We start from the raw sequence: 115,343 nt of genomic DNA, 5'->3' as shown, positions 1-115,343 counted from the left end.
ATATCAATGGGCCAGAAAGTAAGTTTACTAAAATGGGCTGGCATACAGATGGTTTGAGAGATATTTTTTATGGTGGAAAATTAAACCCGATGCTAAATGTGGGTATCCATTTAAGCACTTTAAAACCCGAAAACGGCGGACTTAAAATCATTCCGGGTACTCACAAGCAAAGTGTTTATCAAATGCTTTTCCGTAAAAAGTACTTTTTAGATAATAAACCCGATCCACAGGAAGTTTCCATCAATCCAGAAGCTGGAGATTTAACCATTCACGACGGCCGTTTGTGGCACAGAGTTGCAGAATCATCTATCCGTGGCGAAGAAAGCAGAAGGAGAGTTATTTATGTTCCAATTATAGCAGGAAAATATGCTCCTAAAGATGAGAATAGTCCAACGGTTTTTTATCAACGTTTCGCTGGAATTGTTAAGTAATCATGCTGTTTATCATCGCATATAGTTATCTGGTTAGATCAGGTAAGCTAAAAAGTACAACAGATTTTCTTAAAAATACTCGAAGAAAAATAAAGTTGAAAATTATAAAACTGGAATTTGGCTATTAATGGGAACAGAAACACAGACTGCAGATTATAGTACAATTGTACAAAGAACATTTTCAGACCGTAAGCGGACTAATATTTTAAAAAAAGCAGAACAGTTAACGATTGTATTTTTGCTTCCAAAGGTACCTAAATTCATTTCGCCAAACGTACTCACATTAATTGGCACACTTGGTTCTGGATTAGTTTTTTTAGCTTTTGTTTTAGGTGCTTATTTCGCCAATTGGTATTTGCTGTTTGGAATTATCGGGTTGGTTATAAATTGGTTAGGCGATTCTTTAGATGGAAGATTGGCATATTATAGAAATATTCCACGCCGTTGGTATGGTTTTGCACTCGACATTATTGCCGATTGGATTGGTATTGTACTTATAGGTTTTGGCTACTACATCTATGCTAAAAATGGCACACAAATAGTAGCCTTTGCTTTTGTCGCATTGTATGGCTGGTCTATTATCATCAGCCAGTTACGCTACAAAATTACAAATGAATACAGTATAGATTCTGGCTTTGTTGGCCCAACTGAACTTAGATTTATTATTGCTTTAATTTTAATTGCAGAAGTTTTATTTCATGGATCAATTACCTATTTGGCTGGCTTAATCACTGTTATATTATTTATAATTAATGTTATAGACAGCTTAAAGCTTTTGAAGTTAGGTGATTTAAAAGATAAAAACCAAGACTGATATGTTCAGGAAAAAATCCATTTTCATTTTTCTACAAGCACAAGTTGCGGCATTTTTAGGAGGCATTACAGATTATGGTTTAATGATTTTATTGACAGAAGTATTCAAATTGCATTTTACCTTTTCTATTCTAATCTCTGGAACCGTTGGTGCCATTATCAATTTTAGCATCAATAGATTTTGGGTATTTAAAAATCAATCGGGTTATAGCAACCACATCAATAGTCAGCTTTTTAAATTTACGTTTGTTGTATTGGGAAGCATTTCCTTAAAATCATTTGGTACGCTTATTTTACAAAATGTATTTCAAATCGATTATAGAATCGGAAGATTAATTACAGATAGTTTTGTTTCTTATGGTTTTAATTATCCACTAATTAAATATTGGGTTTTTAAGATAAACGAGAAACAGAATGTCATCGAATCAAATTAGCTTAAAAATATTTCATTATGAATAAATTACAATTTAAATATTTTACAAAATTACTATTCGTTATAACGATCTTAGTAAATATAATTTCTGGAAATCTATTGGCGCAATCCAAAAATCCATCGCCATTACATTTTCCAACGCCTAAAAACGTAGATAATATGCTATTTTACATTCAGCGAGATCCGAATATAAATACTGCAATTTATGCCATAAACTACGAAGAAAATGGAAAAATAGACAAAAGCAATCCTATAAAAGCATATTGGATTCGATATGCTGAGAAAGGAGAAAAAAAAGATTTTAGTTATATACAACGCAAATTTGCATACGGAATAGAAAGTAAAACCTTGAATAATGAGGAGTTTGAGTTTCAATTTGTATCGTATAAAAAGTTACCCTTAATCTTGAAAAAGATAGATTCAGATCAAAAATATCATGTTTTTATAAATTTAAATCAGAAAAAAATACAGGTAGAAAAAATATTTGTGCGCATTGAAGGAGGTTCTTTTTGGTTACCAAATGTAAAGTATGCCGAAGTTACCGGAATTGATGCTTCCTCAAATAAAACAATTACTGAAAGAATGTTATTGTAATAAGATAGCTATATAGTTGGATATACTAAAGGTTGATCTTCTAAATTTAATACTTTTACAAATCGACAGAGTAAAATCAGCCGGTTTGTATTTGTGAAAATTCCCGCTTAAAAATAATAAAAAAAAGTCTTGTGAATCAGTTGATTTACAAGACTTTTTTGTGGAATCGCCGGGAATCGAACCCGGGTCCAAACAAGCAATTAAAGAGCTTTCTACACGTTTATTTTCTGAATAGATTTTCGACTTGGAGTTAGGTCAGAAACAACCGCTCTTTGCTTAGCTTCTTTAGTTTCGAAATCCACCCGAAGCTTGTGGAAATCTAGGTTTAAATTTACGATTTACCTTAATCGACCGCTATAAACCAAAGCTTTCGAGGTAAATCCTGCTTTCCTACCTGGTAGGACGAGGCTAATCTTACTATGATTCAGATTATGCAGCAAGAGCGTAGTTTCCTTCGCCGTGTAAAATGTTTGAGACCTTTTATTTACGAGAATTATCCCAGTTCTCGACGTGCTTACTTTCCAATTCGACTTGCTGTCAAAACCAGTCGACCCCATTTTTTATTTTAGATTGCAGATTGCAGATTGCAGATTGCAGATTGCAGAATCTTAAATCGGACTGCAAAGATACGACAGGAATTTTAAAAATCAATATTAAAATATAATAACAATATCAATTTCAAAAATCAATAGCAATTTGAAATAAATTTTACTCAGTATCTGCTACTTTAAACGGGTAATCACCAAATATAACAGACAGTTTTCGAACAGCATAAGTACTTTTATTCATTTTATTAGACAAAGCAATTATAGTAACATTTTCATCTTTCAACGGAATATATGAAGACGTAAAACCATGCCACCAACCATTGTGGAAATAAAAGTTTTTACCATTTTCCCAATTAATCATTCGAATACCCAATCCATAATTTTTAGTGCCTTTTCTTTCGTTGCTATAACCTGTGTATACTTGCGCTAATAATTCAGGTTCCAAAAAGGCAGGAGAATTTCTTGCTCTGTCAAATTTTAATAAATCTCTAGGAGTAGAGTAGATATTTTTGTCACCATATATTTTGTCCAGATAATCAATCCCAATTTCAACCCTATTGGCTTTATAAGATGGTGCTACATGATGTTTGTCTTTATCAAAATCCAAAACAAAAGTATGTGTCATTCCTAACGGTTTGAAAATAATTTGAGCCATTGCATCTCTATAAGAAAGCTTTGTTACTTTTTCGATGACTAAAGCAAGCATGGCATAATTAGTATTGCAATAGGCAAATCGAGTACCAGTTTTTTGCTCTAATCCAATGTTTTTGGTCCCCATAATAGTCAAAATATCTTGATTGGTCAGGGTATTATGTCTGTCCCAAACGCTTTTATCACGATCGGTAAAATAGGCATAGCTACGCATACCACTTCTATGACATAATAGCATTCTTATGGTAACCAACGGATAAGGAAATGTAGGCAGAAAGTCAGTTACTTTTTGATCCAAATTTATTCTTTTTGCATTGACTAGTTTTAACACAGCCGTAGCAGTAAGAACTTTACTAACCGATGCAATATGAATTGAAGTGGTATCTGTTATTGGTGTTTTATCTCTTAAGTTGGAATAACCTTCATATTTTTCAAAAATAATCTGACCATTTTTTGCTACTAAAAAACTGCCGTTCATACTATTGTTCGGCCAATTTTTTCTGTAAAATGTTTCTATTTGACGTTTTTTTTCAGCTACATAATCTGCGGTAAGCGGCGTTTCTTTACCCATCGGTTTCATTTTCGGTAAAACGTTTTTGGGAAGGTCTGCGTCTTTTATTTCTTGTTCGTCATTTTCCTTAGTTGTAGATTCTTGCTTGCAGGAAATTAATGCCACAGCTAGGAGCATTAAATATAGTAGAGGTGTTTTTTTTATTAAATTCATTTTCGAAGGGCTAGAAAAGCAAATATATAGAAACAAAAACTTTTGATTTACAGTTTTTTTTAAAATTTAACTTTTTTTTGAAAGCAGTTGCTATCTGTTTGACCACCAATATAAAATCACATATTCGGTCTCGTTAAAGATAAGAATTTAATAGCAATATTCTTGATAAGAGCATCGCTTGCATTTTCTAAATGATTTTAATTCGCATAGAAAAGGATCAAATTGTCATAATCCGCACTTGAAAATAAATATTTTAAGGAGTGAATGAACAGGCTTTGTCAGAAAATATCGACTACAGCTGTCGACTAAATTCCAGCTCGCAGCTTCTATTAGGGCTAAAAAGGGTAGATAGTCTTTATTTTGGGACACATTTCAATTGCCTCCTTTAGAATTAGATTATGAGAATTAGGTTAGTCTGATTTTGAATTATTTTTTTCATAAAAAAATACATATTAAATTATAATATTCTGTTTTTAGACGATAAAATTATTGGTTTTATTGATTGTTTTTAAATGTTTGATAAGTAATGTTTTAGGTTTTTTTTATGTTAAAAAAGGTGTAACTTTAAGAAAAATTTGGAAGGATTTTATTTAAAAAAGCCTACATATTAATATAATAAACCTGAAATAAATGAAAGTCATTACAAAAACCATAGAGTGGAGTGTCTTTATATTTTTAGTTTTTCAAACTGCTGTATCTGCACAAATAAAGGTTGGGGATAATCCAACGGTTGTTAACTCCTCAGCGATAATGGAAATCGAATCGGCAAATAAGGGATTTCTTTTGCCGCGCCTGCAATTGGCAAATCCATCACTGGCCACACCTCTTTCACAGCATGTAGCGGGTATGATTGTCTATAATACTGCAACTGTATCAGGACTTACACCAGGATTTTATTATAATGATGGCTCAAAATGGATTGGTATCAGTCAGTCAGCAGCTACAGGATTGCTTTCCGCAGATAACGGTCTGACCAGCGTGGCAGGAGTAGTCAAGTTAGGCGGCAGTTTGACACAGCCTACAATATTAACTACTACGGCAATCAATACATTTGCAATTAATGGTTTAAGTGTAGGAGATACTTCCCATGGAGATTTTGTGATTATTGATAAAACAACAGGAGTGCTAAAAACTATTCCTTATTCAGTTATTGAAGGAACAATAAACAACAAATTGGATAGTAATCCGATTATTACTGCGGGAACCAATACCAAAATTACGTATGATGCAAAAGGATTGGTAACCAAAGGAGAAGTTGCCGCTGTCCAAGATATACAAGGACTGCAGATTGAATTGAATAAAAAAGCTTCTCTTGATTCGCCGGTATTTACAGGAGCCGCAAAAACAACACCAATAAATGCGACTTCTTCAGCTGATGCCATTGCCAATAAAAGCTATGTCGACAATGCTGTCTCAGGGGCTAATCCCTCAGTGGTTTCTCAAACGATAACGGATGGGCAAACCACAACAGCGCCTTCTGAAAATGCGGTTCATGATGCTTTGCTCTTAAAGGCAGACAAAACGTATGTTGATACACAAGATGCCTTGAAAGCAGATAAAACTTATGTTGATTCGCGTGATGCTTTAAAGGCAGACAAAACATACGTTGATACCCAAGATGCCTTGAAAGCGGATAAAATTTACGTTGATACGCAAGTTGCTCTAAAGGCAGATAAAACCTATGTCGATACCCAAGATGCTTTGAAAGCAGATAAAACTTATGTTGATTCGCGTGATGCTCTAAAGGCAGATAAAACGTATGTAGATACGCAAGTTGCTCTAAAGGCAGACAAAACATACGTTGATACTCAAGATGCCTTGAAAGCGGATAAAATTTACGTTGATACGCAAGTTGCTCTAAAGGCAGACAAAACGTATGTTGATACACAAGATGCCTTGAAAGCGGATAAAATTTACGTTGATACGCAAGTTGCTCTAAAGGCAGACAAAACATACGTTGATACTCAAGATGCCTTGAAAGCGGACAAAACTTATGTCGATACACAAGTTGCTCTAAAGGCAGACAAAACGTATGTTGATACCCAAGATGCTTTGAAAGCGGATAAAACCTATGTCGATAGTCAAGATGTTTTAAAAGCAGATAAAACATATGTTGATTCCCAAAATGTTTTGAAAGCAGATAAAACGTATGTAGATACGCAAGATGCTTTGAAAGCAGATAAAACTTATGTTGATACGCAAGTTGCTCTAAAGGCAGACAAAACGTATGTTGATACACAAGATGCCTTGAAAGCGGATAAAATTTACGTTGATACGCAAGTTGCTCTAAAGGCAGACAAAACATACGTTGATACTCAAGATGCCTTGAAAGCGGACAAAACTTATGTCGATAAACAAGTTGCTCTAAAGGCAGACAAAACGTATGTTGATACCCAAGATGCTTTGAAAGCGGATAAAACCTATGTCGATAGTCAAGATGTTTTAAAAGCAGATAAAACATATGTTGATTCCCAAAATGTCTTGAAAGCAGATAAAACGTATGTAGATACGCAAGATGCTTTGAAAGCAGATAAAACTTATGTTGATGCTCAGGATGCTTTGAAAGCAGATATAACTTATGTAGATTCAAAGATTACTTCAACAGGAAATATTTATACCAAAGACGGCACGCTAACGGATAATCGTAAGATTACATTAGATAGTAAAAATCTTGAAATTGTAGGAAGTACAGCTGCTAATCCTACTCGTTTGGCTCCCGATGGAACTATGACGGTAGGTGGGAATGTAAATATAAATAACAAAGTGACAGCAACAAATGCTCCTATAAATTCACTTCAATTTACAAATGACGAAAACGGAGCTGGTTATGCCGCAGCAAGTATTACAGCTCAAACTGGCGATAATAAGGCAAAAGGACAGCTTTCATTTAAAGTAAAAACAACTGCAGGTGTTGATACCGAAGTAGCGCGTATGACAGATAAAGGGAATGTTTTGATAGGTGGCACTACAGATAATAATTATGCTGTGCTAAATGTCCAAAGTACAACCAAAGGGGTATTGATACCAAGACAAACAGAACTGCAACGTAATGCAATCAATAGTGCTGCCCCAGAAGGATTACTTGTATATCAAACAGATAATACCAGCGATTCGCAAAAAGGACAATACTTAAAAACGAGTACTGGCTGGAGCAGAATGTTACTTGAAGGTGAAATAAAGCAGGATTATTTTGAAGCAAAAAACACTTCGGGAGTAACGATTTCTGGAAACGCCACTGTTCCCATTGCTGTGCATATCACAGGTATTGATAATGCTACCAATGCTAAAAATATAGATATTTCGGATCCTACTACAACGGCCAAGGCACGATTTGACGGAGTAGTGATAGATAATGTTCTTCCAGGTGGTATTTGTAAAGTTTATTTGAGATATATTTCTGTTAATAACAATACTTCGGCTTTTACGCAAAATGCATTCATTTTTTTAAATACAGGAGGAACCTTTACGAATGATCCTTCCAGTTTGCCTTTTGGAGTTGATGTAGGGAAAATTCTAAATATAAGTCCCACTGAAGGTGCTATTTTGTTTACCGTTTATCCTGTGACTGATTTTTTTAGAAATCAATACGAACGTATTAAAAATAGTGTTGATGAAACGGTTTTTACTGGTCGTGTAGTTTCCAGTTTAGAACCATTGGACGATACTTATTTAACGAATAAAAAATATGTAGACGAGGCGGTTGCTTTTGCACGGCTGTATCAAGGAGCTTGGAATGCTGCTACAAATTCACCTCCTCTTGAAGCTGCGGGAATAGCCCAAAGGGGTTGGGCTCGTGATGTGACTGTTGCCAGTGGAGCGCTAGTAAATTATACTAATATGTGTGCTGGTACAAATATTCTGAAAGGGGATGTCATCAAGTTTGACGGAAACTGTTGGGTAGTGCTCGAAAAGCAGTATCCATCAGCGACGACTAGTCAAGAAGGTATGGTAAAATTGGATGGGACTATTTCGTCTTCCACTTCTTTAGTGCCTACTTCTAATTTATTAAAAGCAGTTTCTGATGCAAATCAATCACATATTGTCAATATAAGCAATCCGCATAGTGTTACCAAAGCCCAAGTTGGATTGGCAAATGTAGACAATACAAGTGATGCCAATAAGCCAGTATCTACTCTACAGCAAACTGCTTTAGATTTAAAAGCAGATAAAACGTATGTAGATAGTCAAGATGCCTTTAAAGCAGATAAGGCATATGTTGATTCCCAAAATGCCTTGAAAGCAGACAAGACTTATGTTGATACACAAGATGCCTTGAAAGCAGATAAAACATATGTAGATACTCAAGTTGCTCTAAAGGCGGATAAAAGTTATGTTGATTCCCAAAATGCCCTAAAAGCAGACAAAACATATGTTGATACACAAGATGCTTTGAAAGCAGATAAAACATATGTTGATACTCAAGTTGCTCTAAAGGCGGATAAAAGCTATGTTGATTCCCAAAATGCCCTAAAAGCAGACAAAACTTATGTTGATAGTCAAGATGCCCTTAAAGCAGACAAGACTTATGTTGATTCCCAAAATGCCCTAAAAGCGGACAAAATTTATGTTGATAGTCAAAATGCCCTTAAAGCAGACAAGACTTATGTTGATACTCAAAATGCTCTGAAAGCAGACAAAACTTATGTTGATACGCAAGATGCTCTGAAAGCAGATAAAACGTATGTCGATAATCAAGATGCACTTAAAGCTGATAAGACATATGTCGATACGCAAGTTGCCTTAAAAGCAGACAAAACTTATGTTGATACGCAAGATGCTCTGAAAGCAGATAAAACGTATGTCGATACGCAAGTTGCCTTGAAAGCAGACAAAAGCTATGTTGATTCCCAAGATGCTCTGAAAGCAGATAAAACATATGTAGATACTCAAGTTGCTCTAAAGGCGGATAAAAGCTATGTTGATAGTCAAGATGCCCTTAAAGCAGATAAGACTTATGTTGATACTCAGGTTGCTTTAAAGGCAGATAAAACATATGTTGATACGCAAGATGCTCTGAAAGCAGATAAAACGTATGTCGATAATCAAGATGCCTTAAAAGCAGACAAAACTTATGTTGATAGTCAAGATGCTCTGAAAGCAGACAAGACGTATGTAGATACACAAGATGCGCTTAAAGCTGACAAAACATATGTTGATACGCAAGTTGCATTAAAAGCAGATAAGACATACGTTGATTCACAAGATGCCTTAAAGGCAGACAAAACTTATGTTGATACCCAAGATGCTCTGAAAGCAGATAAAACGTATGTTGATAGTCAAGATGCCCTAAAAGCAGATAAAACCTCAGTTCTTATTTTAGCTGGTATAAAAGCGGATAAAAGTTATGTGGATTCCCAAGATGCTTTGAAAGCGGATAAAACGTATGTTGATACTCAAGATGCTTTAAAAGCAGATAAAAGTTATGTTGACACACAGAATGCTTTGAAAGCAGATAAAAGTTATGTGGACTCACAGGATGCTTTGAAAGCAGATGTAAACTTTGTTATTGCTCAAGATGCTTTAAAAGCAGATAAGACTTATGTTGATTCTCAGAATGCTTTGAAAGCCGATAAGACTTATGTTGATTCCCAAGATGCTTTAAAAGCAAATAAAACTTATGTTGATTCCCAAGATGTCTTAAAAGCTGATATTACTTATGTAGATGCTAAAATAGAAGATCAAATTATTGATGGAGAAATTAATAAAGCACCATCCCAAAATGCAGTTTTTGATGCTTTAAGTAAGAAATCAGAGAGCAATCCTGCTATTACCGCAGGAACCAATACCAAAATTACGTATGATGCAAAAGGATTGGTAACAAAAGGGGAAGTTGCCGCAATTACAGACATACAAGGATTGCAGACAGAATTGAATAAAAAAGCACCTCTTGATTCACCATTATTTACGGGGACACCAAAAACAGTTCCTATAAATGTATTATCTGCTGAGAATTCCATTGTAAATAAAAGTTATGTCGATGATCTGGTAAATCAGGCCAAAACTTCGGTGGTATCCCAAACAATTACAGATGGTCAAACCGTTACAGCTCCTTCTGAAAATGTGGTTTACGATGCTTTGGTTTTAAAAGCACCTGTTGCATCGCCTACGTTTACTGGTGTTGCTAAGGCAGTTACACCAACAGCAACGAGTGATGTAAAATCAATAACCACAAAAGAATATGTAGATGTTTCAGTCGCGCAAGTAAAAGCAGATGTCATTTCGCAATCTATCTTATTAAATAATGCAGCAACTGCTCCATCGGAAGATGCAGTACGAAAAGAACTGGATTTGAAAGCCCCTCTAAATTCACCTGTTTTTACTGGAACTGCAAAAGTTCCGGATATTACAACCAACAGTATTACAGATCCATTAGCTATTGCAAATAAGGGTTATGTTGACTCAAAGATTACGGACGAAGGAAATATTTATACCAAAGATGGTACACTAACGGATAATCGTAAAGTTACATTAGATGGAAAAAATCTAGATTTCATTGGTGATGAAACAACTAATCCTACCCGTTTGTCACCAAATGGAACGATGACAGTGGGGGGGAATGTAAATTTAAATACCAAAGTGGCAACAACGAATACTGCCATAAATGCGCTTCAATTTACAAATGACGAAAATGGAGCTGGTTATGCAGCGGCAAGCATTACGGCTCAAACAGGAGGAGATAAAAGTAAAGGACAGCTTTCTTTCAAAGTAAAAACGGCAACTGGCATTGATACTGAAGCCGCTCGTATTACCGATAAAGGAAATGTATTGATAGGTGGAACCACAGATGACGATTCTGCTATATTAAACGTGCAGAGCACAACCAAAGGAGTACTGATGCCAAGACAAACGGAAGCACAACGTAATGCAATTAGTACTCCTGCCCAAGGATTGCAGGTTTATCAAACAGCAACTACAGGTAATTCTCAAGAAGGGCAATATTTGAATACAAGTGCAGGCTGGAAACGAATGTTGGTTGAAGGCGAAATAAAGCAGGATTATTTTGAAGCAATAAATACAGGTGGAGCAATTTCAGGAACTACAGATATTCCAATTGCTGTTCATATTACAGATGTTGATGCTTCCAATAATAAAAAAATAGCGATTTCGGATGCTAATTCATCGGCTGCGGCACGATTTGATGGAGTAGTAATAGAAAATGTTGCTGCAGGAGCTTTGTGTAAAGTGTATTTACGATATGTTTCTCATAATATCAATACTTCAGCCTATAAACAAAATGCATCTGTTTTTTTAAGCACCGCAGGAGGCTTTACCCATGATCCTTCCAGCTTGCCTTTTGGAGTAAGAATTGGAAAAGCTTTTAGTGTAGGCTCTCCTGGTTCTGTTTTGTTTTCAGCTTATCTCGTTGCTGATGTTTTAAGAAATCAATTCGAACAAACTAATGTTAATACAGGTCTTGAAGAAACAGTATTTACTGGCCCTATTGCTTCTGATATAGCGCCCTTAGGTGATAATTATTTAGCGAATAAAAAATATGTGGATGAGACAGTTGCCAGTTTGCAGCAATATCAAGGAGTTTGGAATGCCGCTACAAATACTCCTACTCTTGTTGGTGCACCAACAGCACAAAAAGGTTGGACTTATGATGTAACGGTTGCGAGTGGAGGACCTGTAAATCATCTCCATATGTGTGCTACAGCTGATATTTTGAAAGGAGATGTAATTAAATTTGATGGAACTTGTTGGGTAGTACTCGAAAAGCAGTTTCAATCGGCTACTACTTCTCAAGAAGGGGTGGTAAAACTCGATGCTGTCATTTCGGCTTCTAATACTTTGGTACCAACTTCCAATTTATTAAAGTCGGTATCTGATGCGAATCAAGCGCATATAGCCAATACAAGCAATCCGCATAGCGTGACTAAAAGCCAAGTTGGTTTAGCAAATGTAGATGATACAAGTGATGCTAATAAACCTGTATCAGGACCGCAACAAACTGCTTTGAATTTAAAAGCAGACAAGACAAATGGGGTATCCCAAATAACCGATAGCAATCCTTATGCAAATATTGGAACTTTAGCAGGTGTTACTCAAGCAGATATAAACGCTAGTGTTAATACCAAATTAGGTGAGAAAACCCAATTGAATGGTACAGGTTTAGTGAGAATGACTGGTACTGCTATCAGTTACGATAATACAGCTTATGCACCCTTGGCTTCGCCTGTGTTTACGGGTGATGCTAATGCTGTAACTCCTACTTTTGGAGATAATGACACTTCAATTGCTACTACAGCTTTTGTTAATAGATATGCAGTTGATCTTTGGTCAAAAACTGGAAATAATATAAGCGATGATTCTAATTTTATTGGAACTATCAATAACAAGGATTTAGTGTTTAAAGCTCATAATATTGAACGAATGCGTTTGAATCAATCACTTGGACAAGTTGAAATTGGGAACGCTGTAAGTCCAACCAAATTAAGTATAAATACCACCAGTGAGGGTTCTAAAAATGATGCTTTTAAGATAATTACAAATGATCCAGACCCATTTATTATGGCTTTTCAAGCTTTTGGTGCTGGGACGGGACCTCATTATTTTGACATCAGTGCTTTTTCGGCTAATAATATTCCTGGAAATATTTCAATGCTTTCCGAAGGAGGGATACTTAGTGTTGGGAAAGATGATTTTACGGGTTTAAGCGAAAAGTTGGAGGTAAATGGAAATGTAAGGGCGACTGGTTTTAAAATTCCAAATGGAACTTCAGGTCAATTCCTAATGGCTGATGGTAGCATCTCTACAGGTTCATTTACAAACGAATGGTCACTTAATGGAAATGCAGGGACAGATCAATCTATAAATTTCATTGGAACTACCGATGATAGTGATATTGTTTTCAGAGCCAATAATAGAGAGCGTTGGCGTATGGGATCGGATACGGGACGACTTTATGTAGGTGCCCTCAACGATGTCAATAGTGCAGGATCGGTGTACATAATACCAGAAGGCGGCACAACCAATAGTACGCCTTTAACGATAAAAACTGCCGATATAGATAATGCTCTTAATTTGGAATTTAAAACTCATCTAGCAGGAGGTTCCAAGTATTTCGAGATAAAAACTTTTGTAGGTGATAATACTGTTTCTACTCCGGCAAGTCTTTCCTTGCTGTCTGAAGGAGGAGTTCTTAATCTCGGATATTTCGATTTTACCGGTTTAAACGAAAAATTGGAAGTAAACGGAAAAGTTAGAGCAACTGGCTTTAAAACTTTAGGAGGAACCGCAAGTCAATACCTCATGGCTGATGGCAGCACATCTACTGGTCCGGTTTCAAATGATTGGTCGCTTACTGGAAATTCGGGAACAATTCCTGGCACTAATTTTATCGGAACTACCGATAACAAGGATGTGGTGTTTAAAGCCAATAATATTGAAAGAATGCGTGTAAACAATGCAAATGGAAAATTATCTGTGGGAACTAATACAAATCCAGGTTCATTGCTTATAACAACAAGCAGTTCGGCTTCTACAGCTCCATTCTCAATAGCAACATCTGATGCTAATCCTCTTGTTATGACTATTCAGGATATTGGACTTGCGCCGAATAACTTTTTTTCTGTAGATGCCTTTAGAACTGGGAGCCCTATTGTTCCCGCAAATGTAAGTTATCTATCAAGTGGAGGTTTATTTAGTATTGGATATAATGATTATACTGGTTTAACCGAAAAAGTAGAAGTAAATGGGAATGTAAGAGCAACCGGTTTTAAAATTCCAAGCGGAACTTCCAGCCAATTCCTTATGGCTGATGGTAGTACATCTACAAGCTTTAACCAATGGTCGCTTCTAGGGAATTCAATAGACGAAAATATTAATTTTATTGGAACTACTAACGATGCGGATATTGTATTTAAAGGTAATAATAAGGAGCGTTGGCGTATGGGAACTGATACAGGTACTTTATATGTAGGTGATATTGCCGACCCTACAAGTTCAGGAACATTAATGGTAGTAACAAATGCTACTGGTGCCGATAGTACGCCTTTTATTATAAAAACTGCTGATACTGCGAGTCCCCTTGTTATGTCTATTCAAACGATCACAAGATTAGGACAACGTCTTTTTAAACTAAGCACCCAGGGAGAGACTCTCGCTTCTCCTTCAAATTTTTCTTTCATGCCAGATGGAGGGAATCTTAATATTGGAAGTGATGTTTTTACAGCTTCAAGCGAAAAAGTAGAAGTAAACGGGAACGTAAGGGCAACTGGCTTTAAAGTTCCAGGCGGAACCGCAAGCCAATTCCTAATGGCCGATGGTACAGTATCTACCAACTCTGTTACGAATGCTTGGTCTTTTTCCGGGAATGCAGTAACCGAAACTAGTTTTATTGGAACTACAAACTCTTCGGATATTATATTTAAAGGCAATAATAAGGAGCGTTGGCGTATGGGTACCGAGACGGGGACCTTTTATGTAGGTGATATTATCGATCCCGATAGTTCAGGTACGTTAATGGTAGTAACAAATACATCAACTAGAAATAATACGCCTTTTATTATAAGAACATCTGATGCAACTAATCCCCTCACGATGGCTATTATAACTGATAAAGGATCTGGAACTCCTTTTTTTAGATTAACAACCAAGGGAGAAGAGGCATCTTCTGCTTCAAATCTTGCCTTATTGCCTGATGGCGGTGTACTTAATATCGGGGGGACTTCTTTTTCAGGCCAACAAGAAAAGGTGGAAGTGACAGGATTTGTAAGAGCCGAGGGTTTTAAAACTCTGAAAGGAAAAGCCAGCGAATACCTTATGGCGGACGGTAGTGTGTCTTCAGGTGGCGGTGGCGGTGGAAGCGGTCTTGTTGTTGATGGTGGAGTTGATGCCACTTTGAAACCCATAAAAGACGCTTCTAACAATGTCAATACAGGTTTGCTTGTAAGTACTAAATCTATTACTTCTTATGGAAGTGCAAACGCTAACAACACAGCTTTTGGGCAAAATGCACTTGCGCAGGCGGCAACAGGCAGATTCAATACCGCTTTAGGATACAATGCACTTTATAATATTACTACTGGTGAAAATAATACAGCAATAGGATATTCTGCTGGAGCGGGTAGTAATAATGGTTCGAATTCAGTGTATGTAGGGGCAAATACAACATCTAGTGCTGGAGCAACAAATGAAATTGTTATAGGGGCTGGAATTATTGGAAACGGAACAAATACAACTACTATTGGAGATTCAAACACAACAACTACTTTTCTAAGAGGTACTGTTTTTTCAAATGGATCTTTTACCAATACTTCAGATGAACGCCTGAAAACGAACATTACAAAAGTAGAAAATGGTCTTGCAGATGTAATGAAGTTGAGACCTGTTGCTTATGATAAAAAGAGAATGCTGACAAGTAACAACTACGATTTGCATGAAATAGGTTTTATTGCTCAGGATTTGAAAAAAATCTTTCAAAAAGGAGTCGTGTTTGAAGGTACAGATAAAGACAAAATACTTTCTGTTAATTATGATGCGTTGATTCCAGTTTTGACCAATGCGATACAAGAACAGCAAAAAATAATTGATGAGGAAAAAGCTAAAAACGATAAGCAGCAAAAAGAAATTGACGAGCTGAAAGCGATTGTGAAACAGCTGTTAGAGAAAAAATCGTAGAGACGTTGCATTGCAACGTCTCGGTCTCAGTAATGCAACGTTCCTGCAAAACAACCATATTAACGAATAACCGAATCATCAAATGATGAAAAACAAACATTTCTTCCATATAATCATCAGTGTTTTACTGTTCTGTTCATCAATGATTCAAGGACAGAATTATATTTTCAGCGGTGGCGAAATGGGTATTTTTGGACCAGTTTCTTTTGGAACGAGCATTTCTTGGGCTACAGCCAGAACAGCTAACCCAGGTTATTATTCTTGGACAATAGGTAGTGGGAATTATACAAATGCTGATGATGGTCACCACATAAACGGTTATGTGAAAAAATATGGCTCAGAACCTTTTGTATTTCCTGTAGGATCTGGAACCGATTTGCGAACTCTGTCTATTTCTGCGCCTTCAAATCCTTCTGATGTTTATGCAGTTGCTTGGATAGTAGGAGATCCAACTATTATTGGAGATCCAACCAATGGAAATTTATTTCATCCAGTAACATTAGTTTCGGGTGAAATTTCTGCAGTAAGCACAGCTGGGCAATGGGATTGGCAAGCAGTGCGAGGGACAGGAGCAGGGTTAACAATAACAGTTTCTATTCCACAACTTTTTGGAACAGGATTTAATGATGCCTCGTTATTGCGCTTAGTGGGTTGGAATGGAAATGCATGGGAAAGTCTTGGAACAGCGGGAGCTTCTGGGACTGTTGAAAACAGTACACTCAGTGGTATCATGAAAGCAGGAATACAAGCAATAGGTATTGGATGTATAAACAGTATTCCTGTTGATACAGATAGTGATGGAGATGGCTTATTTGACAGTGCAGAAGGAGTAACAAACGATACAGATAATGACGGTATACCTAATTATTTGGATCCTGACGATGATGATGATGGAATACCTACCAAAGATGAAAACGCCGATCCAAACGGAAATGGAATTCCAGATGATGCCATCGACAGTGATAAAAACGGTATTCCCGATTATTTACAGCCAAATAATGGTGACCCTAATCTTGGTAATGAATTAGAAATCTTTAACGGAATTTCACCTGATAATGGGAATTATGAAGATGGAGTATTTATAATTCGAAACATAGAAAAATACCCAGATAATGTAGTAACCATTTATGATCGTTGGGGAGATCAAGTGTATCAAACTATTGGATATAATTTGCATGGTAATGTATTTATTGGAGAAGCTTCAGGAGGTAATAAGTATGGTAGCGGAACTAAATTAAAAGAAAACACTTATTTTTATGTGATAAAGTATCGAAAAAGTACAGCCGATAAATATAAAGAACACTCTGGTTATTTGTATATTAAGAGGGAATAGGTTTTAGCAAATAGAGAATAAAATCATCAGTTGTTTTGAAAGTTTTTGAGCATTGAAAGGAAAACATACAATAATTAAAAATAATATGATTAAAACAAATAATAAGCAAACCTTCCGGAGTTTTATTATGTTATTATTGTTTACTAACACAATAATGCATGCTCAGATGGAGCCACAATATACCCAATACATGTACAATACTTCGAGTATAAATCCTGCTTACGCTGGATCTCGCGAAGTTTTTAGCATGTTTGGACTGTATCGTAATCAGTGGAATGGTATAGATGGAGCTCCGGTTACTTCCAATTTGGCTTTCAATACACCAATCAAAAAAAGGTTAGGTTTGGGTTTGACAATTATTCATGATGAGATCGGCCCATCTGAGGAGACTGATATTTCTGTAGATTTCTCCTATCATATTCCAATCAATTATAAGTACCAGTTGTATTTTGGATTGAAAGCTTCGGGGAATTTACTTAATATTGATTTTACAAAACTGAACATATATAATCCTGGAAATCCAAGTTTTGAGAATAATGTAGATAATCAGTTTTCGCCTAATGTTGGTGCAGGTGTTTATTTACAGTCAAAGGAATCTTATTTTGGGATTTCTGTTCCTTATTTTTTAGAAACAGAGCATTATGAACGTAATGATAATTCTGTAATTCGGCCTGATTTGCCTTTGTATTTAATGGCGGGATATGTTTTTGATCTGTCCAGTTCTCTACGATTTAAGCCTACATTTCTAGGGACTTTTGTTAATGATGTTCCATTTAAGTATGACATTTCGGCTAATTTTATTTTTATTGATAAATGGACTCTGGGGCTTTCCTATCGAAATAATCAGGTGATGAGTGCTATGGCTGGTTTCCAAATTTCAAATTTACTTTATTTAGGGTATGGTTATGACTTTGAAGTGGGAGATCTTGTTACAAATTATGATGGAACGTATGAGTTTTTTCTGCGATATGAAATTTTTGACAAGACAAAAAGAAACTTTTCAGACAGATTTTTTTAAATACATTATAGGAAATTATTATGCTACAGTAATCGTTTTGCTTTATGCCCCCAAAAAAACAATGATTATCATAAGTCATCAGTTTTTAACTGATAATAGCTTTGACTCCTTGAAAAATAAGGTTACTTTTGCCCCCTTACGAGATGTCTTTTCATTCGTAAACTAAGTTACAAATACTTGTTTTTTTGTAGTAACAGTAAATCCACTTAAATCTTAAAATTAAATATGCTTTTATTTAATGACTGCAGTAATTGCCTCATTATTATAGCTGCGATAAATTTATTGTTCAGGATAGTGGTGATTTGATTTACTTTGTTATATTTGTAACAAAAAATACATATAAAGTTATATTTTAAAATATTTAAAATGAAATTCGGAATTATAAAAGAACGCAAAAACCCGCCAGATCGTAGAGTTGTTTTTTCTCCAAATGAATTAACGAAAATTAAGCAATTGCATCCAGATTGTACTGTAAAAGTGGAAAGTTCGGATATTCGTATTTTTACAGATGCTCAATATCAAAGTATGGGGATCGAAGTGACAAATGATATCAGTGATTGTGATGTGCTTTTTGGAGTAAAAGAAGTTCCTGTTGATGATTTAATTCCTAATAAAGCCTATTTCTTTTTTTCGCATACCATCAAAAAACAACCGTACAACAGAAAGTTATTACAAGCTATTTTAGAGAAAAATATTGATTTGTATGACCATGAAACTATCATAGATTCTCATAATCGCAGGTTAATTGGTTTTGGACGTTATGCTGGAATGGTTGGTGTTTACAACGCTTTTCGTGCTTTCGGAATAAAATTTGAATTGTTCAAAATGCCAAAAGCCGAAACACTTTCAGGCAGAGATGCTTTAATTACACATTTGAAAAGGCAGATTTTACCTCCTTTAAAAATTGTAGTTACCGGAACTGGAAAAGTAGGGAATGGAGCCAAAGAGATTTTGGATGCCATGAAAATCAAAGAAGTTTCGGTTGAGAACTATTTGACTAAAAATTTCACTCAAGCGGTTTATACTCAGATTGATGTTTTAGATTATAACAAAAGAAAAGACGGGCAAGTACTTGATTTTACTGATTTTAATGATAATCCAACTGAATATATTTCGGATTTTGAAAGATTTACAAAAGTGTCGGATATCTATATTACAGGACATTTTTATGCTAATGATGCTCCCATTATATTGACTCGTGAAATGTTGCAAGCCAACGATTGTAAAATAAAAATAGTGGCTGATATTTCGTGCGACGTCAATGGTCCTATCGCTTGTACATTGCGTTCTTCGACTATTGCCGAGCCTTTGTATGGTTATTTGCCGAGCGAAAATAAAGAAGTTGATGTTTTTCATCCAGCCGCGATTGTTGTCATGGCTGTAGATAATTTGCCTTGTGAATTGCCAAAAGATGCCAGCGAAGGTTTTGGTGAAATGTTCTCAGAACATGTCATTCCTGCATTTTTCAACGGAGACAAAGACGGAATTCTGAAAAGAGCTAAAATGACCGAAAACGGAAAACTCACTGAACGTTTCAGTTATTTACAAGATTATGTAGACGGAAAATAATTATAAATGGTTAATTGTGAGTTATGAGTCTGTTGTATTTGAATAAATTTCAAGCAAACAACCATTAACAATTTACAATTAACCATTATTATTTAAACCATATCCTCAGGTTTTACCCATTCATCAAATTCTTCGGGAGTTACATAGCCTAATCGTACCGCTTCTTCTTTGAGTGTTGTTCCATTTTTATGAGCAGTTTGGGCAATTTCGGCCGATTTATAATAACCAATTTTGGTATTCAAAGCTGTAACCAACATCAATGAATTGTTGACCAATTCTTCGATGCGTTTGTAATTAGGTTCTATTCCTTGCGCACAATGTATATCGAAAGAATGGCAAGCATCTCCTAGCAACTCCGCCGATTGTAAAAAATTAGCAGCCATCATTGGTTTAAAGACATTCAGTTCATATTGACCTTGCATACCGCCAACAGTAATCGCCATATCGTTCCCAATAACTTGAGCGCAAACCATTGTCAAGGCTTCACATTGAGTAGGGTTAACCTTTCCTGGCATAATAGAAGAGCCTGGTTCATTTTCGGGAATCAAAATTTCACCAATTCCAGAACGTGGGCCAGATGCGAGCATTCGAATATCATTGGCAATTTTATTCAAAGAAACCGCTAATTGTTTTAGAGCGCCATGAGTTTCTACAATAGCATCGTGTGCCGCCAATGCTTCAAATTTATTGGAAGCAGTCACAAAAGGATGTCCAGTAAATTGCGAAATATATTCGGCAACCTTTACATCGTATCCTTGTGGAGTGTTTAAACCTGTTCCCACCGCAGTGCCACCCAAAGCAATTTGAGATAAATGCGATAATGTATTGGTAACGGCTTTTAAACCATAATCCAATTGCGCCACATAACCCGAAATTTCCTGTCCTAAGGTTAGGGGAGTGGCATCCATCAAATGAGTGCGTCCGATTTTGACAACCGATTTAAATTCGGTGGCTTTTTTTTGAAGTGTATCTCTTAATTTTTGGACATTTGGAATCGTATTTTCGACTACCATTTTATAGGCAGCAATATGCATGGCTGTTGGGAAAGTATCATTAGAGGATTGCGATTTATTGACATCATCATTGGCTTTGATAAAAGGTTCATTTTCGGTAATACTAAGTCCTTTTAGCACTTGAGCGCGATTGGCGATTACTTCATTAACATTCATGTTACTTTGTGTACCTGAACCTGTTTGCCAAATCACAAGTGGAAATTCTTCAGCAAGTTTTCCTTCCAAAATTTCATCACATACCAAAGCGATATAATCTCTTTTTTCAACGGATAAAACGCCTAATTCACAATTGGTATATGCGGCCGCTTTTTTTAGAAAGGCAAAACCTTCTATAATAGCTTTTGGCATGGATGCAGGAGAACCAATCTTAAAATTATTTCGGGAACGTTCGGTTTGTGCTCCCCAATATCTGTCAGAGGGAACCTGTACTTCTCCCATCGTGTCTTTTTCGGTTCTAAAATTCATTTTGTGTATGTTTAATTAATTGAAAAAGAATGTGTTATTGTGTAATTTGTATTAAAGTTACTTGTTTTTTTATTTATAAAATATGTTTTAACTAAAAAAAAGGTATTGAGTAATCAATACCTTTTGTAATAATTTGGATTCCATAAATTTATCTAAAGCCTTGTTTTTTCATCTTAGCAACTTAGAATCTTAGTTTCTTAGTAACTTCTAAAAATTACTTTTTAACGAAATCTCCAGCATTAATAGTAACTATTTTTTTTGGATCAAAATATTTGATGAATGTTGCATTTACTTTTTGAACATCTAAGTTTTTAACTTTGGTTTCAAACTCTTCATAATCTTTAAAAGTTTTTCCTAAATCCATATTTTCTCTTAGCTCACGAACTAAAAACTCATCGGTTCCTAGAACTGTTTGTCTACTTTGTAACCAAGATTTTAGGGAACTATCAAACTCTTCTTTGGTGAAACCTTTGCTAAGTGCTTTTTGAATTTCTTCATTCAAAGCGGTTGTTAACTTATCCTTCATAGTTGGGTTGTAAAAAGCATAAATTCCCCATTCTGTTTTTGGGTCTAAGGTGCTAGATTGCAAATAAGAGCCAGCGCCATAGCTTAATCCTTCAGTCTCACGTAAACGTTGCGGGATTCTAGATGATAAAAAAGAACCGCCTCCTAGTAACTCGTTTGCCATTTCTAATGCAGGATAATCTGGACTTTTTTCACCAATATTTAGATTCATTTTTTCGAGTAAAACAGCATTTGTTTTATCATTAATTTGAATGGTTTTTTCAGTTGATTTTACATCAAAATATTGAGCTGGAATTCTTTTGTAAGCAACCTTTGCAGTCCAATTATCGAAAGTACTGTTCAGGAAATTTTTTATAACCGTTTTATCGATTCCTCCCACGAAGGATGAAATACTGTTTGTACCTCCGTAAAAAGTAGCATAAAAGTTTTTAATATCCTCAATAGTAATTTTGTTTAATGTGGCTAAACTTTCATCTGTAGTTTCAGAGTAAAATGGATGTGTTTTAAGATATAAAGAAGTTAATTTTGTTAGCTCTTCGCTGGCTACAGCTTGTGGTTCGTTTCGGTTTGATTCTATTGCATTTTTGGTTTTTAATTTTAGTTTCTCAAATTCAGCAGCATCAAAAGAAGGATTTTTTAAAATATCCTGAATCAAGTTCAAAGCATTACTAAGATTGGCTTTGTCAGTGCTAATTCGTACATATAAGCCATCTACACTACCAGTAAAACTTAAATTGATTTTGTATTGATCAATTTGATCGTTGATGTCTTTTTTAGTTCTGGTTTTTGTTCCAAGTTTCAACATGCTTGCTGTTAAACCTGCAATCATTGATTTTTGACTTAATGATTTTTCATCTCCCATTCTCAATAAAAGTCGTCCTTCAATTTTATTTCCTTTGGCAGGTTTTTCTAATAGCGCATACTTTCCTCCCGAAGCTAGTTTTCCTTCTTCAGTAGATTTTATAATATTGGCAACAGAGGTTTCAAAGGTAGCAGTGTTGGCTTCCAATTCCTTTCCTTTGTATCCGTTTACTACTGCAGCAATATCTTTAGTCTCTTTTACAGTCGTTCTTTGACTATTCGCATCTGGAATAAAACGTCCCCAAGTTCTGTTGCTTTGTAAATAATATTTTTTAGCAGCATTTTGAACATCAGCAACAGTCAAAGCTTCTATATTATCCCTATTTATAAAAAATAGCCTCCAATCTCCAGCTCCAATAAATTCTGTCATTGCTACAGATAAATTCAAGGTTTTGTTATAGGTATTTTCAAATTGTTTTAGCAATTCATTTTTAGCACGCTTAAGATCATCTTCTGTAAAAGTCATTGTAGGAACGGTATTCATAGTTTCTAAAAAGGCTTTTTGAACGGTATTTATATCCTTGTCTTTGCTGATTTCACAAGCAAAATAACTAAAGGCAGGATCTCTTAATGTTAAAGTATATCCATATACACTAGTTGATAATTTTGTCTCGACTAATGCTTTGTATAAAGCTCCTGAAGGATTATTGGTGATTATGGAAATAAGGGCATCATTGGCAGCATACTCTTTGTCTGAATAACTTGGAGTATGATAAGCCATACCGATATGTTGTAAATCTCCATTTCTTTTAAGCTCAACAAATCGTTCTCCATCCTGAGCAGGCTCTACAGTATACGTTTGTTCAATTTCGTTTTTGGATTTTGGAATAGGAGCGAAGTACTCTTTAATCCAAGAAAGCGTTTTTTTCTCGTCAAATTTTCCTCCAATGATAAGGGTTGCATTATTGGGTTGGTAATATTTTTGATAAAATACTTTTAGTCGATTGGCTTTAACTCGTTCAATATCTTCTTTGCTTCCAATGGTTGATTTACCATAATTATGCCATAAATAAGCAGTTGAAAGAATGCGTTCATTTAAAACGCCAGATGGATCATTTTCATTTATTTCAAACTCATTTCGAACCACACTAAATTCACTATCTAAATCCGATTGCAATATGGCCGAAGTGGTCATTCTATCCGATTCCATATCAAGTGCCCATTTTAAATTTTCATCAGTAGCAGGCAAAACTTCATAATAATTGGTACGATCATAATAAGTGGTACCATTTGCTTGTGCCCCTTTATCGGCAATTGTTTTTTTGATGTCGGTAAATTTAGAGGAACGTTTGAATAACATGTGTTCTAATAAATGCGCCATACCCGATTCTCCATAACCTTCATGGCGAGATCCTACACCATAAATAATGTTTACAACAACATTAGATTGTGCCGCATCTGGAATTAATAAAATTTTTAGTCCATTAGGCAAGCTGTATTCTTTGATACCTTCTACCGAAGTAACAAAAACAGGTTCTTGGGAATAAGAATTTGATATTAAAAACGACAAAAAAGAGAGTGTGAAGAGTAATTTTTTCATATTTTTTTGCAATTTATTTTAAATTTTAATGTAAAAATACTATTATTTTTTGAAAGAATAATCTATTGAATTTTAAAAAACATATTGATTTTAACCTGATTACTTCTTTCGTTTTATAATTCTTTAAATTTATAAAATGTTTCTCATTTAAAAATGAACATTTTATTTTTAAATGAGACTTTATAGTATTGTTTTAGGTAAGATATAAAGCAAGTAATATCATTCACCCAAAAAAAATGTGAGTTGATGTTATTTTAATGGATTTCTTTTGATGGTTTGTTTCAAAAGCCTATTTAATACAAATGGTACGTGGTTGATATTTAATTACATACTATTGCTTAAAAAAAAGAAGTATAAAGAATTTAAAGGGTTACTGATTTAACAATTTCTCAAGGCTTCAATCAGTAAATCAATGTCTTCTGTAGTGTTAAAATGGCTAAAGGAAATGCGAAGACTCGGCTTTTTTATAGCATCAGCAGTAAGAATTTCGGCTAATACATGAGAAGGTCTAATACTACCTGATTGACAGGCACTACCTCTGGAAACCGCTATTCCTTTCATATCCAAATGGAATAGAATCATCGCTGTTTTGCTTTCGTCTAAAGGCAAAAGTACATTGAGTAAATTATAAAAAGTATTTTCTCCATTGATTTTAAAATCAGGAAAATTTGCTTTTAGTTTTTCAATAGTATACTCTTTCAATGAAGTAATATATTGGCTTTCGGTTTCAAGGTTTTGATACGAAAGTTCTAGAGCCTTTGCCATTCCACCAATTTGATGAATAGCTTCGGTTCCTGGTCTAAGTCCTTTTTCTTGTTCACCTCCAAAAAACAAAGGTTGTAAGCCTGAATTTTTTCTAAAAAAGGCAAATCCAACTCCTTTAGGCCCATGAAATTTATGCGCACTGGCCACTATAAAATCAATAGGTGTGTGTTGTAGATCAATTTTGGTTTTTCCAATAGATTGTACAGTATCCGAATGAAATAAAGCATTATGTTCCTGACAAATTTGACTCACTCTATTCAGATCCAAAATAGTTCCTGTTTCATTATTAATATGCATCAATGAAACCAGAGTCTTTTTTTCATCAGATAATAGTTCAACTAAATGCGTCAAGTCCAGTTCACCAGTGGTTTTTACATTTACATAATCTACCTGGATTCCATATTCATTTTGAAGTGCCATTATGGAATGAAGTACGGCATGGTGTTCTATTTTACTGGTAATGATGCGTTCTGTTTTTAAATCTTTTACTGCTGATCGCAAAATCCAATTATTGGCTTCGGTGCCACAAGAAGTGAAAATGATTTCAGATGCTGTAGCGTTCAATTGTTTGGCTATAGATTTTCGGGAAAGTTCAAGAATATTTTTTGCAGTACGCCCAAGACTATGAGTAGAAGAAGGATTACCATAATCTTCGGTTAATAATTTGGTCATTTCTAAAATCACTTCGGGACGAAGTGCTGTAGTAGAAGCGTTATCGAGATATACTTTTTTCATGCTTAAATAGATTTTGAATCTTTAATAATTGCTTTAGATTTATTTTTTCCAAATAAAATCTTCTTATTAAAAATAAGAATAGAAATCAAGATAAGGAAATATGAAATCATTTGAAGCAGACTTACTTCTTCTTTGAAGTAAAAAATTGCCAAAGTAAAATTGATTATTGGATTGATGTACATTAGGATTCCAACTGTGGAGGAATCAAGTCCCTTTAATGCATACAGGTTTAAGAAAAGTGGAATAATTGTAAAAAGCACAACAATACTAAATAAACATGTATAAAATAAAGGTTCCGTTGGAATTGCTCCACTATAACTTGGATAAAAAGGCAGGATAAGCAAGGAAATAAAAAGCAACTGAATGTTCAAAATCAGAAACTTATCCATTTCGCTATTCTTACGTTGACTTACCAAATAGAGCGCATAAGTTGAAGCAACAGCCAGACTGTAAAAAATATCCTGAAAATGATTTAGAGACAGTAAAACACAACTTATCGTACTGATGCCAACCGCAATCCATTTCCATTTGTTTAATTTTTCGCGAAGCAGGAAAAAAGCAAAAACGGTAGTTAGAATGGGACAAATCAAGTAGGCCAATGAACCCGCCTTGACGTTTACATGATTAATCACGTATATAAAAATCAACCAATTGGAAGCCAGGAATAAACTCCCAACTAAGGTTAATATGATGATCTTTTGTTTCTTTTTTTGAGACATTATTTTAAAATCAGCCCAATTTTTTTTGAGATTTTTTCGTCTAAAAATAAGGTTTATGACTGTCAATGCAAATACACTAAAAAACACACGATAAAACAGTATATCTAGAGAAGGATAACTAGATATTGGTTTTAAAGCCAAACTGAAAAATCCCCAGATAAAAAAGGCAATAAAAGCAGCAAGATAATAGTTGTTTTTTTTCATTGAAAAATAATATTCGGTGCAAAGATAAGGATTTCTAAAGTGAATTAATGTGTTTGAAAAGTTGCTTAGAATCTGAGTAACTAAGATTCTAAGATTTTGAATTCAGGAAAATAGTATCGTTAATAAAGCTGAAAAGATGTGTGGGACTGTGTTTGTTCTAAAACTTAGAATCTTAGCTTCTGAGCAACTTAGTAACTCTTTATCCATAAAATAATACGTTTTTGGGGTGTAAAGTTTACGGAACAAATTAAATATTATATTTTTGTTCCAAATAAAGAAATAATGAAACGATTTTTAGGGATTTTATGTTGTGTATTCGCTTTTTCAGGTTGTGATGATGGTGATTTAATAGTGTATACTGTTGATTTTAGTGAAATAGCTACAACTAAGTGCTCAGAGAATAACTTGCTTTATAAACTCAAAGAAAATGAAGCTTTGATATTGAATATTCCAGAAGAAACTTTTGTAAATGATGCTACAGAACCGGGTAATCCAATAAAATTAGATATCAGTTCTACGAATCAAGTGGTGTATAATTTTTATGACGGTAAAGTGTTAGCAGGTAATATTTGTGATTTGATTCCTCCGGCAACTCCACATATTAATAACCAATGGAATGCTAGCTCAGGAGTTGTCGAAATTACGACTGCAACAATCAAATCATTGGATGAGACCAATAATAGTACTAGAATAACGGGATATAAAAACACTATCGTTTTTAAAAATATAACTTTCGCTAAAGGAGATGGGACTACGCAGTTTTACGAAACGTTTAGTTTTGGGGATTACTTAGAAACGGTAACACCATTAGCTTTATCTTTTAATCAATTATTGACTATTTGTGATAGCGGTTTGGTCTATGAATTTAATTCGAGTGAATCGTTAACTCTTAACATTGATCCCGCATTAATAGTAAACGAAGTAACTCCTATCAATCAGCCAAGAATTGGTACAATAGGAGCGGTCAAAAATAAATTAGTTTACCGTTTATTTGAAAATGGTGTATTACAGCCGGATTATTTTTGCAAAGCAACAGATCCATTACTACCAACAATTAAGGAAGAATGGTTAGGAAAAGCTGGGGGTACAATCGAAGTTACAACTACCACTTCAGGACCAAACACTTATAAGCATACTATTATTCTTAAAAATGTAAGTCTTGCAAAAGATAACAGTGATTTCCAATTGGGTACTAGTTATAAATATGGAGAGTTACAAACTGTTAAGCAGTAATAAAAAACTTTTACTATTATAAAAAAACGTCAATACTTTTCGAACATTGACGTTTTTTTATGGAAAACAATTAGAGTTACTTAGTGTTCTGTTTAAAGTAAACTTCGGTAGCGCCTTGACCGTATTTTTGATAATTAGCATCTTGGAAAACGACATTATCATAACGTCCTAGAAGAAAATCCAATTCGGCTTTGAGGATTCCTTCGCCTACACCGTGAATAAAAACAATTTTTGGAATTCGATTACGGATCGCAAATTCAATGTGTCGTTGGGCCGTTTCTGCTTGTAGCGTCAAAATATCATAATTGGACATACCGCGTTTATTGGGAACCAATTTTTCGATATGCAGATCAAATTCAGGAACGGGTAATTCATTCTTGTCTTTTTTTTCTTTTACAAAACTGCGAGGTTTTGGAATTTCTTTTTCCTTCTTGATTTCATTGATATTAATACCTTTGATTCCTTCCATCAAATTGCCAGATTCGCCAATTTTAATAAGCTCGGTGGCATTATAATTCATCACAAAACCATCTGTCGTTTCTATAGTGATCACTTTGTCTTTGACGGATAAAACTACACCATCAACGGCATCATCCAGCACTGAAACTTTATCTCCTTTATTGAACATCGTCTTCGTTATTATCTTGGTTTTTACTTGGAGTTTTGCTGCTTAAACGCATCATTCCCATCATGAAAATGACAACGGCAACCACCATTATGTATACATTTTTATCGGTACTTGTCTGTTCGTAGAACGCAACACCAATGGCCAAAGCCATTATCAGAATTACAATTTTCTTCATCATTTCATTTTGAGGCTTCAAAAATACTAAACTTTAAGAGAGTTTTGTTTAAAGCTGTTGGGATTTTCAAAATTTGATTTGAAAGTCATTGCGAGGAACGAAGCAATCACAATTGCTATATCTATTTTTAAGTTACTTTTGATAGTGTGATTAGCTTCGCTCAGTTCACTTCGTTCGGGTGCTTCGTTCCTCACAATGACTCTGCAAATGTTCTTAATTACCGAAAAACCCTAGCCCTGATAGTAGTGGAAATCCTTGCTGGCCGGTGTTCGGCTAGCAAGATTGAAACGGATAGCAGGAAATAGCTCCTAATTATTCTACTTTATTTATTCCAGTCAATTTTTCTTGAAAAGTACATTACTGCTGCCAATATGCAGAATAAACCAATGCTTCCTACTAATAAAGCGTAGTTTTCTAATTGGATAATGACATAGATAAAGGTGTACAATCCCGTGAGTGAGGCGGCGATAAATAACGGAAATTTACGCCCTTTTAGGATTGAAACGGAGTACAGCGATATCAAAGTAATTACTGCCACAGCTGCAATTAAGTAAGCTTTCATGAAACTGCTGTGTTCTGTGATCGAAATAAGCAGCGTGTAAAATAAAATGAGTGCCAGACCAATCATTGAATATTGAAAAATGTGGATTCTGATTTTGCTAATCGACTGGATTAGAAAGAAAATTAAAAATGTTAAGCCTATTACGAGAAAACCATATTTGGCGGCTCTTTCATTTTGTTGGTATTGGTTTACCGGAATTACAAAATCCACTCCAAAAGCATAGGTTCCTAAATCAGGCAGATTCTCGAAGAATTGCTGTGAAAAAGCTCTGTTGATGTGCAGGATTTTCCAGTTGGCAGTGAAACCGTTGGCATCGATTTTTTTGGTTTTGTCATCTGGAAGAAAATTGCCTGTAAAACTTGGTGAACTCCAGTTGGATTGCATGCTTAGTTGCGTGGTTTTACCAATCGGTACCATTTTTATCTGTTTGCTTCCGTTGTAAGTGATGTCAAAACCGAAGTTGGTTTTAGCTGTTTTTAAAATGCTTTTTAAATCAATAAAATTAGTTTCCAGAGCTTGTGTAGAATCGTTTGGATTTGTGCTGTAAACAGGTTCGAAAGTGAATTTGGTACCGCCAAGGTTAATTTTCACTTCGTCTTTGATGCTTTTTAGATTCGTGGTTTTTATTAAAATTGTGGCTTTGTTCCATTGAATGACTTCGGCAGGGATGTTTTTACTGCTAAAATCGGGCTGAATGTAGTGGCCTTCAAAATTCATTTTGGAACTGTAAACAACCGATTCGTAATTGTTTCGGTTGAGAACTTTGGTCGTTACGTTAGACTTTGCTTTTAAATCTTCGGGAAAGAAATAAGCGTATTTGGTAATTGCTTTTCGCTGTTTTACTGTTTCATTTGTTTTTTGGTTGATTGATACCGTTTCGTCAAAAGTAGTGTAAGGAACTTTTAATATCGGTCCATAGAAATAGACGCTTTCTCCCCATTTATCATTGATTTCGGTAATGACTTCTTCCTGGCGAAACGAACGTTCGGTTATCAGGCTTTTGACAAATTCCAGCGGAATGAGCAATACAAAAGTTAGTATTCCAACCATAATCATTTTGGCGGTATTGGATTGGAAAAATGGTGTTGGAGCTGGGTTTTGATTTTCTGGTGTTTCCATGTTTTCTAGGTTTATAGAGTTAAATTTTATAATAGTTTGAATGAATCTGCAATGAGGTAGTACAAGAATGCCACTGGAATATTGCTTATTAAAATTGAAATTTTTATCCCAATGTATTTCCGCTGTTGTGGACAAATGTAAAAATGATAGAGTAGGTGAGTGAGCATAATAATGTTTAGAAGACCTGCCAGCACAATGAAGATAAAACCAATAATCAGAATAAAAGAATTGTCTTGTAGTGTTAGGAAAAGTATAAAAAACAGGGAGCCAATTGCAAAGCAGCCGAAGGCAAGTTCAGTAGAAGTGCTACCATCAAATGGCTCTTCTTGTGTTAGAGTAGTTTCCATTTTTATTGGTTTATAATTGAATAGATTTTTTTTAACGAAAGAAACAAATAGATGTAAACTCCAAAATAAAAGGAGAATAGCAACGCATGTGCAGATGATACAGTGAGAAATATAGCTCGGACTATTTCAAATGGATCGCTGATGATATCCCAGCTGTTATATCGGAGAATTCTGCCCAGATAGATTCCTACTCCGCATAAAAAGCAGAGTACAGGCATTATTAAATGGGTAATCAGGGTAGAAGTGTAGGTTTTTAGAATGTTTTCAAATTCTATCAGTGAAACGATTCCAAGAGTAAACCCAATTAGTGCATATGAGCTTATGACGATCAAATCAAACCAAAATAAATGGTTACTCGATTGGGATAAATGAATCAAATCGGTAAGAATGTAAAATGAATTTGGTAGAAAAAGTAGCCATATAAAAAGTAGCGAAACTGTTTTGATTTTACTTTTCTGAACCGCAATTTGAGTTTTTAAATAGCTGATAAAAAAGTAAGGCACGAAAGCAAGGAACAGATTCCAAACCAAGAAAAAGAGATAAATAGTATTGGTTAATTTGGCACGGACAATGAGCAAAAGCAAGCAGTAAATTGTAAATAAAAACAAAACGCTGTTAATCTTGCGGTTACTGTTGAATAGTTTGATGATGAGCTGCATAGTATTAGATTTTAGATTTTAAACTTTTGACTTTTGACTTTTGACTTTTGACTTTTGACTTTTGACTTTTGACTTTTGACTTTTGACTTTTGACTTAATGTAAAGTACTTTGAATTTCAAAGTTTAAAATCAAAAAAAATATCTTATCGTTTTTGTATCAATTTTTCAAGGGCATTGATGTGATCTTGGAATGCTTTGCGCCCTTCTTTGGTTGCTCTGTAGCTTGTATTTGGTTTTTTCCCTATGAATTGTTTTTCAATAGCAATATAATTTTCTAATTCTAATGCTTTGGTATGGCTGGCTAGGTTACCGTCGGTAACGCCTAATAACTCTTTCAAAGTACTAAAATCGGCCGATTCATTGACCATCAAAACCGACATGATTCCAAGTCGTATGCGATGATCAAAAGCTTTATTGATATTTTGAATAATATTTTTCAAATCTTAGTAGGTATCTATTATCTTGGTTACTATTTTGGATTGTTCCAGGTTTGATGGCGCTACAACACTTTCCTCGAGCGGAATTTTAGCTCCGTATTTTTCGGCTAATATAGCCTGAACTCTGATATCTTTTAGATTAAAATCTTTTAATTTTTGCAATGGACACAATTCGATTCCAGCTCCGTTTTTGTATATTTTCCAAATCAATTCTGAGCAATATAATTTATCATCAGACCATCCAAAGTATCGATCATACTCTTTGTTATTCAATGATTTTCCATAAACTTTCATTTTCTGAATAGTTTGAGCATTGAGGATTGTTGATGCATTTTTTAATCGGGTAACTACAAAATGATTTTCCTTTCCTCGGGTAATCCAAGCTTCTAGCGGTGTGAATTTCACAGGCTGTACGGCTTCAAAAACATATTTTTTTCCTTTTTCAATAAAAATAATTCCACAATGTGAAAATTTAGAATTAGTCGCTATTTGAATTGCCTCAGCTTGTTTGGATTGTGAAGTTTGAAAAATCATATCTCCCTCTTGAATTTTATCCAATAAATTTATGGGGCGTTCGCCAAAAAGGATATTTCCAAACATCGAATTGGCAATGACCAAAGCACAGCCAAAACTCATCAAAAAGGTAATTATGGCAAATAGATACTTTGATTTTTTCATGTTTGAACTTTTTGATTTCATACTATTCCTTAAATAGTCACTATTTTATTAATTCCGCAGTTATTGTATTTTTTATCTGAATACTATTTTCTAATTCCTATCATACTTAAAATGCATCATACTTCCATAAAGAATGTGACAAACGCCAAAACCTAGAGCCCAAAATTCTAATCCATATCCACAGAATTCAGTTGCCAAAAGGCCTAAAATTATGATGGTGATACCTAATGAACGAACATCTCTTAATGTATATTTACTCGCATTTACGCAAGCTAATCCATAAAAAAGAAGCGTTACAGGAGCTATTAAGCCGTAGTATCCGTGACGCAATAATAACAAACCAAAAATACCTCCAGTTAGTAGTGGAATCAGAAAGTTGATTACCATTCTTTTGGAGGAAGAATTCCAAGCTGTTCCACCTTCTTTTTTTACTTTATTAACAGTTAATAGTAATGCCGTTCCAACAGATAAAAATAAAACACTAAAAGCAGTCAATAGAATATACTTAAATGTATCGCTTTCTAAAGTAATGATGTAATTGTCGTTATTCTGAATTAATTCATGGGCAATATAGGCTCCAATCAAAGCGTATACACCAGCCAAAATTCCAGACAAACCACTCAAAGAAATAAACTGTGAGGATTTGTTCATCATATTTTTGATGTCGCTAATGTCTTGTAAATATTTATCTTTCATGTATAAAGTACTTTGAATTACAAAGTAAATAATAAAATTTCTGATTTGCAATACAATTTTTAATTATTTTTATAAGATGAAGCTAACAGACGAATATATCTACCGCCAACCCGAAAGGTATCAGGCAATTCTATTGCATTTGATTAGTGTTTTTAAAAGGGAAATTTCCGATTTAGAAATGCACTTTAAATGGGGTATGCCTTATTTGTATTATAAAAAAAGGATGTTTTGTTACCTGATTTCCAATTCTAAAAAAGGTTTTGTAGATGCAGGTTTCGCTAGAGGGTTTCAATTAAAAAGAAACCAGGATTGTCTTGTGGATGAAAAAAGAAATACCGTTAAATCGCTTAGGTATTATAATTTGGAAGAAATAGATAATGCTGTCCTGATTGATGTGATACAGGAAGCTGCAGCATTATGTGTATAAAATACGGTGCAAAGTCAGGAAACTTTGCACCGTATTAATCAATGATTTGGGAAGTTAATGGGCGGATAATTCCGGATTCCAGCCATCCAAAACATAAGAAGGTTTTCTATAGTTGTTAATCAGTTCAGCATCTTTTTCCATAGTTAATTGTTTGGAGGCTGGATGTCGTTGGCTAATGTCAACAGCTTTACCTGTTTCAAGACTAGTTGTATTGTATTCCCAATATTTTATATTTTCTGTTGCATCAGTTACGGTTCCCCAACCAGATGGGCGTAAACCTTCTACTTTACAGTCGATGAGTACTACCTCGGTATAAGGATATTTAATGCCATGATTATCTGGTGCTCTTGCAATATCAGTTTCTGCATCGCCAATGGTTTTTAAAGTGCAATTCACCAATACATTACCGTGATTTTTCTCTGTATTTCTAACCCACATGTGAGGACCAGAATAGGAAACAAATTCACAATTGTTAAAATAAACCGCCCCATATCCCAATACATTATCTCCATGACCTTGTATGTTAGAATTGTTTACATAAACGCGTCCTGTGGCTTGTAAGGCATCACCGCTTCCTTCAATAGCAACATTGTCAATAATCATTTTATCTCCTACTACTAATAAAGCTTCGGCCTGTGCGGGTTTTTCGCCTAGAGATTGCACAGTCAAATTTGCAATAGTAATTTCCGAAGAGCGGTGTATTGCTATTACGGCTCTAATGTTGTGAATATCTTTATTTAGATTAGGATCAGGACTCATTTCACGAAAATTAAATACGGCATTATTGGCATATCTTATAACTGTACCATTACGATCTTCTCCTATAAAGGAAATTCCTTTTCTATTTGAGCAGTTTATAATTTCGTTATAAGTTCCTTTTTTGATAAAAATGGAAATGGGCAAGCTGTTATTTTCAGGGATAAAATCTATCGCGCCTTGAACTGTTGTGAAATCGCCTTTTCCATCAGCAGATACAATTATTTTTTTGCTGTCTTTTGCAGGTGGCATTTTTTTAGTTTGGAACTGCCATCTATTTTTTTCTATTTGGAAAGGTTGACCGTTGGCAAAGGAAAAAACACCACTATCAACAACAATGTAATAGGTTTTATTGTAGGTTAAATGATTGTTGTGCGGATAAATTAATGCTGTATTTCCATCAATTAGTACAGGATAAAAATGATAGGTATCAATTGGTTTAGCGCCACCTACGTAATTAAGATGGTACTTGTGTGCCGTATTTAAATCTTCCTTATGCGATGTGTATGTACTGTCTGGCATGTAACTGTATACAAATTTGTCATAAGGTGCAGGTGTACGTGTGTTTTTGGGACCTGGAGCAATGGATAAATCCAGTTCATCGACAAGTGTATTGTTTGAAGCATCATAAATGCGTATTTTTCCTTTGTTATGTAAATTCGGAATACTATTAAATGTCAGCTTGAAATAGGTGTCAGGATTTACGTTTTTTGCTCCGTTGAGTGGAAAATGCTCTGTTTTATTTTGCAATGTTTGCGCATTAATGGACTGCATGCAGATGATTAGAAAGAAATAAAACAATAATCCTGCAATCTTGAAAATTTGATTCTTTAATGCGATAATAATCATAGTTGCTATTTTTAGTTTGTAGTACTATTGCGTTGCACAATAAATGAGTTGTAATTGTTTATTCTGTGAAAATTAAGAATAAAACTGCAGTAATCAAATTTAAAAACTGCCTAAAACAAAAAAAATCTCCCGAAGGAGATTTTAATTAGTATTTGGTAAAGTATTTATAATCTGAAGATTCCTCCAAAAGAAACGATGGTTTCTCCGTACCAAAAATGATGTTGTGCATGCTCATCAGTATAAGTGGTTCTTACATCGGTCATGTTGATATAACCGCCTTTTAATTCTGTTTGGGCGTAAAAATGTTTGAAGAAAGTAAAATTCAAACCAGCATCAGTAGAGAATCCATAACCTGAAATATGAAACTCATCATGTCTTTCTTTTCCTAAAACAGTAGCATCTGTTCTTGGAACCAATAAACCCATACCAACTCCTTGAGTGAAATTGATTTGAAAGATATCAGTGTTTTTAATACCAAATAATGAAGAGATATCAACATAATGTGCAACTTCGGTAAAAACATAATTTAATCCATTAGTATGCTCAAACTTTAAAAATTTACCATCAGATAAATCTACGGGTTTGTTGTTGTAAATTCCGTTAAATGCAGAACCAACTTCACTTGAAGGTAAATTAATGTTTCCATTAATTAAAGCAGTCTGATTTTGAGTCATTACATATTTCATGTGATCGACCCCAACAGAAACATTAAATTTATCATGAAAAAAATAACCTGCTTTCCAGTTGGTCTGTGATGTGGTTAATTTTCCAGGTGTAATATAATCGATGTTCCATCCTTTTGGTAAATCGTGCGATTGTGCATTTTCTACTGTAAAATTGTATCCCTGACCGTCAAAATGCAAGTCAGATGTAGTGTAATAAGCTCTGTTTCCTCCCATGTGAAAAAAGAATTTTCCTTTGTTATGAGCGGTATATAGTGCATTTGATGGCGTACTTTCTTGAGCAAAAGCATTAGCAGTAAAGAAAAGAACTAAAAAAGCAGTATGTAAAATTTTTGTTTTCAATGTCTTTAAATTTGATTAATAATTTTTATTAAAGCAACTAAATCTATCTTATACTAAAAATCTCCCGAAGGAGATTTTGATTTTATATGAGAGTATTTTATAATCTAAAAATACCTCCAAAAACAATAGTTCTTTCGAAAAAGAAGAAATTTTGTGAAGCTTTATCATCACTACTTGTTGTTGTTCTAATATCTTGCATGTTGATGTAACCCGTTTTTACCTCACCTTGTACATAGAAATATTTGTAAAACGTAAAGTTAATCCCCGCTTTTGCAGAAAAACCATATCCAGAAATGTGAAAATCATCATGACGAGGCATTCCTAACACAGTAGCATTTGTTTTTGGATATAAAAGCCCGATTCCTAAACCTTCCGTTAAATTAATCTGAACTTTATCTGTATTTGGTAATTTAAATACTTTCGAAATATCATCATGTCTGGAAACCTCAGTATTAACATAGTTCAAACCATCTGTATGTTCGTACATTAAAAAAGCAGTACCATTTGGCTGAACAACATTTTTATCATAACCACCTTCCTGAGCATTACCTTGAGACATATCTACAGGAGTATTATCATAAACTCCGTTGTAAATAGATCCAGATTTATCAGCAGGTAAATTAATATAACCGGTTACATTAGCCGTTTGAGCTTGGGTCATTACATACTTCATGTGATCCCAACCAACAGCAACACTGTAATGGTCGCTAATGAAATATCCCATTCTAAAGTTAGTTTGCGGGATTGTCATGTTTGCAGGATTGATGTAATCAATATGCCAACCTTTTGGTTTGTCGTGAGCTTCCATATTATCAACTGTAAAGTTGTAATCTTTTCCTCTAAAGGTCACATCCGATTCAGTATAGCTCTCTCTGTTACCACCCCATGAAATGAAGAATTTACCTTTATTGTGTGCGGTAAATCTTTCGGTAGAGGGAATGTCTCCTTGTGCAAAAGTATTAATTGATAAAAAAAGAACTAAAAATGAGGCGTAAAAAAAAATTGTTTTCAATGTATTGGTATTCTATGTTTAATTAAAATTGATTTATGGTTTTTCTAATGGCCACCAATTTAGTCATCAAAGGCTCGAAGTAATCTAAGTGTAACATATTTGCACCATCACTTTTTGCATTAGCAGGATCAAAGTGTGTTTCGATAAAAATACCGTCTACACCAACAGCGATACCAGCTTTAGCAACGGTTTCAATCATATCAGGTCTTCCTCCTGTAACTCCAGCAGTTTGATTTGGCTGTTGCAAAGAATGTGTAACATCCAGAACTGTAGTAGCATATTGTTGCATCGTTGGAATACCACGGTAATCTACAATCATGTCTTGGTAGCCAAACATAGTCCCACGATCAGTAACCATTACGTTTTGATTGTTACAATCCAATACTTTTTGTACAGCATGTTTCATGCTTTCAGGACTCATGAATTGTCCTTTTTTCAAGTTTACTACTTTTCCAGTTTCAGCAGCAGCAACAACTAAGTCCGTTTGACGAACAAGAAATGCTGGAATTTGCAAAACATCTACATAGGCAGCGGCCATAGCAGCATCTTCATTGGTATGAATGTCTGTTACAGTTGGTACGCCAAAAGTTTTAGATACTTTTTCAAGAATTTTAAGTGCTTTTTCGTCACCAATTCCAGAGAAACTATCAATTCTAGAACGATTTGCTTTCTTAAAAGATCCTTTGAAAACATAAGGAATTTGTAATTTATCAGTAATAGTAACCAATCGTTCAGCAATTCGCATTGCCATTTCTTCTCCTTCAATAGCACATGGACCTGCTAGTAAAAAGAAGTTACCACTCTCAGTATGTTTAATTTGAGGTATATTTTGTATGTTCATATTTTGATTTTTTTGAAAGTGCAAAGGTAACTTGATTTTGCGATTTTCGAATTAGATTTTATAGTTATTTTTAAAGTACCAAAGTTAATTTTTTTGACGATTACCTCTTTACAAGCATCTTAAAAAGCCCCACGAAAGGTTTATTGTTAGCTTTAAATTGTATAGTATTGATCTATAGCTTCCTAATAATATTGATACTTTTTGAGTTTATTATGTAAGTTAAAATTCATAATTAGTTGTAATATTGTTACGTATTTAAAATTATAGTTTATGAAAAAATGCTTGTCATTACTATGCGTTGGAGTTTGTGTATTAGGATTATTTTTTTCCTGTGCATCAAATCCATTTACAGGAACAAAGAGTTTAAATTTTGTGCCTAATAGCCAGTTATTTCCATCATCATTTCAGCAATATGATGCTTTTCTAAAAGAGAACAAAGTCATATCTGGAACTGAAGATGCTAAACGAGTTGAAAATGTTGGAATGAAAATTAAGGCAGCTGCAGAACGTTGGTTAAATGCTCATGGTCAATCGAATTATTTAAATGGGTATCAATGGGAATATAAATTGATAGAAAGCAAAGAAATGAATGCTTGGTGTATGCCTGGTGGTAAAATTGTTGTTTATTCAGGAATTTTGCCAGTGACCAAAGATGAAGCAGGATTGGCTACGGTAATGGGTCACGAAGTATCTCATGCGTTGGCAAATCATGGAGCTCAAAGAATGAGTGCAGCACAAATACAACAAATTGGTGCAGTAGGAGTAGCCTTGGCAACAAGCAGTCAAAGTGCTGAACAGCAACAAATGTGGCAACAATATTATGGAATAGGTTCTGAGGTGGGAGCAATGCTTCCTTTTAGCAGAAGCCAAGAAAGTGAAGCAGATAAAATTGGGTTAACACTTATGGCACTTGCAGGTTATAATCCTGAATTTGCAATATCATTTTGGGAAAGAATGTCAACGAGTAGTGGAGGAAATGCTCCTCCTGAATTTATGAGTACACACCCTGCTGATGCTACTAGAATTGCCAATTTAAAAAGATTGGTTCCAGAAGCTAAAGCTGAGGCTTTAAAATTTGGTGTTACTTTTAAATAAGTTGAGCTTGATTGTTTATTAAGTTACGCGGATTAAAATCTAAAAAAAAGTACAGTGAAAACTGTACTTTTTTGTTGTTCGGAGAAATACTTAAAATTATCAACTTTATTACATTTCGTTTTAGCTTCCAAGATTTTTTTTGCTATTCTGTATGATAACTTAATCTTATGAACTCTGCGTAAATCTGCAAATTCTGCGTGCTAATTTTTCATGCAGATAAAAGGGTTTAGTTTGTAATAAAGATTAATATTTTTTAAGATTGATTTACTAATAGTTACATAAGTTTATAATTGAAAATGTAAAAGGCGTAATATTTTTGAATAATTATGTAACAGTTTATTGGTTCATTTTAAGCATTTTTGTATAAAACGAAAGCGTATGAAAAAATCAATTATAGTGTTCGGAATTATTGCAATTATTTTATTTTCCTGTAAAAATGGTAATGAAGCGGATGCTGAAAAGACAACTGTCGTCACAAAAAAAATACCTATTCGAAAAGAGCCTAAAACTTTTTCCTATACTTTGCAAAACAGTAAAGAATGGTTGAAAAAAAATAAAAATGAGGAAGAACTTGATATTGCTATTGCAGTAAACAGAACTGATAAAGAAAATTTCACCAAAATTGATTCCGTTATTATTCCAACGGATTTGAGTGGTGATATTGCGTTTTATTTGCCTTTTCCATTTAAAGTTGATTCTTTGCAAAAGGTCGATAAAATCATTCTGTTTTCTTATCCAACCCAAACATTTGCTACTTACGAAAATGGAATTTTAATTCGTACTGGGCCAACTAATATGGGAAGAGCAAAGGACAAAACACCTGTTGGATTATTTTTTACCAATTGGAAAGCGGAAAAAACAACTAGTACATTTAATGATGAATGGGATTTGAAATGGAATTTTAACATCGAAAATAAATTAGGTGTTGGATTTCATCAATACACTTTGCCGGGTTATCCTGCGTCTCATTCGTGTTTGCGATTACAAGAAAAAGATGCTAAGTATTTATATGAATGGGCAGATCAATGGGTTTTGGTCGATGATGAGAATGTAAAATTCAAGGGGACTCCAGTTGTTGTTTTCGGAAGTTACAATTATGATGCACCAAAGCCTTGGCTACAGCTCGTTACTAATCCAAAGGCTTTAGCTATTTCTGAAAGCGAAGTTGAAAAAATAATTTCACCTTATTTAGATACTATTTTGAAAGAACAGGATAAAAAGAAGAAATCGTAATTTAATATATAGGTTTCAGGTTTTAAAATCAAAGTTTTTTTGAAACCTGATGCTCGCGAGAGGGATAGAAGCAAGCTACCAAAGTAGCGCATTCTATGATAAAAAACAATTAAATTTAAAAGATTAACAGGCAAATTTATATGTGTTTATATATGGTGTTTGTCTGTTAATTACAGAGAAAACACGTCCTATTATTTTGCATTTTACATTGTTTAAGATTAACATAGCATTTTTGCCTTCCCTTTTTTTTCTTTCATAATATTCTTTGAGTTGCGGATCATGTTTTACTGCTACTAAAGCACACATTTGTAATATTGATTTCATTTTTTTATCTGCCATATGATTTACTTTGGTTCGTCCTTTTATACTCGAACCCGACGTATGTTCAAAAGGGGCGGTTCCAGCGTAACAAGCCAATTTCCTCGCATTATCAAATGCTGTAAAACCTCTTGTAACAATTAACATATAGATAGCCGTTTTATCTCCAATGCCAGGAACACTTTTAATCAATTCAAATTGTTTTTTCAATTCAGAATGACTAGATATTATTGCTTCCATTTCCTTCTCAATAGATTTTAATGTTGCTTTTAAAAACTTCACCGTTTTATTATTTATTCCTTTAATTGATTGATAAATCTGTTTTGGCATAAAAGCAGCATTCTCTTTTGTCCTCTCAAAAATTTTAAATGATTTCATTACTTTTTCTCTTTCAGTGAAAAGCAATTTTAATTGTTGAATTACTGTTTCTGGCAAAGTAGAGAGTTTTAGTTTATCAACATTTCGGAGGCTGTACAAAGCAATGTCTTTAGCATCTGCTTTGTCATTTTTGCCTCTCGAGATTCCTTTAGATCGTTTGATTTCAATGGCTGGTACAACCCAGAAATCAAGATTGCTTTCAGATAGACAGCTACTCAAAGGAAAAGTATAAACCCCGGTGTTTTCACAGCAAAACAAAACAGCAGTTAAATCTATCTTCTGTTTTGTTAAGTTTTTTAAAATTTCCTTAACACCTTTTAAATTGTTTTCTACAATGAAATGATTAATTACATTTGGCTCTTCTTTTTTTAAAAGCACTACATCTAATTTTGATTTTGAAATATCAACACCTACATAAAATAAATAGTTTTTCATAACTTTGAATTTAGGATAAACAAAAATGTTGAACTTCTTTAGAGCCTTTATTAGACCTTGATGTCTATCATTCTATTTGAAGCAATTCAACGGGATTCAAGGAGAAGACAGAGGACTAATGCGCTACATAAGTCACAAGCTTGGCGGATAGCATAGTTCACCTCTGTTTTCCTTTGAATAAAGTTACTGTTTTTATTAAACACAAAGTAAAGGCGTATAGCCCGACAGCAATCCGATAAAAGGGCGAATAACCGATCTGTTAATTAGCCCTTTTATCGGATTGGTGGCTCGCCCAAATGCTGTTATAACAAAAAAACGCCCTCATTGCTGAAGGCGTTATTGTATTGAGAACAAAAGTTTTATTTGTCGATCGAACCTAGAACTCTTTTCATAAAAGTATTTAAAGCTTCTTTTTTCTCCATTCCGTCTTTGGTCATTTTATGAACTTCAAGCGCACCGTACATATTTGAAATTAATTCGCCAATGACGTCCAATTCTTCATCTTTTAGAGAAGAAACTTCGGTTAAAGCCTCTAAAACTTCAATAGTTTCGATAAGATAATCTTGATCGTTTTCTTCAATAAATTGAGACAAATGCTTGATTACAGGTAATTTCATTTCTTTATGTTTATTCGTTACATCGTTTATTTGTTTAATCGATTTAACGAATAAACAAATAACTAGTTAAACTATTTCATTAACCAATTCGATTAAAACTTCTTGTTTGTTAGTTTGCGTTTCATTTACCAAAACACCATTTACGAAAGTTGCGAATGTTGGCAAGTTGCTTACATTGGCTAACTTTCTTGATTCTGGAGAATTTTCTGCATCAACCAAAACAAAGGTTATAGCTTCATTTTCTGTCGCTAATTTTTTGAATTTTGGTTTCATAATACGACAATTTCCACACCAAGAGGCCGAATATTGTACTACTACTTTTTCATTTTTAGCAACTAAATCTGCTAACGTATCTTCGTTTAAGTCTATTAACATAATTTTGAAATTTCAATTTCAATTTCAATTTCAAAAATCAATTTTTTAAACAATTAATATTTGAAGTTAGAGATTGAAATTATTCTTAGTTTTTAAAGGAGTTTTGAAATATAATGGCAAGATCAAAAATTGAATATTGAAATTGCCATTGATATTGAGAATTAGTTTGCGCTTAAATATTCAGCAGTACTGATTCTATCAGCAGTCATTGCTTCTTTTCCAGCTTCCCAGTTTGCTGGACAAACTTCTCCTTTTTCTTGGATATGTGTGTAAGCATCAACCATTCTTAAATATTCGTTTACGTTACGTCCTAATGGCATATCGTTTACACTTTCGTGGAAGATTTTTCCAGTTTCGTCAATAAGGTAAGTTGCTCTGTAAGTAACATTAGATCCTTCAATAATGATTGAATCAGTATCTTCGCTATAGCTTGTAGACTCTACATCAAGAATTCCAAGGATGTTAGATAAGTTTCTGTTTGTATCTGCAAGAATTGGGTAAGTTACACCTTCGATTCCACCATTGTTTTTTGCCGTGTTCAACCAAGCAAAGTGTACTTCGTTAGTATCGCAAGAAGCTCCAATTACGATTGTATTTCTTTTTTCGAATTCTGGTAAAGCAGCTTGAAAAGCGTGTAATTCAGTTGGACATACGAAAGTGAAATCTTTTGGGTACCAAAACAAAAGTACTTTTTTGTTGTTGTTTGTAGCTTCCTCAAAAATATTGATTTTCAAATTATCACCCATTTCTGAGATAGCGTCTACTGCAATACTTGGGAATTTTTTACCTACTAATGACATATTTATTAATTTTAGTTATTTAAATTTTTAATTTGATGCAAATATAAGGCACATACCTAAAGGTGATGGATAAATTTTTATTATTATTATTTATCTATCGATAGTGTTTGATTATAATTAAAGTTAAATGGTTGTTATTGAAACAGGTAGTGTTCCTCTTCCTTTTTTATCTTGTAATAATTGTTCGGCTGCGCTTTCTTGAAACTCTGCAAAATCCTGATACATCTCAACTATTCCAGTAGTGAACTCTAAATTTGGGATTACTTGTAAAGCATACGGATTACCAAAAACATACAGAATACATTTTTTGGTTTGGAATAATTCGCCCAAAAATGTCAAAACAGAATCCTCTAATTCAAAATTATTTAACGGTTTTGCTTTTGGAATATATAATGAAATGATTAGCGTTTCAAATGGTGTAAGGTCTTCTATTAAAGTAGTATTTATTAAATCCTCAGCATTTTCAATGGCATATTCAGGTGAAGGCAAGACGGTACCTAATGTTTTGAAGAATGGATTGTCGATAGTTTTGTATACACTCAATTTTGCCAGACGTTCTCTGTTTTTGGCATTAAATACCAGTATCGAATTGTTTTTGTTTTTGATATCTGTAATGCAATAATCGGCAATTTTTCGGTTCAGCTCTGCAGTGATTTTAAAATCAAAATCAGTAATAGCCGTTGGATTTTCGTCAAAAAGACCTGCTTTTTGTTTGCATTTCATGATACGCTCTAGACTAGCTTCAATGCGTTCAGGACTTGCATTTTTTAGTATTTCCTGAATGCCTTCGGGTACATTTTCGGCAAAACAAAGCACATCATTTCCAGCATTAAAAGCTTCCCATTCTAGTTGTCCTTTGATGTCATATAGTTTCGAAACACTGTGCATATTTAAAGCATCGGAAATTATCAAACCATCATAGCCTAAACGCTCTCGTAAAAGATTTTCAATAATATTTTTGGACAGAGTGGCAGATGTTTCTTTTCCTTCGTTCAAAGCAGGAACAGCTAAATGACCAATCATAATTGAATCCACTTGATTTTCAATTCCTTTTATAAAAGGGACTAATTCGTTTTCGAGTAATTGTTCTAAGTTTTCTTCTAAAACGGGTAAACCTAAATGGGAATCAACACTTGTATTTCCGTGTCCTGGGAAGTGTTTTAAACAGCCTAAAATCCCAACATCGCTCATGCCTCGCAAATATTCCAAAGCAAATTGTGCTACTTTTTCTTTATTTGAACCAAAAGAACGATACCCAATCACAGGATTATTGGGGTTATTATTGATGTCAGCCAAAGGAGCTAAATTATAATGTATTCCAGCCGACTTTAGGTCCAATCCAATTTGTTTACCCACTTCATAAACAAGGTCTGTTTTACTTTCTGGCAAAGCACCAAGTGTAATGGCATAAGGATACTGTGGTGTTTTTTCAACACGCATCGCTAAGCCCCATTCGGCATCGATACTCATTAATAGGGGAGTAGTGGCACATTTTTGATAGCGTACAATCAAATCCTTTAAACGTTGAAAACTATCATCGTTAAATTCTACTTTTTTCTTAGATTCATAATTGGTCGCCGCACTGGCTCTGCTATGAAAAAAAGTCAACCCACCGATATTATATTCTTTAATTAAACGTTCTGTTTCTTGAATATTTTCCTCAGTGTCATTGATAAAAACAGCAGGAAAAAAGAATTGCCCTATTTTTTGTTCTAGTGTCATTGTTTTGAATTTAGCACTGATTTTTTTTAAAACTATTTTAATTTATTCAATGCGTTAGCATTAATAAGGGATTTCATTTGACTAATAGCAATTTCATTCAATTTTATTAATCGTTCTTGTTGAACCATTTCTTGTTGTATTAACATTGCATTTATACTTTCAAGATTAGACAAAACCACTAATTGTTCAATTGAAGATTTATCTCTAATGTTTCCTTTTTCGATGGAGTTTTCAGCACGCCATTCTTTTGCAGTTTTGCCAAATAGCGCTACATTTAATATATCAGCTTCATCGGCATAAATAAAATTCTTTTGGTTTATACTCAGACTTATCGGAATTAGATTTTCTTTTATGGCGTCGGTATGTATTCTATAATTTATTTTAGATATAGTTCTCTGGAGATTCCATTCGAGTTTTTCTTTGTTACTTTCTTCTGTTTTTAATCTTTGAAATTCTTTGATTAAAAATAATTTAAAGATTGGGTTGACCGCAGAACAGAATTCAAGAGCAATATCTTTGTGTGCAAAAGTTCCTCCGTATTTGCCTAATTTGACATAAATGCCAATTGCATTTGTTTTTTCAGCCCAAGTACCTGGACTTAAAACAAAACTTGGTAAACCTGCCTGCATTTTAAAGTGGTCAAATTCGACCACTTTAAAATCTGGATTGTACATTTGTTCCCAAGTACCTAAAAATTCAAGAGTTGTTCTGCTGCGTATCCAGTTTTTAATTATATCAGCTGCACGTGAACGAGATTCTTTGGTTTTTGCTATATCAGTAATGCAGATGTAATCATCTTCATTGTTTGAAGAAACTACTGCGATATGAGCATTTTGAACTTCTATAATTTTAACTTTGCTTTTCAAAATATTTTATTTTATGATTTTTAAAATTAAATAATTTCATTTTCATAAAGTAGGATTTTTTTTAATTTGAATAATTGTTATTCTATTTTCTTTCCGTAATCTTTTGGAAAAAATAAAAATCGAGATAGAATTAAACCTGGAATCGTTGCTAATAGTACCCAAATAAAGAAATTTCCATATCCTAAATATTGCTGAATGTAACCACTCAACATCCCAGGGAGCATCATTCCTAATGCCATAAATCCAGTAGCAATTGCATAATGTGCCGTTTTGGATTCTCCCTCGGCAACATAAATTAAGTACATCATAAAAGCAGCAAAGCCAAATCCATAACCAAATTGTTCTAAAATGACTACTGCATAAATATAGTAAATCGAGGCTGGATGAAAATGTGCTAATAATACAAAACCAATAATAGGCAAATGCATTGCTAAAATCATTGGTAACATCCATTTGGTTAATCCTTGTTTAGAAATAGCTATTCCGCCAAGAATTCCCCCAATAGTAAGTGCAATTAATCCGAAGGTGCCATAAATGATTCCGACATCTTCAGTTTCTAACCCCATTCCGCCTTTATGGATTGTATTTTGTGTTCCTTTATCAGTAACTAATTGATTTATAAATTCAATTCGGGCTTTATTTGCATTTTTATATTCTTCAGTATTCTTATTTTCGACTTCTAACAATGGTTTTTTTGAATCTTGCATTTCGGTCACTATTGGCAGTTTAGAATAAAGAAACTGTAGTTCGGATACTGCTAATTTTTCTCCCTTTTTTACTTTCGAATTATACAATTCCAAAGCTTTTGTTTGATCTGCCTCGGAAGCCGTTTCTACTAATTCATATCGAATAGGATCTACTAAAAAAGGAGTCAGCATTTTGAGCAATTGCGATTCACCTAAACGAAATAAAAGAATAAAAGCAAGAATTAACCCGATATTCTTTTTCTTGAAAAAACTAGCAAAAACTGTTGCGAAATTTTTCTCTTCAGTTTCTCCTGCAGTTATTGGCAATTCAGTTTTTGGAGTAGCAAAATAGTTGTAAATGGTTAAAAAACTCATTACTAGTCCAACGAAAATCATCGTATATGACCAGGCTTTTTGATTGTCACCAAAGCGATTTTCTAAATAACCAGCCAATAAAATAATCAATCCATTTCCAGTTAACATAGAAGCTCTGTAAAAAGTACTTCGGATTCCTAAAAAGAAAGATTGTTGTTCTTTTTCTAATGCCAACATGTAAAACCCATCGCTTGCCACATCATTTGAAGCAGAAGCAAACGCCGCTACCCAAAAAATAGCTAAACTCAAGATGAAAAAGTTACTGGTTGGAATAATAAAACCTACAATTAAAAAGGCAATTGAAATAAATAATTGCATACTCAAAAACCATTTGCGCTTGGTGCCGTGCAAATCAATAAAAGGACTCCAAAGTGGTTTGATTACCCATGGTAAATATAATAAACTGGTATATAGACCAATATCTTCATTACTGATTCCAAGGTTTTTGTACATCAAAACAGAGACAGATATTATAATTACATACGGAAATCCAGAAGCAAAATTCAATAGCGGAATCCAATACCAAGGTTTGTTGTCTTTCATTTGTTTATTGGGTTTGTCGTTTAATCGTTAAGTCGTTTATTTATTAAAAATTTAAATCATTTAAACTTTTATTTAGTCTGTGTTTCTACTTCCAGATCAATTATAGTTTCAGGGCTTTCATTCGCATAATAATCTACGTAGGTAAAAGCAAAACCAGTTTTACCAATCATTTTATAGGCAGGAACTTCGATGTTGAATTCGTTGTTTTCTTCAACTACAGCAATTTTATCGATGATTTGAGATGGGTCGTTGATGTTGATTTTTGCTGCATTTTTTGCTGCATAGACAACTATATAGCGAATTTGTGAAAGTTGTATTGGTTTCTGAAAAGAAACATAATAACTAGCAGTGTCCTTCGTAATTGAACTGATTAGTAAACTTTCCGTGATGTTCTTTTTTAAATTAGGAACAGGCAAAGGTAATGCAGGATATTTGTATTGATTCTCCTGTAGAATTTTTACAACATCCTGATTTTTGTTGATAAACCATTTGGCACTAAAAAAACCATTTCCAAGTACATTTGGATAGTTGCGTGTAAGGTCAATTTGATTCGGGATTTCATAAATGTTATTCCAATGTTTATCGGAATCCGATTTAATTTTATAAGAGCTGTTTCCAATATATAAAGCGGTATTACTCGGAACATTTTCAGACCACCATTTGATTAGTTTGGCATAGGAAGCGGTTCTGTGGTCAACACTCCAATACAATTGAGGGATGATGTAATCAATCCAATTATTAGTCATCCAATCTACAGGGTCAGCGAATAAATCGTCATAATTCGTTTGTCCAGACTGAGTATCAGAACCTTTTGGATCAACGGATTTGTTGCGCCAAACTCCAAACGGACTGATGCCGAATTGTACCCACGGTTTTAGTTTTTTGATTCCAAAAGAAATATTTTTTACAAAAGTAGTTACATTAGAACGTCTCCAATTTTCAAGAGAAAGTCCAGCACCATATTTTTGAAAAGATGCAGTGTCATTAAAGTCAAGTCCTTTTATTTTATACGGATAAAAATAATCATCAAAATGTATCGCATCAATATCATATTTGATTACTACTTCTTCGACTATCGCTGCTAAGTGTTTTTGAACTTCGGGAAGGGCAGGATTGTAGTAGTATTTCCCCCCATATTCAATCATCCAATCTCGATGTTTATTATAATCATGGTCAATACTTAAGCTTTCGGTTTTTAAATCCATAGTAGCACGATAGGGATTCATCCAAGCATGAAATTCAAACCCACGCTCGTGACTTTCTTCGATCATCCATTTCAGAGGATCAAAATTTTGGCCGGGAGCTTTTCCTTCAATTCCAGTTAAATACCGTGACCAAGGTGCTAATATGGTTGGATATAATGCATCACCGACAGAACGTATTTGTACAACTACTACATTGTAATTGAGTTTTTGATAGGTATCTAAAATTTGAATAAAGTCGGCTTTTTGTTTTTCTACCGCATCAAAACTGTTTTTAGGCCAGTCAATATTTACAACAGTAGCAATCCAAACCGCTCGAAATTCATTTTTGGGATGCATTTCTCTTCTTTGGGCAAATCCAAAAACAGTAACTAACAACAGGTATATGGTTGGGTATAATAAGGACTTCTTTATATACATATTTACTTTTTTTATAAAGGAATCAAAAGTAGTTTTTTTAGCCAAGTTTATTTAATTAATTACTAATAAATTCTACTGAAAGTTAAGGAACAGAAAATTATAGACAGTATTGGGATATTCCCTTGCGATTTATATAATGGTTTGTTTTTTTAAATTACATATTAAATTATATTTTGTTTTAACGTGGTTTTCGAATGAATATTTGACTTTTTTTGAATTAAAAAGAAAATATTTTTATTTAATAATCTCATTAAAAATCAAAATCCTAACTTTAAAGATTGAATTTGTTTTATATATTTGAGCTTTCCTATTTTTTTTATTAAAAATAGTTTTGAAAAGAATACTAAACAATGATTATTTAATAAAATTCACAACATGGCATTAAAAGGACTTTTTAGAAAAAAAACAGTTCAAGATATCTTAAGGCAGGTCGAAAAAAATAATATTGAAGGTCATGAAGCACTAGGAAAGCATTTGACCACTAAAGATTTAACTGCTTTTGGAATTGCGGCAATTGTTGGAGCCGGAATTTTTAGTACTATCGGAAAAGCCAGTTTTGATGGAGGTCCAGCTGTAATTTTCTTGTTTTTGTTTACCGCTATAGCTTGTGGTTTTGCCGCCTTTGCTTACGCTGAATTTGCTTCGATGGTGCCTGTTTCTGGAAGTGCTTATACCTATTCGTACGTTGCTTTTGGAGAATTAATTGCTTGGATTATTGGTTGGGCATTGATTATGGAATATTCCGTAGGAAATATAACGGTCGCTATATCATGGAGTGACTACTTTACTGGACTGCTCTCCAGCGGAGGCATTAATTTACCGCAATGGGTTCAAATGGATTATTTAACCGCTTCTAATGGTTTTAAAGACGCAACAGCTTTGATGCAAGGAGGGAAGTCTTTTGAGAATTTGAGCACAGGAATGCAAGATGCCTATACTGCTTGGACAACATCGCCAGTGATAGGGGCATTTCATTTTGTTGCCGATTTGCCGGCATTATTGATTATTGTTTTAATTACTGCATTGATTTATAGAGGAATGAAAGAATCCCGTAATGCGAGTAATATTATGGTTGTCGTTAAACTTTGTATTGTTCTTTTGGTAATTGCTGTAGGTATATTTTATGTAGATACTAATAATTGGCATCCGTTTGCACCGAATGGCGTTTCGGGAGTTTTGAAAGGTGTTTCGGCTGTGTTCTTTGCTTATATTGGTTTTGATGCTATTTCGACAACTGCCGAAGAGTGTAAAAATCCTCAACGTGATTTACCGAGAGGGATGATGTGGGCGATTATTATTTGTACTGTACTTTATATAGCCATCGCGTTAGTATTGACAGGAATGGTAAGTTATAATACTTTGAATGTTGGTGATCCATTAGCTTTTGTATTTGATCAATTGCATTTAAAATGGATGTCGGGAATTATTGCAGTAAGTGCGGTAGTGGCTATGGCTAGTGTTTTATTAGTTTTTCAAATGGGACAGCCTCGTATTTGGATGAGTATGAGCCGTGATGGTTTGTTGCCAAAACGTTTTTCAACAGTACATTCAAAATTTAAAACACCTTCGTATGCGACTGTTGTTACCGGTTTTGTGGTAGCAGTACCTGCTTTATTTATGAATTTAACGATGGTAACGGATTTATGTAGTATTGGAACTCTATTTGCCTTTGTTTTGGTATGCGCCGGAGTTTTGGCATTGCAAAATAGAACTGATATTCCAAGAGGGAAATTCAAAACTCCTTATATTAATTCTAAATTTGTATTTCCGATATTGATTGTTATTGCTTTGGTGTTTGCATTTGGTTACAATAAAAAAGCAACGATGGATTTTATTACGAATGAACCCAAAATCAATGATTCTGAATTTATTATTACGTCTTTGAACAAAGAAGAGACGCAAAAAGTATATGATTATTTGGTAACTATTGAGGATAAATCAGTTGATATAAAAAACTTTGATGTTGAGCAGTTATTAAATCAATATCAAGGTGATGATGTTAAATATGCTAGTGTAGTTGCAGGTTTGCCTATTTCTGATAGTGTAAAATATGAAAGCGGATTAAGCTTATTTAAACATAAAATACCAATGTGGATTTTCTTATTTGTCATGGTTGGATTGGTGTTTTGGTCTTACAAAGAGAATTTGTCTTTAATTCCGCTTTTGGGTTTAATTTGTTGTTTGTATATGATGGCGGAATTAAGCGTTTGGAATTGGATTTACTTCGGAATATGGTTAATTATTGGATTGATAATCTATTTTAGCTTTAGTCGTAAAAACAGTAAGTTGAATTTGAAGACTGAGTAGAGTGAGGGAAAATAGATGAAAGAGGAAAGGAAATAGATTTTGTTACAGATAAGTTAGATATAAAAAACGCTGCGGAAAAGTATTTTTCAGCAGCGTTTTTATTTTGTGTAAGGTTAAGTGGCTGTTATAAATTTCTGCGACATTGATTGCGGACACGAGCGTGATGCTCGCGTTAGCGGGGAGCTAGGGATAATTTATTTAATAAGCTCGATATATCCTCCTTCTCCATTTAATCTTACCTCTGCTCGTCCATTATGAAAACTTTCCGCTTTGTCAAATTCAGGTTTAATAATCCATTTTCCGGTTGTGTCCATAAAACCCCATTTTCCGTTTTGCTCCACTCCTGCAAGTCCTTCAGAAATAGTCCACACACCATCATAAATAATAGGTACTATGCAATTGCCTTTTTGATTTATAAAACCCCATTTACCATTTTTACTCACTCTTGCTAAACCCTCAGAAAAACTATTAGCAAAATCATATTGGAGAGGTATTACTTGATTCCCTTTCTTATCAATAAAACCACAGCTTTTGTCTTGACTAAAATCTTGGGTATTTTTGTTTATATGCACAGTTGCCAATCCTTCGGAAAAATCATCTATCCAATCATATATGGGTTTGATTACCCACTCCCCAGATTTATTTATATAGCCAAATTTATAGGCCTCCAAAGCTCTTGCTCTCGCCAATCCGTCTTTAAATTTATTAGCAATCCCCCGAAATTTTGGATTGATTACCCATTCTCCTTTTTTATTTATATAGCCAACCAATCTGTTTTTTGCAACACCTGCCAATCCCTCATAAAATTTAGTATAACAATAATCAAATGGAGAATTTCCATCAAATGCTGGTTGAATGACCCATTTTCCTTTTTTATCAATGAATCCTAATTTATTATTTTGCTGGGCAGCGGCTACACCTTCTGAAAACTCCCCTATAATTTCAAATTGAGGTGATATTACCCATTTTTCAGTAGAGTCAACCACTCCCCATTTGCCATTGCTGTCTCTCACTCCGGCAAGCCCTTCAAAAAAAGGAGTGCGTGAAAATCCACATTGAAACAAAATAGTAAAATCAGCAGTGGGTTTTGTTACCCATTTCCATGTTACGCCTTCTTGCGATTGAGCAATAAACCCACTAGATAAGAGAATAAGAACAATAACGGTTTTGAGTATTTTCATAATACATATTTTAAAAATGAAATGTCAAAAAAATATTTCCTTTTTTTTGGTAAATATTTTCTTTTACAACAGCGCACGAGTGTGGCGCTCACATTAGCGTGGGATAAATTAAAGCCATTGGATTTACCAAATTATCCAAATACAAAACCATTTTCCACTATATCTATTGCTAAAACTAGTTGTGACTGTTATGTATTGCATTTATAATTATTTGTAGAGCCATTTTTTAATTAACTTGGTATAATTAGGCATTAGCAAATAAACCATTATTGCAACAATGACGCCTGAGATAAAAAACGAATTGATAAATCTGTTCTCTGGAAAATTTAAAATTTTTAAAACAGGAAGGATTAGCAATGGGATAAGAATTGATAACGGATAAATTGCTGACCACGTAACCAAATATTGTTTCCAACGAGCGGGAATTTTTTGATTTTCACTGTTATTTGTGAAAAGAAAATCTAAGCCCGATTTAATTAGATATTTATCATCTTTAGAAAATAACGGTTGTGCTTTTTTAATTAGATGTTTTCTATCATTTGATTCCATCCATTTTGTGAGATTTTCAATTGTGTCAAATCTTATAATTACAGTATAATCAAATGTCAAATTCGGGATAGGACGAATTATTTGCCAATCAATATTGCCAACATAATTTCTACAAATTGGACCAATTTCATCTAGCCAATCTTCGTATTGATTTTGTTTTCCGTCTATGATTTGATGATTAATTACTACAGTTGCGCCTTGATCTTTCATAAATATATTTTGACGATTTTATTCGCTTCGTTATTGTTATACGTTGTAGTGTCTGTTGAGTAACGTACTTTTAACCCACTTTATCAAATATGTTTTTTTTAAACCAAGCTAAATCTTCGGGGGGCTTAAAAAATCTTTTTGGGAAATATAAACTTTGAGATTTTGAAATATAAAGAAAGTAATATTCCTTAAGTTCAAATGTTTTTACAAAATGTTCGAATTTAATAACACTATTTGAGCCGTTAGCAAAATATCCATTGATTTGTTCAGTCGAAATTTCATAATATCTTTTACCAAATATTTTTCTATTATCTTTTGCATTTGCAAATCTCCAATATTGAAACACCACAATTAGCGGATATGAATACAGGAAAAATAAACAAAATATTATCAGACTATCTTTGGCTGCTTCAAAAGTGAGGAAAACTGCTAATGCCCAAAAAAGTAAAAATTCCCACCACTTTTTCTTAAAAACCATTTTTAATATTACCGATAGATATTCATTTTTAGTCAAATCAAATTTATCGGTTGTTATCATCTGTTTGTTTTAGTATGTTACCTAACTTGTTTACTCGCTACTTTTTACAGGCAGCAAAACAAATATATAGATAATTATTTACAAAGATTAAAGCGTTATCGAGGTTTATTGAGATCTTTCGTCCTTATGAAAAAATAAACTTCTAAACTAGCCCCGATAGCAGCGAAAATCCTCTTGTGCCGGTGTTCGGCACAAGAGATTGTAGTGAATAGCGGGACAACTGTTTCTATGAAAAACTAAATTTCTGCTCCAGAAGAACCAAAACAAATCGGTTTATTTGATTTACTTGAGTTATTTAAAAGGTTTTTCGGTTATCGTTGCTGAAATCGTTATAATTCGAACAAAAAACCTTAATTTTTAAACTTTAAACAAAACTTTATTCCTTAATTTTGCAAGACTAAAAATAAAAATCACATACTATGAGTTCATTTGACGTAGTCATTATAGGTTCTGGGCCAGGCGGATATGTTTCGGCTATTCGTTGTGCACAATTGGGTTTCAAAACAGCGATTATAGAAAAATATTCAACTTTAGGCGGTACATGTTTGAATGTTGGTTGTATTCCATCGAAAGCATTATTGTCATCTTCACACCATTATGCTGAAATTAAGCATTTTGCTGATCATGGAATTGAAGTTTCAGGAGAAGTAAAAGTAAATTTAGAAAAAATGATTGCTCGCAAACAAGCAGTTGTTGATCAAACATCAGGTGGAGTAAATTTCTTGATGGAAAAAAATAAAATCACTGTTTTTAATGGTTTAGGATCTTTTGTAGATGCTACACATGTAGCTATCGCTAAAGCTGATGGAACATCGGAAACTATTGAAGCTAAAAATATTATTATTGCTACTGGTTCAAAACCGTCTTCTTTGCCTTTTATCAAAATTGATAAAGAAAGAATTATTACTTCGACAGAAGCTTTGGCACTTAAAGAAGTTCCAAAACACCTAGTAATTATTGGTGGAGGTGTTATTGGTATCGAATTAGGTCAGGTTTATTTACGATTAGGAGCTCAAGTTTCGGTTGTAGAATTCATGGACAGAATTATTCCTGGAATGGATGGTGCTTTGTCTAAAGAATTGACTAAAGTGTTGAAAAAACAAGGAATGAAGTTCTATACTTCTCATAAAGTACAATCAGTAGAAAGAAACGGAGATGCTGTAATTGTTCAAGCTGAAAATGCTAAAGGAGAAACAATTACTTTAGAAGGAGATTACTCTTTAGTATCTGTAGGGCGTCGTCCTTATACTGATGGTTTGAATGCTGATAAAGCTGGAGTGAAAATTTCAGACAGAGGGCAAGTTGAGGTGAATGATCATTTACAAACTTCGGTTCCTAATATTTATGCCATTGGAGATGTAGTTCGTGGAGCTATGTTGGCTCACAAAGCGGAAGAAGAAGGAACTATGGTTGCTGAAATCTTAGCGGGTCAAAAACCACATATTGATTATAATTTGATTCCAGGTGTTGTTTACACTTGGCCAGAAGTTGCTGCTGTTGGTCAAACAGAGGAGCAATTGAAAGCGTCTGGTGTAGAATACAAAGTGGGAAGTTTCCCTTTCAAAGCTTTAGGTCGTGCTCGTGCGAGCGGAGATCTTGATGGATTTGTAAAAATTCTTGCTGATAAGAAAACGGATGAGGTTCTTGGAGTACACATGATTGGTGCCAGAACTGCAGATTTGATTGCTGAAGCTGTTGTTGCAATGGAATACAAAGCATCTGCTGAAGATATTTCTAGAATGTCACACGCGCATCCAACATTTGCAGAAGCAGTAAAAGAAGCGGCATTGGCAGCTACAGATAATAGAGCTTTGCACGTATAGTTTAAAGTTTTTACAAATAAAAAAAACCGATAGATTTAATTTCTATCGGTTTTTTTATGGGTTTTAATTTGCTGAAAATAATCCTTTGTAGCTATCCCATTTACTATAAATCAAGAATATATTACCTACGAACAGAAAAACTGCTACCGGAATACCTTCGGGAGCTAAACAAATATGTGTAAAAAGAATATTGACTGTAATTGGCATTAAAATAATATTTGCAATTCGGTTAAATTTACCTGTAACAAAAGCTATTCCACAAAGTAGTTCGATTGTTTTTACTAATGGCATTAAGTAACCAGATGCTTTGATTCCATCATTAAAAGTTTTCATATCTCCTGTTAAAACTGGCTCAGGAAACAAATGGAAAAAATAGCTTATTGAAGCAAAAAGTAATAGTAATCCAATTAGAGTACGAATGATAATAGTTGCAATTTTCATAGTTTTTGGTTTTAAAGTTTTTGATGTTAAGAAAGGTTGATTCAAATGTAATTTTTTTGAATATAAAAGAATAATTAATTTGATGTTTTTTTACATTCAATAGCTGTGGTTAGAATTACTATAGTTTTATGAAACTTCTTCTTGAGAAGACCTGTTTTTTGTTGTAATTTTGAAATTCCTAAATTGATTAATTTTTTGAGAACTTCCATTTATAAAATTATTGAAGAACCTTCGGATTTCAAGCAACAGCTTGTTGCGTGGGGACAACAATTTCGTGAAATAACTTTCCTGGACAGTAATTCATTTTCTAATGAATATTCCAGTTTTGATTGCGTTTTGGCTGTAGATGCTTTTACGTCTTTAAAAACGGATTACCACAATGCTTTTGAAGATTTAAAACAATACCAGCAAACAACTAGAGATTGGTTATTTGGATATCTTTCGTATGACTTAAAAAATGATGTAGAACTTTTGAAATCGGATAATTTTGACGGTTTGAATTTTCCTGATTTGTTCTTTTTTCAACCTAAAAAAATATTTTTATTAAAAGGTAATCAGCTCGAAATTCAATATCTCAACATGTGTGATGATGAAATTGAAGCAGATTTTCAAGAAATAATCGAAAGTCGAAAGTCGAAAGTCGAAAATCCTTCGAAAGTTACTATTCAGCAACGTATTTCTAAGCAAAATTATATCGAGAAAGTCTCCAAATTACGAGAGTACATCCATCACGGAGATTTATATGAAGCCAACTTTTGTATGGAGTTTTTTGCAGAAAATGCGACAATTAATCCATTTGAAAAATTCTTAAAACTGAATGCTATTTCGCAAGCTCCTTTTACTGTATTTTTCAAAAACAATAAGCAATTTTTACTTTCTGCTTCACCAGAAAGGTATTTGAAAAAAGAAGGTGAAAATCTAATTTCTCAGCCTATAAAAGGAACTTCCAAGCGATTTTCGGATCCAATAGAAGACGAAAAGTCAAAAAATAATTTAGCCCAAGATCCTAAAGAGCGTGCAGAGAATATTATGATAACCGATTTGGTTCGAAATGATTTGTCTCGAACAGCCCAAAAATCTTCGGTTGTTGTAAAAGAACTTTGTGGTATTTATTCTTTCTTGCAAGTGCATCAAATGATTTCGACTATAACATCAAAAATAGATTCTCAATATGCAGCTGTCGATGTTTTGAAAACTACTTTTCCGATGGGGAGCATGACCGGTGCGCCTAAGTATGCGTCTATGAAAATCATAGAAGAGCTTGAAGAAACCAAGCGTGGATTGTACAGTGGGGCAGTGGGTTATTTTTTGCCCAATGGTAACTTTGATTTTAATGTAGTTATTCGGAGTATTTTATACAATCAGGAAAATCAATATGTGTCTTTTTCTGTAGGAAGTGCGATAACTTCATTATCTGTGCCAGAAAATGAATATGATGAATGTTTGCTAAAAGCAAAAGCAATGCTAGAAGTTTTGCAATAAGCGAGTCATCATTGGATTAAATAATAATCAGTATTTTTGAAATATAAAATCGTTATAATTTTAAAATATTAATTAAAATTAAGAACAGCGATTCCATATTCCGATAAAAAACAATAGTAGCTTCGTATGAAAAATACACTTCAAAATCATATCGAAAAAGAGATTCCTTTTTTGAAACAAAAAAAGCTGTTGCTTGCAGTTAGTGGAGGTTTGGATAGTATGGTTTTACTGCATTTGTTTCAGGAATTAAAATATGACATTGCTATAGCTCATTGTAATTTTCAACTTAGGGGAATAGAAAGTTTTGGTGATCAAAAATTCATACAAGAGTATGCAGATTCCAAAGGGATTCCTATTTATGTAACCCAATTTGATACTGAAGCTTTTGCTAATGATTATAAGCTTTCGACTCAAGTGGCCGCCAGAGAATTAAGATACAATTGGTTTTATGAGTTACTTGAAAATGAAAACTTTGATTACCTGCTCACAGCACATCATGCTGATGATAATCTGGAGACTTTTTTAATCAATTTTACTAGGGGAACGGGGCTGGAAGGTCTGACTGGAATTCCAGTGCAAAATGATAAAGTAATTAGACCTTTGCTTTTTTTAACTCGTAGCGAAATTGAAAAGTATGCTATGGATAATGGTATTCAGTGGAGAGAAGATAGTAGTAATGCTTCTGATAAATATGTAAGGAATAAAATCCGCCATCATTTGATTCCTATTTTGAAGGAGTTGAATCCTAATTTTATGACTGCATTTTCGAAAACCGAAAGGTATTTGCAGGAATCTTTTTCTATGGTTGAGGATGCAGCAATTATGGTTTATCAACAAGTTGCACATGAGGTAGATGATCAAATTCATTTTAATCTAAATAAATTATTGCAATTGCCTAATTACCAGTCCTATTTGTATCAATGGTTGAAAGAATTTGGTTTTACTGCTTGGGATGATATTTATGATTTAGTAAATAGTCAATCTGGAAAACAAGTGTTTGCCACAGATTACAGATTACTAAAAGATAGAGATTTATTAATCCTTTATTCGATTAATGAAGAGGAAAGTGCAACAGAATTTTATATCGAAGAAAATCAAACAGAAGTTAATATTCCCTTAAAATTAAGCTTAAGTAAAGTGTCTGACATTTCGGTTGGTTCAAATAGAACTATCTTTGTCGATGCAGATTTGTTGGTTTATCCTTTGGTATTTCGTAAGTGGAAATCAGGTGACATTTTTATGCCTTTTGGTATGAATGGCAAATCGAAGAAAGTGAGTAAGCTTTTCAAAGACGAGAAATTATCATTGCTTGAAAAGGAAAATATTTGGCTTTTGTGTTCAAATGACCAAATTGTTTGGGTAGTCGGAATACGTGCCGATAACCGATTCAAAACTTTCGATGCAACAAAAAATATACTTAAAATAGAATTACTATAATGAAAAAAATACTTTTTATACTGCTTGCTTTTTTAGCGTTTTTTAATGTGAATTCGCAGATTCTGGATCCTGCAAAATGGACAACTGCAATCGAAAAGAAATCGGAAACTAATTATATTTTAATTTTTAATGCAGTAATCGAAAAAGATTGGCATATATACTCCCAATTTACTCCCGAAGGTGGTCCACTTCCTTTGGAAATTGTTTTTAAAGATCAAAAAGGAAATTTTGAGTTAGTTGGCAAAGCCAAAGAAAGTAAAACCACAACTGCTTTCAATGATATTTTTGGAGTAAATGAAATATTCTTTCACGATAAAGCTCAAATTAAACAAGAAATAAAGCTAGTAAATACTAAAATCACCGCAGTTCAAGTTGAATTGAATTATCAAATTTGTAAAGAGGTTTGTATCAATCTGGAAAAGAAATTTACATTTAAAATACCTACTCCTTCAGAAAGTATTGTTAATGAGATAGTTCCTGTTGCTGTTACGAAGCAAGATACTGCTAAAATTGAAACGGTAAATGTAGCTCCTGAAGTAACAGAAAAAAGTGTTCCTGTTGCAGAGGCGAAGACTGTAGAACAACCAAAACCAGATTCAGAAAGAGGTTTGTGGTCTATTTTCTTTATCGCTTTTTTCTCAGGATTTGCGGCTTTGCTTACTCCTTGTGTGTTTCCTATGATTCCTATGACAGTTAGTTTTTTTACTAAACAAAGCAAAACGAAAGCTACAGGAATTAGTAATGCTATTATTTATGGAATTTCAATTATTCTGATTTATGTCTTATTAGGATTTGTTGTTACTTGGGTTTTTGGTGCCGATGCGCTGAATGCTTTGTCAACCAATGTGTATTTTAATATTATATTCTTTATTCTGTTAGTTGTTTTTGCAACATCTTTCCTTGGCGCTTTCGAGATTATGCTGCCTAATTCCTGGGCAAATAAAGTAGATAGTCAAGCTGATAGAGGTGGGATTATCGGAATATTGTTTATGGCATTAGCCTTAGCAATTGTTTCGTTTTCGTGTACAGGGCCTATTGTTGGGACGCTTTTAGTTGATGCAGCTTCCAAAGGAGGGATTGCTCCTATAGTTGGAATGTTTGGTTTTTCATTAGCATTAGCCTTGCCTTTTATGCTTTTTGCGATGTTTCCGGGTTGGTTAAATTCTTTACCTAAATCGGGAGGTTGGTTGAATACGGTAAAAGTTGTTTTAGGATTTTTAGAATTGGCTTTGGCTTTCAAATTTTTATCTAATGCCGATTTGGTATTGCAATTGCACTTATTAGAAAGAGAAGTGTTTTTGGTGATTTGGATTGCTATTTTTGGAGCTTTAGCTTTTTATTTATTTGGAAAAATAACCTTGCCACACGATAGTCCGTTGCCTCATATATCGGTTGGAAGATTGTGTTTAGGATTGCTGACCTTGTCTTTTACAATTTATTTAATTCCAGGTCTTTGGGGAGCTCCTCTTAAGCTAATCAGTGCATTTCCACCTCCAATGGAATATAGCGAAAGTCCATTAGGCTTAGTTAGTTCTGGAACGAGTAGTGGTGTAGCTGTTTCAACAGTTTTACCAGAAGGAGCAAAATTAGGTCCCCATCAAATTGTTGTTTTTGATGATTATGATAAAGGGCTAGCGTATGCAAAAACAGTAAACAAACCTATAATGCTTGATTTTACAGGACATGCTTGTGTGAATTGTAGAAAGATGGAGAATAATGTTTGGTCTGTGAATAGTGTTCTTTCTATTCTTAAAAATGATGTAGTTTTAATTTCCTTATATGTAGATGATCAAAGAGAATTGCCGAATAATGAAAAGTTTGTTTCTAAAATGACAGGTTCAGAAATTGAGACTATAGGGGATAAGTGGACTGACTTTATGATTTCAAAATACAATACAAATACACAGCCGTTGTATGTTTTGACAGATTTGCAAGGAAATAATCTTAATACAAATCAACCAACAATAAGTTATGTAAGCGTTGAAGAATTTGAAAGCTGGTTGAAAATTGGTGTTTCGAATTTCAAGAAATAATTCTTTTAGAGATAAATAATTTAAATTTAACTATCCATTAAAAAGTAATTAAAAGTGCTTTTTGGTGGATAGTTTTTTTATGAATTTGATAATGTCTTGAAAGCATTAATAAATTTCTGAAGTTCGACCCTAAATAGGTTGTTATTTCTCTCCGTAGCTTAAAAGCGAACTAGAGTCAATGATGACATTGTTGTCAGGATATTTTTGATTTACTAATGAGTATACTTCTTCTTTTATCTTTTGTCTCAATTCATTGTCTGTTTTACTAAGGGCGGCAACAACAGGAGCCGCAATATCATTCATCATACTCCAGTAAACATCAGTTGTTTTGCAGTTTAATTTTCCGACAACTTCATTTTCTGAAATATTTTTGAGTCCAGCTTGTGAAAACAAATCAGACATAAATCCCGCTTTTGCACAACGAAACATTCCGGGTGCTCCGGGTAGGGGAGGTGATGTTTCCATATTTTTATTGATAGTTCCCATAGTAGCAGTTATCCAGAAATTTTTTTCTGGTACGTTCCAAACGGCAGTTGCAATTTTGCCTCCAGGTTTAAGAACTCTTACCATTTCTTTTATAGCTAATAACATATCTGGGAAAAACATAAATCCAAAGCGGCAACTAATGGCATCAAAAGTGTTGTCTGCAAAAGGGAGTTCACTAACATCAGAAACTATGGTTTGAAAATTTTTGATTCCTCTTTTTTTTGCATTTTCTTGAGCCACTTCAAGCATCCCTTCGGCTAAATCTGTAGCAATTACTTTTCCTTTGTTTAAATGAGAAGCAATGGTCAGTCCTGGTTCTCCAGTTCCTGCGGCGATATCTAGAACGATAGCGTCATTTTTTAGATTTAACAATCTAATAATTTCGTCTCCCATGGGTTTTAGAAAATCCATTGTTAGTTCATCCCATTTTTTCCAACCAGGAGAGAATTTATTCCAAGTTTCTTTCTGTTGGTCTCTGATTTGTTCGATTTCTAATTCCATAACAGTACGATTTATTTGTTTATAATTGTATTCTGGACACAACTTTGCAAGGAAAGAAATACTGGAGATTCAAGGGGGCTTATCATTATAAATAAGGATAATAAATTTAAGAATATAATAGGTCTGTTTATGTTAAAGTCATCATATATTTTGAATATGAAGAGTGAGTAAAAAAAAACACTCTAGAATAAATTCTAGAGTGTTTTTAGCGGGTATTTGGAAATTGAGTTTGTTACAAGAATTCTCCGTGTTGAGAGATGTCTAATCCTAATTCTTCTTTTTCTTCAGTTACTCTAAGAGGAGTAATTTTGTTTACGATAAAGAATAAAGCATAAGAAGCACCGAAAGCGAATATAGAAACAAGAACTAATGCTTTCAATTGGATTAAAAATAAAGTAGCGTCACCAAAAATTAAACCTTGGTTATCACCTACAATTGGGTTTATAGCTTTTGAAGCAAAAACACCAGTTAATAACATACCTACCATACCACCAACACCGTGACAAGCAAATACATCTAAAGCATCATCAATTTTTCCTTTAGGGAATTTACTAACAACAAGGTTACTTACAATACTAGCAATAATACCAATTGCCATTGCGTGAGGAATGCTTACAAATCCTGCAGCAGGAGTGATAGCAACTAATCCTACTACAGCTCCGATAGAAGCTCCCATTGCAGAAAGTTTATGTCCCATGATTTTGTCAAGGAAAACCCATCCCATTGCAGCGGCAGCGGCGGCAACAGTTGTAGTTCCTAATGCTTGTGCAGCAAGACTACTAGCTCCTACAGCAGATCCTGCGTTGAAACCGAACCAACCGAACCATAATAAACCAGTTCCTAATAATACATAAGTAATACGAGCTGGATTTGCTTTTTGTACTTTTCTTTTTCCTAAGAATATAGCTCCTGCTAATGCAGCCCAACCAGCACTCATGTGTACTACTGTTCCTCCAGCAAAATCTAATACTCCCCATCCGAAGAATAATCCATCAGGATGCCAAGTCATGTGGCATAATGGAGCATATACAACTAATATGAATAATACCATAAATAATAGGTAAGCCCAAAAACGTACTCTTTCAGCGAAAGCTCCAGTGATTAATGCAGGAGTGATAATCGCAAATTTCGCTTGAAATAATGCAAACAAAATCATAGGGATAGTAGGTGCTAATTCCCAGGCTGTGTTAGCGCTTACTCCATTAAAAAATAGATTTGAAGATGGATCACCAATAAAACCTCCTATTGAAGGTCCAAAACATAAACCAAATCCGATTACAACCCACAAAATGGTTACTATAACCATTGCCATATAGCTTTGTAGCATTGTGCTAATAACATTTTTTTTACCTACCATTCCACCGTAGAAGAAACCAAGTCCTGGTGTCATTAATAATACAAAGGCTGTAGCTACGATCATCCAAGCCGTATCACCAGTGTCTAACTTTAATTCGACAACGTGTGCTCCTAATGTAGGGGATTCAACAAGAAAGTGAATTGAGAAAATGGATAATGCCAGGATTGTGATTAGTATCACACTTAAAATAATTTTTCGCATAGTTTTTGATTTTTAATTTTTATAAAAGTATCAAATCATTTAATACCCTCCAAAAAATATGGGGGTGCAGTAGTCATTTTTGTGGATTTTGTAGTAAGCACCATTGTATTTTGAGGGGTATTTATTTTTTTGAGTTAAAATAAAGAATGTGTTAATACAATTTTAAGTTTTTTTTAAGTTTAACTCCTAAATTGTTGGTCAATTTGTGAAATTGCCGCCTATTTTGGTAGTTAAGCGATTGTTTTGTTAATAATTACTTAATTTTTTAGAAGTATAGCGTTATTAGTAATTATTGAACAGTATTATTTAGGGCGGTTTATATGGTTGTAAATGAGTCTCTTTGAATTTATACGATTGTATCATTAGGAGTATTTTTGTTAAATTTATTGAAAAATACTTAAATGTTTCATAAAAATGTAAATATTTATTTTGCTCTTCAAAAAAATAATTTAAGGAGCCTTATTTTTATTGAAAGGGTAGGTTTCCTGATTAAATATTGGTTTATAAACGAGTTGGTAGTGTCTTCTTTAAAAGAATGACTGTGGTATGAAAAAAAGAAGCCGTCTCAAATACATATTGAGACGGCTTCTTTTGTGATTTTAATAAAAGTAGAAAACTATAAATATTCTCCGTGTTGTGAAATATCTAAACCTAATGCTTCTTTTTCTTCACTAACTCGTAGAGGAGTTATTTTATTTACAATATAGAAAAGGAAATACGACATTGTAAAGGCAAATATTGATACTCCTATTAAAGCAATTATTTGATGAGTGAATAATTTGGTTTCGCCAAAAGCAAGTCCTTGGTCGACAACAGCTGGGTTGATATCTCTTGATGCAAATACTCCAGTTAATACCATTCCGACCATTCCACCTACACCGTGGCAGGCAAATACATCTAAGGCGTCATCGATTTTTAGTTTATGGAATTTGCTAACTGTAATATTACTGACGATACTTCCAATAATTCCTATTGTTATTGCGTGTGGCATACTTACAAATCCAGCTGCAGGAGTAATAGATACTAGTCCAACGATTGCGCCAATACAAGCGCCCATGGCTGAAAGCTTGTGTCCCATAATTTTATCAATAAAAACCCAAGCCATAGAGGCTACAGCGGCTGCTACTGTTGTTGTTCCTAGTGCTTGTACAGCAAGACCGTTGGCTCCCATTGCAGAACCTGCGTTAAAACCAAACCAACCAAACCATAATAAAGCGGTTCCTAATAATACATAAGTAATACGTGCTGGATTTTGTTTTGGTGATTTACGTTTTCCAAGAAAGATTGCGCCAGCTAGTGCGGCCCATCCTGCGCTCATGTGTACTACTGTACCTCCGGCAAAATCTAATACTCCAAAATTAAATAGTAATCCATCAGGATGCCAGGTCATGTGAGCTAATGGAGCATAAACAAAAAGTATGAATAATACCATAAATAATAAGTAAGCCCAAAAACGAATGCGTTCTGCAAAGGCACCTGTTACGATGGCAGGAGTTATAATGGCAAATTTTGCTTGAAATAATGCAAATAATAGGAAAGGGATTGTTGGGGCTAATTTCCATGAAGTGCCAATTCCAACTCCTTGAAACATGAGATAAGGTATTGGATTTCCAATAATGCCTCCAATTGAAGGGCCGAAAGATAGTCCGAAAGCGATAAGTACCCATAATACAGTTACAATGATCATAGCCATAAAACTTTGAAGCATGGTGCTTATTACGTTTTTTTTACCAACCATACCACCGTAAAAAAAGCCTAACCCAGGAGTCATTAATAATACTAGTGCAGAAGCTACGAGCATCCAAGCTATGTCTCCTGTGTCGAATTTTGAAATTTCAGAAAGATTTGTTTTGTGGCTTGTTAAAAAGTAATTTGAGCAATAGGATAGTACCAAAATTGTGACAAGAATCACGCTTAAAACTATTTTTCGCATTTTGTATTGGATTTTATTTTTTTTACAAAAATAAAAAATCATTTCGAATACCCTATTAAAGAGGGGGTGGGTATGTTATTTTTGTCATTTTTGTATTTTACCTACTATAATTTTAGGGTAGATGATGTAAAAATCACTTTAAAATAATAATAATTTAATTTAAAGCTTTTTTTTAATACAAATTGCGAGGTTGAATTGATGCCAATTGTAGCTATTAACTTTAATTTAAGGCTAAAGGAATATAGTAAGTTATAAATCAAATGAGTATGTTGCCTGTTGTTTGGAAAAATAAGTTCTTTTCTTAATTGTCTATAATTCTTATGGACATAGTTAAAAAAAGTTTTTATTTTCTTGCTTTTCTTTTGATAGGAATTATTCTTCTGAATTTATGTGAATTATTCTAGCGTTCTATTTAATTGTTTTGGTTTTAAAATGACGCACAACTTCTTTTATATTTGAATAGAATTTTGTGTAAAAATATTCAGTTGTTTAATCATTTTATCTAAGTCAGCTTTAGTATGATGCGCGCTAATTACAATCCGACTCAATTTTCCAGAGGCTGTAGGATAAGGAAAGGAAGTTGGAATAATATTGTTTTCTATAAGTTGTTGAAGCAAATTGTCCTGATCGAAATAAATAACAGGATATTCTTTGTCAAAAGTTAGAGCAGGGTTAGGGATTAAAAATTTAAAAACATGATTCAAATTTTCTTTTAATACTTGTCTTTGTAACTGATAAATGTTTTGCGCATTTACATATGTTTCCAGAAATGCAGGATTCATGCCAGAGGCTCCAATAAAATTTTGCTGTTTTTTTACTGCATCAATAAATTGAAAATCACCAGCAATAAAACCACCTGAAAGCCCCATCGCTTTTCCTAATGAGGCAATGGATATTTTCTGCTGTATATTTGGAAAGTTATATTCATTTAGAATTCCTTGTCCATTTTCTCCGAGTAGCCCAAAACTGTGGGATTCATCAAGTAATAAAGTGATTTTTTTTGTATTTGGAATATCTTTTAAAATACTTAAATCACTAGGAGTAACACCTAGTGATGGAATAGCGTCGGCAACGATTCCTATTTTGGTATCAGTTGTGTTAAAAAGAAGAGGATTTAATTTTCCGTTTTGAAGCAGTGGTAACGATAATGGATGCAATAAAGCAGGGTGCGTATTCGGAAAATGAAAAAGCAAATCCGTTGTGTTTTGTAATAATTCCAAAGCGAGTTTGCCTGCAAGCATACCTGATGAAACAGTCACTACGGCATCAGTTCCTGTCTGTTTGGCGAGTATATCTTCGGCAGTTTTGTAAATTTCTAACTGAATATTTGCGGAGCGTGAACTTCCATAACTCGTTCCCCATTTTTGAAAACTTTTCAATAGAATTGTTTGAAATTCAGTTAGGGTAGTGATACCAAGATAATTAGTGCCTCCAAAATACAAAAACTCTTTGCCGTCTTTGTGAAATACTCTGTTAGGAATCTCGCTTACTTGCATCAATTTAGTTTTTTAAAGCAGCTCCTATCCCGTTAGAATCAGCATAATGAATGATACCGTCTGTTATGGTAACGCCAGTAGCGATATCTTCAGATAGTAACAAAGCACCATCCATATCTACATAATCTAACTCCGGTAATAAATGCGCAATTGCTGAGATTCCAACCGTAGATTCGGTCATACAACCTACCATGGTTTTCATGCCAAAGTGTTTAGCTTCGGAAATCATTCTTCGAGCGGGAGTAAGTCCACCACATTTCACCAGTTTTACATTTACTCCGTGAAAATGGTTATGGCATTTAGCAACATCTTCTTCTACGATACAGCTTTCATCCGCAATAATTGGCAAAACGGAATGTTTGAAAACTTCTTTATGCGCCGCCCATTGATCGGCTTTCATTGGTTGTTCCAAGAATTCAACACCTAACTTTTTTAAAGCAACAGCATTATTAATGGTTTCAGTAACTGTCCAGCCACAATTAGCATCAATTCGAAAACGAGCATCGGTATGTTTGCGTAATTCGGTCACAATTGCAATATCATCTTTGGTTCCTAACTTGATTTTGTAAATCGGCCATGGCATTTCTTTTAATTTCATGACCATTTTGTCAATTTTGTCAATACCAATGGTGTAATCTGTTTTTGGATTGTGCAAAGGAGAATTTCCCCAAAGCTCATATAGTTTTTTGCCTTTCTTCTTAGCGTATAAATCATTATAAGCCATATCCAAAGCACACAATGCAAACATATCATTATTCAAATAAACGGAAGCACTATCCCAAAATTCCTCAGGAGTCTCGTCATTATGAGTCTCAATAAACGGAATAATCGCTTCCAAATTGGCTCTCATACTATCAACTGTAATGTTATAATACGGATTAGAAGTAGCTTCTCCAAAACCCGAAAAACCCTCACTTTGCAATTCTACAATTAATGTGGGTTGTACATCGTGCGATTCTCTCGAAATCGTAAAGGTGTGCTTTAATTGGAGTTTAAAAGTGCGGATGATTATTTTCATTGTGTTGGGGTTTTTAGAAAAATAGAAAAAAGAGAATAGAATATAGAAGAAAGAGTAAAATTCAATATTTCGCAATCCAAAAATCTATACTCTTTCCTCTGAAATCCTAATACTTAATACTTAATTCTTAAGACTTATTTCAATATATGTTGGCTCAGAATTTGGTAAACCTCATTAATATTATTTCCACCTTTACCGAATTGTTTAGAAATTGGAGCATCTTCACCAGTTAACCAAATCTTTAATTCAGCATCCAAATCCATGATCCCTGCACTTTCTTTAGAGAATTTTTTAATAGATGAATATGGAATCGAAAGATAATCTACTTTGCTTCCTACCAATTGTTTTTCGACCAAAATCAATCTTTTATTGGTGAAAACAAACATATCTTTAATGACTTTATATCCTTTTTCGATTTTCTCACCTTCAATTAATAAAGGTTCAAATTCCTTCGAAAGATTTTCTGTATTTACTTCTGATGCATTGCCAAGTATGGCATTAAATAGTCCCATGATGTTATCTTTAATTTGTAAAATTCAAATTTAAAGAATTTACTTGTCGTGGCATTGTAATTTGTTGCAAAATCATAAATCTATTTAGCCGTAATTCCGTTCTGATAAATGGTTAATTATATTTCAATATAATGTCATTAAGTTAAGAGTTGAATTTTAATAATTAGAATTTAAAATAATTCTAAGCTGTATTGATTTTTTTATTGTTTTTTCAAACCAAGTCCTACAGGAACCATTAATTGACCTCTTTCGTAAATATCTAAGTACAAAATAATTGGTTTTTTTAGACCTTCCCACTTCAATTCGTATACGTCAAGAAATCCTGCCCCAGTATCACTATTTTTGGTTGGAAATGGACAACAGTTTTCTAATTTAGTATAAGTGATTTTTTCGCCTTTTGGACCTGCCAAAGCATTTAAGAAATATTTTTGGTTGATCGTATCATTTCTTGTACCTCTAAAAAAGATATTGATTGGGTAATCTTTATTATAACCATATTTTTTGTCTTTGCTGTAAGCTGTAATTACAAAAGCATCATTTTTAAGAACTGGCATAGGAGCAGTATTATCTACATTTTTTATAGAAGACTTAATACTTCCGCAAGAAGTTATGATTAGTAGTAAGGCAATAAAGAGAACTGTTTTTTTCATGATTATAGAGTTAATTATTTATTCTACTGTAAAGGTTAAATTACTATTTCAAAAATAATCAAATTGTAATTATTATTTTTTACAAATGTAACATTTCTCACATCAGGAATGCTTTATCCTTTTTATCTTTGTTAAAAATAAACTTTTATGAATGTAATTTTTCAAACGTGGCCTTGGTATATTTCAGGCTTATTAATTGGAATTGTGATGCTTACCCTGATTTATTTTGGTAAGAATTTCGGAATGTCTACCAATCTTCAGACATTATGTTCTATGACAGGATTAGGAAAGCGTATTTCCTATTTTGATTTTGATTGGAAAGCCAATCGTTGGAATCTTGTAGTAGTGCTTGGTGCAATGGTTGGTGGTTTTGTGGCGGTACATTTTATGAGTGATCCTTCGAATGTTGAAATAAATCCACAAACAATTGCGCAGCTTTCTCAAATGGGAATTGATGCTCCTAATGGTCAATTAATGCCTAAGGCTTTATTTGGTGATCAAATTTGGCAATCGCCAAAAAGTATTCTGATACTTCTTGGAGGTGGAATTTTGATTGGATTCGGAACACGTTATGCAGGTGGATGTACTTCTGGACATGCTATTTCCGGATTAAGTAATTTGCAATTACCGTCTTTAAAAGCAGTAATTGGTTTTTTTATCGGCGGATTGATTATGGCACATTTTTTATTACCCTTACTTTTTTAAATTATGAAAATATTAAAATATTTTTTGGTTGGATTCCTTTTTGGAATAGTATTAACCAAATCAGAAGCGGTTTCATGGTATCGTATTTACGAAATGTTTCAATTTCAATCTTTCCACATGTACGGAATCATTGGAGTTGCTGTTGCTACTGGAATTTTAGGAATTCAAATTATTAAAAGAAATAATGTCAAGGATATAAAAGGGCTTCCTATTGAAATTAAAGATAAAGAAAAAGGAAATGCTAGATATTGGATTGGAGGAATTTCCTTTGGTTTAGGTTGGGCTTTGGTGGGTTCTTGTCCAGGGCCTATTTTTATATTAATAGGAGCCGGATTTTTACCAGTGATTCTTGTACTTATTGGCGCGCTGATTGGAACTGTTATTTATGGTGTTTTAAAAAGTAAATTACCTCATTAATAGCTTCTTAAGTTGTGAATTTATAAGCAATAAAAAAGCCTACTTAAGATTGTACTTCTTAAAATAGGCTTATGTAACCTCGTTTTTGGAAAAGGTATTTATTGTATTATATAATTTCTGCAGATAAACCAGCTTCTAATAAGCCTGTACATTGTATTTTTAATTTGTCATATTCACCAGTTTTTACAGTACATTTTCCGTTGTAATGAACTATAAGTGAACATTGTTCTGCTTGAATAGGGGTGTGGTCGCAAATACGAACAAGTGTGTCTATAACGTGGTCAAAAGTGTTTACATCATCATTGTATACTATGATTTCGTTGTTCATAGCAGTAACTTCCTGCTCTCTTCTTTTTTCTTTTACTTTTTCTATTGTACTCATGCTTTTAGGTTTTTGTACATTATTGTTTTATAAAGAGTTGTACTAATTTACGTATTTTAATGATGCCCAGTTGTTTCTTTGAAACTTTTTAACATATGTTAAACCTTTTTCTGTACAAGAAGCATCAATATAAGGAATGTCTTCTTCGTAGAAACCACTAAATAATATAGTTCCGTTTGGATTTAAACAGTCAACGTAACTTTGCATATCGTTCAACAAAATATTTCTGTTGATGTTGGCAATGATTAAATCGTATTTTTTGTCTTTCAATAATGCCGCATCACCTTCATAAACGGTAATGTGTTTACAATTATTGCGTTCGGCATTTTCGATTGAGTTTAAATAACACCAATTGTCAATATCGATGGCATCAATTGGCTGAGCACCTCTCATTTCGGCAAGTATAGCTAAAATGGCTGTTCCGCAACCCATGTCTAATGTTTTCTTTCCAGTAACATCTATTTCTAATAAATGTTGAATCATCATATGTGTTGTTTCGTGATGACCTGTTCCGAAACTCATTTTTGGTTCAATTACGATATCATATTCGGCATTTGTTTTTGGATGAAACGGAGCACGAACGTGGCAATTTCCTTCTACATCAATAGGTTCAAAGTTTTTTTCCCATTCTTCGTTCCAGTTTACTTGTTCGATTTCTTCAAAACTATAATCGATTTTGAATTCTTCTGAATGTAATATATTAATGTCTTCCAGGATCATTTCGTCCCAAAGATCTTTTTGTACAAAAGCAGAAATTCCAGTTTCAGTTTCGGTAAAGCTTTCAAAGGCTTTTTCTCCTAATTCGGCAATTAATATTTCAGACCCAAGTTCTTTTGGTTCGATTGTAAAATGATACCCTATATAAATGTTTGACATGCTTAATTTTTTTGCAAAGGTAACAATATAGTGAGCATTCCTTTTTTGAATTTTGAAATATTTTAACGTATTTGTTTATTAACTTGATTTTTTTCTTTTGAAGTAGAAGTTGTTGTGAGCCGCAAGAGGGATAGAAGCAAACTACCAAAGTAGTGCGTATAGCCCGACCGCAACCCGAAAAAGGGCGTATATGCGCAATGAGAATTTAGCCCTTTTATCGGGTTGGGGTCTTGCCCAAATATTTGATAAAAAAAGGCTATTCCAAAATAGATTTGAAATAGCCTTTTAGCTTTGAATAATTCAACTTTAGGAAATTGAAAAAATGTATTTTTAGATAGACGTTACAATAGTAATGAAATCTTTAGCATTAAGAGCAGCTCCACCGATTAGACCACCGTCTACGTCTGGTTTAGAGAAAATTTCTTTAGCATTGTCTGGTTTTACACTACCTCCGTAAAGGATAGATACATCTTCGGCGATATCGCTAGTAAAAGCTTTACGAACTGTTTCTCTGATGAATTGGTGCATTTCTTGTGCTTGCTCTGGCGAAGCAGTTTCTCCAGTTCCAATAGCCCAAACTGGCTCATAAGCCAAAATTACTTTTTCCCAGTCTTTAGCTTCGATATGGAATAAACCATCTTTTAATTGATTTTCAACAATATTGAAATGATTTCCAGATTGACGGTCTTTTAATTCTTCTCCAAAACAGAAAATTACAGTCATATCGTGTTTCAAAGCTGTATTTACTTTACTTGCGATAATTGCATCAGTTTCATGGAAAATAGCTCTACGCTCAGAATGGCCTAAAATTACGTTATCAACACCAACTCCTTTGATCATATCTGCAGATATTTCGCCTGTAAAAGCACCGCTTTCTGCTTGGTGTAAATTTTGTGCAGCAACAGATATATTAGAGTGTTTTAAGTTATCTACCGCTGAAGCTAAGTTAATATATGTTGGTGCAACAATTACTTGTGCAGTTGTTTCAGCAGGAATTTGAGTTAACAATTCATTCAATAATTCTTTTGTTTGTGCAGCATTTTTATGCATTTTCCAGTTTCCTGCAACAATCTTCTTTCTCATTTTTGTAGTATTTATAGTTTTGTGTAATTAATTTGTTTGTAATTTTTTTAATGTTTCGTTGATTTGCTCAAAGTCAGTTTCGATAGCACGATACACAACGATTTTTCCTTTTTTGTCAATAATGATATATCTTGGAATCCAATCTAAGTCAATGGCAGTCCCAAAAGTGCCTTTCATGCCATCGTTTGCCATAAAATGTGATCCTTTTAATTGATGTTTTTCAATACCTTCTTTCCATTTATCGGCAGTTTTGTCCATAGAAAGAAATACATAGGAAACGTTTGGATTGCTGGCTTGAAGTTCTTTTAGTTTTGGCATTGCTTTGACACAATCGCCACACCAAGAAGCCCAAACTTCTATTACAGTAATTTTTCCTTCTTGCTTTTTTAGGATGTCTTGAAATTTAATTTGATTGCCATCTGTAGTTAATAGACTTTCAGAAAGCGCTATTTTAGAGAATTCTGTTTTCTGAGCTTTTTGAGCTTGGCTACAAGAAAATGATACAAAAGCAATAATTAGAAGAGCAATTCTTTTCATTTAAATTAAGTTTTCACAAAGTTAACCAAAGAATTTTAAACTAGGTAAGCAGTTTTTGGATTTTTGAGTCAAAAATCTTCGAAAAGGATTACAATATCGTTATAGTTAATCTTTTTTTTTAGTCTTTAAAATTTGAAGTAAAAAAAACCTTGCAGAGAAATGGATTTTCTGCAAGGTTGATTGTTATGTTTAAAAATGAAAAATTAGAAAACTAAATCTTCGGTATCGTTATAATGTACTTTTTGTTTTACGGTTCCTTTTTCAAGAATCACAAAACTTGGATTCGCTCTTTCGATGGTTTTTAACGGAATAGCATCGCAGAAATAAAAATCGAAAGTGATTCCATATTGTTTTTTGATAGCTGCTATTTCATCAGGAGCCGAAGCTGTCATACCGATTACTTTGTATCCTTTGGCTGCTGCTTTTTTGCTTACTAATTCCATCTTGGCTAGACCATCAGCATTGGCAAGAGCCAAATCATAGGCAACAATCATTAGCAATTTAGGTTCTTGAAGTAGTTCTTCTTTATAATCGGAACCATCTTTTTCCATTACAAAATCATGAATAGGAGGGACGTAACCTTCAGTAATTACTTTGTCTTTTCGGTCTACGAAAGTCGCACCAGCAGGAATATTAGCTAAATCTTTCTCTGAAAATTCTTTGTCAACACCATTTACTTTGTAGATGAAAATCATTTCGACTACCGATTTTGGAGCACCTTCTGGAATTTCCATTCCTTTTTGAATGTTATTTCCAACTTTGAATGCGCGAAAATCTTTTAAAGGCAAGTGATTGATTACCCAATAGCCCATGAAAGCACATAGTACTACAGATAATACCGCTAAACTATTTTGAATTTTAGTGGAGAAAAGAGGTTTAACTAATTTCATATTAATAAACAGAATCAATATGAAGAACAATAAAACAACATCTTTGGTAAACGACTGCCATGGCGTAAGGTGCAAGGCGTCTCCAAAACAGCCACAATCTTTAACTACATCAAAATAGGCTGAATAAAAGGTTAAGAAAGTGAATTTAATGATTAAAAGCAGTAAAAGCCAGATCGTTAATTTTGATTTGAAACCAATAAGTAACATGACACCCAAAACCACTTCTAAGATTACTATAAACAAAGCTATAGCTAAAGAAAACGGCACAAAGAATGGCATATTGAAAACCGGTTCGCTAAAGTATTCGGCTAATTTATAAGAGAAACCAATAGGATCGTTTAATTTAATTAGACCTGATATTATGAACAAGACTCCAACAAAAATTCGGGAGAATTGAGTGATTATGTTTTTCATTTTGGTTTTTTTTATGATTTTAGTCAAATGTTTTCAACGCAAATTCGCAAATTATAAAATAGTTGTAATTGGATTATTTGCGAATTTGCGGTAAAAATTATAATTCCAATTTTTAGATTTTGAGTCTAAAATTATTTTTTGTCCATCAAGATCAAAGCAAAAATAGAATAGTTAATCATATCCTGATAATTAGCATCAATTCCCTCAGACACTAAGGTTTTTCCTTTATTGTCTTCAATTTGTTTCACTCTCAATAATTTTTGTAAAATCAAATCGGTTAGCGAACTTATGCGCATTTCACGCCATGCTTCTCCATAATCGTGGTTTTTGTTTTCCATTAATTCTTTGGTCAAAGCTACTTTGGCATCGTATAATTGTGTTGCTTTTTCAACTTCTAAATCGGGTTGATCCACTACGCCTAGCTCCAATTGAATCAAAGCCATAATCGAATAATTGATAATTCCAATGAATTCTCCAGCTTCACCTTCGTCTACTTTTCGAATATCATTTTCTTGTAAACTTCTTATTCTTTGGGCTTTTATGAAGATTTGATCGGTTAGGGAAGGAAGTCTCAAAATACGCCAAGCACTGCCGTAATCTTTCATTTTATTGATAAAAAGTGTGCGACAAACCGTAATTACGCTGTCATATTCTTGTGAAGTTTTCTTCATTATTGCTGTATATTTGTATAAAATTGCTTCAAAAATAAGAATAAATTTTAAAAGGTTTAAGGTTTAAAGTTTAAACAAAAAATAAATGAACTGTAAAGGACAACTCATCGATTTATCTACACCAAAAGTAATGGGGATTTTGAATATAACCCCAAATTCTTTTTTTGATGGAGGAAAATATAAAAATGAAAATGAACTGCTGGAACGAGCGGGTAAAATGCTCAATGAAGGCGCCACTTTTATTGATGTCGGAGCATATTCAAGTAAACCAAATGCTGAGTTTGTTTCTGAAGAAGAAGAAATTTCGAGAATAATTCCTGTGGTGAATCTGTTGCAAAAACATTTTCCAGACATTATTTTGTCTATTGATACTTTTCGTGCAGGAGTAGCAAAGGTTTGTGTCGAAAACGGAGCTGCTATTATTAATGATATTTCGGCAGGGAAACTCGATGAAAAAATGCTGGAAACCATTGCTAAATTTCAGGTTCCTTATATTATGATGCACATGAAAGGAACGCCACAAACCATGCAAACTTTTACGCAGTATGATGATATTATTAAAGAGATGCTGTTCTACTTTTCGGAACGAGTTGCTGCTGTGAGAGCTCTTGGAATAAATGATGTACTTGTTGATCCTGGTTTTGGTTTTGCTAAAACGTTGGAACAAAATTTTGAAGTAATGCAAAAACTAGAATTATTTCAAATGCTTGAATTACCATTATTAATTGGGATTTCAAGAAAATCAATGATTTATAAAACCTTAGATACAAATGCAGAAAAGGCATTAAACGGAACTACTTTTCTAAATACAATTGCTTTGACCAAAGGAGCAAAAATACTTCGGGTTCATGATGTGAAAGAAGCAGTTGAATGTGTTCGCTTATTTAATAAATTGAGTTAAAGATGAAATATCTGTTTGGAATTGTATTGTTATTTTGTGTTTCCTGTGGTAATAAAGAAGATATTTTGTTGCCAAAAGCAGATCGAACTATTGTAAAAGAAGTGGTTGATCTTTCGCCAATTTATATTTTTTTTAGAGTGAATGGAAAAGATACATTGGCCGAAGTAAATAGAAAAAACAGTATCATTACAACCAATTGGATATTGAATATTGACAAACGTTTGCCATTGCGGTTGGTAATTCCTGAGGTAATGAAACTGCAACAAAAAAAACGTGAGGAAAAGGAACACAGAAATGAAAAAGCCGAAAACTATTATTCGTATGCTGATTCTATTGGTAAAAATCTAGCTTTTTTGCCTTTCACGAAAGTGTATTATAAAATGGAAAAACCAACTGTTGGAGTAATTGTCTTTTTTGATAAAAGCAATACGATTTCAGTTAATAATGTAATTGTTAAAAATAAAGAACTGCAAAACTATTTGAACAGTTTGCCAAGTGATAAACCTAATAAAATTCTTTTTTGTTTCGATAAAAAAATGTCATACGGAACTTATATTCAGAACAAAATTTTTATTCAAAGTTTAAAATTTCTGAGACCTGATTTGAATTTGACTAACGTAGAATTCATTTACTAAATTCTGATAACTGCCTACTAAAAACTGTTTACTGTTAACTGATTCTACTGATGATGATAAGGCTCATTTCTCAAAATAGTAAATCCTCGGTACAATTGTTCTATAAAAAATAAACGAACCATTTGATGTGAGAATGTCATTAGCGAAAGCGATATTTTGCCATTTGCTTTAGCATAAACTGTATCCGAAAAACCATAAGGACCACCAATTACAAAAACTAATGTTTTTACACCCGAGTTCATTTTCTTTTGTAATTCGGATGAAAAAGCAACGCTCGAAAAAGTTTTTCCATTTTCATCTAATAAAATAAGTTGGTCTGTAGGCGTAATTTTAGATAAAATAAGTTCTCCTTCTTTTTCTTTCTGCTGACTTTCAGATAAGTTTTTTACGTTTTTTATATCTGGAATAATTTCCAAATCAAATTTGATATAAAAAGACAATCGCTTGGTATAATCGTCAATTAAGGTTTGTAATGATTTATTGTCGGTTTTTCCGATTGCTATGAGTTTGATATTCATCTGGATTATTTTCAAAGTGCGAAGTTACAAAAAAGCACTTTGTGATTGAAATAGCGAATAGTTGCTTTTTAAAATGATAATGGATGAATTGTTTTATTTATTTTAAGCATTTTTTTGAAAACTATTTATATTTAAATAAGAAAAAAGCTTCAAATATTTATTTTAACATTTTTATTTTAACATTTTTGTAAACGTTATTTAGTCTATTAAGTCCATAGGCTAATTATTGAATCAATAAAAATAATTGCTTAAATTGAATAATTTCTATGGTTTTAGTCGGATTTGAAATATTTTTGTTAATAGATTGCTTTATATGAGGTGTAAAGCATAATTTAAAATATTTTTTTTTTGGATTAAAGTAGCGGGTTTGGACGATTAGGAATGATACTTTAATATTATAGGATTACTGTAATACGGTAGTTTTCTCTATTTTTGCAAAAAAAAAATCATAGTCACTTTTATGGATTTACAAATAGGTTTAATTGTTGCAGGATTATTAGTTGGTTTTATTGTTGGAATGACGGGAGTAGGAGGAGGATCATTAATGACTCCTATTTTATTGTGGTTTGGTATTCCGCCTTCTACAGCAGTTGGAACTGATTTATTATATGCTGCGATTACTAAATCTGGAGGTATTTTAGTTCATAATAAGAAGAAAAATATTAATTGGAAAATTACGGGATGGCTTTCACTAGGAAGTGTTCCTGCGGCATTAATTACTTTGTGGATTCTTCACAGTTTAAAAGTAGATACAACCGCTTTGAATAATGTCATAAAGTACAGTTTGGGCTGGGCTTTAGTTTTTACTTCGGTAGCTATTTTGTTTAAAAAGAAATTATTGGTTTTATCTCAAAGACACTCAGGAGACAAATTTCATAACGAAAGTAACACACAAAATTTATTGACTATTGCAATTGGTGTTATGCTAGGTGCAACAGTAACGTTAACTTCTATTGGAGCTGGAGCTTTAGGTACTGTTACCCTATTTTTCTTGTACCCACTTTTACCAACTCCTCGTTTGGTTGGTACCGAAATTGCTCATGCTGTACCATTAACACTTATTGCTGGATTAGGACATGCTTCGATGGGGAATTTAGATTTAACCATTCTTGGGCAATTATTAATTGGATCGCTTCCAGGAATCTACATGGGAAGTATGTTGAGTGGGAAACTACCTGATTTATTACTTAGAAATGCCATCGCTATAATGCTGTTTTTTGTTGGTTTCAAATTAATTAGCTAGTATTTTCTTGAAAATCGGAATAATGCTTTTTAGTGGTTTGTGGTTTTTATGATTATAATAGAGTAGAATTAGATGTTTGTTAAATGTTTTTTTAAGCAAACACTGGTTTCTATATTTTCATATTGATCATAATTGGGAATTATATCATAACCTGATTTTTGGTATAAAGCAATGGCGACTGGATTATTTTTCCCGGTTTCTAAAACACAATTTTTATAATTGAATTCAGTTGCCCAAGTTTCCAATGCTGCCAAAACTTTACTGGCTATTCCTTTACCTCTATGATCAGGATCAACAAACATTCTTTTGATTTCCACAGTATCGGAATAAAATTGCTTAAAAGCGCCACAGCCAATCGCAACATCATTCTGATAACATACAACAACATGATTGATTTTTTCTAATTTATCGAATTGAGCATAAAAAGCATGGTCTTCGCCATCTCTTATTGCTAAATCTTTATCAAGCAAAACGACTAATTTTTTAAAGTCTTTATCCTCGGCAGTTGTTCTCTTTATGTTTAGCATGTTTGATTGTCATTTGGCAGATTTAATTTTGCTTATGTAGGCAGAATGCAGTTGTATACATTTTTGTTTTTATTCTATCAATCTTCAATTAGCTAAGTTATATAATTCGGATATTTTATAAAACTTCATTTTGTTTTTATGAACATATTCGCATATATCAATTAATCTTTTGTATTCGGTTTCGTAATCATTTTGAACATTCATTACTGGTTTATGAGCATAAAAAACGACTATTTTGTTGTTGTTTTTGGCATATTCTAAGAGTGATAAATAATAATTAGTATAATGAGAGTAATTCTGATCAAGGCCTAATCCAAATACTAACCTGTTGTTATTGTAGTAATATTTATATTTTTCTGGACTCAAGTCATCATAAGTGGTTCCGCGAATGATTTGAAATTTATTTAGTAATGTGTTATCAGTTGCGGAATCTCTCGCACCATATGGATAAGCAAATGAAGTAGGTGATAAATCATTTTTGTCCATTAATGTAAGCATGGGTGTAATTTCCCGATTAACATATTCATCTGTCCCATTTTCGTAAATATATTTTGGAGCATTTAAGTGATTTAATCCATGTGCACCAATTTCATACCCTTCTTTTTTAAAATCTTTTAGTTTTTGAATTTGTTCAGCAGTTAATTGATCAAATTTTGAGATAAAAAAAGTTGCTTTCCAATCGTAAGGTTTTAAAATTTTGTCTACTTCATACCATTGATCTACATAATCATCATCAAAAGTGATAACGACACCTGATTGTGAATTTGTTTGTTGATCTGTTTGTTCAATTGGAATATCGTCATTTTCGCTACAAGAAAACAATATTATGGCTAATAGTAATAAAAGGTATTTATTTGTTTTCAAATTTTATTTTTACGTTTTCGGAATAAGGTTTTGCGAATGTGAGCGTATCTAAAAACGTATTTAGTTTCTAAAATGCATTAGTTGTTAGTTCGTAAATATAAAAGATTGTCGCATAAAAAAGCACTTCTTTTAAAAATAAAAAGAATTATAATTTAAAAACACAAAAAAGCGTTTAGTCTCTTTTTTGAATCTAGATTAAACGCTGTCTGATGTTCGTGTTTTTTACGATTGTAGTATTTGTGATGTTACATAAGTTCACACGAGAAAATAAATGAAAGTGCCAATTTTAAATCGGCTATTGAGGTTTGTTTTTGGGACTATTTTTAGCATGTATTTTGCTTCTGTTTTTACCTTTTCTTTCGTGTTGTTGATGTGCTTCTGCAATTGAATGTGATGTTCTTATGCTTTCTTCTTTTTTAGCGAGTTCACTAAGTCTGTGATAATATTTTTGAACAATAATCATTTCTTCTTCGGTCATACTTTCGATATCAACAAGACTGTTGCTGGAATACTCATTTGAAGCCACCAATTCATTTAATTTTAATTGAATAGCAAGAGAGTCTTTGTTTTGCGCTTTCTGAATTAAAAACACCATTAAAAAAGTAATAATGGTTGTTCCTGTATTGATAACTAATTGCCAAGTTTCAGAATAATTAAAAAAAGGTCCAGAAATTGCCCAAACCACAACAATTAAAAAGGCTGTTATAAATGCAGTTGTGCTCCCTGATGCTTTTGAAACATGTAAGGCAAATTTTTCGAATGCGCTATTTTGATTCTGTTTTTTACTTTTCATTTGAACACCTTTTTTGTTTAGTAGTATTTATTTTAATACTGAAAGTTAACTCTGTAATTTTAATATCTTATTACACAACTTTGAAGAGTATTTATATAATTTGCATTGAGTTTTTAAACATAAATAGATAAAAGGTTATTTAAGGGGTTGTCTGATTTGTGATAAAAAAAACGGCGCTTAAAATTTTTTAAACGCCGTTTGCTTTTTATATAACAATATTATTTATCGAATTGCTTTTACAAAAGTATCAATCTTTCCAGTTCCATTTTCTTTTAAATGCGTGATAAAAGCACTACCAATAATAGCTCCTTTGGCATATTGAGTGGCTTGATTGAAAGTTTCGGCATTATTGATACCGAAGCCAATGATTTGAGGATTTTTTAGATTCATATCGGCAATGCGTTTGAAATAATCTTCTTGAGTGCTTCCAAAACCAGATTGTGAACCAGTTACACTTGCAGAGCTTACCATGTAAATGAACCCGCTGGAAACACTGTCAATAAAACGAATGCGCTCGTCTGAAGTTTGTGGTGTAATCAGGAATACATTGATTAATCCGTATTTATCGAAAGTAGCTTTGTATTCATCAGCATAAACATCTACGGGAAGGTCTGGAATGATTAAGCCATCAATACCAATTTCTGCACATTTCTTGCAGAAATTTTCTACGCCATATTGTAACATTGGGTTGAAATACCCCATAATCACTAGTGGAATGTTTACGCTTTTGCGAATGTCTTTTAGTTGGTCAAATAAAATTTGAGTGGTCATTCCGTTTTGCAAAGCGGTTGTAGAACTAGCTTGAATGGTTGGTCCATCAGCCAATGGATCGCTGAATGGTAATCCTATTTCGATCATGTCGACACCATTTTTTTCTAAATCCTGGATGATTTGTACGGTATCATTTAAGTTGGGGTATCCAGCTGAAAAATAGATGGAAAGTATCTTTTTGTCTTCTTGTAATTTTTGACTTATTCGGTTCATTTTTAAAGTATTTTATCTTTGGATTTTAAAATCCTCTAGTTCTTTTTAAAATTTAAATTGCGGCACTATACGCCCACGCATTTTGATTGGATTGCAAATGTACTTCTACACGTTTGTAATGCAATCCTTCGTATAGATCAGTTTGGCGAAGTTCATTTTGTGTCACTTCGTATAAGGTTCCACTAATCGTATCATTCGAGTTTTCGGTTTCTTTAATAATAGGGTAGTGCACAATTCCAAATTCTTCTTCGATTTGTATTTCATTTAGTTCATAACCTACTAATATTTCTGGTGTTCCCGTAAGAATACGTCCAAAAAGTTCTTGTTGTACATCCTCATGTTGTAAGGTACCGTAAGCGAATAATTTTTGCATAGAATCTATTTTGAAATGTTAATAAACTAAATTTTGATGCTTATTTCGAATGCGCGTTAGGGATGGCAGTGGAGCTCTCCCGATTTTTCATCGGGAAGCGGGAACGTACAGCCCGACCCTTGGGGAACGCCCAAATTATTATGTTACAATTTGAAATAATCGATGTAATTGTCTAAATCTTTGTCACCACGACCTGAAAGACTAATTACCACAATATCTGTTGGTTTGAATTTTTTCTGATCTAAAACGGCAAAAGCATGTGCGCTTTCGATGGCCGGAATGATACCTTCTAATTTGGTAAGCTGTAAACCGGCATTCATGGCTTCGTCATCGGTTACTGAAAAGAATTCGCCACGACCGCTTGTTGCCAAATGGGCGTGCATAGGACCAACACCTGGGTAATCCAGACCTGCTGAAATCGAATAGGGCTCAGTAATTTGACCATCAGGAGTTTGCATTAATAGGGTTTTGCAACCGTGAATAACGCCCACTTTTCCTAGTTTACTGGTGGCCGCGCTATGACCACTGTTAACGCCTTTTCCAGCAGCTTCGACAGCAATGATTCCAACTTCAGGCTCGTGTAAAAAGTGGTAATAAGTTCCTGCAGCGTTGCTACCACCACCGATACATGCAACAACATAATCTGGGTTTTCACGACCTTCTTTCTCTTTTAACTGCCATTTAATTTCCTCGGAAATGATGCTTTGAAAACGAGTTACCATGTCTGGATAAGGATGAGGTCCAATAGCAGATCCGATGATATAATGCGTATCTACAGGATTGTTGATCCAATCGCGGATAGCTTCGTTGGTAGCATCTTTTAAAGTTCTTGAACCCGAAAGCGCTGGACGAACTTCGGCACCTAGCATTTTCATACGGGCTACGTTTGGAGCTTGACGAGCAATGTCGATTTCACCCATGTACACAATGCATTCCATACCCATCAAAGCGCAAACAGTTGCTGTTGCCACTCCATGTTGCCCTGCACCTGTTTCAGCAATGATACGTTTTTTGCCTAGTTTTTTAGCTACTAATATTTGTCCAATAGTATTGTTGACTTTATGTGCACCAGTATGATTTAAATCCTCTCTTTTGAGATAGATTTTGGTATTATATTTTTCAGATAGTCTTTTAGCAAAATATAGAGGACTAGGACGGCCTACGTAATCTTTTAGAAGTTGGTCAAACTCTGCTTTAAACTCAGGTTCGGCTGTGATTTCTAAATATTTTTGACGTAATTCTTCTACATTTGGGTATAACATTTCGGGAATGTAGGCTCCTCCAAATTCACCGTAATAGCCTTTTTCGTTAACGTTGTATGACATTTTATATTTTTTTATTGTTTTCACTGCAACGTCTTATTCGTTGCGTTTGTTGTTGCGTTTAGACGTTGCAGTGCAACGTCTCTACATAATTGTACGTTTTTTAATCCTGGTTCAATTTCAAATTTACTATTTATATCTATTGCATAAATGGGTAAATTGGTTTTTGATATTTCGTTTATCGAATCCAATTCGGCAATCCCGATTCCGCCGCTAAGGAAGAATGGTTTTGTGGATGGATACTTTTCTAATATTTTCCAATCGAAAGTGGTTCCATTGCCTCCTGGTAATTTTCCTTTGGTGTCAAAAAGGAAATAATCGCAAACGGATTCATAAGGCTCTAAAACACTGAAATCAAAATTCTCGTCTGCCGAAAAGACTTTGATAATTTCAATTGAAGCCGCTAATTTAGTTTTTAATTCTGAACAAAACGCAACTGATTCTTGACCGTGTAATTGAACGGCCTGCAAATCGTATTTAGCAATTTTTTCTTCAATAACAGAAATACTTTCATTTACAAAAACTCCTGTTTTTTTTATTGATTTTGGTAAATCTGGCATTGTTCCATCAAAATAACGTGCCGATTTTTCCCAGAATATAAAGCCCATATAATCGGGTAGGAGCGAGCCTACTTCGAGCATATTGTCGGGGTATTTCATTCCGCAGATTTTGAGTTTCATTTTTTTTTTGCTTTAAGCTTTAAGCTTTAGGCTTTAAGCTGTTATTCTTTGTGCTTATTGCTTACAGCCTATAGCCTATAGCTGTCTAATAAATTCCGTTGCTGCTTTACCTGCATTATCGGTTTTCATGAAATTTTCTCCGATCAAGAAGCCTTTGTATCCGTAAGGTTTAAGTTCGTTGATAGCTTCAATTGATGAAATGCCACTTTCGGAAACTTTTACAAAATCATTCGGAATTTGGTCAGCTAATTGTTTGCTGAAATCAAGGCTTACTTCGAAAGTTTTTAGATTTCTATTGTTTACTCCAATCATGTCCAATGTTGGCATGATTGATTTTTCTAATTCTTCTTGATTATGAACTTCCAATAAGACTTCTAATCCTAAACTTTTTGCAAATTCGGATAATGATTTGATTTCCTCGCGAGTTAAAACTGCTGCGATTAATAAGATCAAATCGGCTCCGTGTGCTTTGGCTTCAAGGATTTGGTATTCGTCTACAATGAATTCTTTTCGTAAAAGCGGAATATTTACTGAGGCTCTGGCCAAAAGTAAATCATCTAATGAACCACCAAAATATTTACCATCTGTAAGAACTGAAATTCCACAAGCGCCTGCATCTTCGTATCCTTTTACTACTTCCTCAACCGTAAAATTTTGATTGATAATTGACTTTGAAGGCGAACGACGTTTGTGTTCGGCAATGATTCCTGTGTTACTGTTCCTTAAATTTTGACTTAAAGAAATCGTCTTTTTTCCAAAGAAGACAGAAGCTTCCAATTGTGAAACTGGAATGATGGATTTCTTGAGGATAACTTCTCTTTTTTTGTCAACTATGATTTTATCTAAAATATTCATTTTTTTTATTTTGCCACAAAATCACAAAAAAATAATTCGTGCTAATTCGTGAAATTTGTGTTTGTTTTTATCTACTTAATTCTTGTAATTTATTTAAAGCTGTCAATCCTTTTCCCGAAAGTAAGCTTTCTTTAGCTAATTCAAAACCTTCTATTGGAGTACATCCATTTACGGTAGCAATTGCCATTGCTGCATTGGCACAAACTACATTGTTTTGAGCTTCAGTTCCTTTTCCTGAAATGATATTTATAAACATCTCAGCCGATTCATCGATGGTTTTTCCTCCTTCGATTTCATTTTCCTGTAATTGTCGAACGCCAAAATCAGATGGATTTAGTATGCCTTCTTTAGTACGGGTAATAATTTTAGTTGGGCATGTCAAAGATACTTCATCATAACCATCAAGTGAATGTAAAATTGTAAAATTGACTGGAGTGTTTTGATATAAATACCCATACATTCTAGCCAGTTCAAGATTAAAAACCCCTACCAATTGGTTTTGGGGAAATGATGGATTTACCATTGGTCCTAACATATTGAAAAAGGTTTTTACTCCCAGTTCTTTTCGAATTGGTCCAACGTTTTTCATAGCAGGGTGAAACAAAGGCGCGTGTAAAATGGCAATCCCAGCTTGATCAATACATTTTTCTATAAAATCATTATCATTGCTGAATTTAATGCCCAGCTTTTCCATCACGTTACTAGAACCAGAAATAGAAGAAACCCCGTAATTTCCATGTTTTGCTACTTTTATTCCTGCTCCTGCGGCAACAAAAGAGGCTAATGTCGAAATATTAAAAGTGTCTTTTCCGTCTCCTCCAGTTCCACATAAATCGATGGTATTGTAATTTGACAAGTCCATTCGAATGCATAGTTCTAAAAGAGCTTCTCTAAATCCAGCCAATTCTTCGATACTGATGCTTCGCATCATATATACCGTTAAAAATGCCGAAATCTGACTTGGATTATAGCTTCCACTAGAGATATTTACCAATACATTTTTGGCTTCTTCCTTTGTGAGAATTTCGTGGTTGATTAGTCTATTTAATATGTTTTTCATTTTTTTATTTGTTTACGTAGAGACGTTGCATTGCAACGTCTCTACTACATTTTTAATGTTCGTTTCCAGAATAAATCCACATTGGTTCTGTATTACCGGCGCGTTCAAAACCATTTTTTTTATAAAAATCAATTGATTTCCCATCGGCAGTCAGCATTTGCATGTGAAAGTGACTGTATTTCTCCTGCATTTTGTCAACAATCATTTTTCCAATTCCTTTTCCTTGATATTCAGGAAGGACTAATAAATGCGGGTAATACACCGTTAAATGTCCATCAGAAATTGCATTTCCAAGTCCAACCAATTTATTGTCTTCCCAAGCGGTAATTAGTGTTTCAGAATTCAATAATCCATTGTACAATTGCGTTGGTTTCTCAGCCGAACTCCATTCATTTGCTTTGTAAAGGACTAATATATCATCAATATTTATGTCTTTAGTTTCGGAAATTGTAATGTTCATTTTTTTTAAGATGCTAAGTTTCTAAGATACTGAGTTTTTATTTTTAAATTAAAACTGTGACTTATCACTAATTACTATTCACTTTTTTATGTTCTGACATATATTTTAAATAATCAACAATTTCCTGAGACTGCTGTTTTGTGATTCCCAATGTCGGCATTTTTACTTTGTTTCTAAAAGATGCCGGATTCACGATATAATCAACCAATTCGTTTTCTTTCCAATACTCAGTCACACTTTTGGGATAATTTAATTCCGGTCCCATTTCTCCTCCAATTCCGTTTATGGCATGACAGGTAATACATTGTTTTTGATATAATACAAAACCTTTTGTTACTTTTTCATCATCTATTGGCTTCAAAGCATTATTTATGTTTTTTGAAACTAATTGAAATTTGATAACATTGTAGGGCCATTTGTATTCCTGATTATCTGTTGGAACTGATGTGTAAACCAAATAAAAAGGATCTGCATTCATCTCATTTCCATCTTTGATAATTCTTTCCCAATTAGAACCTTTTGCTGCGTCAATATCTTTAAAAGCCAAATACGGTTTGGCTTTTAAAAACAATTCAAGAGGCATTTCTGGTTTATAACCGTCGATACATTCAAAAACTATTAATGTGTTTTTTATATCAACTTTTGATAAATCAATCTCCTTTTTTACAATTGCTGATGCGTTTACAGCCAAATATTTTTTTGTCTTATGATAAACAGGATCATTTTCAACAATTACTAAAGTGTCTTTTCCTAATTTATTCTTTTTTTGCAAATCCAATAAATCCAAAATAATTTCAGCTTGGGCATTAACTGTCTGCTCTATTTTTTGCTCTTTCTTCTGATTACAAGAAATAAAGCCTAAAATAAATACACAAAAAAGGATACTATGTATTTTGACTATTTTCATTTTTTTAATCACAATGTATATGCGTTGCGGTAGAGACCTAGCAATGTGTAGAGACGTTGCACTGCAACGTCTCTACGATTACGAATTTACCCAGTTTTCTAACATCTTTTTTCCATTTGGAGTCAAAACACTTTCAGGATGAAATTGTACGCCTCTTACGTCGAATGTTTTGTGTCTTAAAGACATTACTTGACCATTTTCGTCAAAAGAAGTGGCTTCCAAAACATCTGGTAAATCAGTATTTACTACCCAAGAATGGTAACGACCTACTTCAAATTCGTTTCCTAATCCTTCAAATAATAATTCATCATCAACTACGCTTTTTACTAAAGTAGCTACGCCATGATATACTTTATCCAAATTAGAAAGGGTTCCTCCAAAAACTTCTCCAATAGCTTGTTGTCCAAGACACACTCCGAAAATACTTTTGGTTGGTGCGTATTTTGCAATTACTGCTTTCAATAACCCTGCTTCATCTGGAATTCCAGGTCCTGGAGAAAGTAAAATTTTGTCGAAACCTGAGATTTCATCAATATCAAATTCATCGTTTCTGTAAACGGTTACTTCGCAATCTAAATCTTCCAGATAGTGTACCAAATTATAAGTGAAACTATCGTAATTGTCTATAACTAATATTTTTTTCATGTTTTTATTGAAAAATTGAAAGATTTAAAGATTGAAAAATTCTAATGTTTCGGCAATCTTTAAATTCTTAAATTATTTAAATCTTTAAATTCTTTATATTGTTTCAGCTAAATCTAATGCTTTGTTCAGAGCCAATAATTTATTGTAAACCTCCTGCATTTCGCTTTCTTCGCTTGAATCGGCTACAATTCCTGCACCAGCTTGGCAATGCAATTGGTGGTTTTTACTCAAGAATGTTCGAATCATAATGGCGTGATTAAAGTTACCTTCAAAATCCATGAAACCAATAGCGCCACCATAAAAATTACGGTTGGTTTTTTCGTAATCTTCTATTAATTGCATCGCTCTGTGTTTAGGAGCACCACTTAAAGTTCCAGCAGGGAAAGTATCGGCAACGACCTGCATAGTTGTCGCTTTTTCATGTAAATGCCCAGTTACTTTAGAAACCAAATGGATCACATGAGAGAAATACTGAACTTCTCTGTATCTTTCTACTTCTACACCATGACCGTGACGGCTTAAATCATTTCGAGCCAAGTCAACCAACATTACATGTTCGCTGTTCTCTTTTTTATCTTCCGATAATTTTTTAGCAAGAACGGCATCTTTTTCATCATCTCCAGTTCGTCTGAAAGTTCCAGCAATAGGATGAATTTCAGCTTTGCGGTTTTTTACGATAATTTGAGCTTCGGGTGAAGAACCAAATATTTTGAAATCGCCATAATCAAAAAAGAATAGGTAAGGGGATGGATTGATGCTTCTTAATGCTCTGTAAACATTGAATTCGTCACCTTTGAATTTTTGTGAAAATCGACGGGATAATACTAATTGAAATACATCTCCTCTATGACAATGTTTTTTGGCTAAAGCAACATTGTGTTTGAATTCTTCGTCAGTTAAGTTAGAAACACCTTCTCCTTCTCTTGAAAATTTATAAGAAGCAATGTTTCTGGACTGCAATAATTGTTCAATTTCCGAAATATTGTTTCTTCCATCCACGCTGTGACAGAAAATATAAGCTTCGTTTTTGAAGTGGTTAATAGCAATTATATTTTGGTACACTGCATAATACATATCAGGAATAGTGGTCTCCTCATCTTTTTTGGCAATTGTTACTTTTTCGAAATAACGAACGGCATCATAAGAAATGTAACCAAACAATCCGTTGTTAATGAATTTGAACTCCGTTTTATCGGATTTGAATTGTCCTGAAAATTCCTGAATTACTTGAGGAACATCGGTGTTTGAATCGATTGAAATTTCTTCAGTGCTTCCGTCAGGAAAAGTTTTAAAAATAGTTTCGTTTTCAATTTTTATAGATGCAATTGGATTACAGCATACATACGAAAAGCTGTTGTCGTTTCCATGATAATCACTACTTTCTAATAATAAGCTATTCGGGAATTTATCTCTGATTTTGAAATAAATACTTACCGGTGTTATTGTATCGGCTAGTATTTGTTTGTAATTGGTTTGTAGTTTATAGGTTTGCATATTTTTATATTGCTTTGATGATTTTTTAATTTTTGGCTTTATTTTGAAATAAAAAAAAGGCTTGTCGTGATGACAAGCCTTTATATATTTATAGTTCAAATAATACTATAGGAGCTTAGTTCACGACGTTTGACGTAAATTGTTCCACCACCAAGTATTGTTTGTTATTGTTATCATGTTCTTTTCTGTTGAATGCAAATATATAAATGATATTTGTTATGACAAAGAGTATGAAATAAAAAAAAAGATTTTTTTCTTGAATTTTTGTTAAATATTAATAGTTAGAATGCCAAAACTACATTCATCTCAAAATCATCATAAATTGTTTTATCTCCCAAATCATCAAAATAGCTGCCCGAACCATATTTTATATCATATTTGGTTCGATTTACTTTTAAGTAAGCAGTAGCTTTGTTTTTTCCAATCATAACCAGATCAAATTGTATGGAGTTTGTAATTCCTTTGATGGTCAAGTCTGCATTGATTAGGTAGGTGTCATTTCCTTTTGAGGCAATACTTTTAAAGACTAATGTAGCGGTTGTGAAATTTGCTGTGTTAAAAAAATCTTCTGATTTTAAATGCCCTTCTAGTTTTTGTTTGGAGCTGCCCGTTTGATCATTGTTGGATAAAGTGGTCATATTTGCGGTAAAGCTTCCCCCTGTAACTTTCTTGTCTTTAAAAATAAGATACCCATCTCTAAAATTAACGGTTCCTTCGTGTTCACCCGTTATTTTTTTTCCTACCCAATTAATGATACTCTTTGAGGCATCAATTTTGTACGTTTGAGCATTTCCTTCTTGAAACATCAAAAGAATGAATACTACAAGGCTAAATGATTTAAAGTTTCTCATATTTCTTTAGATTAAATTGATAAAAAAGTAAATAATAATGCAGGTTGATTTGATTTTAATTAATAGATAACGAAATCGATTGAAATAAAATTAATGATGATAAGTGTTATTATAGAAATTACATATAAAGTTAAATAATTTTTTTGTAATTGGTTTATTTTTAGTCTATTATTTTGTAGGTGTATTTTTAATTTTTGAAACTGTTTAGCATGTCGTTTATATAATTCTTTTGGACTAATTAATGGGCTAAAAACAACGAAGCCTGATAGAATATCAGGCTTCAAAAAAATCAAAAAAAAAACTTATTTACTTGCTAAAGGATTTGTGCTTTTTACTCTAAAATCGGGTGATTCTTTAACGTCAGATTGTGTGTATAATTGGGGCATAGTCAATTTTGTTAACTCTATTGAGAAAGTATCACTATTGTACCAGTTATCTAATTCTGAATTATAGTTGGCGCTTTCACTCAAAACCACACCACGACATCTATTAACCTGAATTCCTTGAATGTTTATTTTTGCCAAATTTGCAGGAAAAGCACCAATTTTATTTTCAAGTAAAACACAGCTGCTAAAACCATCAATAATACTATTGTTCATATTGAAGTAGCTTTTATCTTTAATATAAATCGCTTCTCTAACTAAACCTTGATCATTATCTTCCGTATTAATCAGCGTAATGTTATTCGCTGTAATTTTAGTTAATTTTTTGGTCTCATCAGCATTTTCAATTTTGTCGTATGAATCAATTTCAAAGCAACGAGAACCTGATACATCCGAAGAAAATGGATTACGAATAGCAATACTATTAGAGATAGTACATTGGACGCCTTGAGTGAAATCAAAATCATCGTCGGTTGCTCTATAGGATACTAAATTACTGAAGTTAACATCTCCACCATAAGATTCAAAAGAATCATCATTTGAAAAGCTAATTTGAATAAATTCAAACTTAGTTCCTCTTCCAACACCGCCCAATGATAATCCGTTCAGTTCTTTAAGGGCATTTATTTTATGTCCAGAATATTCTATACGTACATATTTTAGGATGCCCGAATTGCTATTTGGGTTTTGCCCTCCATAATAACTAACAGTAGAATCTAGATTGAAATCTAAAAAACTTGTACCTCCAATTTTATTAATAGGAGCATCTCCAAGTATAATAATACCACCCCAATCGCCTGGTTTTCTCATTAAATTAGAGTTGTTTGAAGTGAAAACAATAGGTTCTGCAGCAGTACCTTCAGCAATAATTTTGCAGTCTTTGGTAATTACAAGCGTTCCACAAGATTTATTATCACCTCTTATTACGGTTCCCGGTTCAATTGTTAAAACAGCTTTATTGGTAACATAAACAGTCCCAATTAATTTGTAAGTATTGTTTTTTGTCAGTTTTAGGTCTTTGTCAATAACGCCAGTCAAAATTTCGGTAGCTTCTTTATAAGCAGTCGTGGCTGGTTTAAAATTAGTCCAATTGGCTAACCAGTTGTTATTACCAATAATTCCTTTTGTTTGTTGAGCATTGGATGAAATATTTGAAAATAAAATGAGAATGAATATGTATAGTTTTGTTTTCATAACAATAAATTTTGCTGTTTTTTATTTTAACTATGCAAAATTACCGTAACAATATTTTGGACGCATTTTCTAAACGTTAACCGTTTATAAATTTTAAGTTAAAGACGCATAAAACAAGGAATTTTAGTAATAAATAAGGATAAATGGTTAAAAAAAAGATCTTGTTTATTTGGGCATGACCACAAGGGTCAGGCTGTCCATTGTATCTTTTATTTTCCTAAAGAAGGAAAATAAAAGGATGCCATTTCCATCCTTCATGCAATTTCATTTTTAAAACAGCTTTTGGGTTTAATTTAAATTTAGACTAAAAAAATACCCTCAGCAAAAAATGCTGAGGGTACTTTCTAAAATTAAATTCTATGTGATTTGCATATCAAAAATGGTATTTGTTACCAATTTGTAGTTATGCTCATTTATAAAATTAAAACTGTAAATTAACTTTAAGTTCAAATTCATCATAGATAGCTTTGTCACCAATGCTTTCGAAGAATGATTTAGAGTTGTATTTAATATCATATTTAGTACGGTCTACATTGAAAGTTGTAGATGCAGTATTTCCTTTTACAGCGATATCAAAAGTAACTGGTTTAGTAATTCCTTTGATAGTCAAATCAGATGTTACAGTATAAACGTTGTTTCCTTTAGGAGCAATAGTTTTGAAAACTAAAGTTGAAGTTGGGAATTTTTCAGTTCCAAAGAAATCTTCTGATTTCAAGTGACCGTTTAATTTTCCTAAGTACTCACCTGTAAGATCTGTAGCTGTTAATGAAGTCATATCAACAACAAAAGTTCCTCCAGTTAATACATTTTTTTTGAATACTAAAGCACCACTTTTAAAAGCTACTGTTCCAGAATGTTGTCCAGTTACTTTTTTAGCAAGCCAGTTGATGTTACTTTTTGCAACGTCTATTTTTTTTGTTTGAGCAGTTACTGCTAGTGTAGACAATGCTACTACGAATGCTAATGCAATTGTTTTTAAATTTTTCATAGTTTTAAAATTTGTTTAAGAGTGTTTGATTTGAATTAATAATTATTATAAAGTGATAAATAAGTCTTCTTGTGATTTTCTAACTTTTTTGTAAAATTGAGTAGTATCATCTTCATGACGGTATCCAACAGTTGCAATAAGAGAAGCATTAAGGTTTAATTTGTCTAAGCCTAATATTTCGTTTACTTGAGCAGGAACAAAACCTTCCATTGGGGTTACATCAATTTTTAGTTCGGCAGCAGCATTTAGTAAGTTTCCTAGAGCTAAATACGTTTGTTTTGATGCCCAAGTATTTTTAATCGCAGGTTCTAATGTTGATATTTTAGATTTCATAAAATCACCATATCCAGCCAATGCTTCAAGAGGAGTTTCTCTTTCAACACTAATTGTATTCAAGAATGCATCAATAGCATCGTCACCAACATTGGTTTCATTTGCAAAAATGAATAAATGAGAAGCTTCTACTATTTGTGATTGTCCCCAAGCTGCTGGTTGTAATTGCGCTCTTAGTTCTGGATTTTCTACGATGATTACTTTGTACGGCTGTAATCCGTATGAAGAGGAACTCAAACGAATTGCTTCTTTTAATGTGTTTAAGTCTTCTGCTGAAACTTTTTTAGTAGCATCAAATTTCTTTGTTGCGTATCTCCAATTCTGATTATTTAAAAAATTGCTCATGATTATATTTGTTTATTTAGTTCTATATTTTTCTAATAATATGTTTAGTTGCTCTTGCTCTTCTTTATTTAAATTATTAGCAAAAAAATCTTCATGTTCTTTAACTTTAGGATCTAATTCAGCTAATAAGTCTAATCCTTTTTGGGTGATTAAAACTTCAATTTTTCTTCTGTTGTTTGGACAAACATTGCGAGTAACTAACTCTTTCAATAATAATTTATCAACTAATCGCGTTGTGTTACTTGTTTTGGCCAACATCCTTTCTTGTATGATACACATATTGGCAGGGCATCCTTTTTGTCCTCTTAATATTCGCAATACATTAAATTGCTCGCTAGAAATATCATAAGGTTTCATAAGATCATTGAAACGTTCCGTAACTACATTTACTGTGTACATAATATTCAAAACGATTTGTTTTGATTTGCTATATTCAACTGTGCTTTTTAATTCATCTTCAATCTTCATGGCGGCATAATCTTTATTTGTTGGTACAAATGTAACATTTTTTATATTTGTATATACAAATGTTTAAATTAATTTTTTGTTAATTTTTTTTAATAAGTCAGAAAGCTGATTTTTAAAATGCACAAATGGTTGAATTTTAATTTTTTAAAATTATTAAAAAAAAATCAATAAAAATAAAAATCCCGTTAAAATATATTAATTCTAGAGAATAAGTATAAATTAAATTTTTAGAGGGGTATCTAATTCTGAATTTCCATCGTTTAGGACGTATTTCTGATAATAACTTACTAATACTATTTAAATAACTTAGCTAAGGGAAGTGATTTTGTCTTAACTTCAGTTACAAATAATTGGGCAACCATTTCAGCTCCTTTAACATTTACGTGAGTGGAGTCTTTTTTGCTTCTAGCGAAATTGTAGATTTCTTTAGATTTCTCAGGTCCCATTTCAGTTACTAATTTGCGAGTAGCAGCTTCCATATCAATATAAGGAGTTTTTGTTTCCTTTGCGATTTCTTGGGCTGCTTTTATGTAATCTCCATGGGTGTCGATTAAATTTCCTTTTCCATCAAAATGACGACGAACAATTGAAGAACAAACAATTGGAATAGCTCCTTTTTTGCGAGATTCCTCTATAAATTTTTGCATGTTATTTTTAAATGTTCCAAAAGGTTCTGTATGAAGTTTTTCTTCTGTTTTCTCGTCGTTGTGTCCAAATTGGATAACTACATAATCACCTTTTTGTAAACTATCTGAAACCGTTTTCCATCTGCCTTCGGTTATAAAGCTTAATGTACTTCTGCCACTGGCGGCATGATTATGTACCACCGCTTTATCGGTAACAAAATTAGCCAAAGCAACACCCCAGCCTGATTCAGGAAGTCTTTCTGGTTTTTTGGCAGCCATAGTTGAGTCACCAATTAACCAAATATTTGTTTGCTTAGGGCTGCTAAAAGAAAAAATTATTGTGGCAACAACTAATAGAACTAAGATTCTTTTTATTTTATTCATTTTAATAAAATTTATTTTTTGGATGTTTCTTAAATACTGATTTAAAGATATTTTATTTAACGATTATTCTATCTACAGAAACAAAATTCCCTGTACTGCCAAATCCTGTTCCATCTTTTTTATACCAATTACCATGTTCTCCCGTAACGGTTACTATAAGTTTATAATTTCCTTTGTTCAAAATTGGACTTAAGTATTTTAATGAAGATTCAGGATATTTACAATACATTTCAATTAAATTGGATTGAATAGTTTTACCGCCTGCATCTTGAATTTCAACTTGAGCATAACCTCCATTTGGGCGAGCAACACTATATAAACCAATTTGTGTTCCGTTAAAATTCACTGAAAAAGAAGCTCCCTTTGCATCCGAACTATTATCAGTAAAAGAGTCTTTTGTTGGTTCTTTTTTCCAATTATCAGAATACTTTATGTTTTTAGTATCTGAATTTTGAATGATAGTACCTTTCAAAGTTAGGTTAGACCATTCCCCAGTTATGGTGTTGATTTGCCAATTTTCTTTATAATCAGGTAAAGAAAGTACATCGTCTTTTACAATTAAAGGTTGCCATACATAAGTTGCCGCCGATTTTTGATGTGGAAAAGCCCAACGGTCTCCCCCAAACAAATATGTAGTATCTTTTGAACCAACGATAGGAAGTGCAAATGTTGATTGTGAATTCCAAGTTAATGAATCTTTAGGAGCAAAATTTTCATGCGATATCCATGGTCCTTTTAAAGAAGTTGCTGTGAAATAATAATTATCATTTCGTTCCCAAGAAGTCAGGCCAGAACCTAACCAAAAATAAGTGTTGTCTTTTTTGAAAATAACTGGTGCTTCGCAATGTTTAGTCATGTCTTTCACAATTTGCTCAGTGACACTTTTATAATCATCGCTAAGTTTGTATAAATTTCCAGAATGCGTTATGACATAGCCACTCCCGTCGGTATCCTGAAAAGTACCCATATCCCATTTTTTGATTGGCTGACCATTAAATAATAAAGCACCTTGGAAAGTATAAACACCATTAATAGTTTTAGAGGTAGCGTAGCCCACACATTGGTCTTTGTATTTAAGATCATCCGTGTGCATGTACATAATGTATTCGCCAGTTTTAGGGCATTTCATGACTTTTGGTCTTTCGCCAATGCGGTTAAGGCCTAATTTCCCAGATTCTTGAACAGGAAGTGCTATTTTTTCAAATTTCCAGTTGTACAAATCGGAGGAAGAATAACAGCTAAAACCAGTGAAATCAATAGTTGAGTCGCTTTTATATTCGCCAAAAAGATAGTATCTATTGTTGTCTTTTATAATTCCAGCACCATGTGCACTTACCGTATTTCCTTTATCGTCATGCCAAGGAATACCAGAATAAATAGCATTTAGTTTTTCTTTTTTTTGTGCTATTCCTATTGTATAAATTACTAAAAAGAATAGTAAAAGAATTGATTTGATTTGCTTATTCATATATTTTTTAAAATTGTATTCTTATAATTTTTTTTGACAATCGATTATTTTCCCAAAGATGTATTATCTCTCAAAATGATGTTCACCTGATCCAATGTTATCCAGATACAGATAATTTCCTTCCTCGATAGCCGCAACTTCTTTGTTGTCAAATTTAATTGTAGTTCCAGTTTTGCCACATTTTGGCAAATAGACTTTTGCAGTACTATTATTAGGAACAGTGATTTTTAAATTATACTTATTGTTTGAATAGTTCCAATCGACTTTGATATCGCCTTTATCCGTAGGATAAGTTCCTTTGGCATACGTCAGTTTGTCTCCAAACCATAATGGTTTAATTTGAATTTTTTCGTGTTGAGGAGTTACCGCTTTTATTCCCAAAATATAATTTTGCATGGCTAGCAATCCTACAGTTCCCCAAGGATGTGACATACTTTGACCAGTTGTGTCGGCGTCCCAAGATTCCCAAGTTGCAGTACCTCCGAGTGTGATAGTTTTTGCCCAGCCTTCCCATTGCGGATTAGTATACAAATCAATAAGATGATTTCCTTCGTCAGCCAAACCAAGGGATTCAGGTAGCCAACGTAGACATACCATTCCGATATTCATTTTTTGTTTTTTAATCTCCTCAATAACTTGTTTTTTGTTTGCTTCAGGTACAATATCTAATGCATACGGAAGAATGTTAGCATGTTGCGAGACATGAGTACTCACATTTTTATCGTTATTCATTCCGTCAATATATACACCGTTTTGATTGATAAGATTATTATTAATTGCTTTTTTGATGGCTTCTGCTTTATTCCCATAAAGTGTTTTGTCATCAGAATTACCGATGACTTCGGCAATTTTTGAGAGAATGTTGAAATCCTCATAAGCATAAGCATCAATAACAGTTCTGGATTCAACATTCATGTCATAACCATAACGCATTGTTGCTGGCCAATCTATAATCCCAAATTCATAAGGTCCTTTTCCTCCTTTAAGTTTATGGATTAATCCGGTGCTTTCATTTTTATAAGTGTCAACATAATCGGCAACTTTTTTCAAACGGGCATAATTGGATTTTAAAAATTCAATATTTCCTGTTTGAGTATAATAATCCCAAACCCATACAAGATAAGCTTGTGTAAAATCTGGAATATCTCTTCCGCCATCAACATTTGGATATACTGCATTCAATCGTCCATCAGGCCAATATTGATCTTGGGACTCTAAAAATTCATTCAATGCACGCATGTTCATCGTTCGATCATACATCACGCTCATACAAGGAACTGCCTGTGACCAGCTATCTAATAAAAAAGCTCCTTTTTCTCTTGTTGGTGTATCAACAAAATCTTCTTGTGCACCCAGAACTAGTGTATGTGCCATCAATTCCCAAGTTTTATTTAGCATTTCATTTGATGTTTCGAATGAAGAGTGGGAAGGATCTAATTCGAAATGACGACTAATAAAACTAACATTGTTCTGATTTAATTCGTTTGGTGCATTTTCAACTTGCAGATAACGCATCCCAAAATAAACATTTGGATTGAAAACCGAATTAGCACCGTTTGGAATGTATTTAAAACTTAGATTGGTAGATTGACTGAATTTAGGAGCAACAGTTCCGTCATTGTTTAGTACAAATCCGCCTAGCATTTTGATAGTATCTCCAGGAGTACGTTCTTTAAAAGTTATTTTAAAACTACCAGCGTATATTTTTCCTAAATCAATAACATATTTACCATTCCCTAAATTTTTTATAGCTTTAGGTTTGATTTCTTTTTCTACAACTCGAGTTAAGTCGGATCTTAAAGTGCCTGTCCATGGAGTAGTAGGGTGGGAGCCAATTTCGGTAGCATTTTTCCAATTGGAGTCGTCTAATTTTGCGTTATTCCAATTAGCAATATTTTTACGACTGTCAACAGATTCAACTCTTCCAACACCTTCGCCGTTTCGTTGTGGCTGACCAAGAAGCCATTGAGTTGCTTGTACTTGTTTCCAAGATTTATCAGAACCAATAACGGTTTGTGTACCATCATTATATTCGATAATCGTTTTTATAATCATGCCACGAGTTCCCGTTGCACGCCCTTGACCACCACCATACCAGTGTGTAAGACAGGCTAGTAGATTTTCAGCGTTTTTGTTTAATAAAGCAGTAATATCCCAGGCATTATAATAACTGTATTGCGGATAGTGATTGTTAAATCCTTTTCCAACAAATTGTCCGTTCACATATAATTCGTAGCTATGACAAGCTGATAGGTAAACGATTGCTTTTTTGATAGTTTTGTTCGGAAGATTTGCTTTTTTTCTGAAGTAAGTAAAATCGTCGTTGTCTTTAGAATCTCTTTTAATCCATTGCGCTGCAGTCCAATCATTGTTGGTTAATAAACCCGTTGTGAAATTTGCAGGATTTGAATACGTACTAACATTACCATCTTTATCCCAACAACGAACTTTCCAATAATAAGTAGTTGCTGCTTTAAGAGCCGTTTTTTCTAAGTATATATAATTTTGTTTTCTGGAATTGGTCTTATTACTATCCCAAATATCGCCTTTGTTTGCGTTAAGATTAATTAGACTTGAAGAAATAATGATTTGATATGCTGATTGAATTTCGTTAGAATCAGCATCACTTAGATACCAACCAAAATACGGTTTATCGTTTGTGCCAATAGGGTTTTGTTTGTCAAAACTTCGTAGATTAAAAGGTGCATTTGGATTTGCAGCAGTACCTTTAATAAACGAGAAAAGAAAGAATACAAAAAGTAAAGATTTTATTATTTGCTTCATCGGTGGTTGGTTATGGTTTTGTTAAAAATAGAATTAAATTAAACCCAGATAATGTATTAGATACCTAATGTGTCATCTGGGTTTAATTTGATTGATAAAATTTTGAAATTATTTTATAGTGTTATTCCATTTTAAAATTAATCACATTTTCATTAATGTTTTTTTCTGTGCCTAGCATAGACTCTGCCGTTACATTTTTTAGAAAAATATTTTTTATGGGCAATTCTTTCTCTCCTTTAATTTTTGAAATAAATTTCACTTCTTTAGCGGTGACATTAGTTAGATAAACATCAGAAATAGGAGTTAGGCGGCGTTCTACTGTTGGAACTAAATTTTTCCATTGGTATAAAACATCGGTATCAATTCCTAATATTCCAAGATCCATTTTACTTCCTTTAATATTTTGAACATAGATATTCTTCACATAACCGCCCATACGTTCATTCGTTTTAATGAATACAAGATGGTACATTTTTGCTCCGTCTAAAACTTCACAATTGTCTATAAACACATTTTCTATTCCACCAGATAGTTCACTTCCTACAGCCAATAATTGATGTCCATTTTTGATAGTACAATTTCGAATAATTAAATTTTTGGTAGGTGTTTTAGAACGCCATCCTTCGGGATTACGACCTGATTTTACAGCAATAGCATCATCTCCCTGATCAAAAGTGACATTTTCGACCAAGATATTCTGACTCATTTCTGGGTCAAAACCATCATTGTTATGACCATGTGCATAAATGTTTAGTTTTCGAACAATAATGTCTTTTGAAAGATACATGTGAACGGTCCAAAAAGGGCTATTAGTTATTGAAAAGCCATCAAGTAAGATGTTTTTACTTCGGTTAAATTGAATAAATTGCGGACGAAGATTAGCCGTATCGTTTACCATTACACGTTGTTCAACAGGAACATTTTGCCCAGATAAATTATATAATCTTTTTAAACTTTGCATGTGTCCTTGTGGACGACCAGCCCATTTTTGCCAAAAATCCATTTTTGCTTTAATGCCACCTTCACCAGTAATAGCAATGTTTTCACATTTGTAAGCATAAATTAATGGTGAATAATTATAGCATTCTAATCCTTCCCAAGTCGAATGAACTGCAGGTAGATAATCATTTGGATTGTCTGAAAAAAGCAGTAATGCTCCTTTATTTAAATGTAAATTGACGTTACTTTTAAAATGAATTTTTCCAGTAATCCATTCTCCTTCTGGAATAATAACATTTCCACCTCCTGCTTTGTTGGCTTGATCAATAGCTTTTGCAATGGCTTGAGATGTTTTTTCTTTGTCACCTTTGATTGCACCAAAATCGGTTATTATAAATGATGCACATTTACTAAAGTCTGGCGTTTTAATTGTAGTTATTCCAAATGGTGCGGTAACTTTAGTCTCTTTTTGAGTCACTTTTGGAGGATCAATTTTGAAAGAGAAAAGAGTAAGTATAAGAATTAAAGAAGTACACAGGATAAATTTTTTCATTTATAAGTTAATTTAATTAGTGATAGTGTAATAGTTTAGCTGTATTTTAATTTTTCTTAATTTTTGAGAACTTGCGAATATATGAAAGTTTTTTTTTTTGAGTATCCTGATTAAAAACAGATACCCCGTTCAAAATATTTTGAACGGGGTATCTGTTTTATTTAAGAAAAAAATGAGAAGTTTTACAGCTAAACAATTTAGCGAAACCAATTACTGCCAAAAACAATATAATAGGCCCATTGTTCAGGTCCTTTTGCTACATCGACACCCATTCGGAGTTTAAATTTTCTAGCGATTAAATACCTAAAACCGGTTCCATAACTATAAACCAATGGTTTGTCAAAAGCTTGATCCCATTGATCAAAAGCACTTGCGCCACCTCCGTATGCCATAAGACTCCATCGTCTATATACGTCCCATCTAAATTCTGCTTCGGTAACGATACTGGTTTTTCCTTGATATCTGCCTGACGGAATACCTCTTAAATTTATTCCAGGCAAAAGATAAAACGGAGCACTTCCAAGGCTTTGTTCTCCCTCTAATCGGAGTCCGCCAATTAGTTTTTTTGTTATAGGTCGATAGCCAATTAATGATAAATTTAAGCGCCAAAAATCGTAATCACTGCCTATTGCATTATCCGACCAAAAAAAGTCTGATTGCAGACGAATACCTTTGTCTGGCGTGAAAATATTATCACGATTGTCAAACTGTATAGCTGCTCCCAATTGACTAATCAAACTGGTTGTTTTTTTTTCGGTCACAAAGCTTGGCAAGTCACCATTTGGAAGGGTTATTTCTGAATTCAAGAAAAGATATTGTGGTCCGGCACTCCATTTAGGATTTTTAAATTCTTTTAAAGCTTGTCCATAAAAAGAACCAGATCTAAAATTAAACTTGAATTCCTGATCATTACCATTAGGTAAAGTTTCATAAAAGGATAAGTTTAGATCACCATAACCTGCCATAAGTCTATACATTATTCTCTCTTTTATAAGAGTTCCGGAACGAAATCCTCCAGCAAGCCAGCTTTTATTCGCGGTATACATACCAATTCCACCTGTAATGTCTGGATTTATGATTCTTTTTTTTTCATTTTCGTCAATAACAGGCTTATGTTTTTTTAGAAAAACAGGTACAACTGCAGCTCCAATTCCACCTAAGGCAGGTTCTGTAATAATCGTTGGAACCACTAAAAAACCATGTGCATAAATGATATAATCACTCATGTCAATTGCGCCATCAAGAGAATCTTTTAAGGTTACATGCTTATTTTGCGCCATCATATTAATGAGCGATAGTATAAAAAGAAGACACGTAAATACAAATCGAAGGGAACTACTTGGTTTTTTCATAAAAAATAAAGTCAATAACAGATTGGAATTGTGAAGAAATACCTTTTTATAAATCCAATTTCAATGGATTGTACAAAGCTTTACTCCTTTAATCTAAAGGAGTAAGCTTTGAAAGAACAGTATTGAAACTATTTTTTGACAGCACCAGGAGGAAAACCTGCCAAAATGCTTTTTACGGAACTATTTATAAATTCTTCGGGATTGTCTGGTTTATTGTCAATTTCGGCATTACCAATTCCTTGCCAAACAAGTTTTCCCGTTTTTGTTGATACAATGTCAATTACTAATGAGCCATCAACATAATCATAGGTGTCAAATGTTGTTGTTCCTCCTCCCATCATTGCTCCGCCGCCCCAATATCCGTATGGGCGATACATACCACCATATCCGTAGAAATTAGAATTGGCAGTAACCTGCTGTTTGTTTTTTAAGATCGCAACTGCGTTTACTTTTAAATCGGGATTATCACTGGTTTCCTTAAAACCTTTAGCGGTCATTTCTGCGATTATCGCTTTTGTAACCCGATCAACGTTTAACTGATTCACCTGGCCTTTTTGTGCACGTAAATCAAAAGTTGCAAAAGTTTTAAATTCGCTAAAGTTTACTGCATGATCGTAATCATTTGTTACTTTTACCGTTGGTGCACATCCATAAATTAATCCTAATAATAATATTGGAATTAGGAAAAGGGATTTTCTTTTTGTGTTCATCTTATTAAAATTTAGAGTTAATGATTAATTATTATTGATTCTTATTTTATATATCAGTTGAGATAGACAGTCGGCCTTTTTTGATTGCATCTAGCATTTTTGCGTAATCAGCATCATTTTGATCGGCATACAAAACTGAGAATTCTGCAATTGCATTGGCGAATTCGTCATTTTTTCCAATATAACCAGACAAGATAGAAGGATCTCCTGTTCGTGCATGCGCTCTGGCCAATGCCCATCCGCAGGCTCTTGCATAAGCAGTCATATTTTTAGGCTTCATAATTTCTAAAAGTGGTTTTACCTTTGCATCACGAAGCTGGCGGATATAAAAGAACTTATTCTGATCATCATTCGTCCATCCTAAGAACATATCCGAGGCGGATTGCATAAGCTTTTGCCCCATTACAATTCGTTCTCCCTGATGGCTGTATTTATTTTTTGTAGCCAAATTTGGTTCCAAAACACTTTGTCTGGCTTCTTTAAATTGTAAAAAAATAGGTTCTCCGGTCGCTGACATTAATAAGCTGATGCCACAAAGCGTTCCTACACTTCCAACACCTACCACTTTTATTGCCAAATCGTGTAATGAATACCTTTTCAAAAGTATTTTTTTGTCGTCGGATAACGTTTCGATATAGCGTAGATGTGCTTCTTCTACTATTCGTAATAATCGTTCTCCTTCTTCGCCAGATGGATGGTATATCAGCGGAGGTTCATCTTTTATTCGGGCTCTTGAGCCTTCTTTATGGGTGAGTTTAGCAAACTCTTTTTCATGGGCTGAATATTCTAATGCTTTTTTTATGCGTTTCTTTTGAAAAGTTTTTAATTCTTCGTCATCGCCTCTTTCAATTAATTCGGCAAGATCAATGTGAGCATACCATATCTGAAGTGCCGATAGTTTGCTGTACTCGAACATGTGCCGTTTATAACTGTCAGCAACTTGCCAAGCCATTTCTTTTGATACTTTATTCGAGAATTTTTTCCATCTTCCTGCAATGGCAAAACTTGTGGCCAGTCTTTTTAAATCCCATTCCCATGGGCCGGGAAGCGTTTCATCAAAATCGTTAATGTCAAAAACTAACTTGCGTTCCGGAGTAGCAAATCCGCCAAAATTCATAAGATGACAATCGCCGCAAAGCTGAAGCTCAATGCCTGTATTGGGTGAATGCGCTAAATCTGCAGCCATGATTGCTGCCGCACCTCTAAAAAATGAAAAAGGAGATTCCATCATGCGGCTGTACCGAATAGGGAGTAAGCTTTCGATTCTCCCTATATTAGTATTAATCAAGACCGCAACTGGATCTTCGCGCTTTTCCGATGGTTTCCATTGACGATGTAATGACCGAGAAGTGGTTTTTCTCAGTGCTTTTCCTTTAGCAAAACGTTTTGTTTTGGATATGACTGAGTCGGAAAGATTGTCTTTATTTTCTTCTAATTTTTCAGACATAAGATTCACTTTAATTCTTATTCATCCTCTTTTTTTTGCAAACCGTAAATTGGTTTAGTATTTTGATTGTCGAAATAAAACTCAATCAAATTTGAAATAGTAGAAAAAGGAAGTGCGACTTATGCGCTTTTATTTTTCTACTATTTCTATTTGAGATCAACATTAATTGTTTATTTAACCTGTTCTGGTTGTGGGGCTTTCCAAGTTCCGTTTAATATTGATTCGTCCGGGCCATAAATTCGAATCAAATAATAAAAAGCATCTTTTGGAGCTGGAATCCAGTTTGATTCTTTCCCTTTAGGAGCTTCATGCTGAATGTAAATCACTAAATCTCCATTAACCTCATATTTTAAGCCTGTTGTTCGGTCTCCAATAGAATATCTGTTAATGGGATTGTTTACTAGATAACGACTTGGTAATTCATACAAAGTAATACTCCAGAAATATTTATCTGGAGGAGTTTGTCCTTTTGGAAAACGGATCACATATTTGTTTTTTCCAGACATGAAATTATTCGCTTTATCTGATCGGGTTCCTATGTAAACAGCTTCTTCTTTTGTATTTCCGAACAACCCTGCGGCGGCACCTAAAGCTCTTTTCGTATAATCTCCGTTGATCATTTCTCGGGTTCCAAATAAATCTGTTGCATTAGCTAATTTATCCGTTCCGTCTTTAAGTTCTTTCCCCGCTTCCTGCGCTCCTTCGGTTATTGCTTTTAATACTTCCGGAGTATATTGCGAAGGGTCGAATTTCTTACCTGGAACGATTCCGATTTTGGCAAACTTTTCTCTTAATTCGGTCTCAGCAGGATTCAAAGAAGTATATTGTAGAAGGTTATTGGTTAATCCAATAAAGGCTGAAGAACCTAAATCGACTTGATTAAATTCAGGATAAGGCAACGTAAATTCTTTATGCGCCGGAGCAGTTTCTTTGGTAAATTCGTGCAAAAGAGACAATTTGTATTGGGATTGCAGTTTCTTTACATTTTCAATATCTCCAGCAGCCATTTTCAATTCTGTTCTTCCCAATAAAGTCACAAGGTTGGTTTCGGATTGAATTACTTTGTCAATGCCATTTGGTTTTTCGCCTTTCCAATCAGGTCCTGCAATTAAATATTTTCCCGCTTTGTCTCCAGTTTCACGGCTTCCTACATACGCAAAGTTAAACGTATATAAATCGACAAATTGAAAAGAGTAATATCTGTCCTTTACCTCTGGAACTTCCAGTACAACAGGTTCATCAGCCAAATTTAAAATCGCCCATGAATAGGGAGTATCATTGTTTGGAGTTACTACAGCTGTATCTTTAGCGGTGAAAATTTTATCATAATGTTTGAATTTATTAAAACCTCCTGCATAATCCGGATAGGTTTTATCCAAGGCATACAAATGCATCGTTCTATAATTCATTGCCATTGAAAAAGCGTATGTCCAGGCTTCTTTTGCAATCGTTTTTGCAGAATCTGCTGATTTAGTTATGGCAATTTGTGCATCCAAAACTTCGTTGCTTACATTTTCTTTCTTTTTACAAGAAAAAAGAGAAATTGAAACTAGTGCGAATAAGAATATTTTTTTCATGTTGTTTATTATTTATTTCACTTCTTTTATATCGTCCATTTTCCAGCTTTTGTCAAAATAAGCTGCAGTTGGCCCATAGAAACGCATATAGGTAAACCAATGTTTTCCTGCTAAAGTCTGCACCCAGTTTTTCTCTTTTCCTGCTGGTGCTTTTGGTCCAAAATACAAGTCTATTGATCCGTCGGCATTTTTTATTAAGTCTTTGCGCGAAGACAAATCGGCATTTTTCTGCGGATTGTCAATTAAACAGCGTGTAGCTACATCATAAACTGTAATCGACCAGAAATTAACTGCAGGCGGATTTGCAGGCACGTTTAATGTATAATTTTTTCCTCCGTCCAGCCAGTTTCCGGTATTGTCAAAATAAGAACCCAAATATGCCTGACCTACATTTGGTGTTTTGGTAATCATCGCTTTTGAATAGGTGACTGCTTCATAGAAATAAGAAGTACGCTCAAAGAATTCATCATAATTATCGGTATGCTGTGATGGGTCTTTAATGATCATCACATAATCCCATTTTTTATCAGGCCAATGTTTTACATCTGCAAAACGTTTGCTGAATGAATTTGCCATTGCCATTTGCTGTCCTTTTTCGGCGGCGGCAACTAAAATTTTCTTCTGGTGTTCGTCCGGCGCAAAAGGTTTTCCTTTTTCGATTCCGAGATTTCTTAGCCAAGCCATAAAAAAACGATCCCGTTCTTCTACTGGTTCTTCTTGTAAAATAGCATGAAGTCTTTCCCAATAGGCAATTCCGGTTGGCTGAATTCCGTACCATTTTTTATCTGCCGGCGGACTTATTACTTTTGTTGGAGTTGGATTTGCACGCTTTGCATACGGATAAATTTTTACCTGTTTTACCAAAGTTTCAGTTGTTTTTGGATCTGGATCTAAAGCCCTGAAACCAAAAAACATATTTACGGTGTTACAAGGAACGATGAAATACCCGGCTGGTTTAAAATCTTTCATTGTTGGAGGAACCAAAAGATATTTGCCACCCTTTCCTTTATCAGGTCCCATTTCTCCAATAACGGCTTGTTCGCGCTGCCAGAAATCTCCCAGACCGCCAGCTGTGTGACCTGCAGGCATTTCGATAACCGTTGGTCCATTTTCGGCAAGATCAAGAAATGATATGATGTAAGGCGTTGTTGCATTTCCTGTCAGAATTCCTAAACGATCGTTGTATGAATTATAAAAAATAAGATCATTGCTTGTGGCATTAAATGTTGTGTACTGAATGTGCTGCCATTCGGCGAAAGCTACAATAGGCAATCCCCACAAATAGCATTGTGTCGCCTGCTGAAAATCCATTTCATCAAACAAAACCGGAATTGACTCTTTTGAAGGCAGTTCGCCATCCATTTTTATTGCTGTTTCCGATAGCGCAACTGTTGTTGACGCAACGTTTTCAGTTTCTGATTTTTTACATCCGATGTTGAAAATCAGAGAGGTGCAAGATAGAATTAGGAGAAATTTATTTTTCATAATCATTTTTATTTTGAATTTTAAAGAGATGATTTATAGAGTTTCATTTTTAATCTGGGAATATAAAAGATAAAACAGCTCTTAATCCCCAGTCTGGTTTCGATTCAGATGGACCAGTTATTGGAATCAAAGGCATAATGGCAAACTGAACTGCCTGACTTCCTAACTTTGTAACTGCTCCTATGTTAGGACTAAGAGTGATCATAGTGGTTTTTGCTTCCCAGTTTTGAGTAATTTCTGAAGTGATACCCAAACTCGCTCCACTTTTGTAACTGTGCGAAAGAAATATTTGGGTGTAAAACTGATTGAAATCGGCTCGGTCTTCACTTCCTGCAACAGACCATATTTGATTGGCCAAAAAACCGACTGAAAGCCCTTTTCCCTGATGCATGACTAATACGCTGGGACCAACTCCAAATTTCTCAGTTCCCAATACTTTTTCGGTGGCCGTTGGAACTAAAAATGCCGGACCAACTCCCAAAATAATTCCTTTTGTTTTGGGTGCAAAAAAAGCGGTAACCGTTGCATCACTTAAACCAAACTGATGGGTGTTTTCGCCTGTAATATCTCTTTGATCCACAACTGGAAGAATATAACGGGTAATTAAATTTAGGTTTTCGCTTAATTTGAAAGGAATTACGGGTTGTACATTGATGGTGTATTTTGTGCCATTATAGGGTCCAATACCATAATTAAGATTGTTTTGCAAAGGGACACTAATCAAACTGGCAACTGGATTGGCCAGTTTATCTGCAAGTTCTTGGGCACTTGCTCCTGATTTTGGAGTTTCTTCTTGTGCAAAAACACCAAAACTTAATAGAAAGCAAACTGTACTTACTATTAATTTGGGAGTAATATAGAAACTTGTGTTTCTCATAATGATTTTTATTTTAAAATTTTTATTTGTTTTTAACAACAAAAATAAACAACTTTTGTAAGTAAAAGTTGTTTATTTTTTACTCTTAACGGTAATCCAATTATTTATCCGGAAATACTTTTTTCCAATCGTCTTTGATGCTGATTACATGGTATTTGTATTTAGCAGCTGTATTCAAAGATAAATTATCTTTTTCCTGATAACTGTATTCTCGAATAGAGTCGTTATGATTTACGATCATTTGAAAAGATGGATATTTGCTTCCTGAGGAATATCTAAGCATAGCAAGATCTCCAGCTCCGCCTTCATTTCCGCAGGCAAAAACGGGTCTTTGGCCAATATGCAATTGAATCCCAACTGGTTTCCCAACTTTATCATCTAATAAATCCAAAGCGGGTTCTCTTTTGATACTATTAGCTGCATCATCAAAAGTGTATTTAAAAGAAGTTCCCACAACTTGATATTTTGGAATACCATAAAAATCAGCCGATATCGCACGCACTAATTCTACTGTACCACCAGTTACAATGAAAGTTTTGAAACCATTGGCACGCAAATAATTCAATAATTCCAATTGTGGCTGGTAGCGTATTTGCTTTAGCGGAACATTTTTGCCCGGAAATATTGCTCCCGTGAAAAAATCTTTTGCTTCTTTTTCAAACTCATCTTCGGTCATTCCCGTATGTGTTGCAGCGACCAATTCGATAAGTGCTTTGTCTCCGCCTTTTTCGAAGAACGTTTTGTCTTTTTCGACTACGGCTTTGAATGGCTGTTTTTGTTCCAAAGCAGGATTCGCTTCAACCATTTTTTTTACCCGATAAAAAGCAAATAATTCCTGAACATAAGGCTTTTCGGCCCAGAGTGTTCCGTCGTTGTCAAAAGTCGCAATTCGGTCTTCGACAGGAATAAAATCAGGTGTTCCTTCTTTGGTTACTTTTTCAACATAAGCGATAATATCGCTTTTGAGTGTGCCATCATTCCAGCTTGGCAGTGGATTACTGCTGGCTGCAATTGTTTCTGTTGGATTTGAATTGCCGACAGTAGTTGCGTCCTCTGTTTTGTTTTTACAGGAAACCAATAAAAATAAAAATAGAGGCAATACATATAGTTTCTTATACATAGCCGTAATTCTTTGAGTTAAAAAAAGCCTGGATTACTTTTATAAATAACCCAAGCTTTCTGTTTTTACTTTTTCTTTTTTGAATCTGTTTCTTCTTCTTTTAGTTTAGGAAGAATATTTTTCTCGATATATTTTTGTGCTTTAATATCTTTCATAGCCTCTTCCATGATAGTATAAGCAGAGAAACTTGGTGGAATTGATCTTGGCGGATATTCTTTAAATGTTTCTGCAAATACAACTACATCTTGAATTACTCCATATATAGCAGGGACATGATTTAACTGCCAATCCCAAAATGTATTTGAAGTTACATCGGCTCTTTCAAAAGGATCTTGGAATAGATTGAATATTTTTTGTAAACGCAGTTTGGTAAAAGGTTCTGCCCAAACTCCCATTGTTCCGCCTAAACGCTGTTCCGCAAAAACATATTTATAATCACCTTCTCTTAAACCAACTAAAAGACCATCGTCATCTGTATAAAAGAATTTATCTCTAGCACTTTTTTGAGTTTTGCCACGTAAAAAGTTACTTTGATCAAAACCATCCAAATGTACTTTGTAGTTTTTACCATTGGCAGTATATCCTTTTAATAATTTGTTTACTAAATCTGGTTCTCCGGCAATCGAAGCTAATGTTGGTATCCAGTCATTGTGTGACATTAATTCATTCGTAATTTGTCCTGGTTTGATAACGCCTGGCCAACGTACCAAACAAGGAACACGGAAAGCACCTTCCCAGTTGGTGTTTTTCTCAGAACGGAATGGTGTCATTGCACCGTCCGGCCATGTATTCATGTGAGGGCCATTATCTGAAGAATATACCACAATAGTATTGTCAGCGATTCCTAAATCGTCTAATGCTTTCAGAATACTTCCAATAGTTTCATCATGTTCAATCATACCATCAATATATTCGCTGTCACCATGAGTATACCTTCCTCTGTGTTCTTTTCTAACATGGGTACGAAGGTGCATACGAGTAGCATTGAACCAGCAGAAAAATGGTTTTCCAGCTGCATTTTGTCTTTTAATAAAATCTATAGCAGCAGCAGATGTTTCATCATCTATAGTTTCCATTCTTTTTTTAGTAAGCGCTCCTGTATCTTCAATTTTTTGTTTTCCAATTTTTCCAAAACGAGGGTCAACTGTACCATCATCAGAATTTGTAGCGGTGCATTTTAAAACTCCTCTTGGTCCATATTTTTTCAAATATTCTGGATCTTTAGGATAATCAGGTAATTCTGGTTCTTCTTCAGCATTTAAATGGTATAAGTTTCCAAAAAATTCATCAAAACCATTCACGGTTGGTAAACTTTCGTTACGATCACCTACGTGATTTTTACCAAATTGACCTGTTACATAACCAAGATTTTTCATGATTCCTCCAACAGAAGGGTCTAATTGACTCATACCCATTGGTGCTCCCGGAAAACCAACTTTAGTTAAACCAGTTCGCAGCCCATGCTGACCTGTTAAAAATGCTGCACGACCTGCTGTACAACTTTGCTCTCCGTAATAATGTTGAAACTGCATACCTTCTTTTGCAATACGATCAATATTTGGTGTTGTATATCCCATTAAACCGTTGCTGTAGGCACTAATGTTACTAATGCCAATGTCATCACCCCAAAGAATGAGGATGTTTGGTTTTTTTTGTGCCGAAATGGTACTAACTGTTGCTAACAGTAATACCCATAAATAGTTCATTTTTTTCATAATATATAAAGGTTTAGGAGTGAATTAATTTTAGGAGAAGGTGTATAGGTTATGCCTATGTCGGATTTGACATAAAGGAATTGATAGAAGATTGATTTTTGAGAAATCAAAATAGGGATGGAAATGTGCGGATAGGTATTCTTTTTATTCATTGTTAATTTTTTAAAATTATACATAAACAAAACATCTGAAATTCAGATAATACACTTAAATAGGTTTATTTTTTTTGTATTAAAATAGATACAAAAAAATAAATAAAAATATTTATTCTTATTTTATGTCTTTCACACAGCGGAATCCAATATGTGAAGCACCAGAATCATAAGGCGTTCCTCTACGGGCAGCAGGACGAAAGTTGGTGCAATAATTATCAGTACAAAGAAATGATCCTCCTTTAGTTACTCTTTTGATAGTATAGGGTTCTCTGGGGTCATTCCATTTTTCAGGTCCTTTCGGATTATCAAGAGTTTTTGATATATCTATTTTTTTGTAATACTCAGAATCATACCAATCAGAACACCATTCCCAAACGTTACCGATCATATCATATAAACCATATTTATTTTCGGGAAAGCTTTTTACGGGAGATGTTGTTAGAAATCCATCTTCGGCTATGCCTCCTTCGGGAAATTTCCCCTGAAAAGTATTTGCCATGTTTTTACCATCACATTTAAATTGATTTCCCCAAGCATAACGGTTTTGAGATAATCCGCCACGAGATGCGAATTCCCATTCAGCCTCAGTAGGTAATCTTTTGCCAGCCCATTTGCAATACGCCAGCGCATCATCATAAGCAATGTGAACAACAGGGTGGTTCATACGATTGTTTATATTACTTTTAGGTCCTTCGGGATGTTTCCAATCGGCACCAGGCACAAATCGCCACCATTGCATGTAATCATCTTCTGTTACTTTATAATTGGGAGGGGTAAATACTAATGATGCAGCAACAAAATCTTTTTCGTCTGGTTTGGGAGTTTCAGGAGGTAATTGTTTTTTTAATTCTTTCCACTCTGGTTTTTTTTCTGCAATTGTTATGTAGCCGGTTGCATCTGTAAATTTTTTAAATTCTGTATTTGTGACTTCGGTTGCATCCATAAAAAAACCTTTTACTCGAACAGGATGTGAAGGTTTTTCGGGGCCATATGCATCTTTTTCATCTGTACCCATCATAAATTCACCGCCAGGAATCCAAACCATACCTTCGGGAGCTTTTACCTTTGTAGAAAAACGTGACGGAGTATATTCGCAACTTAAAGTATTAGTACTGATATTGGTTTTTGAACTCGTTTTTTTTTCAGTTTTTGAATCTTGTTGTTTACAAGAATTGAAACTTATGGTAATAAGGAATAATAAAAAATGCAGATGCTTCATTTGGTTAATTTAAGATTACTATCATTTTGGCAATTAATAGGGCAACTGTAAACGGCAATGAAAACTTTGATGAACTTTTTAATAAAATTTTTTAAGTCTTATAATAATAAAAGGCAGAAAATTATTTTCAAATATAATTAAATAAAATGTATTACACTATTAGACAGGTGCTTAAACAATTGTTAATTTAATTATAAATTTTCGAAAACATATAGTTTGATTTATGAATCCATTATTTTTAATTCATTTTCAAGTCTATCGAAATTTTCTTCGTTTTTGTCAACTACAAAAGGCCTTAATTTGTTACATTCTTCGGCTGAATTAAAAAGCATTTTAAAGACAATCTTTGTTTTTTCGCTGGATACTTCTTCAAATGTTGCCAGTACTTGAAACAATGGTTTAGAATGGCGTTTCCAAGCAATTAATGACGGTTTTTCTATTTTGATAAATTCACATTCATTTGGGTAATTTCCTTTATCAGGTCCGTGCATAATAAAGCTCCATTTTCCCCCGACTTGTAAATCATACTCATTAAAAATATTGGTGAAACCTGCAGGTCCCCACCATTTTTTTAAATGATCCGGTTCTGTCCAAGCGCGATAAACAAGTTCTCTGGAGAAGTTTACAATTCTGGAACTTACTATTTCACTTTCGGGTGTTGTTGTTATAATTTCTGTTGTCATTTGATTTTTTTTTTGTTACTGTCATTTTGAATTTAAATCTGTCTCTGAGATTGATGATTTAAAAGCGGTATTTTTCTATAGATACTAAGTTATGAAATAAATCATAATTCACTAGCAGTTTGAATTTTAGAAAAAAAATATTGTATTGATGAATGTTTAAAAGAGCTTGTGAAAATCTAAGAGTTGAAAAAAAGATGAGTTTATACATATCGTCAAAAAAACAGAAAAGAATATCTTGAGGTCTATAATAAGTTTGTGTTTCATTATTCAAATCTCATGTTTTCTCAGAATAAAATTAAAATCAGAACTCAATAAAATAAAAAACAGCTGCAAGAACGTTCTTGCAGCTGTTAAATTTTTTTATCTTAATTCTGTATTGTTTTTTAGGACATCACAATAAATGAATGTATTATAGTTTTACTGTTAATCCAATTGCAGGAGATAGACCAGATACGCTTCCGCCAGCTATCTCTGCGTATACACCCCATTTGTCATTCCAAAACCAGCGAGCTCCGGCTTGAAGTCCAAAATCAACATCACTTTCGTCATGTCCGTTGTTATCATGATCATCTCTCATATCGAAAGCGTATCCAACATTTGCTCCACCATAGACATCCCAAGCTGCATTTGAAATTCCGAATAAATTATCGAAATAATAATTAGCTTTTACTCCAACATTTAGCCAATCTAAATCGAAATTGGTTCCAACGCCTGGAGCAATTGTAATATCTCTATGAACTGGGATTTCATAATTAATTCCAACAAGACCAAAGTTTAGTTCTTTTCTAGCTTGTGCAAAAACACTCACGAAACTAAATGACAATGCAAATACAAGTAATAAGGTTGTTTTTCTCATAATGTTTTGAATTTTAAGTTGTTAATGCAAATATAATTTTTTTGTTATTTATATTAAGATATTTCGTGTATTTTTTTCAAAAGGATGTTGGTCATAATTCATTGTTTTTTTAATCTGATTTTTACAATTTCTTCTTTGATACGATATCGTGTTTTATATTGATTAAAGGTGTTAGAACCGCAAGAGGGATAGCGCCAAATTACCGAAGTAATGGCAATAGCCCGACCGCATTAGGGAAAGGGGCGAATATACGCATGCTAAAGTAGCCCCTTTTCCTAATGGGGTCTTGCCCAATTTCATTAAGTTAAGAGATTTTAGATTTTAGATTGAGGATTAACGATTTCAGATTTCAGATTTGGTGTTGCGAAATATTAGATTGTCGATTTTACGAGGTCTTTTACATCTTAAATCAAAAATCGTTAATCAAAAATCAGCAATCATTTTATCATTAATCTTTAACTTAATGACATTAGGGTCTTGCCAAAACAAGTTTTATCAAACTGACGAGGTGAATAAATTGCAAAATGTCAGTTTGTCATATTGTTTTATGCCAATTGTACTATAAACTGACAATTTACTCGGTTTTTTATATTGGCACAGTGATTGCTTTTGAGTCTTCGAGTTATTAAAACAAGTATACAATAAAATTAAATATATTAAAAATGGGTAAAATAATCGGAATTGATTTAGGTACTACAAACTCTTGTGTTTCTGTAATGGAAGGTAATGAAGCAGTTGTTATTCCTAATGCAGAAGGAAAAAGAACGACACCATCTATCATCGCTTTTGTTGAAGGTGGAGAAATTAAAGTAGGGGATCCTGCTAAAAGACAAGCAGTAACTAATCCAACTAAGACTATTGCTTCTATCAAACGTTTTATGGGACAAGGTTTTGGTGAAGTTTCGGCTGAAGCAAAAAGAGTTTCTTACAAAATTGTAAAAGGAGATAACAATACACCACGTGTTGACATTGATGGTCGTTTGTACTCTGCACAAGAATTGTCAGCTATGACACTTCAAAAAATGAAAAAAACTGCTGAAGACTATTTAGGTCAAACAGTTACTGAAGCAGTTATTACTGTTCCTGCTTACTTTAATGATGCACAACGTCAAGCTACAAAAGAAGCTGGTGAAATTGCAGGTCTTAAAGTTATGCGTATCATCAATGAGCCTACTGCTGCTGCATTAGCTTATGGATTGGATAAAAAAGGAACTGATCAAAAAATTGCTGTTTACGATTTAGGTGGAGGTACTTTTGATATCTCTGTTCTTGAATTAGGAGACGGAGTTTTCGAAGTATTGTCTACAAATGGTGATACTCACCTTGGAGGAGATGATTTTGATCACGAAATTATTGACTGGTTAGCTA

The 115,343-nt window shown here is 33.7% G+C and carries 99 protein-coding genes and 1 other RNA gene (2 of these 100 cut by a window edge); 23 read left to right on the top strand and 77 right to left on the bottom strand.

Going from position 1 to position 115,343, the window contains the following annotated elements; genetic code table 11:
* The 4 genes from ACUN3A_RS02725 to ACUN3A_RS02710 form a co-directional block, all read left to right on the top strand.
* Positions 1 to 431, top strand: partial view of a phytanoyl-CoA dioxygenase family protein gene (locus ACUN3A_RS02725; protein WP_445549818.1) — the 3' portion only. Its footprint begins 376 nt before the window's first position; 431 of the gene's 807 nt are visible here — the last part of the coding sequence; the start codon falls outside the window, past its left edge; it ends in the stop codon at positions 429 to 431.
* 127 nt (positions 432 to 558) lie between these two features.
* A complete protein-coding gene (locus ACUN3A_RS02720) occupies positions 559 to 1,245 on the top strand; it encodes a CDP-alcohol phosphatidyltransferase family protein (protein ID WP_445549817.1) in 687 nt (228 codons plus the stop codon).
* Between the two features lies 1 nt (position 1,246).
* Entirely contained in the window at positions 1,247 to 1,678 is a 432-nt protein-coding gene (locus ACUN3A_RS02715) for a GtrA family protein (protein WP_445549816.1), read from the top strand.
* Positions 1,679 to 1,695: 17 nt separating this feature from the next.
* The gene (locus tag ACUN3A_RS02710) at positions 1,696 to 2,271 is read left to right on the top strand and encodes a DUF4833 domain-containing protein (protein ID WP_445549815.1); all 576 of its coding nucleotides are present in this window, start codon (positions 1,696 to 1,698) and stop codon (positions 2,269 to 2,271) included.
* Between the two features lie 158 nt (positions 2,272 to 2,429).
* On the opposite strand, the gene ssrA is transcribed toward ACUN3A_RS02710, so the two are convergent.
* Positions 2,430 to 2,826, bottom strand: a transfer-messenger RNA (tmRNA) gene (ssrA, locus tag ACUN3A_RS02705).
* Positions 2,827 to 2,979: 153 nt separating this feature from the next.
* Positions 2,980 to 4,194 (bottom strand): serine hydrolase domain-containing protein, encoded by a 1,215-nt coding sequence (locus ACUN3A_RS02700; protein ID WP_445549814.1) that lies wholly within the window; start codon positions 4,192 to 4,194, stop codon positions 2,980 to 2,982.
* A 630-nt stretch (positions 4,195 to 4,824) separates the two neighbouring features.
* On the opposite strand from ACUN3A_RS02700, the gene ACUN3A_RS02695 reads away from it, so the two are divergent.
* The 4 genes from ACUN3A_RS02695 to ACUN3A_RS02680 all read left to right on the top strand — a co-directional run bounded on the left by ACUN3A_RS02695 (position 4,825) and on the right by ACUN3A_RS02680 (position 19,736).
* Complete coding sequence (locus ACUN3A_RS02695; RefSeq protein WP_445549813.1) at positions 4,825 to 15,816, top strand: tail fiber domain-containing protein; 10,992 nt, start codon at positions 4,825 to 4,827, stop codon at positions 15,814 to 15,816.
* An 82-nt stretch (positions 15,817 to 15,898) separates the two neighbouring features.
* Complete coding sequence (locus tag ACUN3A_RS02690) at positions 15,899 to 17,149, top strand: gliding motility-associated C-terminal domain-containing protein (RefSeq protein ID WP_445549812.1); 1,251 nt, start codon at positions 15,899 to 15,901, stop codon at positions 17,147 to 17,149.
* An 85-nt stretch (positions 17,150 to 17,234) separates the two neighbouring features.
* Entirely contained in the window at positions 17,235 to 18,167 is a 933-nt protein-coding gene (locus tag ACUN3A_RS02685) for a PorP/SprF family type IX secretion system membrane protein (RefSeq protein WP_445549811.1), read from the top strand.
* 366 nt (positions 18,168 to 18,533) lie between these two features.
* Positions 18,534 to 19,736 (top strand): NAD(P)-dependent oxidoreductase, encoded by a 1,203-nt coding sequence (locus ACUN3A_RS02680; protein WP_445549810.1) that lies wholly within the window; start codon positions 18,534 to 18,536, stop codon positions 19,734 to 19,736.
* Between the two features lie 92 nt (positions 19,737 to 19,828).
* On the opposite strand, the gene fumC is transcribed toward ACUN3A_RS02680, so the two are convergent.
* From fumC to ACUN3A_RS02660, 4 genes are all read right to left on the bottom strand, one after another.
* The gene (gene fumC, locus ACUN3A_RS02675) at positions 19,829 to 21,214 is read right to left on the bottom strand and encodes a class II fumarate hydratase (RefSeq protein WP_445549809.1); all 1,386 of its coding nucleotides are present in this window, start codon (positions 21,212 to 21,214) and stop codon (positions 19,829 to 19,831) included.
* A gap of 214 nt (positions 21,215 to 21,428) precedes the next feature.
* Positions 21,429 to 24,140 carry a M16 family metallopeptidase gene (locus tag ACUN3A_RS02670; protein ID WP_445549808.1) on the bottom strand — a complete coding sequence of 904 codons (2,712 nt, stop codon included), beginning with the start codon at positions 24,138 to 24,140 and terminating at the stop codon, positions 21,429 to 21,431.
* Between the two features lie 378 nt (positions 24,141 to 24,518).
* Complete coding sequence (locus ACUN3A_RS02665) at positions 24,519 to 25,640, bottom strand: cysteine desulfurase family protein (protein WP_445549807.1); 1,122 nt, start codon at positions 25,638 to 25,640, stop codon at positions 24,519 to 24,521.
* Positions 25,641 to 25,642: 2 nt separating this feature from the next.
* Entirely contained in the window at positions 25,643 to 26,563 is a 921-nt protein-coding gene (locus ACUN3A_RS02660) for an EamA family transporter (protein ID WP_445549806.1), read from the bottom strand.
* A 282-nt stretch (positions 26,564 to 26,845) separates the two neighbouring features.
* Here ACUN3A_RS02660 and ACUN3A_RS02655 point away from each other — a divergent pair, with 282 nt between their 5' ends.
* On the top strand, positions 26,846 to 27,796 hold the full coding sequence (locus ACUN3A_RS02655; protein WP_445549805.1) for a hypothetical protein: 951 nt from the start codon (positions 26,846 to 26,848) through the stop codon (positions 27,794 to 27,796).
* A 76-nt stretch (positions 27,797 to 27,872) separates the two neighbouring features.
* Here the strand turns inward: ACUN3A_RS02655 and ACUN3A_RS02650 are convergent, their stop codons facing one another.
* The 8 genes from ACUN3A_RS02650 to ACUN3A_RS02615 all read right to left on the bottom strand — a co-directional run bounded on the left by ACUN3A_RS02650 (position 27,873) and on the right by ACUN3A_RS02615 (position 33,097).
* Positions 27,873 to 28,424: a Smr/MutS family protein gene (locus ACUN3A_RS02650; RefSeq protein ID WP_445549804.1), complete on the bottom strand. Its 552-nt coding sequence runs from the start codon at positions 28,422 to 28,424 to the stop codon at positions 27,873 to 27,875.
* Positions 28,414 to 28,602 carry a hypothetical protein gene (locus ACUN3A_RS02645; protein ID WP_445549803.1) on the bottom strand — a complete coding sequence of 63 codons (189 nt, stop codon included), beginning with the start codon at positions 28,600 to 28,602 and terminating at the stop codon, positions 28,414 to 28,416. The genes ACUN3A_RS02650 and ACUN3A_RS02645 overlap by 11 nt, the downstream gene beginning before the upstream one ends.
* Positions 28,603 to 28,921: 319 nt before the next feature.
* Positions 28,922 to 30,280 (bottom strand): cell envelope integrity protein CreD, encoded by a 1,359-nt coding sequence (gene creD, locus ACUN3A_RS02640; protein ID WP_445549802.1) that lies wholly within the window; start codon positions 30,278 to 30,280, stop codon positions 28,922 to 28,924.
* Positions 30,281 to 30,306: 26 nt separating this feature from the next.
* Positions 30,307 to 30,627: a hypothetical protein gene (locus ACUN3A_RS02635; protein ID WP_445549801.1), complete on the bottom strand. Its 321-nt coding sequence runs from the start codon at positions 30,625 to 30,627 to the stop codon at positions 30,307 to 30,309.
* A gap of 2 nt (positions 30,628 to 30,629) precedes the next feature.
* Positions 30,630 to 31,286 carry a DUF1361 domain-containing protein gene (locus tag ACUN3A_RS02630; RefSeq protein WP_445549800.1) on the bottom strand — a complete coding sequence of 219 codons (657 nt, stop codon included), beginning with the start codon at positions 31,284 to 31,286 and terminating at the stop codon, positions 30,630 to 30,632.
* A gap of 143 nt (positions 31,287 to 31,429) precedes the next feature.
* Complete coding sequence (locus ACUN3A_RS02625) at positions 31,430 to 31,726, bottom strand: winged helix-turn-helix domain-containing protein (RefSeq protein WP_268847092.1); 297 nt, start codon at positions 31,724 to 31,726, stop codon at positions 31,430 to 31,432.
* Between the two features lie 3 nt (positions 31,727 to 31,729).
* A complete protein-coding gene (locus tag ACUN3A_RS02620) occupies positions 31,730 to 32,401 on the bottom strand; it encodes a YiiX family permuted papain-like enzyme (protein WP_445549799.1) in 672 nt (223 codons plus the stop codon).
* A 90-nt stretch (positions 32,402 to 32,491) separates the two neighbouring features.
* Complete coding sequence (locus tag ACUN3A_RS02615) at positions 32,492 to 33,097, bottom strand: hypothetical protein (RefSeq protein WP_445549798.1); 606 nt, start codon at positions 33,095 to 33,097, stop codon at positions 32,492 to 32,494.
* Positions 33,098 to 33,173: 76 nt separating this feature from the next.
* On the opposite strand from ACUN3A_RS02615, the gene ACUN3A_RS02610 reads away from it, so the two are divergent.
* Entirely contained in the window at positions 33,174 to 33,524 is a 351-nt protein-coding gene (locus tag ACUN3A_RS02610) for a DUF1801 domain-containing protein (protein ID WP_445549797.1), read from the top strand.
* A 54-nt stretch (positions 33,525 to 33,578) separates the two neighbouring features.
* Here ACUN3A_RS02610 and ACUN3A_RS02605 read toward each other — a convergent pair whose 3' ends face one another.
* From ACUN3A_RS02605 to kdsA, 4 genes are all read right to left on the bottom strand, one after another.
* A complete protein-coding gene (locus tag ACUN3A_RS02605) occupies positions 33,579 to 35,129 on the bottom strand; it encodes a pectinesterase family protein (protein WP_445549796.1) in 1,551 nt (516 codons plus the stop codon).
* 164 nt (positions 35,130 to 35,293) lie between these two features.
* Positions 35,294 to 36,154 carry a hypothetical protein gene (locus ACUN3A_RS02600; protein ID WP_445549795.1) on the bottom strand — a complete coding sequence of 287 codons (861 nt, stop codon included), beginning with the start codon at positions 36,152 to 36,154 and terminating at the stop codon, positions 35,294 to 35,296.
* Positions 36,155 to 36,251: 97 nt separating this feature from the next.
* Positions 36,252 to 37,166, bottom strand: a complete 915-nt coding sequence (locus ACUN3A_RS02595) for a hypothetical protein (RefSeq protein WP_445549794.1) — start codon at positions 37,164 to 37,166, stop codon at positions 36,252 to 36,254.
* A gap of 22 nt (positions 37,167 to 37,188) precedes the next feature.
* The gene (gene kdsA, locus ACUN3A_RS02590) at positions 37,189 to 38,007 is read right to left on the bottom strand and encodes a 3-deoxy-8-phosphooctulonate synthase (protein ID WP_445549793.1); all 819 of its coding nucleotides are present in this window, start codon (positions 38,005 to 38,007) and stop codon (positions 37,189 to 37,191) included.
* 270 nt (positions 38,008 to 38,277) lie between these two features.
* On the opposite strand from kdsA, the gene ACUN3A_RS02585 reads away from it, so the two are divergent.
* Together ACUN3A_RS02585 and ACUN3A_RS02580 are read left to right on the top strand one after the other, a co-directional pair.
* The gene (locus tag ACUN3A_RS02585) at positions 38,278 to 39,102 is read left to right on the top strand and encodes a M48 family metallopeptidase (RefSeq protein ID WP_445549792.1); all 825 of its coding nucleotides are present in this window, start codon (positions 38,278 to 38,280) and stop codon (positions 39,100 to 39,102) included.
* A gap of 378 nt (positions 39,103 to 39,480) precedes the next feature.
* Positions 39,481 to 40,335: a L,D-transpeptidase gene (locus ACUN3A_RS02580; RefSeq protein WP_445549791.1), complete on the top strand. Its 855-nt coding sequence runs from the start codon at positions 39,481 to 39,483 to the stop codon at positions 40,333 to 40,335.
* A 123-nt stretch (positions 40,336 to 40,458) separates the two neighbouring features.
* On the opposite strand, the gene ACUN3A_RS02575 is transcribed toward ACUN3A_RS02580, so the two are convergent.
* The 8 genes from ACUN3A_RS02575 to ACUN3A_RS02540 all read right to left on the bottom strand — a co-directional run bounded on the left by ACUN3A_RS02575 (position 40,459) and on the right by ACUN3A_RS02540 (position 49,072).
* Complete coding sequence (locus ACUN3A_RS02575) at positions 40,459 to 41,466, bottom strand: IS110 family transposase (RefSeq protein WP_445549790.1); 1,008 nt, start codon at positions 41,464 to 41,466, stop codon at positions 40,459 to 40,461.
* 359 nt (positions 41,467 to 41,825) lie between these two features.
* Positions 41,826 to 42,083 carry a DUF6952 family protein gene (locus ACUN3A_RS02570; protein WP_445549789.1) on the bottom strand — a complete coding sequence of 86 codons (258 nt, stop codon included), beginning with the start codon at positions 42,081 to 42,083 and terminating at the stop codon, positions 41,826 to 41,828.
* A gap of 66 nt (positions 42,084 to 42,149) precedes the next feature.
* Positions 42,150 to 42,458 carry a thioredoxin family protein gene (locus ACUN3A_RS02565; RefSeq protein ID WP_445549788.1) on the bottom strand — a complete coding sequence of 103 codons (309 nt, stop codon included), beginning with the start codon at positions 42,456 to 42,458 and terminating at the stop codon, positions 42,150 to 42,152.
* A gap of 161 nt (positions 42,459 to 42,619) precedes the next feature.
* A complete protein-coding gene (locus ACUN3A_RS02560) occupies positions 42,620 to 43,258 on the bottom strand; it encodes a peroxiredoxin (protein WP_445549787.1) in 639 nt (212 codons plus the stop codon).
* A gap of 123 nt (positions 43,259 to 43,381) precedes the next feature.
* Positions 43,382 to 44,980, bottom strand: a complete 1,599-nt coding sequence (locus ACUN3A_RS02555) for a glycoside hydrolase family 3 protein (RefSeq protein WP_445549786.1) — start codon at positions 44,978 to 44,980, stop codon at positions 43,382 to 43,384.
* A 32-nt stretch (positions 44,981 to 45,012) separates the two neighbouring features.
* On the bottom strand, positions 45,013 to 45,846 hold the full coding sequence (locus tag ACUN3A_RS02550; RefSeq protein WP_445549785.1) for a KilA-N domain-containing protein: 834 nt from the start codon (positions 45,844 to 45,846) through the stop codon (positions 45,013 to 45,015).
* 77 nt (positions 45,847 to 45,923) lie between these two features.
* A complete protein-coding gene (locus ACUN3A_RS02545) occupies positions 45,924 to 47,450 on the bottom strand; it encodes an MFS transporter (RefSeq protein ID WP_445549784.1) in 1,527 nt (508 codons plus the stop codon).
* Between the two features lie 68 nt (positions 47,451 to 47,518).
* On the bottom strand, positions 47,519 to 49,072 hold the full coding sequence (locus ACUN3A_RS02540; protein WP_445549783.1) for a glycoside hydrolase family 10 protein: 1,554 nt from the start codon (positions 49,070 to 49,072) through the stop codon (positions 47,519 to 47,521).
* A gap of 375 nt (positions 49,073 to 49,447) precedes the next feature.
* Between ACUN3A_RS02540 and ACUN3A_RS02535 the strand changes: the two genes are divergently transcribed.
* Complete coding sequence (locus ACUN3A_RS02535; RefSeq protein WP_445549782.1) at positions 49,448 to 51,379, top strand: APC family permease; 1,932 nt, start codon at positions 49,448 to 49,450, stop codon at positions 51,377 to 51,379.
* Between the two features lie 194 nt (positions 51,380 to 51,573).
* Here ACUN3A_RS02535 and ACUN3A_RS02530 read toward each other — a convergent pair whose 3' ends face one another.
* From ACUN3A_RS02530 to ACUN3A_RS02520, 3 genes are all read right to left on the bottom strand, one after another.
* A complete protein-coding gene (locus ACUN3A_RS02530; protein ID WP_445549781.1) occupies positions 51,574 to 52,560 on the bottom strand; it encodes a WG repeat-containing protein in 987 nt (328 codons plus the stop codon).
* Between the two features lie 207 nt (positions 52,561 to 52,767).
* Entirely contained in the window at positions 52,768 to 53,319 is a 552-nt protein-coding gene (locus tag ACUN3A_RS02525) for an antibiotic biosynthesis monooxygenase (protein ID WP_445549780.1), read from the bottom strand.
* A 70-nt stretch (positions 53,320 to 53,389) separates the two neighbouring features.
* On the bottom strand, positions 53,390 to 53,857 hold the full coding sequence (locus tag ACUN3A_RS02520) for a YcxB family protein (protein WP_445549779.1): 468 nt from the start codon (positions 53,855 to 53,857) through the stop codon (positions 53,390 to 53,392).
* Positions 53,858 to 54,276: 419 nt separating this feature from the next.
* Between ACUN3A_RS02520 and lpdA the strand changes: the two genes are divergently transcribed.
* The gene (gene lpdA, locus ACUN3A_RS02515) at positions 54,277 to 55,680 is read left to right on the top strand and encodes a dihydrolipoyl dehydrogenase (RefSeq protein ID WP_445549778.1); all 1,404 of its coding nucleotides are present in this window, start codon (positions 54,277 to 54,279) and stop codon (positions 55,678 to 55,680) included.
* A 63-nt stretch (positions 55,681 to 55,743) separates the two neighbouring features.
* Here the strand turns inward: lpdA and ACUN3A_RS02510 are convergent, their stop codons facing one another.
* Positions 55,744 to 56,121, bottom strand: a complete 378-nt coding sequence (locus tag ACUN3A_RS02510) for a DoxX family membrane protein (RefSeq protein ID WP_445549777.1) — start codon at positions 56,119 to 56,121, stop codon at positions 55,744 to 55,746.
* 195 nt (positions 56,122 to 56,316) lie between these two features.
* Here ACUN3A_RS02510 and ACUN3A_RS02505 point away from each other — a divergent pair, with 195 nt between their 5' ends.
* The 3 genes from ACUN3A_RS02505 (at position 56,317) to ACUN3A_RS02495 (ending at position 61,073) form a co-directional block, all read left to right on the top strand.
* Complete coding sequence (locus tag ACUN3A_RS02505) at positions 56,317 to 57,603, top strand: anthranilate synthase component I family protein (RefSeq protein WP_445549776.1); 1,287 nt, start codon at positions 56,317 to 56,319, stop codon at positions 57,601 to 57,603.
* A gap of 126 nt (positions 57,604 to 57,729) precedes the next feature.
* On the top strand, positions 57,730 to 59,040 hold the full coding sequence (gene tilS / locus ACUN3A_RS02500) for a tRNA lysidine(34) synthetase TilS (protein WP_445549775.1): 1,311 nt from the start codon (positions 57,730 to 57,732) through the stop codon (positions 59,038 to 59,040).
* Complete coding sequence (locus ACUN3A_RS02495; protein WP_445549774.1) at positions 59,040 to 61,073, top strand: cytochrome c biogenesis protein CcdA; 2,034 nt, start codon at positions 59,040 to 59,042, stop codon at positions 61,071 to 61,073. The genes tilS and ACUN3A_RS02495 overlap by 1 nt, the downstream gene beginning before the upstream one ends.
* 141 nt (positions 61,074 to 61,214) lie before the next feature.
* Here ACUN3A_RS02495 and ACUN3A_RS02490 read toward each other — a convergent pair whose 3' ends face one another.
* From ACUN3A_RS02490 to ACUN3A_RS02460, 7 genes are all read right to left on the bottom strand, one after another.
* Entirely contained in the window at positions 61,215 to 62,060 is an 846-nt protein-coding gene (locus tag ACUN3A_RS02490) for a class I SAM-dependent methyltransferase (protein ID WP_445549773.1), read from the bottom strand.
* A gap of 232 nt (positions 62,061 to 62,292) precedes the next feature.
* A complete protein-coding gene (locus ACUN3A_RS02485; protein ID WP_445549772.1) occupies positions 62,293 to 63,618 on the bottom strand; it encodes an ammonium transporter in 1,326 nt (441 codons plus the stop codon).
* Between the two features lie 616 nt (positions 63,619 to 64,234).
* Positions 64,235 to 65,551 (bottom strand): ammonium transporter, encoded by a 1,317-nt coding sequence (locus ACUN3A_RS02480; protein ID WP_445549771.1) that lies wholly within the window; start codon positions 65,549 to 65,551, stop codon positions 64,235 to 64,237.
* 449 nt (positions 65,552 to 66,000) lie between these two features.
* Complete coding sequence (locus ACUN3A_RS02475) at positions 66,001 to 67,047, bottom strand: aminotransferase class I/II-fold pyridoxal phosphate-dependent enzyme (RefSeq protein ID WP_445549770.1); 1,047 nt, start codon at positions 67,045 to 67,047, stop codon at positions 66,001 to 66,003.
* Positions 67,048 to 67,051: 4 nt separating this feature from the next.
* Positions 67,052 to 68,065 carry a dipeptide epimerase gene (locus tag ACUN3A_RS02470; protein ID WP_445549769.1) on the bottom strand — a complete coding sequence of 338 codons (1,014 nt, stop codon included), beginning with the start codon at positions 68,063 to 68,065 and terminating at the stop codon, positions 67,052 to 67,054.
* 134 nt (positions 68,066 to 68,199) lie between these two features.
* Positions 68,200 to 68,577: a PH domain-containing protein gene (locus ACUN3A_RS02465; RefSeq protein WP_445549768.1), complete on the bottom strand. Its 378-nt coding sequence runs from the start codon at positions 68,575 to 68,577 to the stop codon at positions 68,200 to 68,202.
* Between the two features lie 200 nt (positions 68,578 to 68,777).
* Positions 68,778 to 69,227 (bottom strand): 2-dehydro-3-deoxyphosphooctonate aldolase, encoded by a 450-nt coding sequence (locus ACUN3A_RS02460; protein WP_445549767.1) that lies wholly within the window; start codon positions 69,225 to 69,227, stop codon positions 68,778 to 68,780.
* A gap of 147 nt (positions 69,228 to 69,374) precedes the next feature.
* Between ACUN3A_RS02460 and ACUN3A_RS02455 the strand changes: the two genes are divergently transcribed.
* Both ACUN3A_RS02455 and ACUN3A_RS02450 read left to right on the top strand, forming a co-directional pair.
* Positions 69,375 to 69,932 (top strand): YeeE/YedE family protein, encoded by a 558-nt coding sequence (locus tag ACUN3A_RS02455; RefSeq protein WP_445549766.1) that lies wholly within the window; start codon positions 69,375 to 69,377, stop codon positions 69,930 to 69,932.
* Positions 69,933 to 69,935: 3 nt separating this feature from the next.
* A complete protein-coding gene (locus tag ACUN3A_RS02450) occupies positions 69,936 to 70,349 on the top strand; it encodes a DUF6691 family protein (RefSeq protein WP_445549765.1) in 414 nt (137 codons plus the stop codon).
* A 106-nt stretch (positions 70,350 to 70,455) separates the two neighbouring features.
* Here ACUN3A_RS02450 and ACUN3A_RS02445 read toward each other — a convergent pair whose 3' ends face one another.
* The 6 genes from ACUN3A_RS02445 to ACUN3A_RS02420 form a co-directional block, all read right to left on the bottom strand.
* Positions 70,456 to 70,731: an ATP-dependent Clp protease adaptor ClpS gene (locus ACUN3A_RS02445; protein ID WP_445549764.1), complete on the bottom strand. Its 276-nt coding sequence runs from the start codon at positions 70,729 to 70,731 to the stop codon at positions 70,456 to 70,458.
* 42 nt (positions 70,732 to 70,773) lie between these two features.
* Complete coding sequence (gene prmA, locus ACUN3A_RS02440; protein WP_445549763.1) at positions 70,774 to 71,607, bottom strand: 50S ribosomal protein L11 methyltransferase; 834 nt, start codon at positions 71,605 to 71,607, stop codon at positions 70,774 to 70,776.
* A gap of 330 nt (positions 71,608 to 71,937) precedes the next feature.
* Complete coding sequence (tpiA, locus tag ACUN3A_RS02435; RefSeq protein WP_445549762.1) at positions 71,938 to 72,690, bottom strand: triose-phosphate isomerase; 753 nt, start codon at positions 72,688 to 72,690, stop codon at positions 71,938 to 71,940.
* A gap of 27 nt (positions 72,691 to 72,717) precedes the next feature.
* On the bottom strand, positions 72,718 to 73,227 hold the full coding sequence (locus ACUN3A_RS02430; RefSeq protein ID WP_445549761.1) for a TlpA family protein disulfide reductase: 510 nt from the start codon (positions 73,225 to 73,227) through the stop codon (positions 72,718 to 72,720).
* 203 nt (positions 73,228 to 73,430) lie between these two features.
* Positions 73,431 to 74,531, bottom strand: coding sequence for a BT_3928 family protein (locus ACUN3A_RS02425; RefSeq protein ID WP_445549760.1), 1,101 nt, complete (start codon positions 74,529 to 74,531; stop codon positions 73,431 to 73,433).
* Between the two features lie 131 nt (positions 74,532 to 74,662).
* The gene (locus ACUN3A_RS02420; RefSeq protein WP_445549759.1) at positions 74,663 to 75,202 is read right to left on the bottom strand and encodes a DUF1599 domain-containing protein; all 540 of its coding nucleotides are present in this window, start codon (positions 75,200 to 75,202) and stop codon (positions 74,663 to 74,665) included.
* A gap of 85 nt (positions 75,203 to 75,287) precedes the next feature.
* Between ACUN3A_RS02420 and folP the strand changes: the two genes are divergently transcribed.
* On the top strand, positions 75,288 to 76,103 hold the full coding sequence (folP, locus tag ACUN3A_RS02415; RefSeq protein WP_445549758.1) for a dihydropteroate synthase: 816 nt from the start codon (positions 75,288 to 75,290) through the stop codon (positions 76,101 to 76,103).
* A gap of 2 nt (positions 76,104 to 76,105) precedes the next feature.
* On the top strand, positions 76,106 to 76,738 hold the full coding sequence (locus tag ACUN3A_RS02410) for a hypothetical protein (protein WP_445549757.1): 633 nt from the start codon (positions 76,106 to 76,108) through the stop codon (positions 76,736 to 76,738).
* 44 nt (positions 76,739 to 76,782) lie between these two features.
* Here ACUN3A_RS02410 and rlmH read toward each other — a convergent pair whose 3' ends face one another.
* Positions 76,783 to 77,256 carry a 23S rRNA (pseudouridine(1915)-N(3))-methyltransferase RlmH gene (gene rlmH, locus ACUN3A_RS02405; protein ID WP_445549756.1) on the bottom strand — a complete coding sequence of 158 codons (474 nt, stop codon included), beginning with the start codon at positions 77,254 to 77,256 and terminating at the stop codon, positions 76,783 to 76,785.
* Between the two features lie 460 nt (positions 77,257 to 77,716).
* Between rlmH and ACUN3A_RS02400 the strand changes: the two genes are divergently transcribed.
* A complete protein-coding gene (locus ACUN3A_RS02400) occupies positions 77,717 to 78,499 on the top strand; it encodes a sulfite exporter TauE/SafE family protein (protein WP_445549755.1) in 783 nt (260 codons plus the stop codon).
* Positions 78,500 to 78,567: 68 nt separating this feature from the next.
* Here ACUN3A_RS02400 and ACUN3A_RS02395 read toward each other — a convergent pair whose 3' ends face one another.
* From ACUN3A_RS02395 to ACUN3A_RS02235, 33 genes are all read right to left on the bottom strand, one after another.
* On the bottom strand, positions 78,568 to 79,026 hold the full coding sequence (locus ACUN3A_RS02395; protein ID WP_445549754.1) for a GNAT family N-acetyltransferase: 459 nt from the start codon (positions 79,024 to 79,026) through the stop codon (positions 78,568 to 78,570).
* Between the two features lie 84 nt (positions 79,027 to 79,110).
* Positions 79,111 to 79,890, bottom strand: coding sequence for a polysaccharide deacetylase family protein (locus ACUN3A_RS02390; protein WP_445549753.1), 780 nt, complete (start codon positions 79,888 to 79,890; stop codon positions 79,111 to 79,113).
* Positions 79,891 to 80,185: 295 nt separating this feature from the next.
* Complete coding sequence (locus ACUN3A_RS02385; protein ID WP_445549752.1) at positions 80,186 to 80,683, bottom strand: low affinity iron permease family protein; 498 nt, start codon at positions 80,681 to 80,683, stop codon at positions 80,186 to 80,188.
* A gap of 222 nt (positions 80,684 to 80,905) precedes the next feature.
* The gene (gene trpA, locus ACUN3A_RS02380; RefSeq protein ID WP_445549751.1) at positions 80,906 to 81,667 is read right to left on the bottom strand and encodes a tryptophan synthase subunit alpha; all 762 of its coding nucleotides are present in this window, start codon (positions 81,665 to 81,667) and stop codon (positions 80,906 to 80,908) included.
* Positions 81,668 to 81,719: 52 nt separating this feature from the next.
* Positions 81,720 to 82,040 carry a gamma-glutamylcyclotransferase family protein gene (locus ACUN3A_RS02375; protein WP_445549750.1) on the bottom strand — a complete coding sequence of 107 codons (321 nt, stop codon included), beginning with the start codon at positions 82,038 to 82,040 and terminating at the stop codon, positions 81,720 to 81,722.
* Positions 82,041 to 82,183: 143 nt separating this feature from the next.
* Complete coding sequence (gene trpB, locus ACUN3A_RS02370; protein ID WP_445549749.1) at positions 82,184 to 83,365, bottom strand: tryptophan synthase subunit beta; 1,182 nt, start codon at positions 83,363 to 83,365, stop codon at positions 82,184 to 82,186.
* A gap of 20 nt (positions 83,366 to 83,385) precedes the next feature.
* A complete protein-coding gene (locus ACUN3A_RS02365) occupies positions 83,386 to 84,021 on the bottom strand; it encodes a phosphoribosylanthranilate isomerase (protein ID WP_445549748.1) in 636 nt (211 codons plus the stop codon).
* Positions 84,022 to 84,117: 96 nt separating this feature from the next.
* The gene (trpC, locus tag ACUN3A_RS02360; protein ID WP_445549747.1) at positions 84,118 to 84,897 is read right to left on the bottom strand and encodes an indole-3-glycerol phosphate synthase TrpC; all 780 of its coding nucleotides are present in this window, start codon (positions 84,895 to 84,897) and stop codon (positions 84,118 to 84,120) included.
* 67 nt (positions 84,898 to 84,964) lie between these two features.
* Entirely contained in the window at positions 84,965 to 85,957 is a 993-nt protein-coding gene (trpD, locus tag ACUN3A_RS02355; protein WP_445549746.1) for an anthranilate phosphoribosyltransferase, read from the bottom strand.
* 52 nt (positions 85,958 to 86,009) lie between these two features.
* The gene (locus ACUN3A_RS02350; protein ID WP_445549745.1) at positions 86,010 to 86,417 is read right to left on the bottom strand and encodes a GNAT family N-acetyltransferase; all 408 of its coding nucleotides are present in this window, start codon (positions 86,415 to 86,417) and stop codon (positions 86,010 to 86,012) included.
* Positions 86,418 to 86,484: 67 nt separating this feature from the next.
* Entirely contained in the window at positions 86,485 to 87,324 is an 840-nt protein-coding gene (locus tag ACUN3A_RS02345) for a c-type cytochrome (protein ID WP_445549744.1), read from the bottom strand.
* Between the two features lie 78 nt (positions 87,325 to 87,402).
* The gene (locus ACUN3A_RS02340; RefSeq protein ID WP_445549743.1) at positions 87,403 to 87,969 is read right to left on the bottom strand and encodes an anthranilate synthase component II; all 567 of its coding nucleotides are present in this window, start codon (positions 87,967 to 87,969) and stop codon (positions 87,403 to 87,405) included.
* A gap of 93 nt (positions 87,970 to 88,062) precedes the next feature.
* Positions 88,063 to 89,463 carry an anthranilate synthase component I family protein gene (locus ACUN3A_RS02335; protein ID WP_445549742.1) on the bottom strand — a complete coding sequence of 467 codons (1,401 nt, stop codon included), beginning with the start codon at positions 89,461 to 89,463 and terminating at the stop codon, positions 88,063 to 88,065.
* Positions 89,464 to 89,744: 281 nt separating this feature from the next.
* Entirely contained in the window at positions 89,745 to 90,314 is a 570-nt protein-coding gene (locus tag ACUN3A_RS02330; RefSeq protein ID WP_445549741.1) for a YceI family protein, read from the bottom strand.
* Positions 90,315 to 90,616: 302 nt separating this feature from the next.
* The gene (locus tag ACUN3A_RS02325) at positions 90,617 to 91,891 is read right to left on the bottom strand and encodes a hypothetical protein (protein ID WP_445549740.1); all 1,275 of its coding nucleotides are present in this window, start codon (positions 91,889 to 91,891) and stop codon (positions 90,617 to 90,619) included.
* 421 nt (positions 91,892 to 92,312) lie between these two features.
* On the bottom strand, positions 92,313 to 92,879 hold the full coding sequence (locus tag ACUN3A_RS02320) for a YceI family protein (RefSeq protein ID WP_445549739.1): 567 nt from the start codon (positions 92,877 to 92,879) through the stop codon (positions 92,313 to 92,315).
* 45 nt (positions 92,880 to 92,924) lie between these two features.
* The gene (locus ACUN3A_RS02315; RefSeq protein ID WP_445549738.1) at positions 92,925 to 93,557 is read right to left on the bottom strand and encodes an NAD(P)H-dependent oxidoreductase; all 633 of its coding nucleotides are present in this window, start codon (positions 93,555 to 93,557) and stop codon (positions 92,925 to 92,927) included.
* 12 nt (positions 93,558 to 93,569) lie between these two features.
* A complete protein-coding gene (locus ACUN3A_RS02310) occupies positions 93,570 to 94,025 on the bottom strand; it encodes a MarR family winged helix-turn-helix transcriptional regulator (RefSeq protein WP_445549737.1) in 456 nt (151 codons plus the stop codon).
* Positions 94,026 to 94,318: 293 nt separating this feature from the next.
* Positions 94,319 to 95,035, bottom strand: coding sequence for a rhamnogalacturonan acetylesterase (locus ACUN3A_RS02305; protein ID WP_445549736.1), 717 nt, complete (start codon positions 95,033 to 95,035; stop codon positions 94,319 to 94,321).
* 52 nt (positions 95,036 to 95,087) lie between these two features.
* Positions 95,088 to 96,503, bottom strand: coding sequence for a family 43 glycosylhydrolase (locus tag ACUN3A_RS02300; protein WP_445549735.1), 1,416 nt, complete (start codon positions 96,501 to 96,503; stop codon positions 95,088 to 95,090).
* A 63-nt stretch (positions 96,504 to 96,566) separates the two neighbouring features.
* A complete protein-coding gene (locus ACUN3A_RS02295; protein WP_445549734.1) occupies positions 96,567 to 99,287 on the bottom strand; it encodes a family 78 glycoside hydrolase catalytic domain in 2,721 nt (906 codons plus the stop codon).
* A 121-nt stretch (positions 99,288 to 99,408) separates the two neighbouring features.
* Positions 99,409 to 100,779, bottom strand: a complete 1,371-nt coding sequence (locus tag ACUN3A_RS02290) for a glycoside hydrolase family 28 protein (RefSeq protein ID WP_445549733.1) — start codon at positions 100,777 to 100,779, stop codon at positions 99,409 to 99,411.
* A gap of 197 nt (positions 100,780 to 100,976) precedes the next feature.
* A complete protein-coding gene (locus ACUN3A_RS02285) occupies positions 100,977 to 102,062 on the bottom strand; it encodes a BamA/TamA family outer membrane protein (protein ID WP_445549732.1) in 1,086 nt (361 codons plus the stop codon).
* A gap of 197 nt (positions 102,063 to 102,259) precedes the next feature.
* Positions 102,260 to 102,841 carry a DUF4136 domain-containing protein gene (locus ACUN3A_RS02280; RefSeq protein WP_445549731.1) on the bottom strand — a complete coding sequence of 194 codons (582 nt, stop codon included), beginning with the start codon at positions 102,839 to 102,841 and terminating at the stop codon, positions 102,260 to 102,262.
* Between the two features lie 46 nt (positions 102,842 to 102,887).
* Positions 102,888 to 104,288, bottom strand: a complete 1,401-nt coding sequence (locus ACUN3A_RS02275) for a DUF2252 domain-containing protein (protein WP_445549730.1) — start codon at positions 104,286 to 104,288, stop codon at positions 102,888 to 102,890.
* A gap of 170 nt (positions 104,289 to 104,458) precedes the next feature.
* On the bottom strand, positions 104,459 to 105,865 hold the full coding sequence (locus tag ACUN3A_RS02270) for a DUF1254 domain-containing protein (RefSeq protein WP_445549729.1): 1,407 nt from the start codon (positions 105,863 to 105,865) through the stop codon (positions 104,459 to 104,461).
* Positions 105,866 to 105,877: 12 nt separating this feature from the next.
* The gene (locus ACUN3A_RS02265; RefSeq protein WP_445549728.1) at positions 105,878 to 107,350 is read right to left on the bottom strand and encodes a DUF1254 domain-containing protein; all 1,473 of its coding nucleotides are present in this window, start codon (positions 107,348 to 107,350) and stop codon (positions 105,878 to 105,880) included.
* A 49-nt stretch (positions 107,351 to 107,399) separates the two neighbouring features.
* On the bottom strand, positions 107,400 to 108,227 hold the full coding sequence (locus tag ACUN3A_RS02260) for a hypothetical protein (RefSeq protein WP_445549727.1): 828 nt from the start codon (positions 108,225 to 108,227) through the stop codon (positions 107,400 to 107,402).
* Positions 108,228 to 108,327: 100 nt separating this feature from the next.
* Positions 108,328 to 109,347, bottom strand: a complete 1,020-nt coding sequence (locus ACUN3A_RS02255) for an HAD family hydrolase (RefSeq protein ID WP_445549726.1) — start codon at positions 109,345 to 109,347, stop codon at positions 108,328 to 108,330.
* A 65-nt stretch (positions 109,348 to 109,412) separates the two neighbouring features.
* Complete coding sequence (locus ACUN3A_RS02250; protein ID WP_445549725.1) at positions 109,413 to 111,062, bottom strand: arylsulfatase; 1,650 nt, start codon at positions 111,060 to 111,062, stop codon at positions 109,413 to 109,415.
* Between the two features lie 270 nt (positions 111,063 to 111,332).
* Complete coding sequence (locus ACUN3A_RS02245) at positions 111,333 to 112,436, bottom strand: formylglycine-generating enzyme family protein (protein WP_445549724.1); 1,104 nt, start codon at positions 112,434 to 112,436, stop codon at positions 111,333 to 111,335.
* Positions 112,437 to 112,657: 221 nt separating this feature from the next.
* Complete coding sequence (locus ACUN3A_RS02240) at positions 112,658 to 113,119, bottom strand: SRPBCC family protein (protein ID WP_445549723.1); 462 nt, start codon at positions 113,117 to 113,119, stop codon at positions 112,658 to 112,660.
* Between the two features lie 409 nt (positions 113,120 to 113,528).
* Positions 113,529 to 113,975 (bottom strand): outer membrane beta-barrel protein, encoded by a 447-nt coding sequence (locus tag ACUN3A_RS02235; protein WP_445549722.1) that lies wholly within the window; start codon positions 113,973 to 113,975, stop codon positions 113,529 to 113,531.
* A gap of 662 nt (positions 113,976 to 114,637) precedes the next feature.
* Between ACUN3A_RS02235 and dnaK the strand changes: the two genes are divergently transcribed.
* A protein-coding gene (gene dnaK, locus ACUN3A_RS02230; protein ID WP_445549721.1) for a molecular chaperone DnaK crosses the window boundary here: on the top strand, positions 114,638 to 115,343 show its 5' portion. Its footprint extends 1,178 nt past the window's final position; only the first 706 of its 1,884 coding nucleotides appear in the window; its start codon is at positions 114,638 to 114,640; its stop codon lies off the right edge, out of view.

This window comes from Flavobacterium sp. WC2509 (genome assembly GCF_052683105.1).
Note: the sequence above shows the minus strand (reverse complement) of the source record. Positions and strands in the feature narration are given on the sequence as shown.

Coding starts and splice junctions, on each gene's coding strand:
- ACUN3A_RS02720 (WP_445549817.1), top strand. CDS start 559: ATGGGAACAGAAACACAGACTGCAGATTATAGTACAATTGTACAAAGA.
- ACUN3A_RS02715 (WP_445549816.1), top strand. CDS start 1,247: ATGTTCAGGAAAAAATCCATTTTCATTTTTCTACAAGCACAAGTTGCG.
- ACUN3A_RS02710 (WP_445549815.1), top strand. CDS start 1,696: ATGAATAAATTACAATTTAAATATTTTACAAAATTACTATTCGTTATA.
- ACUN3A_RS02700 (WP_445549814.1), bottom strand. CDS start 4,194: ATGAATTTAATAAAAAAAACACCTCTACTATATTTAATGCTCCTAGCT.
- ACUN3A_RS02695 (WP_445549813.1), top strand. CDS start 4,825: ATGAAAGTCATTACAAAAACCATAGAGTGGAGTGTCTTTATATTTTTA.
- ACUN3A_RS02690 (WP_445549812.1), top strand. CDS start 15,899: ATGATGAAAAACAAACATTTCTTCCATATAATCATCAGTGTTTTACTG.
- ACUN3A_RS02685 (WP_445549811.1), top strand. CDS start 17,235: ATGATTAAAACAAATAATAAGCAAACCTTCCGGAGTTTTATTATGTTA.
- ACUN3A_RS02680 (WP_445549810.1), top strand. CDS start 18,534: ATGAAATTCGGAATTATAAAAGAACGCAAAAACCCGCCAGATCGTAGA.
- fumC (WP_445549809.1), bottom strand. CDS start 21,214: ATGAATTTTAGAACCGAAAAAGACACGATGGGAGAAGTACAGGTTCCC.
- ACUN3A_RS02670 (WP_445549808.1), bottom strand. CDS start 24,140: ATGAAAAAATTACTCTTCACACTCTCTTTTTTGTCGTTTTTAATATCA.
- ACUN3A_RS02665 (WP_445549807.1), bottom strand. CDS start 25,640: ATGAAAAAAGTATATCTCGATAACGCTTCTACTACAGCACTTCGTCCC.
- ACUN3A_RS02660 (WP_445549806.1), bottom strand. CDS start 26,563: ATGAAAAAAAACAACTATTATCTTGCTGCTTTTATTGCCTTTTTTATC.
- ACUN3A_RS02655 (WP_445549805.1), top strand. CDS start 26,846: ATGAAACGATTTTTAGGGATTTTATGTTGTGTATTCGCTTTTTCAGGT.
- ACUN3A_RS02650 (WP_445549804.1), bottom strand. CDS start 28,424: ATGTTCAATAAAGGAGATAAAGTTTCAGTGCTGGATGATGCCGTTGAT.
- ACUN3A_RS02645 (WP_445549803.1), bottom strand. CDS start 28,602: ATGATGAAGAAAATTGTAATTCTGATAATGGCTTTGGCCATTGGTGTT.
- creD (WP_445549802.1), bottom strand. CDS start 30,280: ATGGAAACACCAGAAAATCAAAACCCAGCTCCAACACCATTTTTCCAA.
- ACUN3A_RS02635 (WP_445549801.1), bottom strand. CDS start 30,627: ATGGAAACTACTCTAACACAAGAAGAGCCATTTGATGGTAGCACTTCT.
- ACUN3A_RS02630 (WP_445549800.1), bottom strand. CDS start 31,286: ATGCAGCTCATCATCAAACTATTCAACAGTAACCGCAAGATTAACAGC.
- ACUN3A_RS02620 (WP_445549799.1), bottom strand. CDS start 32,401: ATGAAAAAATCAAAGTATCTATTTGCCATAATTACCTTTTTGATGAGT.
- ACUN3A_RS02615 (WP_445549798.1), bottom strand. CDS start 33,097: ATGAAAGATAAATATTTACAAGACATTAGCGACATCAAAAATATGATG.
- ACUN3A_RS02610 (WP_445549797.1), top strand. CDS start 33,174: ATGAAGCTAACAGACGAATATATCTACCGCCAACCCGAAAGGTATCAG.
- ACUN3A_RS02605 (WP_445549796.1), bottom strand. CDS start 35,129: ATGATTATTATCGCATTAAAGAATCAAATTTTCAAGATTGCAGGATTA.
- kdsA (WP_445549793.1), bottom strand. CDS start 38,007: ATGAACATACAAAATATACCTCAAATTAAACATACTGAGAGTGGTAAC.
- ACUN3A_RS02585 (WP_445549792.1), top strand. CDS start 38,278: ATGAAAAAATGCTTGTCATTACTATGCGTTGGAGTTTGTGTATTAGGA.
- ACUN3A_RS02580 (WP_445549791.1), top strand. CDS start 39,481: ATGAAAAAATCAATTATAGTGTTCGGAATTATTGCAATTATTTTATTT.
- ACUN3A_RS02575 (WP_445549790.1), bottom strand. CDS start 41,466: ATGAAAAACTATTTATTTTATGTAGGTGTTGATATTTCAAAATCAAAA.
- ACUN3A_RS02570 (WP_445549789.1), bottom strand. CDS start 42,083: ATGAAATTACCTGTAATCAAGCATTTGTCTCAATTTATTGAAGAAAAC.
- ACUN3A_RS02565 (WP_445549788.1), bottom strand. CDS start 42,458: ATGTTAATAGACTTAAACGAAGATACGTTAGCAGATTTAGTTGCTAAA.
- ACUN3A_RS02560 (WP_445549787.1), bottom strand. CDS start 43,258: ATGTCATTAGTAGGTAAAAAATTCCCAAGTATTGCAGTAGACGCTATC.
- ACUN3A_RS02555 (WP_445549786.1), bottom strand. CDS start 44,980: ATGACACTAGAACAAAAAATAGGGCAATTCTTTTTTCCTGCTGTTTTT.
- ACUN3A_RS02545 (WP_445549784.1), bottom strand. CDS start 47,450: ATGAAAGACAACAAACCTTGGTATTGGATTCCGCTATTGAATTTTGCT.
- ACUN3A_RS02540 (WP_445549783.1), bottom strand. CDS start 49,072: ATGTATATAAAGAAGTCCTTATTATACCCAACCATATACCTGTTGTTA.
- ACUN3A_RS02535 (WP_445549782.1), top strand. CDS start 49,448: ATGGCATTAAAAGGACTTTTTAGAAAAAAAACAGTTCAAGATATCTTA.
- ACUN3A_RS02530 (WP_445549781.1), bottom strand. CDS start 52,560: ATGAAAATACTCAAAACCGTTATTGTTCTTATTCTCTTATCTAGTGGG.
- ACUN3A_RS02525 (WP_445549780.1), bottom strand. CDS start 53,319: ATGAAAGATCAAGGCGCAACTGTAGTAATTAATCATCAAATCATAGAC.
- ACUN3A_RS02520 (WP_445549779.1), bottom strand. CDS start 53,857: ATGATAACAACCGATAAATTTGATTTGACTAAAAATGAATATCTATCG.
- lpdA (WP_445549778.1), top strand. CDS start 54,277: ATGAGTTCATTTGACGTAGTCATTATAGGTTCTGGGCCAGGCGGATAT.
- ACUN3A_RS02510 (WP_445549777.1), bottom strand. CDS start 56,121: ATGAAAATTGCAACTATTATCATTCGTACTCTAATTGGATTACTATTA.
- tilS (WP_445549775.1), top strand. CDS start 57,730: ATGAAAAATACACTTCAAAATCATATCGAAAAAGAGATTCCTTTTTTG.
- ACUN3A_RS02495 (WP_445549774.1), top strand. CDS start 59,040: ATGAAAAAAATACTTTTTATACTGCTTGCTTTTTTAGCGTTTTTTAAT.
- ACUN3A_RS02490 (WP_445549773.1), bottom strand. CDS start 62,060: ATGGAATTAGAAATCGAACAAATCAGAGACCAACAGAAAGAAACTTGG.
- ACUN3A_RS02485 (WP_445549772.1), bottom strand. CDS start 63,618: ATGCGAAAAATTATTTTAAGTGTGATACTAATCACAATCCTGGCATTA.
- ACUN3A_RS02480 (WP_445549771.1), bottom strand. CDS start 65,551: ATGCGAAAAATAGTTTTAAGCGTGATTCTTGTCACAATTTTGGTACTA.
- ACUN3A_RS02475 (WP_445549770.1), bottom strand. CDS start 67,047: ATGCAAGTAAGCGAGATTCCTAACAGAGTATTTCACAAAGACGGCAAA.
- ACUN3A_RS02470 (WP_445549769.1), bottom strand. CDS start 68,065: ATGAAAATAATCATCCGCACTTTTAAACTCCAATTAAAGCACACCTTT.
- ACUN3A_RS02465 (WP_445549768.1), bottom strand. CDS start 68,577: ATGGGACTATTTAATGCCATACTTGGCAATGCATCAGAAGTAAATACA.
- ACUN3A_RS02460 (WP_445549767.1), bottom strand. CDS start 69,227: ATGAAAAAAACAGTTCTCTTTATTGCCTTACTACTAATCATAACTTCT.
- ACUN3A_RS02455 (WP_445549766.1), top strand. CDS start 69,375: ATGAATGTAATTTTTCAAACGTGGCCTTGGTATATTTCAGGCTTATTA.
- ACUN3A_RS02450 (WP_445549765.1), top strand. CDS start 69,936: ATGAAAATATTAAAATATTTTTTGGTTGGATTCCTTTTTGGAATAGTA.
- ACUN3A_RS02445 (WP_445549764.1), bottom strand. CDS start 70,731: ATGAGTACAATAGAAAAAGTAAAAGAAAAAAGAAGAGAGCAGGAAGTT.
- prmA (WP_445549763.1), bottom strand. CDS start 71,607: ATGTCAAACATTTATATAGGGTATCATTTTACAATCGAACCAAAAGAA.
- tpiA (WP_445549762.1), bottom strand. CDS start 72,690: ATGAGAAAGAAGATTGTTGCAGGAAACTGGAAAATGCATAAAAATGCT.
- ACUN3A_RS02430 (WP_445549761.1), bottom strand. CDS start 73,227: ATGAAAAGAATTGCTCTTCTAATTATTGCTTTTGTATCATTTTCTTGT.
- ACUN3A_RS02425 (WP_445549760.1), bottom strand. CDS start 74,531: ATGAAAAACATAATCACTCAATTCTCCCGAATTTTTGTTGGAGTCTTG.
- ACUN3A_RS02420 (WP_445549759.1), bottom strand. CDS start 75,202: ATGAAGAAAACTTCACAAGAATATGACAGCGTAATTACGGTTTGTCGC.
- folP (WP_445549758.1), top strand. CDS start 75,288: ATGAACTGTAAAGGACAACTCATCGATTTATCTACACCAAAAGTAATG.
- ACUN3A_RS02410 (WP_445549757.1), top strand. CDS start 76,106: ATGAAATATCTGTTTGGAATTGTATTGTTATTTTGTGTTTCCTGTGGT.
- rlmH (WP_445549756.1), bottom strand. CDS start 77,256: ATGAATATCAAACTCATAGCAATCGGAAAAACCGACAATAAATCATTA.
- ACUN3A_RS02400 (WP_445549755.1), top strand. CDS start 77,717: ATGGATTTACAAATAGGTTTAATTGTTGCAGGATTATTAGTTGGTTTT.
- ACUN3A_RS02395 (WP_445549754.1), bottom strand. CDS start 79,026: ATGCTAAACATAAAGAGAACAACTGCCGAGGATAAAGACTTTAAAAAA.
- ACUN3A_RS02385 (WP_445549752.1), bottom strand. CDS start 80,683: ATGAAAAGTAAAAAACAGAATCAAAATAGCGCATTCGAAAAATTTGCC.
- trpA (WP_445549751.1), bottom strand. CDS start 81,667: ATGAACCGAATAAGTCAAAAATTACAAGAAGACAAAAAGATACTTTCC.
- ACUN3A_RS02375 (WP_445549750.1), bottom strand. CDS start 82,040: ATGCAAAAATTATTCGCTTACGGTACCTTACAACATGAGGATGTACAA.
- trpB (WP_445549749.1), bottom strand. CDS start 83,365: ATGTCATACAACGTTAACGAAAAAGGCTATTACGGTGAATTTGGAGGA.
- ACUN3A_RS02365 (WP_445549748.1), bottom strand. CDS start 84,021: ATGAAATACCCCGACAATATGCTCGAAGTAGGCTCGCTCCTACCCGAT.
- trpC (WP_445549747.1), bottom strand. CDS start 84,897: ATGAATATTTTAGATAAAATCATAGTTGACAAAAAAAGAGAAGTTATC.
- trpD (WP_445549746.1), bottom strand. CDS start 85,957: ATGAAAAACATATTAAATAGACTAATCAACCACGAAATTCTCACAAAG.
- ACUN3A_RS02350 (WP_445549745.1), bottom strand. CDS start 86,417: ATGAACATTACAATTTCCGAAACTAAAGACATAAATATTGATGATATA.
- ACUN3A_RS02345 (WP_445549744.1), bottom strand. CDS start 87,324: ATGAAAATAGTCAAAATACATAGTATCCTTTTTTGTGTATTTATTTTA.
- ACUN3A_RS02340 (WP_445549743.1), bottom strand. CDS start 87,969: ATGAAAAAAATATTAGTTATAGACAATTACGATAGTTTCACTTATAAT.
- ACUN3A_RS02335 (WP_445549742.1), bottom strand. CDS start 89,463: ATGCAAACCTATAAACTACAAACCAATTACAAACAAATACTAGCCGAT.
- ACUN3A_RS02330 (WP_445549741.1), bottom strand. CDS start 90,314: ATGAGAAACTTTAAATCATTTAGCCTTGTAGTATTCATTCTTTTGATG.
- ACUN3A_RS02325 (WP_445549740.1), bottom strand. CDS start 91,891: ATGAAAACAAAACTATACATATTCATTCTCATTTTATTTTCAAATATT.
- ACUN3A_RS02320 (WP_445549739.1), bottom strand. CDS start 92,879: ATGAAAAATTTAAAAACAATTGCATTAGCATTCGTAGTAGCATTGTCT.
- ACUN3A_RS02315 (WP_445549738.1), bottom strand. CDS start 93,557: ATGAGCAATTTTTTAAATAATCAGAATTGGAGATACGCAACAAAGAAA.
- ACUN3A_RS02310 (WP_445549737.1), bottom strand. CDS start 94,025: ATGAAGATTGAAGATGAATTAAAAAGCACAGTTGAATATAGCAAATCA.
- ACUN3A_RS02305 (WP_445549736.1), bottom strand. CDS start 95,035: ATGAATAAAATAAAAAGAATCTTAGTTCTATTAGTTGTTGCCACAATA.
- ACUN3A_RS02300 (WP_445549735.1), bottom strand. CDS start 96,503: ATGAATAAGCAAATCAAATCAATTCTTTTACTATTCTTTTTAGTAATT.
- ACUN3A_RS02295 (WP_445549734.1), bottom strand. CDS start 99,287: ATGAAGCAAATAATAAAATCTTTACTTTTTGTATTCTTTCTTTTCTCG.
- ACUN3A_RS02290 (WP_445549733.1), bottom strand. CDS start 100,779: ATGAAAAAATTTATCCTGTGTACTTCTTTAATTCTTATACTTACTCTT.
- ACUN3A_RS02285 (WP_445549732.1), bottom strand. CDS start 102,062: ATGATGGCGCAAAATAAGCATGTAACCTTAAAAGATTCTCTTGATGGC.
- ACUN3A_RS02280 (WP_445549731.1), bottom strand. CDS start 102,841: ATGAACACAAAAAGAAAATCCCTTTTCCTAATTCCAATATTATTATTA.
- ACUN3A_RS02275 (WP_445549730.1), bottom strand. CDS start 104,288: ATGTCTGAAAAATTAGAAGAAAATAAAGACAATCTTTCCGACTCAGTC.
- ACUN3A_RS02270 (WP_445549729.1), bottom strand. CDS start 105,865: ATGAAAAAAATATTCTTATTCGCACTAGTTTCAATTTCTCTTTTTTCT.
- ACUN3A_RS02265 (WP_445549728.1), bottom strand. CDS start 107,350: ATGAAAAATAAATTTCTCCTAATTCTATCTTGCACCTCTCTGATTTTC.
- ACUN3A_RS02260 (WP_445549727.1), bottom strand. CDS start 108,227: ATGAGAAACACAAGTTTCTATATTACTCCCAAATTAATAGTAAGTACA.
- ACUN3A_RS02255 (WP_445549726.1), bottom strand. CDS start 109,347: ATGTATAAGAAACTATATGTATTGCCTCTATTTTTATTTTTATTGGTT.
- ACUN3A_RS02250 (WP_445549725.1), bottom strand. CDS start 111,062: ATGAAAAAAATGAACTATTTATGGGTATTACTGTTAGCAACAGTTAGT.
- ACUN3A_RS02245 (WP_445549724.1), bottom strand. CDS start 112,436: ATGAAGCATCTGCATTTTTTATTATTCCTTATTACCATAAGTTTCAAT.
- ACUN3A_RS02240 (WP_445549723.1), bottom strand. CDS start 113,119: ATGACAACAGAAATTATAACAACAACACCCGAAAGTGAAATAGTAAGT.
- ACUN3A_RS02235 (WP_445549722.1), bottom strand. CDS start 113,975: ATGAGAAAAACAACCTTATTACTTGTATTTGCATTGTCATTTAGTTTC.